Source organism: Listeria booriae, assembly GCF_000766865.1.
GTDB lineage: Bacteria > Bacillota > Bacilli > Lactobacillales > Listeriaceae > Listeria_A > Listeria_A booriae.
On the sequence record NZ_JNFA01000019.1, the window covers coordinates 288357 to 397304 of the forward strand.

A 108948-nucleotide genomic window follows, 5' to 3' on the forward strand; every position below is an offset into this window, starting at 1 on the left:
CTACTAATAATGCATCATTTTCTAATTTTAACATCGTCTCGTCACCATCCAAATGAAATCGCTCTATTTGATCCCATATGCCTTCTTTTTTTAATACGGTTCGTTGTATTTCTCCAAACAAATCATAGTGAGGATACCCATTGTGACGGCTATCAATCCACTCTGGCTTAAAACCATACGACGCGCCCCATGCCTTTAACTTCTCGATATCCGCGCTAGCCGCCTTTGTCACCGTTTTTGAATCCGGAAAACGATTATCTAGCCAGTAATGCGTCAAAAAAGCAATTTCGCCACTGTCCGCTCGTTTTTTCCATGCTTCTAATTCTGCTCGTTTGACACCAAAAGCCATTTTCTCACCTACTTCATTGCTTCTAAATACGCTTCATGCCATTTTGGGAATGTCCGGCGCATACTTACCGGTTTGAAATCGTCTTTACGCACCGCGATATGCTCTGTTTCGCCAGTTATATGTAATTGTTCGCCGTCCTGCTGCCTAATTTCATAACCATACACAACCCGAAAACCATCATACGACTTAATCCACGTTTTCACAACCGCAGTCTGCCCGTATTTCATCGCCTGCTTATAAGAAAGATGCACATCCAAGACTGGCGAAATATAGCCCTCTTGCTCCATATCAAAATACCGCAACCCAATACTCTCTAAAAACTCGGTACGGCCAATCTCCATCCAAACTAAATAATTCGCATGATACACAATGCCCATCTGATCTGTCTCTGCATACCGCACGACAATCGTCGACTCGTGATACTTCACAATCATCCCTCCTGCCATTCATTCTACCACGATAAAAAAACTTCCACAATGATAATAATCGTGGAAGTTCTATTCTTTCATTAATGATTTTTTAGTTTTTCTAATTCTACTAGGAATTTATCATTCAAGACACGAATGAATGTCCCTTTCATACCTAGCGAACGAGAATCAATAACGCCAGCACTTTCTAGTTTACGCAATGCATTAACGATTACAGAACGCGTAATACCTACACGGTCAGCAATTTTTGAAGCTACTAGCAAACCTTCTTTGCCATTTAGCTCATCGAAAATGTGCTCAATTGCTTCTAATTCACTATAAGATAACGAGCTGATTGCCATTTGAACAACCGCACGGCTACGAGCTTCTTCTTCGATTTCTTCTGCTTTTTCATGCAAGATTTCCATACCAACAACTGTTCCGCCGTATTCAGCAAGCAACAAATCGTCATCCGTGAAATCATTTTCTAAACGAGAAAGAATCAATGTACCAAGACGCTCGCCACCACCTACGATAGGAACGATTGTAGTTAAGCCTTTCACGAACAAATCGCTATTTTCGATTGGGAACGCTGTGTATTGGCTAGAAACTTCTAAGTTTGAAGATGTTTCATTGACATTAAATAGGCTATTTGTGTACTCCTCAGGGAATTGGCGCTCTACTAACATTTGTTTCATACGCGCGTTTTCGATTGGCAACACTTCGGAATAACCTAACAGCTTTCCTTTACGGCTTACTACATACGTATTTGCTTCGATAACATCGGCTAACGTATCTGCCATTTCTTTAAAGTTAACCGTTTTACCTGCTGCGTTTTGTAACATGGCATTAATTTTTCTTGTTTTTGCTAATAAATTCATTATTAGTCCTCCTAAAAATTTTTATAATATGAATTGCGTTAAATCTTTATCCTTCATAATTGTAGCTAATTTATCATTCACATAACTTTCTGTTACAGTGACTGATTCAAGTGTAATCTCAGGCGCTTCAAAAAGCAAATCTTCCAGTAGCTTCTCCAAGATAGTATGCAATCTTCTGGCACCGATATTGTCCGTCTCTTGGTTGACATGAAAAGCAATCTCAGCTAATCGCTCCACGGCTTCCTTCGTAAAAATAAGTTCAATATCTTCTGTCTTCAGTAATGCTTTATATTGTTTAATTAGCGCATTATCCGGCTCCGTCAATATCTTAACGAAATCTTCTTGGGATAACTTATCTAACTCAATCCGAATTGGAAAACGACCTTGTAATTCAGGAATAAGATCCGACGGCTTAGACATATGAAAAGCGCCCGCCGCAATGAATAAAATATATTCCGTATTTACAGTTCCGTATTTTGTTGCAATTTGTGAACCTTCTACAATCGGCAAAATGTCTCGTTGGACACCTTCACGCGAAACTTGGGCATTTCCCCCGCCTTGTCCACCACTTGCAATTTTGTCTATTTCATCAATAAAGATAATTCCCATTTGTTCTGCGCGCAAAATAGCTTCTGACGACACTTCATCTTGATCGATTAATTTCGATGCTTCATCTTCGAACAATACTTTCCGTGCTTCTTTCACTGTCACTTTACGCTTCTTCGTTTTAGCTGGGAACAAACCTGAAAACGCATCTTGCATTCCACCCATCTGATCCATCCCAGTACCTCGGAACATATCAGCCATTGGGCTTTGTTGTTCTTTGACTTCAACGGTGACATAATCATTATCTAAATCCCCGTTTTTTAATTGCCATTCGATTTGGCTACGTTTAGAACGCACTGTATCATCTTCTGGCTCTGTCTCTTCTTCTTGCTGTTGATTTCCACCGCCAAATAGCATTTCTAACGGGTTTTGCGATGTTTGTTTCTGCTTTTTCTTACTCGGCGCAAGCAACTTCACAAGACGCTTCTCCGCATTTTCTTCTGCTTTCACACGAACGAGTTGCATCTTTTCTTCTTTTACAAGCCGAACAGACACTTCCACTAAATCACGTACCATCGATTCTACATCACGTCCAACATAGCCGACTTCCGTAAATTTCGTTGCTTCTACTTTGGAAAATGGTGCGCGAACAATTTTGGCAATACGACGAGCGATTTCAGTTTTCCCGACACCCGTTGGTCCAATCATCAAAATATTCTTAGGAATTACTTCGTCGCGTATATCATCCGCCATCAATGAACGGCGATATCGATTTCTTAACGCAACAGCTACCGATTTCTTAGCACCAGTTTGCCCGATGATGTATTGATCTAGTTTTTCAACGATTTGGCGTGGTGTTAAATTCACATTTGACAAATCGATCCACTCCTTTACAATTGTTCTACGATAATGTTGTCATTCGTAAATACGCAGATTTCTGATGCAATGTCCAGCGCATTCTTAGCAATATCCTTTGCCTCTAGCTGATCACCGTTAAATCGTTTCATCGCCCGACCAGCTGCAAGCGCATAATTACCACCAGAACCTATTGCTAAAATGCCATCGTCCGGTTCAATAACCTCGCCAGTTCCTGATACTAGCAACAACTTCTCATCGTTCATCACGATAAGCATCGCTTCTAGCTTGCGCAACACATTGTCACTGCGCCATTGTTTCGCAAGTTCGACTGCTGCGCGCTCTAGATTTCCGTTATACTCATTTAATTTGCCTTCAAATTTCTCAAATAGCGTAAAAGCATCTGCTACCGAACCCGCAAATCCTGCCACTACTTTATCATGAAAAAGGCGTCTTACTTTTTTCGCAGTATGTTTCATCACGACAGAATTGCCTAGTGTCACTTGGCCATCACCTGCCATCGCAGAATTCCCATTATGACGAATCGCAAATATCGTTGTCATTTACACACGCCTCCATTCTTAAAAATTAAGCTCTTGGATGATGTTTCATATACGTATCCTTCAAATGTTCTTTCGTTACATGTGTATAAATTTGTGTGGAAGAAAGACTCGCATGTCCCAATAACTCTTGAACTGTCCGCATGTCAGCACCATTATTTAGCAAATCCGTCGCAAACGTATGACGTAACATGTGCGGATGAATTTTTCGCGTCAGCGCGGCCTTTTCAATGACCTTGCTTAAACAATAACGAATGCCTCTTGGAGTTAGCGGATCCCCGTAATGATTTACCAATAAATAGTTATGCTCTTTTTGATGATGCTCCATCAGCACATCACGACTACCGATTGTATAATCATTCACAGCGTCCAACGCAAAAGCCCCAAATGGAACGTATCTCTCCTTGTTCCCTTTTCCCCTAATTAAAATGGCTTGATAGGTCTGATCAATATCGGGCAACAAAATACCAGCGCACTCGCTCACACGAATCCCAGTCGCATACAGTATTTCCAGCAAAGCTCGATCACGTAAGGTTAGCGGGTCATTATTATCATATACAACACCAAACAAAGCTTCCATTTCTTGTGAATAAAAAAACTTTGGTAAGCGCAACTGCTTCTTCGTATGCGATACTGACGCAAAAGGATTCTCTGTCATAACTCCTTCTCGCAATAAAAAGGCATAAAAACTGCGCAAACTTGAAATTTTCCTAGCTACAGTTGTGCGAGCAAATTCCTTTTTGCGTAAATATGTCAAATACAATCTCACATCAGCATATGCCACGTCCGCAAATTGTGCAATAGCCTCTTCTACCATAAATTGATGAAAGTCTTGAATATCGTGAAGATAGTTAATATTAGTATGTTCTGAATAATTGCGCTCAGTGCTTAAATAATTGCTAAACTCTTGCTCCCAATTTCGCCCTGTCATCACATTTATACACCTCTCAAACAAGTCAATCGTAACACACATGGTGTGATGTTGCAATAATTTTATACATTTTTCGCAACCTTTCGAATTGAACCTGGAAAGTGTAAATTAAACGAGCAAACGTTAAGCCTAAGCGATTTCCACAAATAGTTAATTTTTCAGTTTGTTCAGATTCTATCACTACTTACCGTACCTCATAGTACAAAACACGTGATAATACGACTTCATGTCACACATAAAGCCGTATTTTCGATTTTTATAAAGTAGGGAGTACTTCTTTTACCGCTTCAATGGCGCGATTGGCATGTTGTTCATTTCTTTCTTGCTTACCGCGAATGCGTTGCGGTAAATCTGGGAACAAACCAAAATTCACGTTCATTGGTTGGAATGTTTTCGTGTTTGTATTCGTAATATAGTACGCCATACTACCGATTGCAGTTTCTGGTGGGAATACAACTAATGGTTCGCCTAAAACAAGACGTGCAGCATTAATTCCTGCAGCTAATCCACTTGCCGCTGATTCCACATAACCTTCGACCCCTGTCATTTGTCCAGCAAAGAATAAATCTTGACGTTCTTTTAATTGGTATGTTGGCAATAATACTTTCGGTGAATTAATAAAAGTATTCCGGTGCATCACGCCATAACGAACAATCTCTGCGTTTTCTAATCCAGGAATCATTTGGAATACACGTTTTTGATCGCCCCATTTTAAATGCGTTTGGAAGCCAACCATATTATACAATGTACCCGCAGCATCATCTTGACGTAATTGCAAAACAGCATATGGACGTTTACCAGTTTTGGGATCTTCTAAGCCAACAGGTTTCATCGGTCCGAAAAGCATAGTCTTAATACCACGTTTTGCCATAACTTCAATTGGCATACAACCTTCAAAAAAGATTTCTTTTTCAAATTCTTTTAATTCTGCTGTTTCCGCTGTTACTAACGCTTCATGAAAAGCATTAAACTCTTCTTCTGTCATTGGACAGTTCAGATAAGCCGCTTCTCCTTTATCATATCTTGATTTCAAATATACTTTATCCATATCAATACTATCTTGCTCAATAATTGGTGCAGCAGCATCGTAGAAATAAAGATATTCTTCACCTGTTAGTTCTTTGATTTTCCCAGCTAAGGCTTCACTTGTTAGCGGTCCTGTAGCTATAATCGTTGGCCCCTCAGGTATCTCTGTAATTTCCTCGTGATGTACCGTTACATTTGGATGCCCTTTAACTTTCTCTGTAACATACCCAGAAAATTCGTGACGGTCAACGGCTAAGGCACCTCCAGCTGGGACAGAAGCTTTATCTGCTGCTTCGATAATAATCGAATCTAGCAAACGCATTTCTTCTTTAATAACACCAACCGCGTTTGTCATCCCATTTGCACGCAACGAGTTACTGCATACTAGCTCTGCAAATTTATCGGTATGATGTGCGGGTGTTTGCTTTACTGGGCGCATTTCATATAAATCTACTTTAATTCCACGTTTAGCAAGTTGCCATGCTGCCTCACTTCCAGCAAGTCCAGCGCCGATTACATTAACTTTCTTTTCCATTATATCCCCCTGTTCAGAACAATAGCAACGCATAGGAAATCCCGCTATTGCCATTGTTCTTATTCCTATTGTTGTGGTTCTTCTTTATAATCACAATGTGTACATTGAATCTGCACACCTTTTTTCAGTTTCTTCTCAACAAGTGCTTTTTCATTACACTTCGGACATGGACGCGCAATTGGTTTGTCCCAAGAAACATAATCACAAGCTGGATAACGATCACATCCATAGAATATCCGTTTCTTCTTGCTCTTACGTTCAATTACCTGCCCTTCGTTACATTTCGGACATGTCACACCAATTTCTTTCACAATTGGCTTCGTATTACGGCAATCCGGGAATCGACTACAAGCTAAGAACTTGCCGTATTTCCCCATTTTAAATACCATAGGCGCACCACAAAGATCACAATCAATCCCTGCTGGCTCATCTTTAATCTCGATTTTTTCCATTTCTTTATCTGCGCGCTCTACATTCTTTTCAAAGCCTTGATAGAACTGATCGATGACTTTAACCCATTGCATATCGCCATGTTCTACTTCATCAAGTTCTGCTTCCATATTTGCTGTAAATTGCACATCTAAAATCTCAGGGAAATAATCGCGAATAAGTTCATGCACGATTTCACCTAGTTCAGTTGGTACAAAACGTTTATTGTCTAGTGACACATAGTTTCTTCTTTGAATCGTATCTAAGGTTGGTGAATACGTAGAAGGTCTCCCAATACCAATTTCCTCAAGCGTCTTAACTAATCGCGCCTCTGTAAAACGTGGTGGTGGCTGTGTGAAATGTTGGCGCTGTTCTAGGGATTGTGACTCTACTTTATCACCTTTTTTAAGGTCTGGTAGAATATTTTCTTTTTCCTCTTTATTGTCATCGTTACTTTCAACGTAGACTTTCATAAATCCAGCGAATTTAATTTTCGAACCATTCGCGCGGAACATGACACCATTGTTATCTAGGTCCACTCGCATCGTATCCAAAACAGCTGGAGCCATTTGACTTGCGATAAATCGTTCCCAGATAAGGCGATACAGTCGTAATTGATCACGACCAAGATATTCTTTCACTTCTTGTGGGGAACGCATTGCACTTGTTGGACGGATAGCTTCATGGGCATCTTGTGCACCTTTGGCCTTCTTATCATTACGTTTGTTAGCGCGTGCGAACTCTTTTCCATAATTCTCATTGATAAAAGTTGCCGCTTCTTGTGTTGCCGTATCCGAAATACGTGTAGAATCGGTACGCATATAGGTAATTAAACCAACAGTTCCTTGTCGACCTAGCGCAATACCTTCATATAATTGTTGTGCTAACATCATTGTTTTACGTGTGCGGAAATTTAACTTACGCGCGGCTTCTTGTTGTAGTGACGATGTCGTAAATGGTGCTGCTGGATTACGCAGACGTTCTTTCTTTACAACATCTATAACTTCAAACTGCTTACCTTTAATCGTTGACATTACTTCCTTCACGTCATCTACATTGGAAAGCTTTTTCTTCTTGCCGTTCGTACCGTAAAAGTTCGCTTGAAACTCTTTCTTGCCTTTCTTAAAGTTCCCATCAATCGTCCAATATTCTTCTGGAATGAAGGCTTTAATCTCATTTTCACGATCAATAACTAATTTCAAAGCTACGGATTGTACGCGTCCTGCACTAAGTCCTTTTTTCACTTTCTTCCATAGAATAGGGCTAATATTATAACCAACAAGACGGTCTAATATACGGCGTGCTTGTTGTGCGTCTACTAAATCCATATCAATTTTACGCGGATGCTTAAATGATTCTTTTACAGCATCTTTTGTAATTTCATTGAAAACAACGCGAAGGTCATCTGTTTGGTCTAAACCTAAGCTATTCGCAAGGTGCCAAGCAATTGCTTCACCCTCGCGATCTGGATCGGCTGCGAGATAGACTTTCTTCACTTTCTTAGCTGCTTGTTTCAATTCTTTTAAAATAGGGCCTTTCCCGCGAATTGTAATGTAACGCGGTTCAAAATTATTTTCTGTATCGACACCCATCTGGCTTTTTGGTAAATCACGAATATGTCCCATAGATGCTTTTACTTTGTATTTCTTTCCAAGATATTTCTCAATTGTCTTTGCTTTTGCTGGTGATTCTACTATTACTAAATAATCAGCCATTATTCATTCCTCCCTAATTTGGGATACGCATTTAAGACAGCGGAGCGCGCCGTATTTAATTCTACCGACAATCAGCTTCCGTTTTCTAAATAGTCTCCAACTCTGAATTACAAAATTAAATTTGTAATCAGTAGTAAATGTTATCCTTAGTTGTGCTATTTGTCAAACCATTTTTATTTCTGGCACTACATTTATGTGTCAGATAATGATGATTCTTTAGCCAACTTATATCAAATACGTAAGAAATGCAAGCTTAATCACTTAAAAAGTAGAAATTTATCCTATTTAACCTATTTCTTCTATTATATCGGAAGCATCCATAACTAACTTCGCGCCTTCTTGTATGAGCTTATTCGTTCCTTCTGAGCAAGCATGCAGAATATCTCCTGGAACTGCGAATACTTCCCGATTCTGATTTAAAGATGCATCTGCTGTAATTAGCGAACCGCTTCTTTTCTCAGCTTGTACGATAACTGTGCCTAGCGATAAACCACTTATTAGCCGATTTCGTTCTGGAAAATGCCATTTCCGCGCAGTCACATTTGGCGCATATTCGCTAATAACTAAACCATTGCGCACAATCTGCTCAAACAATCGCTTATTCTCGATAGGATAAAATTGCAACAAACCACTTCCAATTACCGCAATCGTGTTTCCATCAGCACTTAGCGTTTCCCGATGAGCCTCCGCATCCACTCCTAGCGCTAATCCACTAACAATCGTATAAGGCACTTTACACAAAGGCGGAATTAATCGTCTCAGCACTTGCTTGCCATAATTCGTCATTTTACGCGTCCCTACAATAGCCAACTTCTCTTCTGAAAGCAGGCTCCTTTTCCCTTTCAAAAATAACAATACTGGCGGATCATATAACTGAAATAATAGTCTTGGGTAATCCTCATCATTATACGTTATAAAATCAATATTATGCTGCGTCAACTCATCCAAAGCTGCCTCAAGATTAAAAGTCTGGAATTCCCGCTTAAAACGCTCATGCTGACTATCTTTCATACCTAAATAAATCGCTATTTCATCCGCTGACCAGTCCTTCACCTCCGATCCAACTTCCTTACACAACTGGCCTAACTGCTTGATAGACAACGATGGGCAATATTTCATATGCAATAACCAATCCCTCATATACTGTCAACTCCTCTATGTTTCCCTCATTTTAACCGCTACTTCTCCGTTTGTAAATTGTCTTAAAACGAACAAAAAAGCAATATCGAAAGTATAAAATGTATCTTCTTTAAACAAAAGATTATTTTACATCTCGATATTACTTTTTAGGTTATGATTTATAGGTTAAAAAAATATTTTTAACTGGCGCAAAAGTCAGTCGATGAATCGGACAAACGCCTTGATTTTCCAGTCCTTCTAGATGCGTTTTCGTTCCATATCCCATATTTTGTGAAAAGCCGTAGCCTGGGAAACGTTCATCGTATGCTACCATCATTCGGTCCCGCGTCACTTTCGCAATAATAGAAGCTGCAGCGATTGAAATACTTTTACTATCTCCTTTAATCAGAGACAACTCATGGTCACAGTATTTTAGTGGCATCGCGTCTATCAAACAAAAATCTGGCGGCACATCCAGGTTGTCAATAGCTTCTCGCATCGCTAATTTTGTTGCCTCATAAATATTCACTTTATCTATGACTTCATGTGACTGGATCCCAATTCCTACAGCTAAAGCGGCATCCATAATCGCATCGAATAACTCGTCACGCTTTGCCCCGTTCAACTGTTTCGAATCATTAACACCAACGACATCAAAATCTTCCGGTAAAATGACCGCCGCCGCAACAACCGGACCAGCAAGCGGACCACGCCCAACTTCATCAATCCCAGCAATCATCTGAAAACCTTGTGTTCGTGCCTCTTTTTCATACTGCTTCATTAGCTCGAGTTGATTCAGTAAAGCTTGCTGTTTTACCTGCTCCCGTCGGAATGACGCGATTAAACGCTGGACACCTTTTCGCTCGTCCAATAAACAGGCTTGAAAAAATGGATCGTCCTCTGTACGCACCGTCTGCAATTGCTCCTTAATTCTCACTATTGTTTCCGCCATCCGCATCGTCCTCCACTGCCAACAAATCACTCGGAAAATCAAAAGATACGCGTCCCATTTTCTCTTGTCGCATCTCGCGCACTAGCAACTCTGCAGCACGCGAATAATCTGGATCACGATATCGATCAAAAATCCCCCGACGTTCTGCTACTAGCGCCAAAATTTCCGTTATATCTTCCGGCAAATTCTCGATTTGTAACCAATTCTGCAATTTCTCCGGATAATGTTCCTCCAAAAAACGCAAACCAAAACCCGCAACTTCCTCCATATGAAGCAAATCATCTTTAATCGCACCGGTTAACGCTAGTTTATAACCAACTCGTTGATCTTCAAACTTAGGCCACAAAATGCCGGGCGTGTCTAGCAACTCCAATGTTTTACCAACTTTAATCCATTGTTGCGCCTTTGTTACACCGGGCTTATTCCCTGTTTTGGCAATATTTTTCTTGACTAAGCGGTTAATTAGCGTAGATTTCCCAACATTCGGAATCCCTAAAATCATTGCGCGAATCGCTCTTGGCTTCATGCCACGACTACGTTGACGCTCAAATTTCTCTGCCATCAAAGCTTCTGCAGCACGTTCAATTTTATGCATCCCTTTGCCTTCTTGCGCATTCACAGCTACTGCTGGCAAGCCGCGATCAGCAAAATGTTCAATCCACTCTTGTGTCACTTTTTCATCGGCTGTATCCGCTTTATTCAGTATAATGACACGTTTTTTCTGGTGAATAATTTCTTCTAACATTGGGTTCGACGAAGAATATGGAATTCTTGCATCCACCAACTCAAAAATTACATCTACCAACTTCAATTTCTCTGTTACTTCACGACGGGCCTTTGCCATGTGACCCGGAAACCATTGTATTGTCATAATAAACTCCTTCTAATTAATAAACTTTGCATGTTCTAGCGGCCAATAGCAAATCGGGGTTGTTCCAATAACTTTTGATTCTGGAATAGGGCCCATAATGCGGCTGTCCTTACTCGCACGCCGATTATCGCCTAACACAAACACCGTTCCTTTTGGCACAACACCGCCTGGAATCATTTCTTCGGTACTAAAATCATCGGTTAACAAGCCATCTTGCAACTGTGCTTTATAGCTGTCTAAATACGGCTCATCCTGCTTTTTCCCATTGACGAACAGCTCGTCGTTCTTATATGTAATTGTATCCCCCGGAAGCCCAATCACACGTTTCACATATTCTGTGCCCTCATCTTTAAAAATAACGACATCAAACCGATTCACATTGCCAAAACGATTAATAATAACCCGATCCCCATCGTGCAGCGTTGGCATCATCGACGAACCATCTATCATTATCGGCACAAACAAATAAAACCGAATAATTAAAGTTAAAAAAAGGCCTAACACAATTGCCCACGTCCAACTCCATAACCGCTTTAAACTCTTTTCTTTCAATTGACATCTCCCCTATATCTCCAGCTATTCTCAAGGTATATAACGTTAAGTATACACTAATTCCACACATAAAAAAAGCTTGTACGCAGTTGTACAAACCCATTTGTCAAAGAAAGTGGTAAACAAAACAGCCGTCTTGCTTACCACACCTTTTTATTTTTGTAATGATTTGCCGAACGAGATGACTTTTCCAAGTACTTTATCCTCGTCTATAAAGCCAATGTAGCGGCTATCCTTACTGATTGGACGGTTATCTCCTAAAACAAATAATTTGCCTTTAGGAACCTTTGTTGCCCCACCACACGCTGGAATTGTAGCGAGCGAGAAGTTCGGATTCCCTTGTGCGCCATCGTTTAGCGTTGTTAAATAACCATTTGTTAAGTCTTTTTTCTCTGAATCTAAGTATGGTTCGTCATATTTCTTGCCATTAATATACAATTGATCTTGTTTATATTCCACTGTATCACCTGGTAAACCAATAACGCGCTTGATATATTCCGTATCTTTCTCATCTGGTGCCGGGAATACGATAATATCGAATCGATCTGGCCCTGTTACTTTATTAATAAATAAGTGCTCACCATCATGCAACGTTGGGTACATCGAATCTCCAAAAACTGTAACAGGTGAAATTACAAAATAGCGGAGTGCCATGGAAAGAATAACTGCAATCAGGATTACTTGAACCCATCCCCATATTGCTTTTCCTTTGCCACGACCAGTTTTTTTAGTCTCATTAGTCTCACTATCCATATCCTCTAGTTCCTCTCTACAATTACTACTAAACACAGCTTTAAGTATAGCATGAAATCCTTCTAAAAAAACAGTATAACATGCTGAGCAGTAGTAATTCTAATCCATTTCTAATAAATAATGTCTATCCTAACCACTGTTTACCCCATTATACAAAAGAAAAACGCCGACATCCAATAAATGGACACAGCGTTTTCTAATACATCATGCGGAAGTTTTGATCGGGATTACCGAACCATCTTCTAATTGAAGTTGAGGTTCTGCGTCACCTGTAACCGCTTCTTTTGTAATGATACATTTCTTAATATCATCGCGTGAAGGAATTTCAAACATCACTTCTAACATGATATGTTCAATAATCGAACGCAAACCACGTGCTCCTGTTTTACGAGCAATCGCTTCTTTGGCAATTTCGGATAATGCTTCTGGCTGGAATTCTAACTCAACGTCATCCAACTCTAACATTTTCGTATACTGCTTCACTAATGCGTTCTTTGGTTCTGTTAAGATTGAAATCAACGTTTCTTCGTCCAATTGTTCCAACGTCGCAATGACAGGCAAACGACCGATGAACTCAGGGATTAGACCGAATTTCAGTAAGTCTTCTGGAACTACTTTCGAAAGATAGGTTTCATTTTCTCTTAATTGTTCATTCTCTGTACCAAAACCGATAACTTTCTCGCCTAGGCGATTCTTAACGATTTGTTCGATACCATCAAATGCACCACCAACGATAAACAAGATATTTCCTGTATCGATTTGGATGAATTCTTGATGTGGGTGCTTACGTCCGCCTTGTGGAGGAACGCTTGCTACAGTCCCTTCTAAAATTTTCAGTAAGGCTTGTTGCACACCTTCACCAGAAACATCACGCGTAATCGATGGGTTTTCTGATTTACGTGCTACTTTGTCGATTTCATCAATGTAGATAATGCCTTTTTCGGCACGCTCGACATCAAAATCAGCAGCTTGAATCAGTTTTAGCAGAATATTTTCTACGTCTTCCCCAACATAGCCGGCTTCTGTTAAACTTGTCGCATCTGCAATCGCAAATGGAACGTTTAGCAAGCGAGCCAATGTTTGTGCTAGCAATGTTTTACCACTACCAGTTGGTCCGATTAGACAAATATTACTTTTTGAAAGTTCTACTGCTTCTTCTGATTTCTCGTTCTTTTCATTGGAGTTAATACGTTTATAGTGATTATAAACCGCTACTGCTAAGGCTTTCTTTGCGCGATCTTGGCCAATAACGTAGTCGCTTAAAATGCGGCGAATCTCTTGAGGCTTCGGCACATCGCCAAAATCTACAAATTCCGACACATTCAGTTCTTCTTCGATAATTTCGTTACATAGTTCGATACACTCGTCACAAATATACACGCCAGGTCCTGCAACTAATTTGCGCACTTGGTCTTGTGTTTTGCCACAAAAAGAACATTTCAATTGCCCTTTTTCGTCGTTAAATTTGAACAAGGTTTTCACCCCTTCTATTTAAGTGTTTCATAAGCATCATGCCTTCGTAAAACAAGCTTATGTCTGTTTATCATATCATTAGTTTGTGAGAAATGCTATTAAGAGCTATTGGCGAATAATGTGATTGTATTGCTCTATATCGAATACAGCGCTCTAAATTAGCAAAAAACACCATCACCGTCTCAAAAAAAGGCGGGAAGCACAAGTCGAACTCATGCCTCCCGCCTCATACACTGTAATGAATTGTTACGCTTTCCTTATTCCGCGTCTTCTTCTTTTACTTCTTTAGGTGCAACTTCTTTTGCATTTTCAACTAAAAGATCGATTGCTTTACGGATTTTAAGGTCTGATTTCAATTCGCTCATATCGCCTAGTGCAGCGCGTACTGCGTCTACTTCCATGCTGTATTTATCAGCTAATGTTTTCACTTCTTCGTCAATGTCTGCTTCTGTTGGCTCAATGCCTTCAGCTTCAGCAATTGCTTCTAAAACTAGGTTTGTTTTTACGCGTGTTTCAGCGTCTTTTTCCATTTGTGCATGCATTGCTTCTTCTGTTTGACCTGTGAACTGGTAGTAAAGTTCTGGAGTCAAACCTTGTGCTTGCAAGTCTTGCGCGAAGTGATTCATCATGTGATCTGCTTCGTGGTGTACCATTGCATGTGGAATGTCCACTTCTGCATTTTCTACCGCTTTAGCAATCGCTTCGTTTTGTTTCGCTTGAGATACGCTTTCTTCTTTTGCTTCTTGTAAGCGTTTTGTTACTTTTTCTTTTAGTTCAGCAAGAGTTTCCACTTCTTCGTCGATGTCTTTTGCAAGCTCATCGTCTAGTTCTGGAACTTCTTTTGTTTTTACTTCATGCACTTTGATCTTGAACACTACATCTTGACCTGCAAGATCTTCTGCGTGGTATTCTTCTGGGAACGTTAATTCAATATCTTTCTCTTCGCCAGCTTTAAGACCAACAACTTGTTCTTCAAAACCAGGAATGAATGAACCTGAACCAAGTTCTAATGAATGATTGTCTGCTTGGCCGCCTTCAAAAGCAACGCCATCTTTGAATCCTTCAAAATCAAGAATTACTGTGTCGCCGTCTTCAGCTGGAGCATCTTCGCGTACAACAAGTTCCGCTTGACGTTCTTGCATGTTTTTAAGTTCTGTTTCCACTTCTTCGTCTGTTAATTTAGCATCACGAGCTTCTACTTCTACACCTTTGTAGTCGCCAAGTTTCACTTCTGGTCTAACAGTTACTTGCGCTGTTAATACCCAAGTTTCGCCTTTTTCCATTGATTCTACATTGATTTGTGGGTTATCCACTGGATCAATACCAGACTCTTCAATTGCTGCAGCATAAACTTCTGGTAGCAAAATGTCTAATGCATCTTGATACAAAGCTTCTTCGCCAAAACGTTGGTTGAAAATTTGACGCGGCACTTTCCCTTTACGGAAACCTGGTACGTTTAGATTTTTACGAACTTTTTGGAATGCTTTATCCAATCCTGTTTTTACTTGTTCTTGACTCATTTCGAAAGTTAATGTTCCTACATTACCTTCTGCTTTTTCCCATTTCACTGACATGGTATTCCCTCCATACATCTATTTACTGGTTATTAGTCTTGATTCCTCAATACTTATTTCAGTCACACTCATACATAATAACATAAAACTTAGCGACTTGAAAACTACAATCATTCACTTATAGCAGATAATTTTGCTGTACCTGCTCCATTCTTTCAATAAACTGCATTGCTTCTATTAGTTGTTCGGGGTTAACATCGTTATTATCCTGCCATTCGTTCCCGTATAATTGCGACAACCACTTGCTATATGCCTCACTCCAAAGCGTAATATCCTCGGACGGAAAAGCAAAAGGATACATAATGAATAAATGTTGCTGCACAATGACAAGCAACTGCTCCAGAAAACTAGGATTCGAATGTTCAAAACGTCGTGTCAACGCATCGCTTAATTGCGCAGTAAAATCATCTTGACTAAGCATTGGAATCTTGCTCGGATTAAACATGTCGTCCATGCCCGCCTTACGAACAACAAACATCGCGTCTACTCTTTTTTCTTGTAACAGCTCAAATATCATCGATTTTACAAAAGGCGACGTGGTAGCATCCGCCAAAAACGCTTTGAACGGCAAAATATACGGCTCTACATCATGAAATCGCGCTTGTTGCAAAAATTCCAGTTGTTCCGGCGTACTCCACTCCGAAAATTGCGCCGCATTCCGTCTTGGTACAATTTTTTTAGGAAATTGAACGACATTATTTGGCGTAGCGGCTTCCTGTTCTGGTTCCTCCAACAACGATTCCTTTTCCAATTGCTGTTTCACTAAACTAAAATACGTTTCCATATCATCCAATTGTAGAAAAGTCGCCGATAATTCGCCCAATACTTCTTTGTTATAGCCATCCATCATCAAAAAGGACTGCCCCACTTCTTTCGCACTTGCAAAATCGGCCACCGCGTTATAAAACTTCACTAAAGCATACACCACTTGTTCATTACAAGGTCGTTCTATGTATGACCGTTCCAAAAAACGCTGCACCTCTTCTGCTTCCGATTCACGAAGCGCTGCAATACCTTCTTTCAAAAACGTTTCCACAATCGTTGGAAAAATAAACTCTGAATCTTTCATCACATAAACTCCTCACAATAAGACTGACATTCGCATTCCTTAGAAAGCCATATATTATATCTATAATACACGATTCTTCTGTAGTTAACATCCCTTTTTTATTTCATTTTTATTACTTTCTTTCACCGTTTTGTGTTACCATAAGAAAAAGCGTAGCAAATCGCCACGCTTTGAGGGCATCGGAATCAAAAAAAATCTTCCTGCTTACAATGTAAAATTTCTGCTAAAATCGCCGCCTTTTCTGCAGATAAACGTACCATCCCTTTTTCCAAGTTGGAGTAGCCGCTGCTGTATTTATAACCCATCCGTCTTGAAATAAAAGCTTGCGAGATGCCTAGAGATTCCCTCATGCTTCTTACTTTTGCCCAATCAATCTTTTTCTCTGCTGTTGACACCATACATATCGCTCCATTCTACTCAATTTGTGTTTATAAATACTATAATATCAACTCTTTGCGATGGTGTCAACTGACCTATAACTCGGTTTGTGTAATATATTAGCTGTTTCGTGTACATTATGATATAATATTTTCTAAAAGGAGTGATAATATGTCAAGTTTGAGCAGTAGACTTACAATTTTACGAAATAAAAAAGGGTGGTCCAAAGTCGAGACCGCTAAAAGATTAGGATTAAACGCTACATCGACGTATGGTAACTGGGAGTATGGCATTCGTGAACCAGATATTACTATGTTACGCCACATCGCGACTACTTTTGATGTATCTGTCGATTATTTGATTGGCTATGCCGAAGAATCTTCTTACAAACCAAGTACGATTGTGAAGAAAAATGATGTGAACGAAAGACTAGAAAAAGTACAAGAGAAATTGCGTTATGACGATGACGTACTTTTAAGTGGTACGCCTTTAGTTCCAGAAGTAGGCGCTTTTATCGACGACTCGCTGAAATTTGTACTAGAACAAGCGCACAAGCTGAACGAACAAGCAAGTCAATAATACTTATATGCCTCCCTTTAGATAACATAATCTAATTTTCCTAATATTTTTTAGTCTAATACGTTTCAAATGATGCATTTAGTGGAAATGGGTATAAGACTATAAATATAAATAAGGGAGGCGATCCTATTGTCTCATTGGTATTTCCAAAAAAATAATAAGACAATTGGTCCACTGACAGATTACGAACTAAAAACGCTATACAAGAGAAAGGAACTAACGCCAGACACGAAAGTGAAACAATCAGAAGATGGCGAATGGCAATTGTTGAAAGACACGCCACTGATTCATGATCATGCAGATTCCACGCATGCAAAAGATCCACATGGCAAGCCAGTCAACCATCATCCACATGAAAAAAACGGCATGCAACATTTAGGCTTAGGTGACATATTTGCGGATGTCTTCAAAAAACATCCAAAAGCAGATAGCGAAAAAGTATTTATTGCAGGAACAACCTACACAACACCCGAGGAAAAAGATATCGCAGCTTCTTGGACGCGACCATTCTTATTCTCCCGTGTATTCTTTGCTTTAGCAATTACTTATTTACTACTTTACGCTTGTACTTATTTCTTCGCGAATTCAAATACCATTCCAGGTTTGATGGTTATTGGTTCTTTCGCCGTACCATTTTCTGTACTCGTTCTATTTTTTGAAGTAAATGCACCGCGCAATATTAGTTTTTTTGATGTTTTGAAAATGTTCTTTATCGGTGGTGTGGCGGCGCTTGTTGCGACATTGATTCTATACGATGTGATTCCTGTTGGAAAATTGAACTACTTTAACGCATTCCTTGTTGGTATCATCGAAGAAACTGGAAAAATGGTCATCGTGGCACTATTCATCGTAGCCCTTCGACCAAAATATATTTTGAACGGTTTACTTATCGGTGCGGCAGTTGGTGCTGGTTTCGCGGCATTTGAATCACTTGGTTACGCGTTTAACTACAGTATTGAAGCTGCTGCTGTATTTAAAAATCTACACTTTGCTGGAGACACGATGTTGAATATCATCTTCTCTCGTGGCTGGCAATCGGTTGGTGGACATGTCGTGTGGGCTGCCATTTCTGGTGCAGCACTCATGATTGCGAAAGGATCTGATGCGAAGCTTGGCATGCGTCATATCTTTACTGGCAGATTCTTAGGGCTTTTCATTATTCCAATCGGTCTTCACTTCCTTTGGGATTGCCCGTGGAACCCACTTCCACAAATCGCGTTTAAACAAATCTTGTTAATCATTGTTGCTTGGATTGTTATCTTCTCTCTTATCAACAAAGGTTTACGCCAAGTTTCTGGCAAGAAAGCTACGAATTAAACAAGATACAGCCCATTTTATCTTTTTTGGATAGAATGGGTTTTTTTGCGCTTCAAAATAGTGTACAATGGATGGATATCATTTGACTTGAAAAGGAGAATCGTTCTATGCGTGCATCTTTAAAGAATTGCAAACGGATTGTTATCAAAGTTGGTACGAGCACTTTAATGTATCCGAATGGCAATGTAAATTTACGAACTATTGAAAAATTAGCGATGGTCCTTAGCGATCTTTGCAACGAAGGCAAGGAAGTCGTGCTTGTTTCTTCTGGAGCCATCGGTGTCGGTTGTCACAAATTGCAACTGCCGACGCGCCCTACAGAAATGCCAGACCTTCAGGCGATTGCTGCGGTCGGTCAAAGCGAACTGATGAATATTTATAATAAATTTTTTGGCGAATATGGGTATACCGTTGGGCAAGTGCTGCTAACGCGCGATGTCATTGACTACCCTACTAGCCGAAAAAACGTGATTAACACCTTTAATAAATTGTTGGAAAATCGTATTATCCCAATTGTGAATGAAAATGATACGGTTGCGATTGAAGAAATTGAGCATTTGACTAAGTTTGGAGATAATGATCGTTTGTCTGCTATTGTTTTGGAAGTTATTCAAGCGGATTTATTGATTATGCTGTCGGATATTGACGGTTTTTATGATAGTAATCCGACTGAAAATCCCGATTCGAAAATGTTTACTGAAATTCACCAAATCACGCCAGAACTGCAAAGTCTTGCGGGTGGCAAAGGTTCTGCTTTTGGGACTGGTGGCATGTTTACAAAGCTCGCTGCCGCCGATAAAGTTTTGAAAAATGATAGTAAAATGGTGTTGACGAACGGGAATCAGCCGGCGATTATTTTTGATATTATGAATGGAAAAAATATCGGAACATTGTTTGCTAAGGAAGCGCTAGTAAAGGGGGAAACAGGACAATGAGTGGACTTGTGGAGATGGGAAAACGTGCGAAAGTTGCCGCTTTGGCATTAAGTCAAGCGAAAACGAAGCAGAAAAATGAGGCGTTACTTGCACTTGCTGAGCGTTTAGTAGCTAATACAGCTGTTATTTTAGCCGCGAACGAAAAAGATTTAGCAGCAGCCGCTGACAATGGTGTGAAAGACGCGATGTTGGACCGATTACGCTTAACGGCTGAACGCGTGGTTGACATGGCAGAAGGCGTGAAACAAGTTGCTGCACTCGCTGATCCGATTGGCGAAGTGACGCACATGTGGAAAAACGAAGCCGATTTAACGATAGGTAAACAACGCGTTCCGCTCGGTGTCATTGGTATTATTTATGAATCACGTCCAAATGTGACGGTCGATGCTGCAGTTCTTTGTTTTAAAACTGGTAATGCGACGATTTTGCGTGGTGGTAGCGAGGCTTTTCATTCTAACATAGCCTTGGTGAAAATTATTCGCGAATCGCTTGCCGCATCTAATTTTCCAGCAGATGCTGTGCAGATTTTAGAAGATACGTCACGAGAAACGGCGCAGGCTTTGATGAAATTAAATGCTTATTTAGATGTTTTAATTCCGCGTGGCAGTGCTCGCCTCATTCAGGCTGTGCTTGAGAATGCAACCGTTCCTGTCATCGAAACTGGGACAGGGAATTGTCATGTTTACATCGATAAAGAAGCGCAACAAGAAATGGCAACCAAAATTATCGTGAATGCAAAAGCAAGCCGGCCTTCTGTTTGTAACGCCGCAGAAACGCTGTTAATTCATGAGGCTGTAGCGCCCGCTTTCTTACCTTCCATCATCGCAAAATTACGAGAAGAAAACGTTGAAATTCGTGGCGATGAACAAGTAGCCGCCATTGTTCCCGATGTTATCGCTGCGACTGAATCTGATTGGGAGACCGAATTCGCCGATTATATTTTAGCAATCAAAGTCGTTCCAAGCGACGATGCTGCTATTGCGCACATTAATCAATATGGCACGAAACACTCCGAGGCTATCGTCACAGACAATTATTTCACTAGCCAGAAGTTCCTCCAACAAGTCGATGCCGCAGCGGTTTACGTCAACGCCTCCACTCGTTTCACAGACGGTTTTGAGTTCGGTTTCGGAGCCGAAATCGGCATTAGCACGCAAAAACTACACGCCCGCGGTCCGATGGGATTGAATGAATTGACGTCTACGAAATACATTATTTATGGTGAAGGACAAATTCGAGAGTAACTAAAAAACAGGAGTGGCAATTTACGCCACTCCTGTTTTTTTATACCAAGTTACAACATCTTCAAATACCGTATATTTATTAATTTCATTGGTTAGCTCATGCCGCGCCTCTTCATATATTTTTAACGTTACATTTTCTACGCCAGCTTGCTCGTATTTCACGGCTAGTTTTGGCACATCTTTCCCTAAATGCCCTACTGGATCTTTACTTCCGGAAATCAGTAGTAACGGCAGATTTTTTGGTGTATTAGCAATTGTTTCTGCGTTTTGCGATTGCTCTACGCCGCGAAGCAAGCTGTGATAAAATCCTAGTGAACCAACTACTTGTCCGCCGAATGGGTCTTCCATGTATGCTTGATGCACCGCCGCGTCCCTAGAAAGCCAGCTAAACGGATGCTTTTCCTTCGCAAATTCACGGTTAAATCCATAAAACGATAATTTATGCAAAATTTTACTGCGTTTGCTAGCATTGCTTTTCGCCCTTAAGTTCGCATAAAAAAGACCTGTTCGCAACAACGGATCTGGCTGCAACCCACTTCCTGCCAAAACCGCTGCATCAACATGGTACTTCGTTAAGAAAACACGTGTCACAAAGCTTCCCATACTGTGGCCAAAAATAACATGTGGTATATCTGGGTAACGCGCTTTTATAAAATCAGCCACGACTTCCTCATCCGCCACCATCGCATCAAAACCGTCTGGATATGGCAAGTGCCCCAAATTCCCCGTATCTGCAGCGCTCTTACCAAAACCACGATGATCATCCGCAATGACAATAAAACCTTCCTTGTTTAAATACGATGCAAATTCGGCATACCTCGCTCCATGTTCCGCCATTCCGTGAACAATTTGTACAATGCCAACAGGTTTTTCAACATCCTCCCAAATATGCGCATGTAGTGGTAATTCATCATGCGACGTTATTTTTAATTCTGTGTGCATAAGACCCCTCCTCTTCCTTACAAAGAAACGCTAATTCCTACTCTTTACCCAACTAGTCTACCCTATTATGGAACTTTTTACACTTGTTCACATTATCACAAATATGTTAAAATGAAATCATGAATCAAAGGAGATGTTGACATGACAAAAGATATCGCGCACTTACAAATGTTTGACTACGTATTGAAAAAATATGGTAACAAGGAACTTTTTGCGAACACACGCATGGTTGTCGAGATTGATGGTAAGCTTTGGACAGGCGATTTTCTAATTTTAGATGACTGCCATATCATCGAAGTGGATTGGGCGGATAATGGTTATACGCAGGTCGAACTGACTCGTGAAGCAATTAACGCTGCTTTTGATGAAGCCATTCAAGTATCTAATGTGAATGTGAGTCAGAACCGTATCGATGCTAAGATTGCTTCGTTAAAACATCCAGAAATGCTGTATCAAGAAATAAGTCGTTTCGTCGATGCCGTAGATAGCCAAGAAAGCGGCTTGAAACCATTGTTATACAACGCGTACTGCTTGGATACACGCGTGAAATTACCTTTCTTAGACATTGCAAATAAGGAAATGTGTTTAGTGTCTTTAACAGTATAATTTAGAGCGGTAGCCTTTTACTAGGTTGCCGTTTTTTTATATGTTACAATATGGTCTTAAATCAATACTTTCTTATTTCGACAACTCAATAAGATTGTGCTACACGAAAGGAGTTGATTGCTTATGATGAAATGGTCTCGCATACTTATCGTCCTTTATTTCATCTACATCTTTTTCATTTTTCAAAGCTATAAATTCCTTGTTTTGAATGTATCGTTAGCCTATATTCCACTCGAGTTAGCTAACTTGGCTTGTAAAAAGAAATGGCACCCGATGATTTTTTGGCCCCTAGCGGCTCTATGGCTATTATTCTTCCCGAATTCGCCGTATTTATTGACTGACTTCTTCCATTTGGAGAATTTACGTGTCAATGCGATGCAGATTGGTGTTTTTTCGAATGATCCGCGTATTTGGAAGCATTTCACTGTGATGGCTGTGGGAATTCTATTTGGCCTTTACACCGGTTTTGTCTCGTTGAAATGGATGTTGGACGCGCTGATGGATCGTTTTCGAACTGCTGCCAATTCGGTTGCCTACTGGGGCACATTTGGCGTTATTATCGTACTTTCTGGTTACGCGATTTATCTCGGCCGATTCGCGCGATTGCATACAGTGTACTTGTTTACAGACCCTATGTATGTGATTCACCAAATGTTGGACGCGTTTTCGTATGAAATGTTCTATTTTATAGCTTGTTTCGTCGTTATCCAGATCGTTATTTACTTCATCTTTATAAAATTTCCAAATAAAAAGGCTAGCGCTTCATAAGCGCTAGCCTTTTTTTGATCATCGGGTGTGGATTTGCACCACACAAACTCATATTTAAATCTTAACTTGTTTAAATGTACTTTATACTGTTGCTTTGCTTCGAAGTTCTTTGCAACTAAATGCGTCTACCTATTCCGCCACCGATAATGATTATTTGACAACGGTATATATGATATCATGAATTCCGAATAAATGCAAGTTTATTTTAAAATAACAGCCGAAGTAACGCCATAATCACGACACCTAAAATGACTGTCCATAGTAAACTCCGCGTGATTAATGAGATGATAAAGGTTGCAATAACAGCGATTAGCTCTAGCCAGTGAATTTGAAAACCTTGTGCGCCGTTTGACATGAAACTTTCGATAACTAACGCGCTAAAAATACAAATTGGAATATAACTAAGCCATTTTAAAACCGGTGCTGAAATCTTCATGTTGCGCATAACAAGAAATGGTAGCATCCGCGGAATCGCCGTAACAAGGCAGCAACCGAGTAGCATCAACAAGAAACTTGGTGTAACACTCATCGATCTGTCACCACCCCAATGGTCGCAACGATAAGCGTGGATAGCACAACTGCTACGTTACTCGAAACGACAAATGATAAGCCAATCATGAAAATAAGCATATACAAGATCAGAAATGCAATGTGACGCAGTTTTGATTTAGGAACGCTCTGTAGTTGGAATACGAAAAGTGCTACAAACATCGCTGTGAGCGCGAAATCAAGCCCGAATAGCGCTGGGTTAGGAATTAGCTTGCCAACCATTCCTCCGAGTGCACATGAGGCAATCCACACGACATACGCCGTAATATTTAGCCCGTTCATCCAAGCTGCGTACATCGGTTCCTTTTTCGCAAGTTTCATCGCTGCAACACCGAAGGATTCATCTGTGACCAGGAGGCTGATGCCAATATTTTTGAGCATGGAATCTTTTTGAAAATGTGGTGCTAATGTGGCTCCTAATAGAAAATGGCGAAAATTCACGATAAATGTCGTTACGATGATAGCAAGTGTTGTACTGTTTGTAAGTAGCATCGCGCAAATAATGAATTGTGCGGCACCAGCGTATACAAACACGGCAAGCAGGGTAACTTCTAGAACGTTTAAATTCGCCGCAATCCCCGCTACACCAGCAGCAATACCAATACTTATGTAGCCAAGTAATGTTGGGATACAATCTTTTATCCCCTGTAAAAATGAGCCCTCCGAAACTTGTTCTGGCATTCAATCCCTCCTCTTTTACTTCTTTATTATCCTATCAAAATTGTGACATAATGGCTAGAGGTTATTGACTTTTTTTGATTCTGGATTTATACTAAAATAAAAAATGACTCTAAAGTCAAATTATGACCGCAGTTATTTTTATGAAAGGTGGCCTCTAAATGAATTGGAAGGAACAACAAAAGTACGACCGAGAACAATTAATACTTGCCGAAGCAGAAACCATGTTATTTCAAACCACAGATAGCACGATAAATATGGATGCACTTGCGCTCGCTGTTGGGATTTCTAAAGGAACATTATACAATCACTTCACCAATAAAGAGGCGATTATTACACGTATTTTAGAACGAAACGCGCAGAACTTACTACAAATGATGCGCGAAACAATGATAAACGTCGATGATAGCAAAATGAAATTACAAACATTGTTACGTATTATTATTCGCAATCCCTACTTCACTTTAGTTTTGCAAAATCAACCGGATATGAGCCAAGTCAATGAACTCACACATATTTTTGAACGAATTATAGAAGAACTCACCCTACTTTTTCGTCATCTTCAAGAAAAAAACATCATTGATTCGGTATACCCAACGACATTTTTAGTAGCGCATTTTATGCATCTATTTGATCCTGCTATCTTTCAACATTTACTAAAAGAAGGCGTTCTCGAAGACCATATCGTCGACTTGACTGAGCGCTTCTTTTTCCAAGGAACACAAAAGGAGATGTAAACATGCAATTTATTACCAATGCAAATTACCACTTTATCATGTATCAAGCCTTCAATGCGTATCATGGCGCTATTAATACGAACGACGAAAGCGTCAAAAATGCCTTGCGCTTCTCATGTATCGATAAAGCCAGAGCGATTTTTGACACCTTAACAACCGAGCAAGAAGCCTTAATCGGCGAAATTTTTCATATTCGTTCTGAAGAAGAACTAGAGGCCTTCGATGCCAAACTGCAAAACTATTTAGTTCCCTTCCCAAGCATTAACGAGAAAACAGTCAAAAAACTATTTCCAAAGGTGAAAAAACTAAAAGCCCCTGATTTACCAGCTGAGCAAATGGATCGTCTTGTTTTTCTTGGCTGGAATGACACGGGCGCGCAAAAGAAATTCATCATCGCCCAGCACGACCATCAACTTGTAGCCGTTCATGGTAGTTTCACACCTATTTCCAAGAAAGGCATCTGTGCTTTTTGCCACCAAAACGAGCGCGTCGGTTTATTCAAAGCAGACATAAAAGCCAAGGGAAACAATGATAATTTTCGCGCTATCGGTCAGTACATTTGCGCAGACAGCCTCACTTGTAGCAACAATATCAAAAGCGAATCTCGCCTCTTAGAATTTATTAATGTATTAAAAGCCTAACTTTGGGTATACTAGTATAGTAAAATCAAAAGGAGGGCAAAAAAATGGCAAGAAAACCAAAAATGCTTTTTGTGAACTTAGCAGTAAAAGACTTAGACAAATCGGTAGAATTCTTCACAGCGTTAGGATTCGAGTTCAACCCCCAATTCACCGATGAAAATGCAACATGCATGATTTTAAATGATAACACGTTCGTCATGTTACTCGTAGAAGGGTTCTTCCAAAACTTCACCAAGAAAACAATCGCTGAACCTGCAACAACTACCGAAGCAATCATGGCTATTTCTGCAGATACACGCGAAGAAGTAGATGAAATCGTAGAAAAAGCACTTGCTGCTGGCGGAAAAGTTTCTAATGACAAAATGGACGAAGGCTTCATGTATAGCTGGAGCTTCCAAGATGTTGATAATCACTTATGGGAAGTTATTTATATGGACCAAAGTGCAGTAAATGGCTAAACCACAAAACGAGGCAGGAATTAAACTCCGACGCCTCGTTTTTTTATTATGCATTTTTATAGCCTTGTAAAATAAACGGCATAATTTGATCGTGAAATGCCTTTAGTTCTTCTAAATAGTAGGCTATTTCTTGGTTACTCGCCTTCAAGTCCCCTTCTGCCTTCCGTTTTATCAAAAAAGCTTCCATAGCTGTCTCAAATGATTCGCGATTCTCTAGTGCCTCGGCTTCTGAAAAGCCATTTTGGGCCTCCGCTTTACCTAGGTTGTAGTAATCCAATTGCGAATAACTGCCACCACTTACCGCATGCAATCCGTTCGTTACTGTCATAACAATTCTCGATCGATAATTATTCACATATTCTGGGTGAGCTTTCAAAATACTAGCGTTACTTCCTTGTGTATAATAATGGTCGAACCAGAAGTCTGCAAAGCGAAATATCTCCTTCGCAAAAAGCCTAATTATTTCGTTGGATATTAATTCATCGCGCATAGTCCCCACCCTCATAAGTTATATGACTTACATTTTATTTTAAGGGTCTTTCAAGCACAATGCAATATAACTTTCGGAGCAAATCCTCACCATTTATTTTTATTCAAAAAAATTTATAATTTAGGGTTGGCAAATGAATAAATCCATGATACAATAAATCTTGTGTTTCGGAGGAATACCCAAGTCTGGCTGAAGGGATCGGTCTTGAAAACCGACAGGCGGGTAAGACCGCGCGGGGGTTCGAATCCCTCTTCCTCCTTCTTATGAAAACAGCTCATTTTAATTAATGAGCTGTTTTTTTATGCACTTTTACTAATAAAGGAATACGCCACTAGATAGACATAGTATTCTCTACACAAACTGGTGTTTTAGAAAATAACAGCCGTCAGAGTCTGAGCAATCAGACTCTGGTATTGTAGATATCTTCTAAATTTGCACTCGTAACTTGTACTAAATCCATTGGTGCAATTGCTAATTGAAGTCCTCTTTTCCCCGCCGAAATAAGTAATTGTTCTTGATTTTTTGCATCATCGGCAATAAAGGTTGGGAAGTGTTTCTTTATTCCAATTGGTGAACAACCGCCGCGAATGTAGCCTGTCACTTTTTCTAGGTCTTTCATTGGTAACATCTCTACTTTTTTATTCCCGCTGACTTTAGCAAGCAATTTTAAATCAAGTTCTTTATTCGCGGGGATACATGCGACGACAATGCCTGTTTTATCGCCTTCTGTGACGAGTGTTTTATACAATTTCTCTGGTGGAACGTGCAACATGTCGGCGATTTCAGATGCATCCATATGTTCTTCATGAATTGGGATTTGGCGGAGTTCATAATTGATTTTTTGCTGGTCTAAAATTCGACTAGCGTTGGTTTTGGCGATTTTTTTATGGTGACTCATTTTTTTCACTCCTGTTTTATGAAAAATAGCGGTACTCTGTGAAGAATAGCCGCTACAATCGTGATTATTTAGCTGATAATATCGTCATCGGAGACGGCTTCTTTGCGATCCCATTTGACGATAATGCGTACTGTTTTTTTGCGTTTATCTACTTCTTCGTAACTTTCCGTGTAGAGCTTTCGTTGGTATTGAATTTGTTCTGCGACAAAGCCTGCTTCTAGTTTAAAGGTCGCTTCGCTGTCGTTTGTTAATCGCGATGTTACAATCTCTCCGCTTAAAAGTAATTGCAACTCGTCTTTCTTCTCGCCAACAACTGTTAAATCGCCGAATGATGCGCGTTTAAAGAAGTCTACGATGTCCTCCATTGTTTCCAAACGATATTTTCGAGCCAGTTCTTTTCCCGCCCAGTATAGGATGTGTGGCGTTTCTTCACCAAGTATGTTTGGTACTAACGTGTCGCGAATTAATTCGTAACCAAAAACCGGTATCATTTTTTCATTTACAATTTCTTCATTTTCTGCCATTTATAAATACCCCGCTTTCTACTCCACCTATTATACCCAGAAATTCGCAAAAATAGAACTAACAACGTCAAAATTTCTAAAAAAAGCAGTAAATCCATCAAAAAGCTTGCGAAAACCGTTAAAAAATAAGAAAATGAAGAGTATAATTAAAATATCTATAGTATACTTATTCTAAAATGAAGAAATTGAGGCGAAACGTGTGAAAAGAGCAATTGGTTTTATTGATTCGGGCGTTGGTGGGCTGACAGTGGTTAAAGAAGTCCTAAAACAGCTCCCTCATGAACAAATATATTATCTTGGTGATACCGCACGTTGCCCATATGGACCGCGCGATCGTGACGAAGTGAATCAGTTTACTTGGGAAATGACGAATTTTCTAGTTGAACGAAACATTAAGATGTTAGTTATTGCGTGTAATACGGCTACAGCGGCGGCGCTTGCAGATATTCGTGCGACATTAGATATACCAGTTATCGGTGTTATTCAACCAGGTTCCAGAGCGGCTTTAAAAGCAACGCGCAACAATCGGGTTGGTGTCTTGGGCACAATTGGAACCGTTCAAAGCATGGCGTATCCTAAAGCATTAAAAGGACTAAATCGTCGTGTCGAAGTCGATTCACTGGCATGTCCGAAGTTCGTATCGGTTGTAGAAAGTGGCGAATATAAAAGCGCGATAGCCAAAAAAATTGTCGCCGAGTCTTTACTACCGCTAAAAAGTACGAAGATTGACACGATTATTTTAGGCTGCACGCATTATCCCCTACTTAAAACATTGATCGAGAATTTTATGGGTTCAGATGTTGCGGTGATTAATTCTGGCGAGGAGACGGCTAGTGAAGTTAGCGCGTTGCTGGATTATCACGATTTATTAGACCGAGACGATAATGGCGTACAACATCGTTTTTTTACAACGGGTTCTGTGTCCATTTTCCAAGATATTGCGCAAGACTGGCTTGATATACCTGACATGCACGTTGAACATATCAAATTAGGAAATGAAAAGGGAGTGTACCAATGAGATTCGACGGCAGAGAAAAAGACGTTTTGCGACAAGTAGAGATGATTCCAGGTTACATTAAACATCCGGAAGGCTCGATTTTGATTACAGTTGGCGATACGAAAGTGATTTGTTCTGCATCTGTAGAAGATCGTGTCCCACCATTTATGCGCGGTGAAGGACGTGGCTGGGTTTCCGCAGAATATGCGATGCTACCTCGTGCGACAGAACGCCGAAATATTCGCGAATCTTCCAAAGGAAAAGTGACAGGTCGGACGATGGAAATCCAACGCCTTATCGGTCGTGCATTGCGAGCAGTTGTGGATCTAGATGCACTTGGTGAACGCACGATTTGGCTGGATTGCGATGTGATTCAAGCAGACGGCGGAACACGAACAGCATCCATTACAGGAGCTTTTGTGGCGATGGTACTTGCGATTGAGAAACTTCACGCGGCTACACCTTTTGCAAAATTCCCTGTCAATGACTTTCTGGCAGCTACAAGTGTCGGCGTTTTAGAAGATGGTACGGCAGTTCTTGATTTAAATTATGTAGAAGATTGTGCCGCGGCTGTTGATATGAATCTTGTCATGACTGGCGCGGGCCGTTTCGTCGAACTTCAAGGTACAGGCGAAGAAGCGACATTCTCCGAAAGCGAACTAAGCGAACTCCTGACGCTCGGCAAAAAGGGAATCGCTGAACTGATTACCTTCCAAAAAGAAATACTAGGCGCAGAAACGAGCCAATTAATTGGAGGCCAAGCATGAAGAAACTAGTAATTGCAACGAACAACCCAGGCAAAGCAAAAGAATTCGAAAAGCTATTCGGCGCACACGGCATTGAAATTTTGACATTAGCTGATTTTCCGGAGATTGGCGAAATTGAAGAAACTGGCACGACTTTTGCGGAAAACGCGGCATTAAAAGCAGAAACCGTAGCACAAAAAATAAACCAAGTCGTGATTGGCGATGACTCCGGCTTGATTGTTGATGCGTTAAATGGCGCACCAGGCGTATACTCTGCGCGTTATGCCGGAAATCAACATAATGATGCAGACAACAACGAAAAGCTTCTAAAAGAGCTTACAGACGTTCCTGCGAGCGCACGACAAGCCCGCTTCCACTGCACACTAGCCGTTGCCTTCCCTGGCAAAGAAACACAATTTTTCACAGGCGAATGCGAAGGTTCGATTTTAACAGCACCACAAGGCGAGAACGGTTTTGGCTACGATCCCCTCTTTTACTTGGCATCGTTTGACAAATCCATGGCAGAAATCCCGCCAGAAGAGAAGAATAAAATCAGCCACCGCGCAAAAGCTTTAGAAAAAGTTGCAAAAAATATAGACCAATTGATAGAAAAGATTGTATAATGGAACAGTAATGAAAGATGGGGGAGAATAATTTGAAATTACTAGTAGTTAGCGACAGTCACCATGAACGCGACTGTCTCATCCATTTGAAAGAGAAATACGAAGGCGAAGTTGATGCGATGATTCATTGCGGCGATTCCGAACTAGAGAAAGATGATCCTGCTATTCAAGGTTTTCATACGGTTCGTGGGAACTGCGACTTTGGCTCTGACTTCCCGAATGATTGGGTTGGCGAAGTCGATGGCTACCGCGTTTTTACCACACACGGACATTTGTATAATATCAAAATGACATTGATGAATTTGCGTTACCGCGCGCGCGAATTAAATGCCGACTTTGTTTTCTTTGGTCATTCGCATGAATTAGGCGTTGATATGCTGGATAATACGATTATTTTGAATCCAGGCAGCATATCCCTTCCAAGAGGACGCATCCACGAGAAAACATATGCATTAATTGATGCAACCGATGACGGCGTTAAAGTACGCTTCATGACGATTGATGACAAAGAACTAACCGACCTAACACAAACATTCCCGCTAGTGAAGAACAATTAGTTTTTCCGGCGGGTTTCGGTGATTAGTGGCGCCAAAATTGGATAAACTTACAACAACATGAATATTTTTCGAAAATATCGCCTAAAAGCATTGACAAATCGGCAAATAAAACATAAAATGATACTTGGCTGTGAAAATTGTATAGCGTGTCCTGATAGCTCAGCTGGATAGAGCAACGGCCTTCTAAGCCGTCGGTCGGGGGTTCGAATCCCTCTCAGGACGTTAGTAAACTCGTTGGAAACAGCGAGTTTTTTTATTTTACTTTTTTGAAATCAATTAGGAACTGAAATTTGGGGCAGATTTGGGGCAGGATTTAACTTTATTAAAATCGACCCATAATAAAAAGCGACTAGCTAGCACTGTAGTATTCGCTTTTTATTTTCCTCATGTTTTGGTGAATACAGAAGTGTATGCCCCTCAATATAGTATTTCTACTTATCCCATAACTGGCAGGGATACTCAGGAGGATCTCCATCCCTCACCCTTTTCCTATTTGAAAGGATAGTATCCTGCATTATGCTTAGAAATTGATGGAATGCATCAAAAATATCTTTAAACTTGTATTTCCCCATTACCCCAGCTCTATCAGCAGTCATATAAACTTCAAATGTTTCTCCAATTTTTTCGATTCTAATTTGATATTCTTGTCTGTTGTTTTCTGGCCCTTCAAAAATGGAATATCTTAAGTCTTCATAGTCCAATATTTGAATGTCATCCTCTAAAATCTTTTTATACTCTTCCATTAAATCACGGTTCATTTTGCTACCTCCTTTAAAAGCCCTAATTTTTCATTACAGAACACAAAAAAGCTAGGCAAAGTGAACTCCGCCTAACTCCTCTTCTCAATCCTCCAACTCAAATGTATCGTGCAACACTTGGGCTGCGCGGATCATTTTCTTTTCATCTACTACGGTTGATACTTTAATTTCTGATGTGCTTATCATTTTAATTGCGATGTCATTGTCTGTCAACGCTTCAAACATATGGGCTGCGACGCCTGGATTCGAAACCATGCCAGAACCAACGATAGATACTTTGGCTAGATTCTGCTCAGATTCGAGTTTTGCGTATTGGAGTGTTTCTTGGTGTTCTTCTAGTACTGCCAATGTTTCTAGTAGCGCTTTTGTTTTAATGGTGAAGGACAGATTGCCGTGGCCTAGTCCTGTGATGCCTTGGATAATGATGTCGACGTCGATGTTGTGTTCAGCTAATGTTGTGAATACTTTGGAGACGCGCATGTTTTCTTTTTTGTCCCAGTGAATGGTTACGCGGGTGATTTTATCTTCGAATGCGATTCCTCGCACGACTTTCGTGTTTTCCATGGTCATTTCCTCCTCAATCATGGTTCCTGCTTCGTCTTCGTGGCTGGCGCGAACTTCGAGTGGGATGCGGTAGTTCTTCGCATACTCGACGGCTCTTGGATGCAGGACACCGGCGCCAAGATTGGCTAGTTCGAGCATTTCGTCGTAGGTAACTTGGTTTAGTTTGCGAGCATTCTTGATGTAGCGCGGATCGGTTGTGAAAACGCCTACGACATCGGTGCAGATGCTACATTTGTCTGCTTCTAGTGCTGCGGCAAGTGCGACGGCTGTTGTGTCGGATCCGCCTCGACCTAGTGTTGTGATTTCACGGTCGGCGCTGATGCCTTGGAATCCTGCGACGATGACAATTTTGCCTTGGGTAAGTGCGTCTTGGATGGTTTCGGTATCAATGTCGAGGATTCGGGCGTTACTTGCGATTGGCTCGGTGGTGATGCCTGCTTGCCAGCCCGTGTAGGAAACAGCTTCGTAGTTCTGTTCGTGAAGCGCCATGCTAAGTAAGGAAATGGTCACTTGTTCTCCGGTAGATAGGAGCATGTCCATTTCGCGCTTGCTCGGGTTGTCGCTGATTTCTAATGCCATGTCAACGAGGCGGTCGGTTGATTTGCCCATCGCGGACACGACGACAACGACTTGGTTCCCTTTTTTAAATTCGCGGATTGCTTGATCTGCGGTTTTTTTGATTTTTTCGATGGTGCCTACTGAGGTTCCGCCGAATTTTAATACTACTCTTCCCAAAAATACCCCTCCTATTTCGGTTTCTCTTCGTTTAGTTTTGCGAACTTCTCGTGTACTGCTTCAGCGACGGCGATTGGTACGCCTGCTTCTTGGATTTCAGCGACGGTTGCCGTTTTTATTTTTTTCATGGACCCAAAGTGTTTTAAAATGGCTTTCTTGCGGCCTGGGCCAACGCCTGGAATGCCGTCAAGTAACGATTGGAATCCGGTTTTGCTACGAAGTTGACGGTGGAATGTGATGGCAAAACGGTGGACTTCGTCTTGGATTCGCTGTAATAGGTAGAATTCTTGGCTGTTGCGGTGTAGCGGCACGACTGCGAGTGGGTCACCGAATAGTAATTGGCTTGTTTTATGTTTGTTGTCTTTGGCGAGCCCTGCGACTGGAATGTCTAAGCCGAGTTCGTTTACTAAAACATCTTTCGCGCTATCGATTTGTCCTTTTCCCCCATCAATCAAAATTAAATCTGGAAGTGGCAAGCCTTCTTTTAGGACACGCCAGTATCTGCGACGCACAACTTCGCGCATTGTCGCGTAATCATCAGGTCCAACGACGGTTTTGATTTTGTATTTTCGGTAGTCGTTTTTGCTTGGGCGGCCGTCGAGGAAAGTAATCATTGCCGATACTGGATCGGTTCCATGAATGTTCGAGTTATCGAAGGCCTCGATGCGGTTTGGCGTCGGAATTCCCATTGCTTCGCCCAGTTTCTCGGTTGCTCCGACTGTTCGCTCTTCATTGCGTTCGAGCAGCAGGAATTTCTCGTTTAATGCGATTTTGGCGTTTTTGTAAGCCAGTTTCACGAGATCTTTCTTATTGCCACGCTTTGGCACAATAATTTTCGTGTCTGGAAGCAATGCTTGAATCGCCTCTTCGTCTACATCATCCGGTAGAAAAATTTCTTTTGGCGGAATATGATTCGTTTTTTGATAAAATTGGCCGATAAATGTTAGGAAGTCTTCGTCGGCATCGCTGTAAAATGGAAATTGTGAGACATCGCGTTCGATGAGCTTGCCCTGGCGAATGAAAAAGACTTGGACGCACATCCAGCCTTTGTCAATGGCATAGCCAAAAACGTCGCGGTCTACAAAATCGTTCATCGTCATTTTTTGTTTTTCCATCGTTGTTTCGATTGCTGTGATTTGATCGCGGAATTCCGCAGCTTTTTCGAATTGCATGTCTTCAGCAGCAACTTGCATTTTTGCTTGCAAATCTTGTTTGACTTCTTTATAGCCACCGTTTAGGAATTGGACAATTTCGTCCGTCATTTTTTTGTATGTGTCGGCTTCGACTTTAAAGACGCACGGGGCTAGGCACTGGCCAAGATGGTAGTATAGACAGACTTTGTTTGGCAGTGTGGTGCATTTGCGCAGTGGATAAAGCCGGTCGAGGATTTTCTTTGTTTCATTGGCGGCGTACACGTTTGGGTATGGGCCGAAGTACTTTCCTTTGTCACGCTTAACTTGGCGGGTAATGATAAGACGAGGATGGCGTTCATTGGTAATTTTGATGAACGGATAGGTTTTGTCGTCTTTAAGCATGATGTTGTAGCGTGGATCGTGTTTTTTGATTAGATTTATTTCGAGTAACAGCGCCTCAACGTTAGAGGATGTTACGATGTATTCAAAATCGCGAATTTCTTGTACGAGTCGTTGGGTTTTGCCATCGTGCGAACCTGTAAAATAAGAGCGCACGCGGTTTTTCAATATTTTGGCTTTTCCGACATAAATAATTGTGCCCTGCTGGTCTTTCATTAAGTAACACCCGGGTTGGTCGGGTAATAGGGCTAATTTATTGCGAATGTGTTCGGTCGTCATTATTTATCACTCCAAATACAGGCTTTACTTCCTTTATAAGTGTAGCATAAATCAACAAAAAAGCTAGAAAAAGAAGTGTGAAAACGTAGATTTAATCCCGCTTCCAAATCTTTTTCTAGCCGTCAACTAACTTATAAATATTTCGCTAAAACTTCATCCAATTCTTCTTTTGGACGATAGCCAATCACCGTATCAACAACTTCGCCATCTTTCTTGATAAGCAATGTCGGGATACTCATCACACCAAATTTACCTGGTGTTTCTTGATTTGCATCAACATCCATTTTAACGATTTTTAATTTATCACCTTGTTCTGCGGCAATTTCTTCTAAAACTGGAGCAACCATGCGGCAAGGACCACACCAAGTCGCCCAGAAATCTGTAAGCACAAGACCTTCGTTTGTTTCTTGCTCAAACGTAGCATCTGTAATTTCTTCAATAGCCATTTTTCTTACCTCCTCACACATATTGTAACGCTAGTATAGCACTGCGCCCTCATGTGGAGCCAATAATCTGCTCAAAAATCACTTCAATTCCGCGATAGTAACACCGTTCCCGCCTTCTGCTGCGGCACCAAAACGAATCGATTTAACCATGCGGTGGTTTTTCAAGAATTCCGTAACACCTTGACGTAGCGCACCGGTTCCTTTTCCGTGTATAATGCTGACTTGGTGATACCCAGCAAGTAATGCCTCATCGATGTATTTATCAACTTGTTGCAGGGCATCTTCATAGCGAACACCGCGTAAGTCAAGCTCTGTTTTGGTGATAGAATTATCGCTTTTCACTGTTGTCACATGACGCAGTTTCTTCGGTTGTTCTGGTTTGAGATATTCGAGGTCGGCTTCTTTGACTTTCGTTTTGATAATACCGATTTGCGCATTCCATTCTTTGCTGTTTACGCGATCAAGTAACACACCTTTTTGACCTAATGACAAAATGCGTACTTGGTCTCCTTTAGCAAACTTATGCACCACTTTGGGAACATCGTGAATCACTTTTTTCTGGATAGTTTTTGGTTTTACTTGGTTTAGGCGGCTCTTCATTTCGATGAGTTCATGTTCTTTGAGACCGGCTGCGCCTTGTAATTGCATTTGACGCAGTTCTTGGATGATGACTTCTGCTTCAGTTTCTGCTTTTTCAATGACTTCTGCCGCTTTTTCATTAGCTTTTTCCATGAGTTTGTCTTTTTGATTATGGTACGCGATAATTTCTTTTTGGAGTTCTTTTAGCAGTTTATCGCCGTCACGACTTAGCTGATACGCTTCTTCGTACTCTAATTCTGCCGCTTTTCGTTTTTCTTCCAAGCTAGAAATCATATCGTTTAAATCTGCGCTTTCTGTATCGACAAGCCCTCTGGCAGCGTCAATTACGGTTTCATTTAGACCTAAACGACGCGAAATCGCAAAGGCATTGCTTCGACCAGGAACGCCGATTAATAATTTATACGTTGGACTTAATGACTCTACATCGAATTCAACAGAGGCATTCGTCGCAAAAGGACGATTATAGCCATACGCTTTTAGTTCAGGATAATGGGTTGTCGCAACGACGCTCGCATTTTTAGCCGCAACTGCATCCAGAATCGCAATGGCAAGCGCCGCACCTTCTTGCGGATCAGTACCAGCCCCCAGCTCATCAAATAGAATCAAAGAATCTGCGTCCATCTTATCTAAAATAGAGACAATATTTGTCATATGCGAAGAAAATGTACTCAAACTCTGCTCAATCGACTGCTCATCCCCAATATCAGCAAAAACTTGCGAGAACACAGCGATTTCAGACTCCTCTTCGGCAGGAACTTGCAAACCAGCCTGTGCCATCAAAGTGAGCAAACCAAGCGTTTTCAAGGTAATTGTTTTCCCCCCGGTATTTGGACCCGTGATAAGCATCGTCCGGTAATCTCCGCCAAGTAGAATATCATTACTAACAACAGTCGCTGGATCAAGCAACGGATGACGCGCGCGGAACAAGCGAACAATACCATCTTGATTAATACGCGGTGTCACACCTTTCATTGACTTCCCAAATCTCGCTTTCGCAAAAATGAAATCAAATCTGCCGAGCACATACGTATTTTGTCTAATCTCTTCTATAAATTCGGCCAATGCCGCTGAAACTTCCGCCAAAATCCGCTCAATTTCTTGTTTTTCTTTCGCTTGCAATGTGCGACGTTCATTATTCATGTCCACAACACTTTGCGGTTCAATAAACAATGTTTGGCCCGAGGCGGATTGATCATGCACAATCCCACCATAATGCCCTTTGTACTCATGACGCACTGGCAAAACATAGCGATCATTACGAATCGTGATAACCGTATCACTTAGCATTTTGGAAGCATTTTTGTCGCGTAAATATTGTTCTAAACGTTCCCGAACGCGACCTTCTGTGCGGCGTAGCGTCTGACGAATATTGCGTAAAGCCTCGCTCGCTGTGTCTAAAATTTCGCCAGCCTCATCCACTGTAAGCGCAATCGTTTCCTCTGTATCTCGCATTGGTACAAGCTTGCTTGCCAAATCATCAAGTAATGGCAATTCCACGCCTTGTTCGATTAAATCATCAATAAAATGCTTCATCAAGCGACTTACGCGCAAATTACTTCCCGTTTGGTAAAGCTCTAAACCGCTCAAATCCCCACCGATTTCTAGTCGTTTCATATGAGCCGATACATCATAAATCCCTGATATTGGCGCCGACCCACGTAATCGAATAACCTTAGCACCTTCCTCGGTTTCTTGCTGTGCTAACTTCACCTTATCGATTGCAGGTGTTGGTTGTAGCGCTCGAATCGCCTCCTCGCCCAGTGCAGAAGAAGCAAATTCGAGCAGTTGTTGCTTTATTTTATCGAATTCTAAAATTGTTTCTACTTTTTTACTCATAATTTATAACCCCATGTAACGTTCTTATTTTGCGGAACGTTTATTTTTAATAAATGCTAGGAAATCCGCCTTGCTTCTTGTATTCAGCACATTTTCCTTTGCAAGCCAACCTTTTGTCGCAGCGCGAACACCGATTTCCATAAAATCTAAATGTTTGGTATCGTGCGCATCCGTATTGATAGCAATTGGCACATCACGTTCTTTAGCGAGCTCCAAATATTTCGCAGTTAAATCCAGTCGTTGCGGATTCGCGTTGAGCTCTAAAGCCGTCCCTGTCTCAGCCGCCAATTCAATCAATGCCTCGACATTTACATTATACCCATCACGCCGACCAATGACACGCCCAGTTGGGTGCGCGATTAAATGCACATACGGATTTTCACAAGCAGTCCGCAATCGCTTCATAATTTCTTCTTCCGATTGTGAAAAACTCGAATGAATCGATGCGATCACAAAATCCAAATCTTGCAACAAACTATCATCAAAATCAAGCGATCCGTCCGGCAAAATATCCATTTCAATACCAGACAAAATCTCAATTTCGGCGTATTGCGCGTTTAAGGCACGAATCTCCTCCTGCTGTTTCCTGATACGCTCCTCCGTCAAACCATTGGCTACCTTCAAAAATTGCCCATGATCCGTGATAACCATGTACTCGTAACCCTTGGCAATACAAGCCTCTACCATTTCTGAAAGCGAATATGCACCATCTGACCAAGTCGTATGCATGTGCAAATCGCCCTTAATATCTGCCAACTGAACAAATGCAGTATCCTTTGAAATCCGATCAATCTCTGTCCCATCACGTCTTACTTCTGGAGGTAAGAACGGAATATTAAAATGCGCAAAGAAGTCTTCTTCTGAATCGAACTGTTTCACATTTCCAGCCTCATCTTCGACACCGTACTCATTAATCTTCTCCGATTGTTGCTTAGCAATCTGACGCATCCGAATATTATGGTTTTTAGAGCCTGTAAAATGATGTAATGTACTCACAAATTCACCCGGCGCAACCATTCGAAAATCCACAGAAATCTTAATACCATCATCCAGCTCAACAGAAACTTTCGTGTCTCCTGCCGCAATGACTTGATCAATCGTCTCAATCGCGAGCAATTGTTTAGCAACCGCTTCAGGATTACTTGTCGCAATCACAAAGTCCAAATCCTTCACCGTTTCACGTAAACGTCTAAAACTACCCGCATGCGAAAAACGTTCAATTTCTTTTATCCCAGCTAAATAACCCTCTAATTCTTTGGCAACTGGCAGTACATCATTTAGCGGATACCTGTCTGGGCGGTCTCCCATTTCTTGAACCGCTTCCACCATTTTATCCACTGACTTCTGCCCGAAACCTTTGAGTGCCGAAATGCTTCCATCTTCGGCTTTAGCAAGTAGTGAATCTTTGTCTACAACGCCCAGCTCTTGATACAAACGTGACAATTTCTTCCCACCTAATCCAGGCGCTTTCAAAAGCGGCACCAGTCCTTCCGGTACTTCCTTTTTAAGCAAATCGAGTTCTTCTGATTCACCTGTTTCAATGAAATTCTGAATAATAACAGCGGTTGATTTTCCAATCCCACTTATTTTTGTAAAATCTTCTATTTCTGAAAAGCTACGTTCATCCTGCTCTAACGCAAGTGCTGCCTTCCGAAAAGCCGATATTTTGAACGGATTTTCACCCTTTAGCTCCATATATAAAGCAATTGTCTCTAATAAGTTAATAATTTTCTTTTTATTCATCATTCCGCACTCCCCCTTTAAAACAAGCAGAAAAGCTGGAACTGAGCAGCCCCAGCTTTTCGCTGACATCTAAAAATTCTATGGTAACATGCTAGTCATCCATTTATAAAACGATTCCGATAGCCACGGCGTATTCTTCAATATCCATTCCGCTACAGACGAACCAGTAATCGCGTTCTGTGCCCACTCTGCTGGGAAAATTGCCCCAACATATAAAACTAAGAAAATCAGTAAATACGTCGTTAACACACCTAAAAGGGCTCCAATCAAGCCATTCACTTGACGTAAAACCGGCACTTTCGTCACACCTTTAAACAGCGAAGCAATCATGTGTACAATAATAGTTGCCACGATGAAAATCATCAGAAAAGCAATACTATTATAGTAAGCATTCTCAGTATGAAGCGATTCTAATAACACATAAAAATCATTCGCCTTATCCAATTCTGGATATGGAATAAACGTAAGATGCGGCGCCAACATTTCATAATATTTATACGCTACAAAATAAGACAACAAATAACCAATTGTAATGATTAATTGCCGTAAAACACCGTTTCGATAACCATTAAAGAATCCACCAACTAAAAAAATTATTATTATAACATTTAAGATCATCTATTCTCTTCCTTTAAGCCGAGCCAGCTCTTTCTCCAGCTCTTGATATTTTTCCTCAAGTTTCAGATAATCATGTGTGGCGTTAACAGCAGTCAAAACAGCTAATCTTCCACTGTCCAAAGACCGATTTTGCGAACCGATTTCATGCATTTTTTCATCCACGAGACGCGCAACATGGCGAAGGTGGTCTATTGTTTCGACACCAACAATTATATATTCTCTACCATAGATTGTTGTTGTCAGCTTATTTCTAGTATTATCTGCCATCTGTCTTCCTCCTCATTTAAACACAATATCCTACATGTACCTCATCTTATCATGAATTCCAAACGAAGAAAAGCGCAAATGTTCTAATCGGCAATGATTTCAGCCTTAAGTATGAAACAATGCACCCAATTGTGGTAAAATAACAATGAAACTTTAGAGAAAGAAGATGATCCCAATCGCAAATACCGTAATTCAAGCTACACCAAGCCAAATCGATGCCATGCAGAAAGCCTACTTATCTTGCATGTCCGATAAAATACCACCCGGTGCCATCTTTGCCGCAAAAAAAACAGGTCTTTCCATCACGGCTTATAAATCTGGAAAAGTGATGTTCCAAGGCGCAAAAGGCGAAATGGAAGCCGCAAAATGGGGCAGCCCCACAGTACCAAAAGTAAAATCGAGCAGTTCCAAATCAACATCCGTGCTTCCAGTTGGTTTCGCAAATAAAAACGTTGTTGGTTCCGATGAAGTAGGCACTGGCGATTATTTCGGACCTATGATAGTTGCAGCGTGCTATGTCGATCAAGCAATGATGCCTCTACTCAAACAACTCGGCGTCAAAGATTCGAAGGCGATGACTGACCCAGAAATTTGTGACATCGCGAAAAAAATTATTCCCGTTGTGTCACATAGCCTCTTACTTCTGCCAAATCCCAAGTATAACGTCCTTCAAGCCAAAGGGATGAATCAAGGGCAAATGAAAGCAATCCTCCATAATCGTGCGTTAGAAAACGTCCTTGCTAAAATACAGCCGATTAAACCAGATGCCATCCTGATTGACCAATTTGCAGAGAAAAATACATATTATCGCTATTTAGCAAAAGAACCTTCCATTGTTCGCGAAGACGTCTTTTTCGCTACAAAAGCAGAAGGACTTCATCTTTCTGTTGCAGCTGCATCTATCATTGCTCGCTCACGATTTGTCGAAGCTTTCCACGAAATGGAGCGTGAACTTGGCATATCTATTCCAAAAGGCGCAAGCTCTAAAGTGGACCAAATCGCAGCCAACATTATCGATACAAAAGGGCTTGTGACGCTTCAACAATATGTAAAATGGCATTTTGCAAACACAGATAAAGCTAAGCGATTATCGCATACATCTAATTAACCCGTTCTTAATATGAGAGTCGAATCATGCCCACTAGTGATTCGACTTTTTTGCGCTCTCACACGTTGGAGATTTGCCAAGAAACCGGAGAAACCCCATTATCTTCTAAATATTTATTGCTTGTCGAAAAATGACGGCACCCCATGAATCCGCGATTTGCTGACAATGGACTTGGATGTACCGAAGTCAGAACTAAGTGATTTGGGTTTTGTAGTAGTTTCTGTTTCGATTTCGCATTATTTCCCCATAACAAGAAAACTACGGGTTCTGGCTTTTGCCCAATAAGCGAAATAATGGTATCGGTTAACTGCTCCCACCCCCTATTTGCATGGGAATTGGGTTGCCCTTCCCGAACTGTCAAGACCGTGTTTAATAACAGTACACCTTGTTGAGCCCACGGTAATAAATAGCCATTGTTCGGTATTTGCAAACCTAGATCATCTGCTAATTCTTTATATATATTCACTAATGAAGGCGGCGTCCGAATGCCTTTCTTCACTGAAAAAGACATCCCATGTGCCTGATTTGCGCCATGATACGGATCTTGTCCTAAAATAACTACTTTTACATCTTTATACGCCGTGTATTTCAAACCGTTAAAAATATCATACATATCTGGGTACACTTTCTGATTGCCATATTCCACTTTCAGAAATTCTCGTAATTGCAAATAATAGTCTTTGGTAAACTCATCTTGTAAAAGTGTATCCCAATCATTTCCTAATTGAATCATGTTGTCGCCCCCACTTATTCTCGATACTACAATTATACATGTATCTGGCGAATAAATGAACCGATTTCAAACTGTTTTTCCAAAAATTGAATACTTTCTTGTGCTTCTTTATTTATTGTAGAGATGGGTACAACTCCCCGTTCTGTAAGTACCAACGGGTCAACAACACGTGTTTTGCCTGTCATATAAAAATCATATGTTTGATTGTTTATTTCAACCGCTATATCTGGATGTAGCGTCGCGAGTTCTCTTTGTAAATGTGTATCGTGTATTCCTTGCAGATGCGCAATAATGTTATTATCTGTACTTTGTTTTAGCAAATCTAGTTCTATATAGTGTTTTTGCATCGCATAGCGTAGTATTTCGGACATTTTCCAAGCGCTGTACACATTCTTTGGCTTTAGTAAAACGAACGAAACATAGCGTTCATAGTTCCGAATATACCATAACGCCATTTCTTCTGATGTTATAACAAAACGTCCATCGACTACGCAAAGCGCTTCTAAAAAAGCATCTACTTCACAGCGACTTATGTGTCCATAAACCAACATATCTCTCAAAAAATAATCAATCCGATCCGCACACAACAGAGGGCTAGGCTGCTCCAGCAACGTGTATCGAGTCAAATCATCTAAACCTAGCGACTCCACATCAACCATTGCGGTTATCCCATTCTTTTCTAATGTCTCTAGAAAAATACTATCATGATATCCTTCTTCTTTATCTTGCATCAAATAATCAACAACATGCGAAAAACTTGTGTGTGATATATCATGTAACAATGCCGCAATTTGTTCGTCTAGCTTTGCACCAAACTTCTTAACTAGTAACATGACGCCAACTGAATGTTCTAGCCGATTAACCGTCCAATTCTTCTGAACCAAATAGGCTGCTCCCGCTTGATGAACTCCTGCTAAACGTTGCATTGCATCTGATTTGAATAATCTTTCAAGCACACCATCTATCTCAAGCTCTCCATATAGAACATCAGTATATTTCATTTCCATTCACCTCTTGACAGAACTTATGTTCGTATTTTATAATAAATTATCTTCCCTGTCAAACAATTGCAACTAAAAAAATTGGACAGTCGTTAAACCGCCCAATCGTCTTTATTTTTGTGGATGTTTTGGTTTTACATTTTCTTGATGATCATTTTTGCGAGTGATGAATGGCCACCAATTGGCTTGACCGAATAGCCGAACCATGACTGGAACGAATAGCGGCAAGACGACAAACGCGTAAAGCAGTAATCCGATGAGTACAACCGTGGCGATTTCTAGTAGTGACAGTACCCCAGCCGGCATCATCGCTGCAAAAGTTCCTCCTAAAATAAGAACTGCTGAGAAAATAACGCCACCCATATTTTTCATCGTTAATATCATCCGTTCGCGAATTGGCATTCCGTGGTACTCATTGAATCGTGTCATCAAGAAGATGGAGTAGTCGATTCCTAGCGCCACCAGAACAACAAATCCAAAGAACGGTGTCGCCCAAGTTAATCCATCATAGCCAAGGAATCTAGCAAAAATAATCTCTGCAATCCCAATAGATGCGAAATAAGTGAGTACTAGAGAAGCTATCAAGTATAGCGGCATCACTAGGGAGCGCAATACGATTACTAAGACAATGAACACACCTGTAAGTACAAACATGAGTACAAGGTGATAATCAGCGCTTGACATATCACGAGTATCATAGTTAATACTTGTCATACCGCCAATTCCGATATTCGCATTCTCCAATTTTGTTCCTTGTAAACTTGATTTTAGCTGATCGTTTATACCATCAATCGCATCCATGGCTTCATCGGAATATGGATTCTTCGTTAATACAAGATTTAGTGTAGCCAATTTACCATCCGATGACATATACTGATCTAACACTTTTTGATAATCTGCATTATTTACTAATTGGTCTGGAACATAAATACCTGATTCGTCATATGGGACAGTGGACCAATTCTTAACAAAATCATTAGCCCCTGTAATACCTGACTGAATTTGACCTAAACCATCAGCACTTTGTTTTAAGCCGTTTGTTAGTTCGCCAATTTGACCTGTCATCGCTGAAAATCCGCTTTGTAATTGGCCTTGTCCTGCGGCTAATTGCGCTAATGCAGAGGATATTTCAGGCATCTTAGTTACTACTTGGTCTTGTCCTGTAGCTGCTTGATTTAGGCCTGTTTCAAGTTGTGTTAGCCCTGTATCAATTTGACCTAGTCCGCTGTTAAATGCAGTCAAACCTTGTGTTATTTGTGCATTTTTTTCGTTGAGTTGTGACATTGTAGAAGCTAGTGTTTGAATACCTTGATTTAAAGCTGTCATTTGTTGTTTAGCTTTGGCCATTTCTTGCTCGATTTGTGCCTCTATTTGTGGTTGAAGCGCTCCTGTTGCTTGTTTTAGTTTCTCAAAATTACGGATGATTGCGGTAAATTGTGGGTCTACAGGATGATTGGATTTATACGTATTAATCGCATTTTCCATATCGCTAATCATCGTATTTAATGCTGAAGTATCTATGGCTGGTTTGGCTGGGTTTTTGAACTGGGCGGTTTGATCAGCTACTTTTTGAAGTGCTGTGCCGACTTGTTCGTAACCAGATTGGATTTGTTTCTGTCCGTTTTGCAAGGTTGTCAGTTGTTCACGTGCTGTTTTAACACCCTGTTCTAAATCTCCTGCGCCAGATGCACCCGCCTTGATTCCGGTTGAGATTTGCGTTAATGCGGCTTGTAGTTGGTCTACACCTTCTTTTGTTGCAGTCGTTCCCGATTGAAGTTCGCCGACGCTTTTCACTGCTTCATTTAATTGTGGTTCGGATTTCGCCATTTCGGTGCTGGCTTCGGACAGTCCTTTTTGGATAGTACCAATGCCATTCCCGGCTTCATCTAGCCCGTCACCTACTTTTTTGCTCTGATCCTTGACATAGATATCGTCAAGTCGCTTACCTGTAGGCCTTGTAGCGCTTAACACCATATCGACGCCTTTTACATGTGAAAGATCTGTCGACACTTCTTCTAGCAACGCCAAATATTCGCTTGTTTTCATCGGGTCATCGTTTTCTAAATAAACAGTTGTTGGTGCAACTTGACCAGCTCCAAAACTGTCTGAAACTACGTCAAAACCCTTCTTAGATGGGTATTTATCGCTTATTTCGTCTAGTGAGTTAAACGATAAATTTCCTGTATATAGGATAATCGGTGGAACTGTAATAGCCGCAACAATTAACAATGCTAAAAACGGTCTTGCGAAAGTGAATTTACCGGCGGCACCCCATAGTTTATTTTCTTTATGGGAAACATTTTTGTTGAGTGGCCAGAATAGCTTGGTTCCTAGAGTTGCCATGAAAAACGGAACAATAGTGAAAAGAGCCACTAGAAGTACAACAATTCCGACGGCAACGGCTACTGCAGAGCGATAAAGTTCGAATTGCACAAAGCTTAAAGAGGCGAAGGCAACCAACACTGCAATACCACTGTAAATGACTGTTTTTCCTGCTGTGCGATAGGTTGCAAATACGGCTTCTTTTCCAGATAAGCCACTGCCTACTTCTTCTTTAAAACGACTCATCAGCAAAATACAGTAGTCCGTGCCTATTCCGAATAGGATACATACCATAAATATCTGTGTGTATGTCGAGACTGGGAAATCCCACTTGTCGACGAGAAACGATACTACTGCTTGGCTGGTTAAGTAACTTATACCAACTGTTAACAGTGGAATAAATGGTGCTACAGCAGAACGGAATACAAGCACTAATACGACTAAAATAAAGACGATTGTGATACCTTCTGTTTTATGTACACCATCTTCAGAGCTTTGTACGACATCTTCTTGAATTAAAGCATTTCCGGTTAAATATGTGTCCACACCTTTAATATCCATTTTTTTATCGATGTCATTACGAATTTCTTTTACTGGAGTTTCACCTGCCACAACATTTAGTGTTGCCACCATTGTTTTGCCGTCTTTGGATAGGAATTTGTCTTTTAATTCTGGTTGGTTAAAACTATCAACGACACTGGTAATGTGTAGGGATTTCTTATTTTTTTCAATGGAAGATAGTGAGTCTTCGATATTGCTTAAGTCTGTATTCGTTAATTTTTTATCGGATGTGTAAACGGCGATATAAGCTTGCCCCTGTTTGTCTGGGTTGTGTTTTTTCTCCATTTCGGTAGCCAGTGAAGATGGATAGCCATCAGGAAGCTTAATTTCTCCTTTTTCACGGACTAAATCAGCCATATTTGGTGCTGTAAAGAGAAGGACAGCCATGACTACTAGCCATGCTGCGACAATTGTCCATCTAAATTTTACAATCCATTTCATTTTTTACTCCCCCTTTGTTTTTTGGATGACTGACTCAGATATCTTTTTATACAGTGTTAAAAATTGTTCGCTATCTTCTTCGCCTAGAATTTCTAGCCAATTGGATACGAGATTTTCTAGTTTTTGCTCACACGCCTGATATACCTTTTCCCCATTTTCTGTAACTGTTAACACAAAAACGCGCTGATCTTTATGGTTTTTTTCACGGTGAATAAGATTTTTTTCTAGTAACCGATTTATTTTGGAGGAAATGGCGCTTTTATGGACACTTAGTACTGTTGCTAAATGATTTGGACTGCAGGCTCCATGTTCCGCTAAATAACGCAACACTAGAAATTGTTCAAAAGAGATACCTTGCTTGCCTAGAATTTGTTCGGCAATCGCGTCATGAAGCTGTCGTGTTGCAAATATGTAGGTTTCTTCGTAGCTTTTTATGAGTTGCTTAACTTTCTTGCTTTCCAAAACAAGTTCACCCCCTAAACTATTTATTTAATATACCTTATTTTTCATGGTAGCGCAAAAAAACTGCTCTTTTCTAACGCGAAAAGAACAGTTTTGGAACACGTATTAACGAATCACTGCATCAAATTTAGATTCTAATGCCGATACGATAGCTTGGTTTGCTTTTGTCACTTCTTCATCTGTGAGTGTACGCTCTGGATCAAGGAATGTTAATGTGTAGGCCATTGATTTCTTGTCTGCACCCAATTTCTCGCCTTCGAAAATATCGAATAATTGAATGTTATGAAGGAGCTTGCCTGCTTGGGACTTAATTTCATTTTCTAATGCAGCTTGGCTAACTTCTTTGTTCACTAATAATGCGATATCACGTGTCATAGCTGGGTATCTTGGGATTGTATGGTATGTGACAGCCGTTTTCGGTGCTGCTAATAGCTCTGCTGCGCTTAGTTCAAAGACGTATGTTTCTTTTAAATCTAGTTCTGCAGCAAGTGATGGATGAACTTGGGCTACGTAACCAATTTCTTTATCCGCGAGCCAGATGGAAGCAGTTCTTCCTGGGTGTAAGTCTTGTTTTTCAGCTTGCTTCCATTCTAGTTGGTCTGTCAAGCCAAGTTTAGTTACTACGCCTTCAATGATACCTTTTAACACGAAAAAGTCGACTTTTTTCACTTGTTTTTGCCAGTCATTTTCTTGCCAATTACCAGTGATAAGACCTGCTAAATGCTCTGTTTCACGTGGTAAATTATCGCCTTCTGTTGCGTAAAATACAGTGCCTAGTTCGTAAAGCGCTACGCTATTGTTATTTCTTGCTACATTATAGCTCGCTGCTTTTAGAAGTTGTGGGACAATGCTTGTGCGCAGGTGGCTATGTTCTTCACTCATCGGCATGGACAATGCTACCGCTGTTTCTGTCGATAGAGCTAGTTGTGTTGCGGCTTCTTTACTTGTTAATGAGTACGTCAATGCTTGGTTTAGCCCCGCACCTTCTAGGTATCTGCGGATTGTTCTACGCGCTGCTTGTTCTGTTGTTAAATGACCTGCCGAAATACTGATTGGCAATGTAGACGGGATTTTATCATAGCCATAAATACGCGCGACTTCTTCAAAAATATCTGCTTCAATCGTGATATCCCAACGACGGGACGGTACAGTTATTGCTAATTCATCGCCACTTACTTCTAAATCAAATTGCAATTTAGCAAAAATAGATACGATTTCAGCATCGCTTATTTCCGTTCCTAAAACACGATTGATGCGTGTTAATGTGGTTTCAATTTTGTTGGCTACTTTTTCGCGGTTATCAACACTTGCTACGCCACCGACTAAGGTTCCGCCAGTTAGTTCGGCGATAAGTGCTGCGCCGTGTTGCAACGCTTGTTCTACTTTCCATGCATCGCTTCCTTTATCGTAGCGAATGCTTGCTTCGGTTCTCAAATTAAGCTCACGTGATGCTTTCCCAACGTAACTGCTTGCAAAAATGGCACCTTCAAGCGCAACCGTCGTTGTTGTTTCGATAACTTCGGAAGATTCGCCGCCCATCACACCTGCAATAGCAATTGGTGCTGATCCGTTTGTGATTATCGTATGACCGGCGCTTAGTTTGCGTGTTTCGCCATCTAATGTCACAATTTCTTCGCCATCCGTAGCTAAACGAACAACGATTTCTTTGCTACCAATGCGTGCATAGTCGAATGCATGGAGCGGTTGTCCATATTTCAAACAAATATAATTCGTAATGTCTACCACGTTGTTATGCGGACGAATACCAGCTTTCATCAACTTGGTTTGTAGCCATAATGGTGATGTTCCAATCGTAACATCCTTGATTACTTGCATACCGTAAAATGGTGTTGTGTCTGTATCTTGTACACGAACTGCCACATAATCAGTCACATCGCCTTGTGTTTCAGGAGCTGGGATAGCTTTTAATTCAGGTTTTTGATCAACAATCGCGCCAACTTCATAGGCTACACCAATCATGCTTAGCGCATCTGCGCGGTTTGGGGTAATCGCCATATCTAGAATCGCGTCGTCTAAGCCTAGCAATTCACTAGCATCAGAACCAACGACAACTTCTTCTGGTAATACGAAGATTCCGTCGGCAACTGCTTTAGGAATTGTTTTTCCTTCAAAGCCTAGTTCTTGCAAAGAGCAAATCATACCTTCTGATACTTCACCGCGTAATTTTGCACGTTTAATTTTAATACCGCCTGGAAGTTTGGCACCAACTCGTGCTACGACTACTTTTTGGCCAGCTGCAACGTTAGGCGCGCCACAGATTATTTGTACTGGTTCTGCTTCACCGACACCCACTGTGCATTTATTTAATGTATCTGCATTCGGATGTTTTTCGCATGTTAACACTTCGCCGACAACGATGCCTGATAGTTCTGCGTCTAAATGTTCAACACCTTCTATTTCAATCCCACCGCGTGTAATGCGTTCTCCTAGCTCTTCTGCTGAAACCGCTAAGTTTGGGAAATATTCTTTGACCCACTGATATGATACTAACATCGATCTGTCGCCTCCTTATTCTTTCACCGAAAATTGTTTTGTAAAACGTAAATCATTCGTGTATAGATGGCGAATATCGTCCACCGCATATTTCAACATGGCAACCCGCTCAGGTCCCATACCAAACGCAAAGCCGCTATATTTTTTCGAATCAATGCCTGACATTTCTAATACGTTTGGGTGAACCATACCAGAACCAAGAATTTCAATCCAACCTGTTCCTTTACAAACGCGACAACCTTCTCCGCCGCATTTAAAACAAGAAATATCCATCTCAACAGAAGGTTCGGTGAATGGGAAGAAACTTGGACGCAATCTTACTTCGCGCTCTTCGCCAAACATTTTCTTCGCAAGAACGGTTAATGTTCCTTTTAAATCGGCAAGCGTGATGTTTTCGTCAACAACAAGCCCCTCGATTTGCGTGAACTGATGGGAATGTGTCGCGTCATCGTTATCCCGACGGTACACTTTACCTGGACAAATAATTTTAATCGGGCCATTGGCAAAATCATGTTGTTCCATAACGCGTGCTTGTACTGGCGATGTTTGCGTGCGTAGTAATGTGTTTTCTGTAATATAGAAACTGTCCTGCATATCGCGTGCTGGGTGATCTTTTGGCAAATTGAGTGCTTCGAAATTATAATAATCTTTTTCTACTTCTGGACCTTCTGCAATCGTGTAGCCCATACCGATGAACAAATCTTCAATTTCTTCCACAACTTGCGTCAACAAATGCGCTGTGCCCTCGCGCACCAAAGTTCCTGGTAGTGTGACATCAATCGTTTCGCCAGCTAATTGTTTTTTGATTTCTTCGGCTTGAAGCCCGTCTTGTTTTTCTTGAATAGCATTCGTTAGTTGTTCGCGTACTTCATTTGCCACTGCGCCAACTTTTGGACGTTCTTCTGCGGATAGTTTGCCCATTTGTTTCATGATTTCTGTCATTGGACCTTTTTTACCTAAATATTTTACGCGTAGGTCATTTAATGTTCCTAAGTCTGTAGCTGCTGTAATTTGTGCCACAGCTTCTTGTTTCAGTTGTTCTAATTGATCTAACACACTACTTCACTCCTTCTTTTTAGCCAAAATAAAAAACCCCATCCACAAAGGGACGAGGTTATAATCACGCGGTACCACCCTAATAGACAGCTAAATAAGCTATCCACTTCATTCCAATAACGGCTTCACACCGATCTGTCTTTCATTATACAAAATCCCGACAGCGACTCCAGAGCTGAAATGTTCGCATTACGTATCACTAAGGTTACTTGCAGTCTAAGGTAACCTCTCCCTAACAATGACTTGGTAACGTTACTTGTCTCCTTCAACGTCTTTATCCATATTTGGTTGCTTGCATTTCATTATAGTATGTTTCTAGTGACATTTCAAGTTAATTTACTGTTTCCGGTTCTAACTCGATCCAAGTTTCGGCCCAGTCTTGTACTTGTAGCATCACTTTCTCAAGGCCTTTCCCTTTCTCAGTTAAAACATATTCAATCCGCACGGGTGTTTCGGGATATACCTCGCGTACGACAATTCCGGATTCTTCTAGCTCTTTCAAACGTTCAGCTAGGACACGATCACTCATTTGGGTAATCTCACCTGCGATTTCTTTAAAGCGTTTCGGCCCATCCAGTAATACGTTAATAATTAGACCTGTCCAACGCTTTCCTAAAAGCGAGAAAGCATTCTCAAACTTCGGACACATAGTATGCGTTTCTTCTTTCATAGTTCTCACCTCTGCTTACATTGTACCACATTCCGAGCTAGAAAGTAACTAATTTAACTTCCGTGACTTACAATTAATAAGCGAGGAATAATATTGAAAATTACTCCCATCTGGCGTAAAATAAAAGTAACAAAAACAGCCATCCAAAAAAGTGTATTGGAGGGATATTCATGGCACAATCAAGATATGTCGTACAAGGTAATGTTGCCGAAACGATGGACTTAATCAAATTCTCCCAGTCTTCCAACGAACTTGTCTTCGAAGAGCTACGCCAATTCGGAGATTTTTCACAAGGTATGTTAACGTATGAGCGAGCTAATTTTCACGCAAGTAATCCTGCTGCTTTATTTATCGTTGTGCACGATTTCAACCATGTCACAGAAGTCACGATGATTTCTATTGACGGTTCTAGTAACACATTGCTAAATAAGCTCGACTGGGGTGCAAAAAGCTTCATCGGCGGCGTGAAATCAGCATTAAAACCTGTATTAATTGAAGAAGTGAAATTACCCGATTAACTGACAAAACAGCACAAGCTAGGAATCAAGATTCTAGTTTGTGCTGTATTTTATTTTCTCAAGCCGTACATTAAAATTCCAGCTGCTACCGCAACGTTTAGTGACTCGCTTGAACCGTAAATTGGAATATAAACTTTGTGCGCGATTCGTGTTTGTAGCTCTTCGCGTATGCCGTTGCCTTCGTTGCCCACCATGAGGGCCAATGATTCTCGCGGCTCCACATCTTGTAGCTTCGTTGCTTCTTTATCTAACACAGCACCATAAATTGGCACGCCCTCTTCTTCTAGGCGTTCAATCCAGTGCAATAAATTCGCCTGTAAAACTGGGATATGAAAATGGCTTCCTTGTGTGGAGCGAATCACTTTTGGATTATACAAGTCTGCACTTCCGTGACCAAGAATAACCGCGTCGTATCCAGCAGCATCTGCAGTCCGAATTAAGGTTCCGACATTTCCTGGATCTTGTACGCCATCTAGAAGGAGAAATTTCTTGCCGAACAACATCATAATCTCGGGGTCTTCCATTTGGACTACCGCGAAAATACCTTGGTCCGTTTTTGTTTCGCTAATGCTTGTTGCGACTTCTTTGTTAACTTCAAACATCGGGATGTTCGCTGTATTCCAGTTTTCAGGAATTTTGACGTTTGGTGCTACGATGAGCTCTGTTACGAGGCCATCTTGACGTAGCGCTTCTTCTACTAAGTGAAATCCTTCTACTAAATATGAAAACGCTTGTTGACGCCCTTTTTTTGTTTGTAGTTTGCGCCAATTTTTTACGCGTTCGTTTTTTGTTGATTTGATCATTTCCACGATTACCACACTCCCATTCCTTCTCATTATAGCATAGTCATCGTATTTAAATAGCATCTTTTTTGGAATTGTGGTTGTGGTGGTGTAGGAAAAACTGGTATAATACTTTAAAGATGAAACGTGTTAAAGGGGAGAAAGAAATAATATGCAGACAAATCGGGAACAATGGACTTCAAAACTTGGCTTTATTTTATCGGCGGCGGGGTCGGCAATCGGACTTGGTGCTTTGTGGAAAATGCCTTATGTGACGGCGAATGCTGGTGGCGGTGCTTTCTTTTTAATTTTTGCAATCTTTACGATTTTTATTGGACTACCAGTGTTGCTTGGGGAATTTGTGATTGGGCGGCGGACGCAGAGCGGGACGATTCTGGCGTATCAAAAATTGGCGCCGAATACGAAATGGAGTTGGACTGGGCGTATTGGCGTCGTGACGTGTTTCTTTATTCTCGCATTTTATTGTGTGGTTGGTGGCTGGGCGTTGCTTTATATTTGGAAAGCCGTGACGGGTGCGCTTAGTGGTCTTTCTGTGGACGGGTTGGCAGCTTTGTTTGGGGAGACGTCGAACGATCCTTTGCAAGTGATTGTGGCGACGGTAATTTTTATTGCGATTAACTGGTTTGTGTTGTCGAATGGGATTACTGCTGGGATTGAACGGGCGAATCGGTGGATGATGCCGGTCTTGTTTTTGTTCTTATTGATTTTGATTGTGTATTCGTTGACGTTGCCGAATGCGATGGATGGGGTTGTTTATTTTTTAGAGCCTAAATTTGCGGATTTATCTGCGGATGCGATTTTGCAAGCGTTGGGACAGAGTTTCTTTTCGCTAGCGGTCGGAGTTGGTGGCATGATTACATACGCATCCTATTTGAAACGGGATGTTTTCTTGCCAAGTAGCGCGCTCACCATTGCGTTGATGAATTTATTGATTTCGTTATTTGCAGGATTGGCGATTTTTCCAGCGGCCTTTTCTTTCGGGATTGAACCACAAGCTGGTCCTGGTTTACTGTTTGTTGTTTTGCCGGCGATTTTTAATCAGGTACCGTTTGGAATTGTGTTTTTACTCTTATTTTTAGTGTTATTCTTGTTTGCCGCGCTGACTTCGAGTTTTTCGTTGTTTGAAGTTCCTGTGACGGCGTTTGTTGAGAATCGACCGGAATTGCGAAAACGAGTGCTATTCATCGTTGTTATCATTGTAACGGCAATGGCTGTGCCAACTTCGCTTAGCACTGGAGTTTTAGCAGATGTGACGCTTTTTGGTAAAGATTTGTTTGGCATTGCTGATTATGTCGCGTCAAATATTTTACTGCCAATTGGTGCCTTTTTAATCGCGATTTTCGTTGGCTTCCGAATGCCGCGCCAAGTGTTATGGGATGAGATAACATCAGATGGAGCCTTTGGTTTCCGACTATTCGCCGCGTGGTTGCTCGTGCTGAAATATGTTTGCCCAATCGCGATTTTCTTCGTATTTTTACAGCAACTCGGAATTTTATAGAAAAAAAGATGATGTCCGCGAAATGGGGCATCATCTTTTTGCTTATTATAGGCTTTGAAAAACTTCTTGTATTGCTAGTTCGACATTATCTGCGTGGTAATCTAGCGCATCCAAGGCTTCAATCGGATGGACATAGAGAGCCCTTGTTAGTAGTTCGGTGTAGGCAATTGGCTCAAGCCCGGCCTCTTTGCCTTGCAGTTCATTTAAATACGCTTCTTTGCGGGCCAATGTTTGCATTTCTTTTTTAGATAGTGTTTTGATTTCAATATCTGTTGCCAAAACGCGCCTTGCTTGGATTAGGAAGGCTTCGTTGGACATGTTGCGCCAGCCTAATGTGAAGCTTTTTGATGGGATGGCATCATTTGCGGCTCCGACCAAGGCTTCGGCTACTTGTTTTGCGGTCATGTAACATGAGCCACCAGTCGCTTTGTTATGATGATCGACATATAGCGGAAATTCCGAACGATGTAAGCGCTCTGCGTAGTTTTTCCAAGCGGATACTTTGTTTGGAACCACACCGACCACATAAGGCAAGCGCAGAGCAACGGTTGTTAAGCCATTCCCGTTCTCTGCAAGCAAGCGCATTTCTTGTTCGACACTCGCATAAATATACGGGTGCATCTCTGTCAATTGCAGTTCTGGCCAAGACGCATGAAAATAATTATAAAACGATGTGCATAATAGAAAACGTGACATTCCTGCCTGTCTCGCAAGTTGCGCTAAGTGTTGCACGGGCTCCACATTTGCCTGAAAGAAGAACTCTTTCGCCGGCTTATTAGGAATAAAGTGCGAATTAACGCCACCTGCAAAAACAAAGATATCCTGCCCTTTTAACAATTTTACGATTTCTGCATCTGACATGTCGTTCATATTGCCAAAATGATGTTTTGCGCGCGGGTCTAGCACGCCCTCTTCTGGTACGGGAGGAAGCGATAATGTCGTTACCCGATACTCCTCTGTGTCTAAAAATGCTTTTGTCGCGGCATAACCGATTAGACCGGTTCCACCAAGAATAAATACGGATTTCAATGCTGGCGACCCTCCTTGTTAGTTAAAACAATTATGTGATTAGCCGAGACGGATTTCGCTTACTTTATCGGCATCTAAACGTTTGACAACTTCGGTAATTAATTTTACAGCATTGGTAAAATCATCGCGGTGAAGCATCGATGTATGGGAATGAATGTAGCGTGTTGCGATAGTGATGGATAGCGACGGAATACCGTTTCCTGTTAAGTGGATGGCCCCTGAATCTGTCCCACCTGCAGCAATCGCTTCGAATTGATACGGGATTTCTAATTCATCTGCAACGTCCGTTACAAAATTACGCAACGGGGCATGGCTAATCATAGACGCGTCATAAATAATGATTTGCGGGCCTTCTCCCATTTTGCTGACTGCTTCTTTTGCTGTTACGCCTGGTGTGTCTCCTGCGATTCCTACGTCGACGCCGAATGCGATGTCAGGCATGATTTGATGAGCCGATGTTTTCGCACCGCGCAAGCCTACTTCTTCTTGCACTGTTCCAACGCCGTACACGATATTTGGGTGGTTTTCGACTTTTAAATTGCGTAAAACTTCGATCGCAATCGCCAAACCAATGCGGTTATCCCAAGCTTTTGCTAATAGGTATTTCTCGTTTTTCATAACAGTGAATTCAAATGCTGGCACGATCATGTCGCCTGGTTTAATGCCCCAGCTTACGACTTCTTCTTTGTTTGCTGCACCGACATCGATGAACATATCTTTAATATCAAATGCTTTTTGACGTTCTGCTGCTGTCATTAAATGTGGTGGTTTAGAACCGATAACACCTGTGATTTCCTCGCCAGAACGTGTAACGATTGTCACGCGCTGTGCTAACATAACGGAGCTAACCCAGCCGCCGATGGTTTGGAATTTAATAAAACCGTTCTCATCGATTTGCGTTACCATAAAACCAACTTCGTCTAAATGGCCTGCGATCATTACTTTAGGACCGTTGGCGTCTCCTGTTTTCGTTGCGATAGCACTGCCTAAGCCATCTGTTTCAAATGTATCTGCTAGTGGCTCTATGTATTGTTTGAAAACCTCACGGACCGCGCGTTCGTTTCCTGAAATCCCTTTAGCGTCAGTTAGTTCTTTGAGCATTTGTAACTGTTTATCCATTCGTTATTCCTCCCTAATTCTTCAATTTCCATCTACAAGTATACGACAAAATCACGGACAACGCAAAAACAGACAACGATTGAGAAATAGTTCCTCGTTCGTTGTCTGTTAATATCTTATTTCGCTAAAGCGTCTTTAGCTTGTGTTGCGATTTGAGAGAATGCTGCTTCGTCATGTACTGCTAAGTCAGCAAGCATTTTGCGGTTCATGTCGATACCAGCAAGTTTCAAACCGTGCATGAATTTGCTGTAAGAAAGATCGTTCATACGAGCTGCCGCATTGATACGTGCAATCCATAATTTACGGAAATCACGTTTCTTTTGACGACGATCACGGTAAGCATATTGGTAAGATTTCATTACCGCTTGGTTTGCTACTTTATATAGTGTGTGCTTCGAGCCATAATAGCCCTTCGCTAATTTAATTATCTTTTTACGACGTTTGCGTGTTACTGTTCCGCCTTTTACGCGTGGCATATAAATTACCTCCTAATGGGTTTTCACAAAAATAGATTCTGTGTGAGTTTTTCGAATTAAAACTGGCTTATTTCATTTTAGCGACCATTTGACGAATACGTCTGAAGTCACCTTTTGAAACTAACGCACTTTTACGTAGTTTACGTTTTTGTTTTTGAGATTTATTTGCGAACATATGACTTGTGTAACCGTGCGAACGTTTTAATTTACCAGAACCTGTTCTTTTGAAACGCTTAGCAGAGCCACGGTGAGTTTTCATTTTTGGCATGAATATTTCCTCCTCTAGAACTTTACTTTTCTTGAATTGGCGCTAGGACTAAGAACATTGAGCGTCCGTCCATTTTTGGTCTTTGCTCAATTGTACAAAGGTCTTCGCACTCTTTCGCAAAACGGTCAAGCACCTTCTGACCGATTTCTTTATGGGTAATCGCACGTCCTTTAAAGCGGATAGAGCATTTTACTTTATCGCCTTTCTCAAGGAACTTGCGCGCATTACGTAGTTTCGTATCGAAATCGTGTTCGTCAATCGTTGGACTTAAACGAACTTCTTTCATTACGATGATTTTTTGATTTTTGCGAGCTTCTTTGTCTTTCTTCTGTTGCTCGAAGCGGAATTTACCATAGTCCATAATACGGGCTACTGGCGGTTTCGCAGTCGGGGCAACTAGAACAACGTCTAAATTGGCTTTCTCCGCAATTTCAAGCGCTTCTGCTTTGGTTTTAACACCAAGCTGTTCGCCGTCTTGATCAATCAATCTAAGTTCACGTGCACGAATCCCATCATTTACTAACATGTCTTTGCTAATGGTGAGCCACCTCCATAATTTATTACTCATAACAAGTGCGAGCGCATGAAAAAAGCGCCGGTTTCGTTACAAACCCGCACATCAGAAAATTCACATAAGTGAACCATAATTCCAATTCTTTGCCTGCAAAAATAGATTTCACGAGGCGAGAAGCGGGATGCTCCTTCTTTCTTGTCATTTCATTAACCAGAAGTTATTGTACCATGGCTAGACTGTAGATGTCAAATCACCTACTCATTTGACCACGAGATTTATCATACCAGAGTTTTCAAACCTTTTCAAGACTTTTCATGAAAAAATGTTTCGTCGAAAAGAATTTTGAATGGGCTGTGGATGGTTTGTTGCATGATGGCCGTCATGATTTGTTCTTTCTCTAGTTGAGAGATTGGCGTGATTTCCGTGTTTTTGTGCCATGATTGGATGGCGTCTGGGTTCGCGATGAAGCCGCCTTTGGTGAGGTTGCCGGTTAAGTGAAAATACTGGCCGTGTGCATTCTCAACAACAATCGAGTCCTCACGACCAGTAAGAATTAGTTTCGCGTCATCTGTCATTTCTCCCAATTAAGTTCCCAACTAAAGTCAAACTTATCTATTACTTTGGCATGTACGGCGCCCCAAAACGCTTCTTGTAGCTCCATTTCAATCGAACCTTCTTCTGCCAACGCTTTGTAGACTTTCGTAATTTCTGCTTCAGAATCGAACTCTAAGCCTAGAATCACGCTATTTCCTTCTGCTACCGGTGTTTGGAAAATATCATTGAGGTACAGCGTAATCTGTTCGTTCACAACGATTTCGGCATGCAAAACCTTGTTCGGATATTCCTCAAAACCTGGAATACCATCCGACATCTGGAAATTCTTGATTTCCCCTCCAAAAATAGCGTGATAATAGTCCACCGCTTCCTTACAATGATCGGTTGTTAAATACGGAATTAATTGCTTCATCATAAAACTTCCTTTCATTTACTTGATATTGCTAGAATACGCGATTCTCTGCTAATTTGCAAGAAAAGCCTAGAACAACATGAATAGCTTGTTCTAGGCTTTATTTAAATACCATGTATTTGTAAATAGTCATCGAAATTATGAAAATTGTAATCTTTGTTGTTCGGGTTTAAAACATAGTCCTTGTAGTCATCAATCATGTTTACTAACTCTGGAATATTGCTATGTTTCAGAATCCCTGTTTCTTTCAAATCTTCCTCGTCTTTTTGCCTTGTGCTGAATAGTTTCGAAAGCGCAAAGTATTCGATTGTTGGTATGTGTACGTTTAAGTTCGAAAAACGCAAGGTTTCAGCGAACTTTATCTCCTCGGGCGGCGGAATTTCAATTACGGTCACCTCGTCAATATAGAATTTCGCCAATACTTTTCGAAACGAGCTGTCATTCACAACTTCCTTAACCATAAAATCGATATCGATTGTTTCTCTAAATTCATCTTTTAAAAGATATTTTCCTAATAAGCCGCCAATCAAAATAACATCTGCATAAACATTGTTTTCAGCCATTTCTGCATTTAGTTCTTCTAAAATGATAGTTAAAAAGTCAACATCTTGGTCTAAAATCAAGTAGCTAGTTTCTCTTTCGCTAATTTATATAAGCGGTCGCTTTGAACGGTCATGTTTAAATGGTTGATGTATTTGTTTAGCCAGTCTTTCTCGCGGTCTTGTTTCTTCATTGTCAATAATTTGGATGGATGCAGTAGTAAATTACGCAAAACTTGTACTTGCTCGCGATAACGAACCGTATTCTTGGTCGCGCCGTTTTTTAAATATTGCACTTGTTTATACTGAATAACAAGCTTTCTGTATGGGTATACGAACACGTTCATTACTGATCATCCTTTCCTCATTTGATTACACATATTATAACATGGAAGCTTGGAGTGAGCAATATAATGCCAAATGAAAAAGGTGGCTAGCACGAGGCCAACCACCTTCATAAGGATTGCGTTATCCTTAACGAATTTCTTTAATACGAGCTGCTTTACCACGTAGTTCACGTAGGTAGTAAAGTTTAGCGCGACGTACTTTACCACGACGTAATACTTCTAATTTAGCGATACGTGGAGTGTGTACAGGGAATGTACGCTCAACACCAACGCTGTAAGAAATTTTACGAACTGTGAAAGTTTCGCTGATTCCTGATCCGCGGCGTTTAATAACAACACCTTCAAAAAGCTGAATACGTTCGCGAGTTCCCTCGACAACCTTCACGTGAAGGCGAACTGTATCTCCCGGACGGAAGCTAGGTACATCTGATTTTAACTGATCTTTAGTAATTTCATTGATTAACAAATTCATTACTCTTCATCTCCTTCCAACAGACATTCTTTCATTATGTAAATGAAGCGGAACATCGTTATAAAACTGGTTTTGTCCAGTTACTAATCTAATTTATCACATTTCGGATGGTGTGTAAAGGGTTTTTTCTTGATGGCTAAAATATGATATGATAGGCTTGACGAACAGGCAGAAGAAGAAAGGATGAAACAAATGACGCAAAACTTTCTTACGCAATTGACCACATTGCCCGCTTTATTTCCAGTCAACTATTATTTAGTGCAGGAAAAAGACGGCTTAACACTTATTGATACAGGCTTGTCGATGAGTCGCACCAATATATTACAAAACATCGCTGCCACAGGTTTACCCCTTCATTCGATTGTACTAACACATGCACACGGTGATCACATCGGTTCGCTAAAAGCTGTAAAAGACGCACATCCAGATGCTCAAGTTTGCATATCTGCGCGTGAATTAGAATTATTAAAAAATCCAGAACCTTACGCATTTGAAGCGCAAAAACCAATCAAAGGCTCATACCCCGAAAAACTACCTGTCAACGTTGATAAAGTCCTACAAGAAGGGGACATGGTCGGCTCCTTATCCGTTCTAGAAACACCAGGTCATACGCCAGGATCTATCTCACTTTTTGATAATCGTTCGAAAATGATGATTGTTGGAGACACATTACAGACTCGAGGCGGCTTAGCGGTTGCTGGCGATACGCGACCTCTTTTCCCATTCCCAACGATGGGGACATGGGATTTAGAAACTGGCATCGCATCAGCCCAGAAAATTCTGCAATACAAACCGAGCGCCTTGGCTCCAGGACATGGAAGAATCCTCCCCGATCCATTACCTTCCCTCGAAAAAGTCATCGAGCGTGCTAAAAGGAAAATACGATAAAAAATGGAGAACCGCGAAATTGGACGGTTCTCCATTTTTTTAAAAACGAGTAATCTTAGTCATGACTACCGTGCCATAGCCTACTTGACTGAAAAGCAATTTGCCGTCTTCTTCTTTTATAAAATGTTCATCGAAGTGGCAGTTTAACACAGCATCTCCGCCAAGTTCATGTGCCTGTTCTTGCAATCCTCGAACTAAACCGGAGAAATCAGACGTTGCTTGCCAGCCTGCTTTTGGTTCCACTTGAATATAATTTCGGACGAAAACGACTTGCACAATATCATGATTGACCGCTGTTGGTCCGGTCGAGACTGTGATGGATGCTACGTCACGATTTAGTACATCGTCGCGGTTTTCTTCTTCATTTTTAAAGATACTCATGTTTACTCCACTCCTCTTTTTATCTCATCTAACCATTTTTGTTGCTGGTCGGATAATGTGTAATTGTCGAGTAAGTCTGGTCGGCGTTCCCATGTTCGGCGTAGTGACTCGCGTTCGCGCCATTCTTCAATAAGCTTATGATTGCCGTTTAATAGCACTTCTGGCACGTCCATATCGCGAAATTGTGCGGGTCGTGTATAATGTGGATGCTCTAACAGCCCTGTCGAAAAGGAATCTGTGACGGCTGAATCGGCATTTCCTAGCGCTCCTGGAAGCAAACGAATCACACTGTCCATCATCGCCATGGCCCCAATTTCACCGCCAGTTAAAATATAATCCCCAATCGAAACCTCATCTGTCACTAAAAATTCGCGAATGCGCTCATCGTAACCTTCATAATGTCCACAAATAAAAATTAAATGTTCCTCTTGCGCAAATTCTTCCGCCATTTTCTGATCGAATCGTTTGCCAGCTGGGTCCATTAAAATCACGCGTGGCTTCGTATTTGGCGTGCGTTCCTGCAATGCTTCGACCGCCGAAAAAATCGGTTGGGCTTTTAGCAACATTCCTGCGCCACCTCCATAAGGGTAATCATCGACTGTTTGGTGCTTTCCTTCTGCATATTCCCGAAAGTCCGTAACAGAAACATCGACGAGTCCTTTTTCAATTGTTTTTTTGATGATGGAGTTGCCTGTCATGCCATCAAACATCGTCGGAAAAATCGACAGTACATCTATTTTCATCTAGTCAAACAATCCTTCCATGACTGAAATCGTGATTTTCTTGTCGCCAATGTTAACGGATGTGACAACGTCTGCGATATAGGGCACTAGCTTGTCTTTCTCGCCCTTTTGTTGCACTACCCAGACATCGTTTGCACCTGGTGTCAAAATCTCGCTAATCGTTCCTAACAGCTCGCCTTCTTCAGTGTAGACTTCGCAACCAATAATTTCGTGGAAGTAAAATTCATTTTCTTCTAAATCGCCAAGTTGAGATTCCGGCACTTTCAGCATGCCCTCTTTCATCCGCTCGACATTGTTAATCCCCACAATACCTTCAAACGTCAACAAATCGAAATTCTTATGTTTGCGATGTGTTTTGATGACTAGTTTCTCCGGTTTCTTACTATTCTTTGCAAATAAAAACAATTCATTTCCAGGGACAAAGCGCTCATCTGCGAAATCGGTTTGCGAGATTACGCGTACTTCTCCCATTAATCCGTGTGTATTCACGATTTTTCCTACATTAAACATCTGCTCCATACTTTCACCTCTAGCGTATTTCTATTACTACATCATCTTTCACAACAATCGTCTTCGCAAAAATACTATCGTTCCAAGTATCGCCTACCGCTACATCTAGAAGCGCTTCTAATTCTTGCTCCCTGATTTCACTTCCAAGCGGCAAAATTTCTAATTGTTCGACTTGAAATTCAATCAGCTTCAGCTTTTCTTGGCGTACTTCGATTTCCCGGCTAAAGTAATCATTGACCGAATCTTGATTATACTTATGTTTACGCTCCATCTTTTTTTGTTCAAAATGAAGTTGGTCGCTTTCTTTTTGCAATTGCTGACGTTGTTCTAAGTAAAAATGTAATAGTTTTTGTTTACTTTTTTCTGTTAATACTTGTTTGACAGTCACTTTTTGGATAATTTTCATGAAAAACGCTCCTTAATCGTGGCTTGTTTCTTCTATTGTAACAGGGTTTTTCGGGGAATACTATATATGTAGAGCGTGAAGAGAAAAACAAAACCACCCCACGATTGTGAGATGGCTATTCAATGATTTCGAGACGAACTTTCTTTTCGTTCCGATTGCCAGTTGCATAGACAAGTGTCCGAATCGATTTCGCAATCCGTCCTTGCTTGCCTATGACGCGGCCCATATCCTCTTTGTTTACAGATAACTTATAAAGAAGGCTTGTAGCGCTCTCTTCTACCGAGACAACAACGTCATCTTGGTGATCAACGAGAGGCTTTACGATGGTTAGAATTAAATCCTCCATAGCCATAACCTCTATTATTTACCTAGTTTTGAATTGTGGAATTTTTCCATAATGCCTTCTTTTGACAACAAGTTACGAACTGTGTCAGAAGGTTTCGCACCATTATGCAACCATTTTAAAACTGCTTCTTCGTCGATTTTCACTTCTGCTGGGTTCAATAGTGGATTGTATGTACCCACTGTTTCGATTGAACGGCCATCACGAGGAGAACGAGAATCTGCAACTTGAATACGGTAAAAAGGTTTCTTATTAGAACCCATACGTTTTAAACGAATTTTAACTGCCATTATATATACACCTCCATAAAGTCTTACACAAGTATATATATTACCAGTAAAGGATTTGTTTGTAAAGTGTTTTTTCTTTACAGTTGCATTTTTTCTTTTGTTTTGTTCGTTACGCCCTCTGTTATTCTGCTTAAATAACGGCAATACCCAGAAATATTGTGCTCCACATCGTCAATTCGGACGCGGAAAGAATGATGCCGAATGAAGAAACTATGCAAAATTCGCTTCGGATTTTTGTAGTACATCGCGAGTTCGGGATAAAATAAACCGTTGAGTTGGAAATCTGCGCGTTTTTCGATAGTCGTTTCTAATTTTTCGAGGTTGTAGTTTTTGAGTAAGTAGCCTTTGTTTGCAGCCTCGATGCGTTCGCACATATCGTGTGTGGCGACGGTTAGTTCGAGGAATGTTGGGAACGCTGTTTCGCGATGGTAAATAAAATCGAGACGTCCGAATGCGTTTTTCAAGCCAAATTCGAAGTAACGGTCTTCTGGTGCGTATTTTGTTATTTCATTTGTGCAATAGCTAAGCCAATGATCATGATTTTTCCAATAGGATTTCTCGATGAAGTAATCGAACGCTTTTTTTGCTGTATTTAGCCATGTTTCGTCTGGGTCAATGGCATATAAACGCATAATCGCGAGTACGGCCTCCCCATCGTAATAAATAATTCGGAACGAATCTTTAACTGCGAGCGTTGGATATTCTAACACGTGAATAAATTGCCCATTTTCTTGTTGTTGATCGCAAATCGCACGCGCTAAATTTTGACAAAGCGGTAAATATGCCATGTCTTGTGTTACTTGCATATATTTTGAAAAAGCTAAAATTGCCGCAGCGTTCGCGCCCAGCTTGATTTCATTCGTATCGCGTTCAATCACATACGCCCGGTCGCCTTGTTCGCGAATTAAGTCAATCGCTAGGAATCGTAATGCTCTTTTAGCTGCAGTGAGTATCGCTTCATCTCCAGAAACCTCATAAGACTCCATCATCGAATACGTGGAACTCGCGTGGCGCAAACTATTGTAATGCTTAATTTTCTTATCAAAACAAGCAAAATAGCCATAGACAAATTCGCCATCGACGCCTACCTGATCCGCCAAATAAGCGCCCGCCCGATGAATAACCCCCTCGATTTCCGTTGGTGTTAGCTCCATTATTCTCCTGCCGTTATTCAAATTATCGCTACGTAACTCCAACACATCATTCCTATCAAAATAATACCCAAACGTATCAAAAGTGATGATTTCAGAATCCGCCTCAATTTGCAATTTGCCATGCACTTTATTCGCCTGAACTAAATAACGATTCAAGTTCTCCAAATTCAGCGCAATACCTTCATCTTTCTGTTGTATCATCGCATTACCATTCACTTCCTGCTCTAACAAAGCCGTGTAGAAGCCTTTATCAAACGAGATTCCTTTGCGATAATAATTCTTCCTTGTATGTAACGTTACTTCGTTCCACTCTGAAAAAAGCACCGTTTCAAATCCATACGCAACATCAATTTTAAACGTTCTATTTTCTGCTTCCTGTTGCAGTTTTTTATGAATTTGTTTAAAAATATAATCGAGCGATGCATTGCTAAAATTATGCACAGTCGCACGCTTCGTTTCAAAATCGAGCGAAAGAAAGACCTTCCATTCACCTTTCCAATTGAGCGTCTTTTCTTGTTTCCCCTTTACTTCTATTTGATTTTTTATCATCGAAACCGCTTCTAAGCTTAGCATTTGCCCCACTCCTTCTTTTAAAATAACGGCCTCCTTACCTCCAAAAGTAAAGAGGCCGATTTTCGATATTTCTATTATTCTTGTGGTTTTCTGCGGAACAGTCTCAGTAAGAAGCCACCAGCAAGAAGTAGTAAACCGCCACCAAACCATTGAGCGGCTGTGGAATCCTCATCACCAGTCGAAGGTAATGCCGAATCCGAGGTCGAACCAGTCATTGTTGTAGCTGACGTAGAACCAGTTCCACCCGTACTAAGCGGCACAACTACCGAACCTGTGGAAGTAGTACCACCACCAGTTCCCGTTGTTCCAGTACCCGAGCCAGTTCCTCCAGTACTTGTATTAATCGGCGTTACAGGATCATTGTCACTATCAGAATCAGCGTCAGCATCCGCGTCGGCATCAGCATCGGCGTCGGCATCCGAGTCTGAATCCGCATCTGAATCCGCATCTGAATCTGCATCTGCATCGGCGTCAGCGTCGGCGTCAGTTTCATCGACAGCTGGGAGCACAGTAGTAGAAGCAACAGCCCCGACCTTCGTTTGATCACCACGTTGCGCAACTAGGTATGCAGTAATGATATCTCCAGCAACCAATGTGTGTCCAGTAATATTAGTAGAGTAAGTGCCATCAGGATTTATAACAATATTTCCAAGAATAGTACCATCAGGCAATTGCAAAATCAGTTTTAACGTAGTTCCCGCTGGCAAAGTCTTCGCAATCGCTTGTACACGTTGGACCAAAGCACTAACCGAACTAGCACTAGAATATCCAGTCTCACCCCGAATGAAAGTATCACCCGCATGTACCGGATTAATCAAAGGTCTGTCAACCGTAAAAGTAGGCCATCCTCCATCACCATCGGAATCTGAGTCAGCGTCAGCATCCGCATCAGCGTCGGCATCCGCATCAGCATCGGCGTCAGCATCAGCGTCGGCATCAGCGTCAGCATCCGCATCAGCGTCGGCATCCGCATCAGCATCCGCGTCAGCATCCGCATCGGCGTCGGCGTCGGCATCTGCATCAGCATCAGCATCAGCGTCGGCATCAGCGTCAGCATCCGCATCAGCGTCGGCATCCGCATCAGCGTCAGCATCCGCATCGGCGTCGGCGTCGGCATCTGCATCAGCATCAGCATCAGCATCAGCATCTGCATCTGCATCCGCATCGGCGTCAGCATCAGCATCGGCGTCAGCGTCAGCATCGGCATCCGCATCAGCGTCGGCATCTGCGTCGGCATCCGCGTCAGCATCAGCGTCGGCGTCAGCATCCGCATCCGCATCAGCGTCGGCATCTGCATCTGCGTCAGCATCGGCATCCGCATCAGCATCGGCATCTGCATCGGCGTCAGCGTCGGCATCCGCATCAGCATCGGCATCGGCATCTGCGTCGGCATCAGCGTCCGCATCGGCATCAGCATCAGCATCGGCATCCGCATCGGCATCCGCATCGGCATCGGCGTCGGCATCAGCATCCGCATCAGCATCCGCATCCGCATCTGCGTCCGCATCGGCATCTGCGTCGGCATCCGCATCAGCATCAGCATCGGCGTCGGCATCAGCGTCGGCATCCGCATCAGCATCCGCATCAGCATCCGCATCAGCATCGGCGTCCGCATCCGCATCAGCATCGGCGTCGGCATCAGCGTCAGCATCCGCATCTGCGTCAGCATCCGCATCGGCGTCAGCGTCAGCATCAGCATCAGCATCCGCGTCAGCATCAGCATCAGCGTCGGCATCTGCGTCGGCATCTGCGTCGGCGTCAGCATCAGCATCAGCGTCGGCGTCAGCATCCGCATCAGCATCAGCATCAGCGTCGGCATCTGCATCGGCGTCAGCATCGGCATCCGCATCAGCATCGGCATCTGCGTCGGCATCAGCGTCCGCATCGGCATCCGCATCAGCATCCGCATCTGCATCCGCATCAGCATCGGCATCCGCATCGGCATCAGCATCCGCATCAGCATCAGCGTCGGCATCCGCATCGGCATCTGCATCCGCATCAGCATCTGCATCAGCATCTGCATCCGCATCGGCATCAGCGTCGGCATCTGCGTCAGCGTCTGCATCAGCGTCTGCATCGGCATCAGCATCAGCGTCTGCATCAGCGTCTGCATCAGCATCTGCGTCGGCATCTGCGTCAGCATCCGCATCAGCATCGGCATCCGCATCGGCGTCAGCATCCGCATCGGCATCTGCATCCGCATCGGCATCCGCATCAGCGTCTGCATCTGCATCGGCGTCAGCGTCTGCATCAGCATCTGCGTCGGCATCTGCGTCGGCATCTGCGTCCGCATCCGCATCAGCATCGGCATCCGCATCGGCGTCAGCATCCGCATCGGCATCTGCATCCGCATCGGCGTCGGCATCCGCATCAGCGTCCGCATCGGCATCTGCGTCAGCGTCAGCATCGGCGTCAGCATCCGCATCGGCGTCAGCATCCGCATCGGCGTCGGCATCGGCGTCAGCATCCGCATCTGCGTCGGCATCGGCATCTGCGTCAGCATCAGCGTCCGCATCCGCATCGGCGTCCGCATCCGCATCGGCGTCCGCATCCGCATCGGCGTCAGCATCCGCATCAGCGTCCGCATCCGCATCGGCGTCGGCATCCGCGTCGGCATCAGCATCGGCGTCGGCATCAGCATCAGCGTCCGCATCCGCATCAGCATCGGCATCCGCATCGGCGTCAGCATCCGCATCGGCGTCGGCATCTGCGTCAGCGTCAGCATCTGCGTCAGCATCCGCATCGGCGTCCGCATCCGCATCGGCGTCAGCATCCGCATCGGCGTCGGCATCGGCATCAGCGTCGGCATCTGCGTCAGCGTCAGCATCAGCGTCCGCATCGGCATCGGCGTCGGCATCCGCATCGGCGTCGGCATCCGCATCTGCATCTGCATCTGCATCGGCGTCAGCATCCGCATCGGCGTCAGCATCCGCATCAGCGTCCGCATCCGCATCGGCGTCGGCATCCGCGTCGGCATCCGCATCGGCGTCGGCATCTGCATCGGCGTCAGCATCAGCATCAGCGTCGGCATCCGCGTCAGCGTCAGCATCAGCGTCAGCATCGGCATCCGCTTCCGGAGCCTCAATAAACGTCCTAGCCCCACTATTATTCAACAAATCAACATCAATAAAGTTATCTCCAGCCATAGCATAGAAGTCCAACCGACCATCCCCAACACCAGAAGGCAAGGCAGCTACACCTAGAGCAGCTAAATCAATCGTCAAAGTAAACGTTGTTGAGCCAGCGACCGAAACACCTAACCCATGTGTCACATTCGCACCAATTGTTCCAGCCATTGGGTCAACAATTAAATTATTCCCCGTTACAGTCCCATTATCACTCAAGCTAGCACCAAGCACACCCAAATACGGAATACTATAATCAATTTTAGTATTTGCTTTCACATTTGGATTCGACAGTAACGATTTAAGTTCATCTGGTAATTTAAAATAAGGATAGTAATGCTGTAATAATCCGATATTTGCTATTTGCGTACCTACTAATTTAATAACAAGTTTCCCGTTCACATAACTAGCATCCAACGTAGAATTACCCAATAAACTAATCGTCGCCGCATCAACTTGTGAATTTCCTACAATAAGACCTCTTCCTAAATCATCATAGTGTAACGTAATCGGTGATGACACAATTGTCGCAGCAGTAAAAAGTGTGGCTATCATTTTTGCCTTTTGGTTACTTTTACGATTCATTCTGCCCTTATAATCTACTTGCCTTTTCCCCATTATTTTTCCCCCTCATTGCTTCGGTTCCCCGAGCCGCAATTACTAATAACAAACGAACTACGATACATCCCTCCAACATTTTTATTCTCCATAAATTCTGTTTTTTGCATCACCTACTTTCATAAACAAAGAAAATACTGCTTAATATACATTAGGTATCATTTTTACATATGTTAAATAAACATTTTTTTATAAATAAGTTATATGTACACATAATATACACGTCAATAGGCGCATAAAAACACTATACCCATTACCTTTATAAATTATACAAAAAAAGTAAAAGTAACTATATTAGAATATTAATCCAAGAAATATCACTAAATTAGCTAAAAATGACCTAAAAAAGATACATTAATAATAAAATAAAATATAACGCACTGAAATACTTGGTTTTAAGCATAATAAAAACAGCTTGTATCAACTACTTTCTTGTTTATTAATTTACAAACCTATTTTACGTAAAAAGGTAATATATAACTAATTGGGAAAAACTGCACAATAAAAACCGATAAAAAAGCATGGCATATACCACGCAATTTTATCGGTTTTTATTTGTATATTTTATTAAAATGGTAGTTTGAAGTTACCGAATCCGCCACCACGTTTTTTCTTCCCTTTTCCAGTTCCACCCATTCCAGACATTTGTTTCATCATTTTCTTCATTTCGTTAAACTGTTTTAATAAACGGTTCACTTCTTGAATTGGGCGTCCAGAACCACGAGCAATACGCTTGCGGCGGTTGGCGTTGATAATATCAGGATGGTCTTTCTCCGCTTTGGTCATCGATTTGATAATCGCTTCGATATGCGTTAACTGCTTCTCATCGACTTGCATGCTGTCTAAGCCCTTCATTTTGTTAGCGCCAGGCATCATTTTAAGCAGTTCATCAAGTGGCCCCATTTGGCGAACTTGTTGTAGTTGTTCTAGGAAATCATCCAGCGTCATCGACATATCTTTTACTTTTTGTTCTAGCTCGCGTGCTTTGTCTTCATCCACGGTCACTTGTGCTTTCTCGATAAGTGATAACACATCGCCCATCCCAAGAATACGGGAAGCCATACGATCTGGGTGGAAGCTTTCTAGCGCCTCCATTTTCTCGCCCATACCGACGAACTTAATTGGTTTTTCCGTAACGGAACGGATAGAAAGTGCGGCACCACCACGTGTGTCGCCGTCTAATTTCGTTAGGACAACACCTGTAATATCGAGTTGGTTATTGAAGCTTTCTGCTACATTGACAGCATCTTGCCCTGTCATCGAGTCGACAACGAGCAGGATTTCAGATGGATTAGCGATTTCTTTCACAGCAACCAATTCGTCCATTAACTCTGTATCAATATGCAAACGACCCGCTGTATCAATTAAAACATAATCCAGATGGTCTTCTTTTGCTTTAGCAATCGCTTGTTTGGCAATTTCCACTGGGCTTACTTGATCTCCCAATGAGAAAACGGGCATGTCCAGTTGCTTACCTAATGTTTCTAACTGCTTAATCGCGGCAGGACGATAAATATCCGCAGCAACAAGGAGTGGTTTACGATTATATTTCTTGCGCAGTAAGTTGGCTAGTTTTCCGGTTGTGGTTGTTTTACCAGCACCTTGGAGACCTACCATCATGACAACAGTCGGTGGTTTGTCCGCTACAGCTATCTTGCTTTCTTCGCCACCCATTAATGTTGTTAGTTCTTCTTGTACGATTTTAATGACTTGCTGACCTGGTGTAAGGCTCTTCATAACCTCACTACCAACCGCACGCTCGCTCACCGTTTTAATAAATTGTTTGACTACTTTAAAGTTAACATCGGCTTCTAGCAATGCAAGCCGTACTTCGCGCATCATTTCTTTAACGTCCGCTTCATTGACTTTCCCTTTACCACGGATTTTATTCATCGTTTCTTGTAAGCGGCCGGCTAATCCTTCAAATGCCATATGCGTCGCCTCCTAATCCATATTTTTAAGTTGTTGAAGTAGTGCTGCTACTCCATCATCTAATTGTTTATGTTGCGTTAAATGCTGTTCGATTTGTTCAATCAATTGTTCGCGTTCTTGGTATTTCTGCAAAACACCCAGCTTCGTCTCGTAATTCTCTAAGACCGCTTCTGTGCGCTTAATGTTGTCATACACCGCTTGTCTGCTCACTTCGAACTCCTCAGCAATCTCGCCAAGCGACAAATCCTCCAAATAATAAAGCGAAACATAGGACTTCTGTTTCTCTGTTAAGAGCGATTCATAAATATCAATCAAAAAATTCATTCGCGTCGTCTTCTCAAACACCCGCACATCACCCTTTCCTACAAGTTCGCTGTTACCTTCAAGGATACGCATATTAACAAGGCTTGTCAAGCGCTTTAAGACTGAAAAATCATGTGTAAAAGGAAGGCCAAACACTCCGGCTCAGCCTTCCCATTCGCTATTTATGCTTTCGCCTCATCAATCACATCAGCGAACAGCCCATAAACATATTCATTCGCGTCAAACGCCTGCAAATCATCCATTTTCTCACCTAGACCGACAAATTTAACCGGAATATGCAACTCATTGCGAATCGCAATAACAATACCGCCTTTTGCCGTTCCATCTAGTTTTGTTAAGACAATGCCACTCACATCTGTCGCTTCTTTGAATTGTTTCGCTTGCACAAAAGCATTTTGCCCTGTTGTCGCGTCTAAAACTAGCAATACTTCATGTGGCGCATTTGGAACTTCGCGGGTAATGACACGTTTTACTTTTTCTAACTCGTTCATCAGGTTGACTTTATTTTGCAAACGTCCAGCTGTATCGCACAGCAATACGTCGACACCGCGGGCTTTCGCAGCTTGAACCGCGTCAAACATCACTGCAGCAGGATCACTGCCTTCTGCTTGTTTAATCACATCCACGCCAACACGCTCGCCCCACACGTCTAATTGGTCGATGGCGCCTGCTCGGAACGTATCACCTGCAGCAAGCAAGACATTCTTACCTTCTGATTTGAGATGATGTGCGAGTTTACCAATGGTTGTTGTTTTACCAACGCCGTTAACACCAACGAATAGAATAACCGTCAGGCCTTCTGATTGTATGTTTAGCTCTGGCAGTTCCTCGTCTTCACCTTGATAAATTGCTACCAATTTCTCGACAATCACTTCTTGTACTTCTTTCGGGTCTTGGATATTGCGCAATTTCACTTCCTCACGAAGCTGCTCGACAAGTTCCATCACCGTTTCAAAACCAACGTCGGCCTGAATCAGAATCTCTTCTAGCTCTTCAAAAAACTCTTCGTCGACTTTGCGATAACGCGCCACAAGCTCATTCATTTTCCCTGAAAAATTGTCACGCGTTTTGGATAAGCCGTCTTTGAATTTTTCTGTCACAGCATCCGTTTGTTGGGTTAACTTATCTTTAATCTTTTTAAAAAATGTCATCGGATTTGCACTCCTTATTTGATTAGTTCTGCGGTTTCTTCTAAGCGCACGGAAACGAGCTTGGAGACACCTGATTCCTGCATGGTTACACCGTATAAGACGTCTGCTTCTTCCATCGTGCCTTTACGGTGGGTAATAACGATAAATTGAATATTCGTTTCAAACTTTTTCAAATAACGACTAAAGCGCGTCACGTTGGCTTCATCAAGCGCGGCCTCGACTTCATCCAAAATACAAAACGGCATCGGGCGAACACGAATAATCGCAAATAGTAAAGCAATGGCTGTCAGCGCCCGTTCTCCGCCGGAAAGCAAGCTTAAGTTTTGCAGTTTCTTGCCTGGTGGTTGTGCTTCAATATCCACACCGGTCGTTAAAACTTCTTCGGGATTATGAAGGATCAGTCGCGCTTGCCCGCCGCCGAATAGTTCTGGGAACACAATCGCGAACTCCGTTTGAATCGCCGTGAAAGATTCCTCAAACCGTTTCTTCATTTCCTCGTCCATTTCATCCATGACTTGGAATAAAGTTGACTTCGCTTCTAATAAGTCCTCTTGTTGGCCGTTTAGGAATTCAAAACGTTCTTTAATCCGCTCGAATTCGTCGATAGCACCAATGTTAACAACACCGAGTTCGTCGATGGAGCGTTTTAGTAGGCGGACTTTAGAGCGTGCCTGGTCAATATCCATTTCAGCGATGGCACGTTCTTTAGCCGCTTCAAAAGTTAAGACGTAAGCTTCTGATAGGCGGTCCAAACGATTTCCCACATCTGCGTCTAGACGGCTCATGCTGACTTCTGCCGCTGTTTTTTGCTCCATATAAAAGCTTGCTTGGTTATGTTTTTGTTGCAAAACTTCTTCTTGAACAGTTAAGCTTTCTTGTAATTCCACACGTTTTTCGCGAAGCTGGTCGCGGTTTGTCGTCGTTGTTTCTTTTTCCTCGCGAGTGTTGTTGATCGTTGTCGCTAGTTCTTCCGTGCTAGAATGTACCGTTTCGATGTTGGTTTTTAGCATGGAGAGCTTCGATGTGATGGCTTCTTTTTCGACATAGTATTCGCTAATATCGGCTTCAACGCTTGCCAGTGCTTGTTCTGCGGTTTGCAGTTGTTCGCGACTGACGGCCACGCGTGATTTCAGCGTCGAGTAGCTTTCTTGATCGCTTGCTCGGTTATGTTCTTGTTCTTTGCTTTGCTCGGTCATTTGCTGAATAAGCGCGTCTTTATCAGTAATTTCAATGGCTAGTGTCGCCAATTCTTGTTGCAATTTCGCTTTTCGTTCTGTTAAAAGTTCGACTTCGGAGTTGCCTTCTTCTTTTTCCATATCATAAATTTGCAACTGCTTGTTCGCCGCTGTTAGACGTTCTTCTGCGCGTTCTTTTTTACCGAGTAATTCGGTTTCTTGCAGGCGTAGTGTTTCACCGACAGAACGTGCTTCTTCTAGCTGTTCGCGTTTTAGTTGCACTTCTTCTTTTAGTTTCGTAAATTGTTTCTCTGTTTGCTCCACGGTTTGCGTCATTTGGGCAATCGTTTTGCTTAAGTTTTCTAGTTCATGCTTTCGTGTCATAATGGACGACTTGCCTTGCGCTGTTGCCCCACCGGTCATCGAACCACCGGCATTCACGACATCGCCTTCCAGCGTCACAACACGGTAACGGAAATTGACTAGTTTGGCAAGTGTGTTCGCGCCTTTTAAATCTTTCGCCAAAATCGTCGTACCTAACGCGTTTAAAATAACGTTCTCCACTTGGGCATCATACGACAACACATCGCTCGCGAGTGCCACGAAGGCTGGCTGTTGCTCCAATGCGTTTTTAGTCGCCACTGGAATTTGGCGTGGTTGAATCGTCGACAATGGCAAAAATGTCGCCCGTCCCGCTCGTGTTTGCTTCAAATAACTAATCGCATCGCGCGCCGCTTGGTCATCGCGTACAATAATGTGCTGCGCATTCGCACCGAGCGCTATCTCAAGCGCCTTCTGATAATGTTCCGGAATGTCCACCAGCTCCACAAACGCGCCTAGAATCCCGTTTAGCTTCTTCTTCGCCTTCAGGACCTCACGCACACCTTGGAAAAATCCAGCGTAATCATCCGCCAGTTCCGCGAGTGTTTCCTTCCGCGACTTCGCTTGCTGAATCGCTTCATACTGCCGGTACATTTCCCGTTCCTGCTTCGTGAAAATCGCCTCATGTTTCGCCAATTCCTGCTGAATCGCCTGGTAATGCGCCACTTGCTCCGCCAACTTCTCCTGCATCTGCGTCGCGTGCTCCGTCAGACTCTCCACCGTCGCAATAATCTCATTACGCTCCGAAATATGTTGCTGATTCTCATGATCCAACTTGTCCGAGCGTCCTTGCATCTGCGCCAACTGCCGTTCCAAATACCCAATATCATTGCGCATCGTCGTCTGCATGTGGCGTAGCTCAATATAATCGCTCTTCATGCTCTCGATTTTTTCTTCCGAAAGATTATCATACTCGGCTAGTTTCGCCTCGAGCGCTTTCTTCTCCTTCATGAAAACTTCGAGTGCCGTCTCTTTTTCTAGTTTCTCTTGGAGCAATGTCTGTTTTTGCGTCTCGAGTGTTGTAATTCGCGACTCGATTTGCTGCAAGTTTTCATGTAATGCCTGCTCGTTCTCATTGCTGTGTTTCTTGCGTTCTAGCGCCACATTCCTTTGCCCTTCCAGTTGCTCCAGGCGTTCCGTGACTTCAAGCAAAGCCGCTTGCGTCACTTCCATTTCGTGGTCAATCGTTGCCAGCGCTTGTTTTTGCGTATAGATTTGCGTTTCTTCTTGCTTAATTTCTGCTTGCAATCCCGCCAAAATTTCTTCATTCTTTGCGAAATCGGCTTTTTGCAATGCCATTTTTTCTTTTGCGGCTTCAATTTCCGCGACGAGTAGCGATACTTCGAATTTCTCTAGCTCCTCTTGTTGGAACAAATAATCCTTCGCCACACTCGCCTGCATTTCTAACGGCTCTAACTGGCCTTCTAGCTCATACAAAATATCCTGCACGCGGTTCAAGTTCTCCTCGGTTTCGAAAAGCTTGTTTTCCGCCTGCTTCTTGCGATGTTTATATTTCAACACGCCCGCCGCTTCTTCAAAAATCGACCGCCGTTCTTCAGGTTTACTATTTAGAATCTCATCAATTTTTCCTTGGCTAATAATCGAAAATGATTCGCGCCCAAGTCCTGAATCCATAAACAAATCCACAATGTCCTTCAGTCGACACGATTGCTTATTAATTAAAAACTCGCTATCCCCATTTCGAAAAATTCGCCGCGTCACCGACACTTCACTATAATCTAGCGGCAAAAACCGATCTTCGTTCTCAAAAATCAAGGAAACTTCCGCAAAATTAATCGGCTTTCGCGTATCACTTCCCGCAAAAATAACATCACCCATCCGACCACCGCGCAGGCTCTTAGCTGATTGCTCGCCAAGTACCCAACGAATCGCCTCGGTGATATTACTTTTTCCACTTCCATTTGGCCCTACAATCGCAGTAGTGCCCGGCACAAAATCAATTACCATCTTATCTGCAAATGATTTAAAGCCATTCATTTCTAGCTTCTTTAATAACATGTCCGGACTCCTTTACCGCTTAGTTTTCGCGCAGTGCTTGGATGGCACTTTTTGCTGCATTTTGTTCTGCTTGTTTCTTCGTTTTGCCACTTCCCGCACCGCGTTTCTCGTTATTAATCGCAACGACAGCTTCGAACGCTTTGCTATGCGCTGGTCCTTTTTCATCGAGAATTGTGTACGTAATAACGACATCGCGGTCTTTTTGAACGATTTCTTGCAATTGTGTTTTGTAATCCACGGTTTGCTCGAAATGCCCGGCATCGATTTTCGGGAAAACAACGCGCTCTAAGAACCGCACCACTTTGTCCATCCCTTGATCGAGGAACAATGCGCCGATGAAAGATTCGAATACGTCGGCAAGTAAGGCTGGACGGGTTCTTCCGCCTGCTCGTTCTTCGCCACGGCCAAGTCGGACATAACGCGAGAAATTAACCACCTCAGCAAATGCCACAAGCGAAGGTTCACACACGATCGCCGCCCGCATTTTTGTCATTTGTCCTTCTGCCATGTTTGGAAATTTCTTGAACAAATAGTGGGAAACCGTTACTTCTAACACCGCGTCCCCTAGAAACTCCAAACGTTCATTGTCTTCAATTTTTTCTTTGCGATGCTCATTGACATACGACGAGTGCGTAAAAGCCGTTTTTAGTAGCGTAATATCCGAAAAAGTAAAGCCGACACTCTCTTGCAATTCTTCCCAAAGATTCATACGTAAAGCCTCCATTTCATTTTAGAAACACATCATAGCTTTATTTTCTAAACACCTAAAAAAGACTGCTTAGAAAATAAACTTTAATGTGGAAAAAGAGGATGCCTGTCGTGCGCAGAATTTTTAACCGGATAACCCGTCTAAAACAGTCTGTGCTACCTAGACACCCTCGTTCATTTGATTAAAACAAGTCGGATTTATGCGTTACTTTCTATGTACTTCACTGCATCCCCAACTGTTCCGATGTGTTCTGCATCTTCATCAGAAATTTCTACACCAAACTCATCTTCAAGTTCCATAACCAATTCAACAACATCTAGTGAATCTGCACCTAGATCGTCTTTGAAGGAAGCTTCCAAAGTAACTTTAGATTCCTCAACGCCTAAACGGTCAACGATAATCTTAGTCACTTTCTCTAATACTTCTGCCATTGTTTACTTCACCTCCCTCCAAGTATTATATAGGATTTCTTCGCATTCGTAAACTATTAATTAAAAAAACCTAAGAAACCCAGCCCCACCAACAAAAAATCCAAGCACAAAAAATCATGTTTTAACGCCATTCAAACTCCGTGTCACCACACCAGCGCGAGCGAGAACAGCTTAGATCCTAGGCAAAGCCGAGCACCGGAGCGGAATGTACGATTTGTACATGAGCACCGGAGCACAGGCTTTAACGACGGAGATGAGCTGTTCTCGCTCGCGCTGCCTACATTGTCATGCCGCCGTCAATTGCAACAGTCTGCCCTGTCATATACGACGAAACATCACTAGCCAAGAATAACACAGCGTTTGCCACGTCTTCCACGCTACCGTATTTGCCTAGTGGGATTTGTGCCAGCATCGCTTCTTTTGTTGTCTCATCTAGCTCGTCAGTCATTTCCGTTGCGATAAAACCTGGAGCAACCGCATTAACATTAATGCCACGCGTTGCTAATTCACGTGCCGTTGTTTTTGTTAATCCAATCACGCCAGCTTTACTTGCAACATAGTTAGCTTGCCCTGCATTCCCAGTAATCCCAACTACCGATGTAATATTGATAATTTTGCCGTAGCGTTGTTTCATCATTGTCCGTGAAACAGCTTTTGAGCATAGGAAAACACCTTTTAAGTTCGTGTCGATTACAGCGTCCCATTCGTCGACTTTCATGCGCATTAAAAGGTTGTCGCGCGTGATACCAGCATTGTTTACCAAAATATCAATACGACCGTATTTGTCTACTGCTTCTTTAAATAACGCTTGCACGTCTTCTTCAACAGCGACATTTGCCTTCATTGCGGAAGCTTCCCCGCCTGCTGCTACAATCTCACTTACAATTGCTTCAGCGGCTTCTTGAGAACCATTGTAGTTAAAAAATACTTTGGCGCCTTGTTTGGCGAGTGTCATAACGATTTCGCGTCCAATACCGCGTGATCCGCCTGTGACAACGGCTACTTTATCTGTTAACGTCATTATTTTGCCTCCTTTAATTGTTCTGCTACTTCTTGAACGGAAGCAACGTCACCTGCTGCTAGGATGGTTACATCACGATTAATTTTTTTAATAAGTCCGGAAAGCACTTTGCCTGATCCGATTTCTACGAATGTGTCTACGCCTTGTTCGATAAGGTTGGCAACAATGTCCTCCCATAAAACTGGCGAATAGATTTGTTGTACGAGTTTTTCTGGAATCGCTGTTTTATCTGTTGTTGCTTGGGCGTCGACGTTTTGTACGACTGGAATCGCGCCGTCTTGGAATGTGACTTGCGCTAGTTCTGCACGGAAATCTTCGGCAGCTGGAGCCATTAGTTTGGAATGGAACGGACCGCTGACTGCAAGTGGCATGACGCGTTTTGCGCCTGCTTCTTTTGCTTGTTCGCCTGCTTTTTCAACGCCTGCTACTGTTCCTGAAATAACGATTTGGCCTGGGCAATTTAGGTTGGCAAGTTGCACGTCATCACCTGCTGCTGTAACGCTTTGCGTGATTTTGCCTAATGCTTCACGGTCAAGTCCTAAAACGGCTGCCATGGCGCCTTGGCCATTTGGTACGGCTGCTTCCATTAGTTTGCCGCGGCGATGCACTAAATGAATAGCGTCTTCGGCCATCAAGTAGCCGCCTGCAACTAGCGCGCTGTATTCGCCTAAGCTATGTCCTGCGACAAAATCTGCTTTGACGCCATGAGTTTCTAAGGCGCGCAAAATAGCGACACTCGTAGATACAAGGGCAGGTTGCGCGTTTTCGGATTTCGTTAATAACTCAATAGGACCATCCTTAATGATATCTGTGATGGCATAACCTAATTTAGCGTCTGCTGCTGTGTAAACGGCTTGCGCTTCTTTGTATTCTGCTGCTACATCTTGTCCCATGCCTACTTTTTGTGAACCTTGACCTGGGAAAACGAATGCGATTTTACTCATTGTTTGTTCCTCCTTGATTTGCTTCTTCTGCTTCTGCGCGTAAATGACCGCTTGCCACTTCGCTCTTAATTGTTTCTACGACTTGTTTCTCAACCATGTCACGAGCTTGGCGGATAGTTGTAAAAATACCGTTGGCGTTTGATGAGCCATGGGCTTTAATGACTGGGGCTTGGACGCCGAATAGGCAAGCTCCGCCGTATTCGCTGTAGTCCATTTTTGCTTTTAGTTCCATCAAATCTTTTTTCAGGAAAGAGGCAGCGATTTTATTTTTGAAGCCGTTTAAAAGGCTCATTTTCATAAGGCTAAAGAAGGCTCCGGCTGTTCCTTCGATGGATTTGAGTACCATGTTGCCAGTGAAACCGTCTGTAACAATGACATCTGCTACGTCCATCATTAAATCGCGAGCTTCGACATTACCGACAAAATGGTATGCTTTCTGATTTTTCATTAGTTCGAAAGCGCGTTTCGTCAGGTCATTTCCTTTTGCTTCTTCGGTTCCGATGTTTAGTAAGGCAACGCGAGGTTTCTCGATTTTACGAACGTTTTCTGCGTAAACCGAACCCATTAAGCCAAATTGTAGTAAATGTTCGGGTTTCGCATCGGAATTGGCACCTAAATCCAGCATAACAAAGCCTTTTCCTGTTACGGTTGGCAAGGTTGGAGCGAGCGCTGGACGGTCAATGCCTTTGATACGGCCAACAACGAACAGTCCCGTGGCCATTAATGCACCAGTGTTTCCAGCTGAAATACACGCGTCTGCTTCGCCATCTTTCACTGCTTGTGCGGCTAAAACCATGGATGCTCTTTTTTTACGTTTTACGGCACGGACTGGCTCATCGTCGCTTTCGATTTTTTCGTCTGTATGTACGATTGTGATGCGGGTTTTGTCAGCCAGGTATTCATTGATTTTTACTTCATCACCAAAAAGCAGGAATTCTACATCTTTATATTGTGCAGCGGCTTTCATGACACCTAATACGATTTCTTTTGGTGCGTTGTCGCCGCCCATTGCATCTATTGCAATTTTCATTTCACTTCAGTCCTTTTACTTTTTTCCGTCGTGTGGTACATTTCGAATTTACCTTTTAGTACCACTTCATCGCCGACGTAGCTGTTTACATCTACTATTGTAATCGATCTACTATCTCGTTGGTCGCGCACTTTGGCTTTGGCTATGACGCGCTCGCCTTCTTTAACAGAATGAATAAACCGTACCGTGGCTTGTGTCGTCAGTGCCAAATCGTTTGGAATAATAGCAGTGGCCAGTGAGTTCGCTTGGGCAAACAAATGATGTCCACGGGCAATTTTATTCCGTTGAAAAACATGCTCTGGTCCAACTTCAAAAATCGAAATGGCGCCTTTGTTTAATTCAATATCAATGATTTCTCCGATAACTTCTTCGATTGGAAGAGAGCGAACTGCATCGGCATAGTTTTCGGAGGCAACGTGTTTGATTCGCTCGCGTAGTTCGGGAATTGCTAATGCAACGCGGTCTAGGCGCACCGTTTGAACGCTGACTTGGAATTTCTGGGCCAGTTGTTCGTCGGTGATAAACGGGTTCTCTTCAATCGCTTGAACTAATCGCGTCTGCCTTTCTTTTTTAGGGTACTTTTTCATCCGAATTCCTCTCGCTTCCACTCATTGTTTTAATACCAGATACTAAGAGTAATATATAAAAAATGCTAACAATATGCAAGTTATACGGCTGTGGTTAGTCTAATTTCTGTTCGCCAAAAACGCCATTTGCTTCTAAAAAAGCGCGTAATGGAGCGTATTCTTCTGTTTCTAGGAAGCCTTCGTGGTAAATGATGTCGACAGCGTCTTGCCTTGCGATTTCTAACACGCGGTAATCGTGCACCATGTCGGCCACTTTGAATTCTGGGATACCGCTTTGTTTTTTGCCGAAAAAGTCACCTGGGCCACGCAATTCTAAATCGCGCTCGCTAACAACGAAGCCGTCATTGGTCTCGGTCATAATGGTCATGCGTTCTTTACCGACTTCTGTTTTCGGATCAGCGATGAGGACGCAGTAAGATTGTTCGGCGCCACGCCCGACACGGCCGCGAAGTTGGTGCAGTTGTGCTAAACCGAAACGATCCGCGTCATAAATAACCATCATGGTCGCATTTGGCACATTTACGCCAACTTCTACAACGGTTGTGGAGACGAGACAATCGATTTTGTGGTCGTTGAAGTCACGCATAATTTGGTCTTTATCTGCGGGTAACAATTTGCCGTGCATGAGGCCCGCGGAGTGTTTGCCGTTCCATTTGCCGTTTAGAATATTGTAGACATCGATGGCGTTTTGGACATCTAGTTTTTCTGATTCTTCGATGAGCGGGCAAATAACGTAGGCTTGTCGTCCTTTTAGGATTTCTTGTTCGATGAAACCGATGACGCGGTCTAACATTTGGTGTTTCACCCAGTACGTCTCGATTTGTTTACGCCCAGCCGGCAATTCATCAATGATAGACACGTCCATTTCGCCAAAAGCAGTGATGGCAAGTGTCCGCGGAATCGGTGTGGCTGTCATGAAAAGGACGTCTGGATAGGTGCCTTTTTCTCGTAACACGCGACGTTGTTCGACGCCGAAGCGGTGTTGTTCGTCGGTGATGACGAGGCCGAGCTTTTGAAACACGACTTCTTCTTGAATGAGGGCGTGTGTGCCGACGAGGACATCGATTTGCCCGTCTGCAAGAAGGGCTAGCATTTCGCGACGGCGTTTTCCTTTGACGCTACTGGTAAGCAATCCGACGGTGACATCGAATGGTTGGAGTAAGTCGACAAGCGAGTTGGCGTGCTGCTCGGCTAGGATTTCGGTCGGGACCATCAAGGCGCCTTGGAAGCCGCTTTTGGCTGCTGCGTATAGTGCGATGGAGGCCACGACGGTTTTTCCTGATCCAACGTCGCCTTGTAATAGCCGATTCATATGGAAATGCGATTTCATGTCGCCGCATATTTCGTTGACTACGCGTTTTTGTGCGTCGGTTAGCGGGAATGGCAGGCTTTCGATGTAGTGACGCAGATCATTCACGTCGTAGTCGATTGAGACGCCACCTGAGCGCTCGCGTTCAATTTTTCGGAATAGCTGCATCTTGAGTTGGAATAGCAGGAATTCTTCGTACACCATGCGACGCCGTGCTTGTTTCAGATCTTCTGGGTTTTTTGGAAAGTGTAAGAACTGGACGGCTTCTTTGCGCGAAATCAGTTGGTATTTTTGCAACCATTTTTCTGGCAAAATTTCAACGATGTCATCGCCGTATGTATCGAATGCCGCGACGGTGAATTTAAGAAGTGTTTTATTGCGGATGGTGCCTTTGAGACGGTATACGCCTTCTAGTGCTTCTTCTGCGGTTTGGTGGCCTTTTTTGTATTTGCTAGCTGTAATTTGGGCGCGGCCTTTATCCCATTTCCCAGAAATAGTTACTTCGTCGCCAACTGCCAATTTTCCTTTTATGTATGGTTGGTTAAAAAAATCGACTTTGACGACTTGATGACCGGAGGCAACGCGAAAAGACAGCTTGGATTTCTTTCTTCCGTAATAGGCTAAAGTAGGCTCGGTCAGGACTTCTCCTTGCACCGTCACCCGTTCTTCATGCGCTACTTCGGACAAATCCCGCAAGCGATAATCTTCATATCGATACGGGAAATTAAAAAGTAAATCGGCAACTGTCTCTATATCTAATTCTTTTAATGTTTTCGCGGTTTCAGCACCGACGCCTTTAACATCAGTGACTGGAATTTCATTCAGATTCTTCACGTTCTTCTTGCGGCGACAAACCAAAGATCTTTCTTTGTACTGCCCTACCAGTAGGTGTTGCCGCTAGACCCCCTTCGCCAGTTTCACGCAATGAACTAGGCATTTGTAACCCAACGCGGTACATCGCCTCTATTACTTCATCACATGGAATTCTACTTTTTATGCCTGCTAATGCCATATCTGCTGAAATCATCGCCTGTGAAGCTCCTAGCGCGTTACGTTTGACGCAAGGGACTTCCACGAGACCAGCAACTGGATCGCATACAAGACCTAACATATTTTTCATCGTCATTGCCATCGCTTCGGCCGATTGTTCTGGTGTGCCTCCTGCTGCTTCTACAATGGCCGCTGATGCCATCGCGCTAGCAGAACCAATTTCCGCTTGGCAACCACCTGCTGCCCCAGAAATAAACGCTTTATTGGCAACAACAAAACCGAATGCGCCTGCTGTGAATAAGAAGCGCAACATCGCTTCACGAGACATGTCTAAACGGTCTTTCACCGCATATAAAACACCAGGAACAACACCCGCACTACCAGCAGTTGGCGTCGCGCAAATGACACCCATCGCGGCATTTACTTCGTTTGTAGCAATGGCTTTCGCTACAGCATCTAGAATCACTTCACCAGAAAGCATGTTTCCTTTTGCGATATAGTCACGCATTAAAACCGCATCTCCGCCAGTAAGGCCAGTCGTTGATTCCACGCCATCTTCCCCGCGCTTAATCGCCTCTTCCATCACTGTTAAATTACGATCCATTACTTCCAAAATAGTTTCCCGCGAACTTCCAGTAACATGCATTTCGCGCTCAATCATGATTTCCGAAATCGGCTTACTTTCGCGATTCGCGATGTCAATTAATTCTGCAACTGTGTGGAACATTTTATTACCTCCTACTTCTCATGTTACATACAAGAAAAATGGAGCATAACCGCACCACTTTTCTATAAAACAAAACTCGCCACTTGATAAATGTCTGGCAACTGCTTAATTTCATCCAAAACCGACTGTTCAACACGCTGATCGACTTCCAGAACCATTAAGGCTTCGTCACCTTTTACTTTGCGAGACACTTTCATTTGACCAATATTAATTTCATGTTTCGCAAAAATGCCTGATACAGCAGCAATCGCGCCAAACCGGTCTTTATGCAAAACTAAAACGGCCGGTGACATTCCTGTAAACTCTAACTCAAATTCGTTAAGACGCACAATTTCAATTTTGCCACCACCGATGGATGCGCCGACTAATGTCGTTTGTTGCATACCGTTTTTCAGTACAAGTTTTACCGTGTTGGGGTGGGAAGCTTCTTCTACTTCCTCAATGAAATTAATATGCATTCCCCATTCTTCGGCAAGCTTCATCGCATCAGGCATCCGCTCGTCATCTGTTTCAAAACCAAGCAAGCCGCCAATTAAAGCGACATCTGTTCCGTGACCTTTATACGTCTTGGCAAAAGAACCGTACAAATGAATGTCCACTTGCATCGGCATTTCATTAAACACACTACGCGCAACGGCTCCAATCCGACAAGCTCCGGCTGTGTGAGAACTTGAAGGTCCAATCATTACCGGTCCAATAATATCAAATACACTATTAAATTTCATCATGCCTCGCCCCTTCATGATTTCATAAAACGCTCTTTATTGCTATGTCTATAATAACTAAAAAATGAAATGTACGGCGCGATAATTGTTAGTTTGCCACGCCGCAACACTTTATTCTACTGAAAAAATATACGGGTAAACAGGTTGTCCGCCAGAATGAATTTCGAATTCGATATCTGGGAATTGATTCGATACTTCTTCGGCAATTTTTTCTGCGTCTGCTTCTGTGACATCCGCTCCATAAAGCAATGTCACGATTTCGCTGTAGTCATCCACCATTTTTGTTAGTGTAGCTACCGTTGTTGCTTCTAAGCTTGGATTGCTGATTTTAATATCGCCCTCTACGATACCGATGTAGTCGTCTTTTTTGATTGTTACGCCTTCTACGGTTGTATCGCGTACGGCTGTTGTTACTTGACCGCTTGATACGTCTTGGATAGCTGCAATCATTTCGTTCGCGTTATTTTCAAATGATTCTTCTGCTTGGAAAACAAGTAATGCCGCCAAACCTTGAGGAATCGTTTTTGTTGGAATGATTTTCACTTTATCGTCGCCCAGAATTAGTGCTGCTTGATCCGCTGCCATTTGGATGTTTTTGTTATTTGGTAAAACAAAAACTTGTTCGGCGTTTGCGGATTCGATCGCCTTCACGATATCTTCTGTGCTCGGATTCATCGTTTGTCCACCGGAAAGTACGACTGTTGCGCCAACGCTTTCGAATAAACGTTTGATGCCATCGCCGACGGAAACAGTCACAATGCCGTATGGCGCTTTTTCAGAGACTTCTTCTGGTTTATCTTTAACGACTTCGCGATGCTGTTCGCGCATGTTTTCGATTTTTAGTTTGATTAGGCTTCCGTATTGTTGGCCGTAGTTCAAGACTTTTCCTGGGTACTCGGTATGCACATGTACTTTGGCTACTTCGTCATCGGCAACGACTAGTAAGGAGTCGCCCATTTCGGCAAGGTCGTCGCGGAACTGTTCTTCGTTAAATTTCTTTTGACCTGTCTTGTTTTCGTTAATTTGCACCATGATTTCTGTACAATAGCCGTAAACAATGTCTTCTGTTGACATGAAATCTTGGACGTGACGATGATGTTCTGCGTTGATAAGTTCGCCCATGGACGCTGTGTAGTTCGTCATGCCTTCTTCTTTTCCAGTTAACGCTGCGTAGAATCCTTCGTAAATAATGATTAAACCTTGCCCACCGCTATCAACAACGCCAACTTCTTTTAGAACTGGTAGCATTTCTTGCGTTTTTGCAAGGACGATTTTACCTTTTTCTAAAATTTGTTGCATCACAAACTCGATGTCTTCGGATTCGTTTGCCGCGATAGCCCCTGCTTTGGCTGCTTCACGCGCAACAGTCAGAATGGTGCCTTCGACTGGTTTCATAACCGCTTTATAAGCCGTCTCAACGCCTGCTGTGAATGCTGCAGCGAATTCTTTTGTATTTAGTTCTGTTTTACCTTCAATGGCTTTTGAAAAACCGCGAAACAGTTGGGATAAAATAACGCCCGAGTTACCACGTGCCCCCATAAGTAAACCTTTAGCTAGACTTGCCCCGACAGTACCTACCGTTGTTAAACTATTACGTCCAACTTCTTGGGCACCGCTTGTCATTGATAAATTCATATTTGTTCCCGTATCGCCATCTGGCACCGGAAATACATTTAATGAATCGACAAAGTCAGCATTTTTTGCTAAGTTTTCTGCTCCTGCTGCGATCATTGCCGCTAATTTCTCTCCATTTAACTGATACATCACCACGATTACGTATCCTCCTTATGCTTCGTTCGTCACACGGACACCCTGGACATAGATATTCACAGAATCCACTGTGATGCCCAACGTTTTTTCTAATGTATACTTCACGCGCTCTTGTACGTTATGCGCAACTTCTGAGATTTTAGTGCCAAAACCGACGATAATATACATATCAATATTCAAACCGTCGTCTTCTTGACGAACAATAACACCTTTCGTATAGTTCTCGCGGCGTAAAATATCGGTCAAGCCGTCGCGAATTTGGTGCTGACTCGCCATGCCTACAATACCAAAATTCTCTTCCGCTGCCCCGCCTGCGAGTGTGGCGATTACATCTGTCGTAATGTCAATTTTGCCAAGTTTTGTTTCCATTTCAATTGTCATCTTTATAGTTCCTCCTTAATTAAGTAAGGTTGGTAAAAGTGCTTCGCGAAAAACGAGCGCTTTAGTTTGCTATTAAAATTATACTTACATTGCTGTACTTCTCTATTCTACTATATTAATGGGGGGTTGGGAAGGAGTTTGTTGCAGCACTTACGAAGTGCTCGGACTGAGTTAGAGCTGCAATATGCATGTGAGCGGAGCGAGGATGTAATCCTTTGGGTTGAGATGACGGGGAATTTGGATAAATGGAGGATTGGACGGAGAGCTTTTTTAGTGGGGACGCATGCTTGCTTGTTTGCTGAATTAGAGTCTCAATATGCATAGGAGCGAGAGCGAGTATGTAATCCTTTGGTTGGTAGGTGACGGGAAACTTGAACTAGCAGGAAATGGAATGGGGATTTTTTTTCTAACGTTTACGTTCGCTATGCCTGACTGAGTTAGAGCTGCAATATGCATGTGAACGGAGTGAGGATGTAATCCTTTGGGGTTGAGGTGACGGGGATTTGGATAAATGGAGGATTGGACGGGGGGCTTTTTTTAGCGGAGGTGTCTGCTTTCCTTGTTTGCTGGGTTTGGACTTTCTGGAGACATGGCTACCGTCATGTTTTTACTTATGACTAGTTTTCCATCTTGGGTAGCCCGTCTAATTTGGTGTCTAGCCTCACGGGCTAGCTCCTCGAAAACTTCACAGCCTCCATAAAAAGCAAGAGCAGCTTTTTACTGCGCCTGCTCCAGTTTTTGTCGGAGCTGGGCGAGCCCGTTCGGCTTTTCGGGGTTGTCCAGCCTCACACGCCAACTCCTCGAAAACTTCACAGCCTCCATAAAAAGCAAGAGCGGCTTTTTACTGCGGCCGCTCCAGTTTTTGTCGGAGTTAACGGGCGTGTTCGGCTTTTCGGGCTGTCAAGTAAAAATTCTTTGCAGGTTTTTCGCTTAAGAGGTTGCAATTGGGGTTTGTTTATGATAAATTATTGTAGTGTATGAAAAACAAAAAGCTATTTTTTATGCGATAGATGATAAGCAGCTTTTTTGAAGTAGCTCTGTAAGGAGGGAAATAACGATGGCAAAAGAATGTGTAATTACAGGCCGTAAATCTCGTTCTGGTAACAAACGTTCCCATGCGATGAATGCGAGTAAACGTACTTGGAAAGCAAACTTGCAAAAGGTTCGTATTTTAGTAAATGGCAAACCTAAAAAAGTTTGGGTTTCTGCTCGTGCGCTTAAATCTGGTAAAGTTGAACGCGTTTAATAAGAAAATGGATGCAGTGTCTTCGGGCAACTGCATTTTTTCTTGTCTTCATAAATCAAAACAAGCAGGCAATCGTGTCTCCTCCGCAAAGGGCTCACGATTGCCTGCTTATTTTATGTGAATTAACTCCTAAATCTAAATACGCATAAATGTTGCGCCACGGTTGAAAATGCGGATATTATCGCCTGTTCCCTTGCCGATTTTGTTGTAAATATCTTTTTCGGTTAGGTCTGTACCTTTTGTTTTCCATGGATTCAGCGCGGTTAGTTGCCAGCTGTTATCGATTTTTTCGAGGGTTAGTTCTAACTTTTCTGGAGTCTCTTTGTCGATGAATGTGAAAAGGTAGTGAATCTTGTCTTTTTGGTAGTAGGCGCCGTACAGATAGTCTTTGCCGTCGATAATGTCTTGGTAGCTGCTCTGGTATTTCGGCAGACTAGACCCTTTTAGCGGCAGTTCTTTTTTTGCAAAAACATCTTGGATGAGGCTGGTTGCAAGTTCGTCAGCTTGTTTGTCTGGGCTTGCACTTTTGTTATCATTGAGGCCATTTGGTGCCGTTGAACATGCGCCTAACAGAAAAATAAGACACAGTGAAAAAGTGATGAGTAGTTTTTTCGTCATTTAGCGTTCGCCCTTTTCAAGCTTGTCCACGTTAGATGTGATGACACCGCCGACTAAAATCGCGATTCCAGGGAACGGATTGACAAAAATCGCGCAGGCAATTCCAGTTATTGTCAGGGTTAACCCTGCTTTGTAGTAACTTTTACGAATCAGAAAAATAAGACCGATGATTGCGATTAGCATGAAGAAAATCCCGATATACGTCATACTCATCATGGCGCCGTGGATTGGGTTGTCTGCATTCTTGCCGAGGTTGATGAATGTCTGGATTTGGACAAGTACGCCTAAAGCAAGACCGATAATGGTTACGATTAAGGCTATTTTGGATCGTTTTGCAATTAATACACTGTTATCTTTCATTGAAATCTCCTTCTAGTCGTTACTTTGAATAAATAAAATTAAACCTGTTTGGAATGAAAAATTGCCTGTTTCTGCGATGAATTCATTGCTTGACAAGGCTGCGCCAAACGGGTATTTTGCGTTGGTTAAAGGATATTTGAAACCGGTTAAAGTTAAGCCTTCGACATTCGCCATGGTTGTGAACGCAACGTATTTCTTGTCAGGCAGACGCGAAACGGTATATTCGCCAGGGGTGTACATTTTGATGTAGTTATAGCGATCGATGAGTTCAATTTTCGCGATATCTGGTAAAAAACGTGGCTGCATGAGCATCATTAAATTGGCGAGTAAATGGTCGAGCCGCCCTCCTGTTGCGCCAAAAATACGAATCGTGTCTGGGTTCTGTTTGAGCGCCCATTGAAGGCCTATTTCCGTGTCGGTTTCGTCTTTTTCGGCTGGAAATTCGGTGACGGTTGTGATGGTTTTTAAGTGTTCGAGTTCCGTCTTGGATAGCGAATCGAAGTCTCCCATCGCGCTGATTGGAGTGATACCTCGTTCGATTAGGCGGATGGCACCACGGTCTACGCCAATCCAAGGAATGGTTTTGTCGTAGGTTGTGATGTCGGGAAGTTCGGATTCAGGTCCGCCGACCATGATATGTATCGTTTTCATTGGGTGGCTCCTTTCTTTGTGTATCGTGAATAAGCATTGTCGTGGCGTAACTTCAAATTTACAACGGCCAACCCTTTGGAGCACAAAGGGCTAAACTGGCCGTTATTACTTTTATATTAGTCCCCAACAACTTCTCTTAGCTTGTCCATTGCCTTCTCACGGTTTTTGTTCCCATAAATATAAGAACCCGCGACGAAGACATTGGCGCCTGCTGCGACGCATAATGGGGCTGTTTTATCATCTACTCCGCCATCTACTTCGATTTCGATGTTGAGATTTTTCTCATCGATTATAGCTTTTGTTGCTTCGATTTTTGGTAGGACTTCTTTGATGAAGCTTTGGCCGCCGAATCCTGGGTTGACGGTCATAAATAGGATTAGGTCGACTTCTTCTAGTACGTGTTTAATCATTTCAATCGGCGTCGCTGGGTTTAAAACAACGCCCGCTTTGACGTCAAATGAACGAATAAGTTGTAGTGTTCGATGCAAATGCGGGCATGCTTCAACGTGTACGGAAATATAGTCGGCGCCCGCTTTTGCGAAGTCTGGAATGTAACGGTCTGGGTTTTCAATCATTAGATGGACGTCTAGTGGTAATTTCGTGACTGGGCGGATTGCTTTGACAACGCTTGGTCCGAATGTGATGTTTGGTACGAAATGACCGTCCATAACGTCTACGTGAATGTAGTCCGCGCCGTAGCTTTCTACTTCTTTAATATCTGCTGCAAGGTTTGCAAAATCTGCGCTAAGTATTGATGGAGCGATTTTTCCCATGATTAATACCTCTCTTTTTTGTTTTTTACTTCTGTTAAAATTTGCAAGTAATGCTTATAGCGGAATGCGGCGATGTCTCCTGCTTCCACAGCGTCTTTTACGGCGCATTTCGGTTCGTTTTCATGACTGCAGCCGCGGAATTTGCATTCGCCACGGCGACGGTCGATTTCTGGAAAGCAAAATTGAAGGTTTTCCGTTGTTAATTCGTCCATTTCGATGGAGCTAAAGCCTGGTGTGTCAGCGATAAAGCCATCACCTATCGTCATTAGTTCCACGTGACGCGTCGTATGTTTTCCGCGTCCCAACACCATCGAAATCACGCCTGTTTCAATGTCTAACTGCGGATTTAATGCGTTTAGCAAGGTCGATTTCCCAACACCTGACTGGCCTGCGATCACTGCAATTTTCCCAGCGATAACGTCAAAAATAGCGTTTTTATCGAGTTCGGTATTCGTTAATAACACACGGTAGCCTGCTTCTTCGTAGATTGCCTTATATTCTTCTATCTCTGCTTTTCGGGCGTCATCTGCCAAATCCATTTTGCTAATACAAATGACTGGTTCAACGTCTTCTAATTCGATTGCCACCAAAAATCGGTCTGCTAAGTTCGTTGAAAAATCGGGTTCGACAGCAGAAAACACGAGCAATGCTAAGTCCACATTGGCAATTGGCGGGCGCACTAAAGCATTTTTGCGGGGCAGAAGTTCTAACACATAGCCTTCTTTTAAATTGTCCGCCTGAAATTCGACGTGATCGCCAACAAGCGGGGTCAATCCGCGTTTTCTAAAGTTTCCTCGCGCCCGACATTGATAGGTTTTGCCATCTGAATATACGTAATAAAAACCGCTTAAAGCCTTCATAATTTGTCCTTCCAGAAAAGTCACCTTCATTTCTTAAGAATTTGGATAATCAATCGTTTCTTCTAAAATTACTGTGTTATCGCGAACGACTTTGTAACCGCCTTGTGTGCCTTCTTCAATGTCAAAACTTAGCGTTTCTGTCGTGTCTTTCGTAATATCCATTTCTTTATACGCCGTTGTCATGCTGTTGTTCTTGTCTTGAATATAGATTTGAATATGCTGTGGTACGAGTGGATCTGCGTTCGGATCTTCCGGTTCGTACGGAATGTTAATCGTCCGTTTCACCGTCTTCACTTCTTTTTCTTTCGGTCCTTTACTCATGACAACTTCTACTTTATCGCCTTTGTTCAGCGAAGCGCCAGCTTTTGGATTTTGCGAGATAACTTGACCTGCGCCAACGGTATCCGAGTATTCTTCTTTGCTTACTGTAATATCAATACCATTTGAGCTAGCGTAATCATCCAAGCCAACTTGATTGAAGCCTGACAAGTCTTTTAGCGTCATCGGTTGCGGACCTTTACTTACTGTAAAACTTATTTCGGTATCTGCTGCGACTACTTCGCTTCCTGCTGTTGGATCTTGCGAAATAATTGTTCCTGAATCAACGCTATCACTATATTCTTCTGTGTAGCTGACTTTTTTGTAGCCTTGCTGATCTAATACTTGCTTCACGCTGTCGTAGGATTTACCAGTATAGTCTTCAACGGTGATTTTCTTGGCGCCAATGCTGATGTATAAGTTAACCGTGGCACCTTTTTCTTCTGCTGCGCCAATTTCTGGATCGGTTTCGATGATGTTTCCTTCGTCAATCTTGTCACTGTTTTTCTCGAACGTTTCTCCGACGACAAAGCCTGCATCTTGCAATTTCTGAACGGCGGTTTCTTTCGTGTCATTAGCAACATTAGGAATCTTCACGGTTGCCGGTGGTCTACCCATCAGCCATAATGCGACGATAATAATCGCAAAAAGGAAAACGACCGCTGAGATAATCCAAATTTTCTTCTTGTTGCTCTTTTTCTTTTTGACCGGCTTTTCTTCAACGGCTGGTTTTTCTTCGGCCGCTGCAGCTACGACGGTTTCATCTAAATTTTGCATCGCGTTTTTCGTTGCGATGATTGGAATGGTTTTTGTATCGCCATCTTCCATTGGAAAAACGTATTTTGCTTCGTTTTGCCGTTCTGGATTTAGCGCCGTTTTTAAATCAGCTTCCATTTCTTCTGCGGTTTGGTAGCGCAAAAATGGATCTTTGGCTGTCGCGCGAATCACGATGTTTTCCAAGCTTTGTGGAATCTGTGGGTTCTGATCGCGAATTGACGGAATGCTAGCTTGTAAATGCTTGATAGCGATGGAAACGGCTGATTCGCCGTCATGTGGGACTTTTCCGGTGAGCAATTCATAGAGGACGATGCCGAGGGAATAGATGTCTGATTTTTGTGTGGCCATTCCGCCGCGTGCTTGTTCTGGTGACAAATAATGCACAGAACCTAATAATGAGTTTGTTTGTGTAATCGATGTTTCGGAAAGTGCCATCGCGATACCGAAATCCGTAATTTTGACTACGCCATCATGATCAATTAAGATGTTTTGCGGTTTTAAATCGCGATGAACGATATGTGCACTGTGTGCTACAGATACTGCCGATACAATTTGTAGCATAATAGCCACAGCTTTTTCGAATGGGATTGGGTGATTTTCATTGATGTATTGCTTTAAATCCATTCCTTCTACGTATTCCATTACGATGTAGTGCAAGTCATTTTCCTCGCCTACATCGTAAATGCTAACAATGTTCGGATGCACTAAGCTCGTTGCCGACTGTGCTTCGCGCTGGAAACGACGTATCAAGTTGCTTTCGTCCGCTAAATCAATGCGTAAGACTTTTACCGCTACGTCGCGATCAAGAATCATGTCATGTGCAAGAAAAACATTGGCCATTCCGCCGCCACCGATTGCGCTGACTACTTTATAACGGTCATTTATTCGCTTGCCAATCATCATGATGCATCCCTACCCTTCTCCCCTAAATTCCGCTCTAAAAGCAAGACCGTAATATTGTCTTCTCCGCCGTTCGCATTGGCTTTGGAGATGAAAATATCGGCCTTTTCTGCCAACGTTCGCTTGCTCGTCAAAATAGCTTCGATTTCTTGTTCGGTCAACATGTTGGAAAGCCCGTCAGAACAAAGCAATAATTGGTCTTTTGGTTGAAATGGCAAAATAAAGACATCGGTTTCGACGTTGCCTTCAATGCCTAGTGCGCGAAGTAAAATGTTTTTACGCGGATGATTTTGCGCAGCTTCTTTTGAAATTTCGCCTTTGCGGACGAGTTCATTCACAAGCGAGTGATCTTCGGTTAACTGTTCTAATACACCATTTTTCATTAAATAACCACGACTATCGCCAACGTTCGCAACGATGATTTGACTATTTGAAAAAATGGCAGCAACAAGCGTCGTACCCATTCCTTGTAATGTAGCTTCTTGTTTTGCGTGGGCTACGATTTCGGCATTGACTGCTTGAATCGCCTCGCGAAACCAAACTTCGATTTGAGCCGCTGTTTGCATCTCGGAAACCTCTTGCCACATTTCGCTAAGCAATCGCACAGCCATTTCGCTTGCAACGTCCCCAGCGCGGTGTCCTCCCATGCCATCAGCGACAATAACGAGCGGATTTCCTAATTTGTTCTCGAAAATACCACCGTTGTCTTCGTTATGATTTCTTATTTTTCCTCTGTCTGTTCTAAATTCTGCATGCATCTGCATTACACCTCACAAAATGCCAGAATAGGCGTGGAAATAGCCATTCTATAGCTTATTTAATTCGTTTTTTTACGAAACGATGCGATGAAAAAGCCATCACTTCCAATGTCAGTTGGCACTAATTCCAAGTAATCTGCTTTTACGTAAGCTTGCATTTTCTCTGGAAGTTGTACGCGTTCTAACTGGAATTCGGGATGTGTTTGTAAGAAAGCTTCGACAACACCACGATTTTCCTGTTGATCGATCGTACACGTGCTATATACTAATATACCATTTTCTTTAAGCAAAGTGCTAACCTCGGCTAAAATTGCTTCTTGAATTCGTGCCAAATTCACGACATCTGCTTCGGTTTTGCTATATTTAATGTCCGGTTTACGGCGCAAAACACCAAAGCCAGAACACGGCGCATCTACTAAAACACGGTCAAAACTCGCCGCTTCGAATTGTTCGGTCGCTTTTCTTGCGTCTAGCACTTCGGTTGTGATGTTTGTTAAGTCGAGACGTTTCGCGGCTTTGTTCACGAGTTTTGTTTTGTGTGGATGAATGTCTAATGCGATAATTTCGCCGGTGTTATGCATTTTTTCGCCGATATGCGTTGTTTTACCGCCAGGTGCGGAACATGCGTCTAGAACACGTAAGCCGTCTTCGAGTTGCAGCGCGTGAGCAACGAGCATGGAGCTTTCGTCTTGAATTGTGCAACGGCCGTTATGATAGGCTTGCGTTTCAGCGATGGAGCCTTTTTCCATCATGAGCGCTTCTGGAATGTATGGATTTTGCTCGGTTTCGATGCCTTGTGCGGAAAGTTCAGCTTGGAGTTCGGCGACGGTCACTTTGTTTTCGTTGACACGCACGCTTTGTGATGGTGCTTCCATGAAAGAAAGCCCGATTTCGCGTGTTTTTTCAGCACCAAATTGTGCAATCCAGCGTTTTGCAAGCCATGTTGGTAAACTCGTTTCGACCGCGATGCGTGTTGTTTCGTCGGTAATATCCTCGATTTTTGGTACACCTTTACGGATGACATTACGCAAAACACCGTTGACGAACTTAGTTACGCCTTCGTGTCCGCGGTCTCGCGCGATTTCGCCTGCTTCATGCAAAATGGCATGCTCTGGTACTTTGTCTAAAAAAGTTAATTGATACACGGAAAGGCGCAGTAAATTAAGCACCCAGTTTTCCGGTGTTTTTTTCAAGAATGGTGCTAAGTAGAAATCAAGCGTGATGCGGCGTTGGGTCGTGCCGTAAACAAGCTCGGTTAATAACGCGCGGTCCATTGGGTTTAAGTCGCTTTTTTTCAGTGCGTCATTGATTAGTAGATGACTAAATGATTGATTGTTCTCGATTTTTTCAATTAAGTCTAGTGCAATTTCGCGCACTGTTTCTGGTTTTTTCATAAGTCACCGAACCTTGTTTCTGTATTTAACTGCTGCCCGGCTCCCGCCATATAGTCAGCCACAGCCATTTTTTGTTTTCCTGCTGGTTGGACGATTTCTGGAACAATCACGGTTTTATCGCCTGTTGCAATGGCAAAATCGTGTTTTGTTGTCCGCGCCACTTGTCCTGCTGGTAAAACGGTATCCGTTTCTTCCAAATGTGCCTGCCAAATTTTAAAATTATTTCCGTCAAGCGTGGTATAAGCCACTGGCCACGGCGAAAGTCCGCGAATATGATTGAAAATCGCGCGTCCATCTCGTGTCCAATCAATTTTTTCTTGCTCGCGTTTAATATTCGGCGCAAACGTTACGTTTTCTGGATTTTGCGGTTCCGGTGTAATTTTCCCAGCTAGAAGATCTGGCAATGTGTCCATCAAAAGCGACGCACCAACCTCACTCAGCTTCTCAAACATCGTTCCCACATTATCCTCATCCGTAATCGGAATGCTGCGTCGCGCTAACATATCGCCTGCGTCCAGCTTCTCCACCATGTACATAATCGTAACGCCCGTCTCCGTTTTCCCATCCAAAATCGCATAATGCACCGGCGCACCACCACGATATTCCGGCAGAAGCGAGGCGTGCACGTTAATACAGCCATGTTTCGGCGCTTCCAACAACACATTCGGCAAAATCTGCCCATAAGCCGCCGTCACGATCAAATCCGCACCAAGACCAATCAATGTCGCAAGCTCCTCCGAGTCCCGCAACTTCTCCGGTTGATACACAGGAATCCCTCGCGCCACAGCTGCCTCCTTCACTGGTGGCGGCGTCAACACACGCTTACGCCCCACCGCACGATCCGGCTGCGTCACAACCGCAATCACCTCATATTGATCCGCCACTTCATTTAAAACAGGCACCGAAAAAGCCGGCGTTCCCATAAAAATTATTTTCGTCATGCTCCTATCTCCTTTACATCATCACAAACGGCTGTACATCCATCGTGATCGTCAGTCCTTTGACTTGCTCTTTTTGATAGTGTTGCAAAATATTTTTAAGTTCCGCGTTTAGTTGCGGCTCCACTTTATATTTAATAATGCATTGATAGCGATATTTATTCTTAATCCGCGCAATCGAACTTGGCACAGGCCCTAAAATAATCGCATCAGGCCCCAACTTTCCTTGCAAAAATTGCGTGATTTCCTGAATCGTCCGCACGGCTTTCATCTCATTTTCATCGCTCACATTAATCAGCGTCAAATAATAAAATGGCGGATACGATCCCATTTTGCGAACACGCATTTCATGATGGTAAAACCCTAAATAATCATGCATTTTCGCGTATTGAATACTGTAATGTTCCGGATTGTAACTCTGCACAATCACTTCCCCAGTCAACAGATGCCGTCCAGCTCGCCCACTTACCTGCGTCAACAACTGAAACGTTTTTTCCGAAGCTCGAAAATCCGGCAGATGCAACATCGTGTCTGCATTTAACACACCGACCAACGTAATATCCGGGAAATCAAGCCCTTTGGCAATCATTTGCGTCCCGAGTAACACATCGGCTTCTTTATCACGAAACTGATTTAACAGTTTTTCATGCGAACCTTTTTTCGACGTCGTATCGACATCCATCCGAATCACGCGTGCCTCCGGAATTAATTTGGCGAGACTTTCTTGTACTTTTTGCGTTCCTGTTCCGAAATAACGAATTTGCTCGCTCTCACAACTCGGACAATGGTGTGGCACCGCTTCTTGATAGCCGCAATAGTGGCATTTCATCTGATTATGCGCCTGATGATACGTCAGCGAAATACTGCAATTCGGGCATTCCACCACATAACCACAATCGCGACACATCACAAACGACGAGTACCCGCGCCGATTCAGCAACAATACAACTTGTTCTTTCTTCGCCAAACGCTCCTTGATTTTCTCCAACAATACCGCAGAAAACTCCGTCCGATTCTCGTTTCGCAATTCCTCACTCATATCGACAACCGTAACTTCTGGAAGCGCCGAATCATTCACACGCGTCGGCAATTCCAGCAATGTATACCGCTTTTTCCCAGCTCGCGCAAATGACTCCAAAGACGGCGTCGCACTACCAAGCACAACTGGACAACCATGTCGCTTCGCCCGCTCAATCGCCACGTCCCGCGCATGATACCGCGGATTATCTTCTTGTTTATAGCTCGTTTCATGCTCTTCATCAATAATAATAATACCTAAATTCATAAACGGGGCAAAAACCGCAGAACGCGCCCCAACAACGACTTTGGCTTTTCCTTGCTCAATTTTGCGCCATTCATCGTATTTCTCGCCCGCCGAAAGCGCACTGTGAAGCACCGCAACTTGTTTACCAAAACGACTCTTAAATCGCTCCACCATCTGCGGCGTCAGTGCAATCTCAGGCACGAGTACAATCGCTTCTTTCCCTTCCGCCAAAACAGCTTCAATCGACTGCAAATAAATCTCTGTTTTTCCGCTTCCGGTCACGCCGTACAAAAGAAATGTCTCCTGATTCCCCGTTTGCGCAGAATTCACAATCGCATCCCGAGCTGCCTGCTGATCCGGCAACAACGGCAACGGCTTACTCGCCTCAAAATCATGATTCTCATAGGGATCACGCGACACATGCTGATCGAAAATTTCAATCAAACCAAGCGAAGCCACCTTCTGAATCGTGGCATCCGTTGTCTGCACACGTTCCCGCAATTCTTTCACCGTAATGTAATCCCCATCAAACACTTGGAAAAACTGCAAAATCTTAATCTGCGCTTTGGCCGATTTCGAAAGTCCCGCGATGGCATCCTCTAATTGTTGCACCGAACAAAGCGAGCGCACAGCGCGCATCGTCTTTTTCGTCACTTTCGTTTTCACTTGATACACAAGATCCACCGTGCCGTTTTTGAGCCATTTTTGCAAAGTTGGTAAAGCGCCGAGCTGTTCTGCTTTTTTCCAATCCATCGTTTCATAGCCTTCAAAAAGCCGTTCTGCCTCATCGTTCGCCGTATCTAGCAACACAAAATACTTCTCATATTTCGCCCGCAACGCAGCAGGTAACATCGCCTGATACGCCGTAATGCGGTAAGCTAGCGTTTCTTCGGCAATCCAATCTCCAAGCGACAACAATTCCTCATTAATCACCGGCGCCAAATCCATCATTTCCCGAATCTCTTTTAATTTCGAGAACTCGCTCGAATCAGACGTCCCCACGACAAATCCTTGCAACGCCCGATTTCCAAAAGGAACCGATACCCGCATACCAGGACAAACAATATCGCGCCAAGCTTCGGGAATCAAGTAATCAAATGGGCGGTCAACTTGCATCGCTGGCACATCCACAATAACTTGGGCTATTTTTTGCATATTACTTTTCCTCCAAAAAACGCGCGGCTTGTTCTATAATTTCGCGCGCTACCTCTTGTTTTGACAATAACGGGAAAACTGTCTCGGCATCATCATGGCCGTAAAAAGTCACCTGATTCGTATCCACACCAAAACCAGCACCTATTTGCGCCACATTATTTGCTACAATCATGTCTGCGTTTTTGCTATGCAGTTTTTTCAGCGCATTCTCTTTTACATTTTGCGTTTCTGCGGCAAAGCCAATCACGACTTGCGTGTCACGCTTATTCTGCCCGATTTCCGCCAAAATATCTTTCGTGCGTACCATCTCAATCGCGAAATCGCCCGGTTGCTTCTTGATTTTATGTTCATGAATCACTTTTGGCGTATAATCTGCCACTGCGGCACTCATCACAAAAATGTCCGCCGAATCTTGATGTTTCATCACCTCATCGTACATTTCCTGCGCCGTCTCGATATAATGCACCGCGACACCGTGTGGCACTGGCAACTTCGTCGATGACGTCACCAACACGACCTCCGCGCCATAACGCGCCGCTGTTTCCGCAACCGCAAAGCCCATTTTGCCCGTCGAATGATTCGTAAAATAACGCACCGGATCAAGCTTTTCAATCGTTGCTCCCGCTGTAATCACGACTTTCCGTCCAGCAAGCGTCGTATTCTTCTCCGTAAAATAAGCCGTCAAGTGCCCAACAATCCGTTCAGGCTCTTCCAAACGCCCGCGTCCAACGTAACCGCAAGCCAAATAACCCTCGCTCGGCTCAATAAAACGAACCCCGTCCGCGTACAGCTGGTTAATATTCCGAACTACCGCTGGATGCGCAATCATATGCACATTCATCGCTGGCGCCACCCAAATCGGCGCTTCTGTCGCAAGCAACGTCGTCGTCACCATATCATCCGCAATCCCGTTCGCCATTTTGCCAATCACATTCGCCGTCGCTGGCGCCACAATCACTAAATCCGCCCAGTCCGCCAAATTGATATGCGCCACAACGCCAGAATCCTTCTCATCAAAAGTATCTGTGTACACATCATTGCGCGACAATACTTGAAACGATAACGGCGGCACAAACTCCTGCGCACTCTTCGTCATCATCACTTTCACATTCGCGCCTGCCTGCGTCAATTTACTCGTAAGCGCGACAGCTTTATAAACAGCGATTCCACCCGAAACCGCGAGTAAGATATTTTTTCCATTCAACATCTCGGTCACCTCTTTCACCTTCCCGTTAATTATACCGTTTTAATGCTTGAAAAAACAGTGTTGTGAGTTAGAAAGATAAAGAAAAAGCTAGGGATCAGGTTTTTGCTTCACCGATTCCTAGCTTTGCTTATCATTTTTCTTTAGAATATATCCTATTTTTACATCGTAACCGCAGTCCGCATCATTTCAATATCGCCCATTTTCCATGACTTATCGAAATACTGCTCTGTTGGCCCGTACAAACGCAAATACGTGAACCAATGGGCATCTTTATTTGTCTGTACCCAATTCGATTCGTGGCCAATCGGTGCTTCTGGTCCGAAATAAATATCAACAGAACCATCCGCATTAACTTCAATCGCTTTACGTGATGAAATATCTGCATTTTTTTGCTCATTTTGTATTAAACAGCGCGTCGCAGAATCATATACCGTAATCGACCAGAAGTTGACTGCTGGAGGATTCGCCGGAATGCGTAACGTATAGTTTTTGCTACCATCAAGCCAGTTCTCATCACTATCCGTATACGTTCCCAAATACGCTTGCCCAACATTTGGTGTTTTCGAAATCATCGCTTTGGAGTAAGTTACCGCCTCATAAAAATAAGAAGTTCGCTCAAAGAAATAATCAAAGTTCTCACCTCGTTGCGACGATGCCGGGATAATCATGACATAATCCCAATGCTTGTCTTCCCAATGACGCGCCCCAGCAATGCGTTTCGCAAAAGAATTCGACTGTGCCATCAACTCGCCTTTTTCTACAGCTGCTGTCAAAATTGCTACTTGGCGTGGCGTCGGATCAAAAACGTTTTTACGAACCCCTAAATTATCTAACCACTGCGCAAAAATACGATCGCGATCTTCTACCGTTTCTCTTGCAATCATACTTTGTAGCCGTTCCCAATACAGGATTCCTTTTGGCGGACCAGCAAAATATTTCTTACCCGCTGGAGACAAAATACGTGTCGGCGGAATCGCATCTTTTTTCGCGTATGGATATATTTTCACTTCTTCTACCAAGGCTTTGCAAACGTTCGGATCAGGATCAAGCGTTCTTAAACCAAAGAAAGCATTCATCATCTTACTATGAATTTGATGATACCCTTGTGCCGCATACACCTCACTATCGTCCATCCCCGGAGGAAGCAAAATATACTTACCGCCTTGCCCTTTATCCGGTCCCATCTCTCCAACCGCGGCCACTTCACGCTGCCAAAAATCTGAAAAACCACCAGCAATATGTCCTTTCGGTATTTCAATCACCATTGGCCCTGTTTTCGCTAAATCAATAAAGCCCATTGTGTATGGGGTCGTTGCGTTCGCCGTAATAATTCCCGCTAAATCTTCGTACCCAACATACGTAACTAAGTCCCCACTCGTTGCCCCAAATTCTTCTTCATGGATTCGTTGCCATTCCGCAAATGTGACAAGTGGCAGTCCCCATAAATAAAGCTGTGTTGCTTGATAAAAATCCATTTCTGTAAACAATGTCGCGATAGAATTCCTCGTTGGAAGTTCCCCAATTGTTTGAATACCTTGCAATGTATCAAATTTTGACTGTTCCATCCTGCTTCCTCCTGTTGATTCATTTTTTGTTATTCACTTTTAAAAATGCTCATCAAACCGCCGATAATTAATAAAATACCCGATACGACCCAAGCTGTGCCAATAAAGAAAAACATCAAAACACCAATCACTAAAATAAGAAGTCCCCAAGCCATTGGACGTTTCGGAAGAGATAGCCCAGCTACTAACGCTAATGCTGAAAAAACAATGGTAATCCAACCTAGCGTCTCTAATTGATCGCCTACAACTCCACTAAAATACGTAAATGTTTGGATATAATCATTCCAGTTATCGCCTGAAACCACGAGCCAAATCCCCACAATCAAACCAATAATTGCTCCTATACTACTAGTGATAACTGCTCCTTTTCTTGCCATACTACTCTCCCCTGACCTATTTAAAATGAATTACACTTTCTTGATTGCTGGGAAGTGATATTCCCGAGCGATCACACTTTTATCCGGTTGGTACATTCGCATAACAGGGCGGAAATCACCTGCTGGCGTTGGCAACCAATTCGCCCGCTTTTTCGAATCTGTAGGCTCTTTTACAGACATATAAACCGTTAGCGAACCATCTTCTTCGTATTGAATGCCCGGCGTTCTATCGCCAATAGAATAGCGCTGAATTGGGTTATCAACTAAATAAAAATCAGGCGCATCATACATTGTGATCGACCAAAAGGCATCAACAGGCGGAACCGGATTTAGTGTTAATGTATAATCATTAGCACCGTTCAATGTTTTTTCCTCCGCATCCGTCCACGTAGCAACGTACGCCGCTTCATATCCGTGATTTCCCCATAAACCGCCCATTGCCGCAATCGCACGCTCCACAATGGCTACTTTACGGTCAGCTATAATCCACTCAGGACTATTGATTGTCCCAACTTCGAAAAAATCCGCGTTGTAATCAAAAGAATGGAACGTAATTCGCCAACCGTTTTCACTTTCTGCAACACCTGATAACAATGTTTTCTTAATCGTCGCAAGCCCCATCACTTGGCCATTTTTCAGTGCGTCGTATACCGCTTTTTCTACATGTAACAACGGCGACTTATCACCGTCTGCAAGCCCTAACGGTAAAAACGTATTTTGCAAGGTGATATCTTGCTGTGAAGGGACTAAATCATGCATGGCAACACGTAATTTTTCATAAAACTGAATTTCTGCTGGGACGGTTTCGGTGACTTCGGGGAAACCTAGTGGCGCTTTATCCGTGTCAATCACAGTCAATGTCGTCAACTCTTGAAGTGCAGACACATTTGGAATATCCGCTTCACCATCGCATACCCAACGCCCAACAATCGACGCAAGCCGTGTAGGCACTTTGATTTGCTGCATGTTCTCAGGCACCGTTCCACTCCATCCGGGTGGCGTAAGATAAAAATCACCCGCTTTTGTTCCAGTTCCTCTTTTCCCAACATACGCAAAATTGTTCGTCCACGCATCTACAAATTGCAAAACATAGTAGCGGTCACCAACATCAGGGACATGAAGCACAATCGGTCCCACACTTAAATCAAGTTGCGCCATCGAATAAATCGTATCATTATTAATCGTAACAAATGTATCTTCTGGAGTCGCTAGCGTCTTAGCATGACTAAAATGGTTAAAGGGAGTTGCCAAATTCGCGCCAATACCTTCTTCAACATAACGTTTCATCTGTTCCAAATTAAATAGTAACGGAAAACCATAAATATAGGCATCAATTGCAAGTTTTTCAGTCGTGTTTAATTGTTTTTGTATCATGAGTAAAGCCTCCAGTATTTTTATAATGTATTTTGATAACTTTGAAGCGCATCCTGTATCGTTTTCTTCGTTTTACCATCCTCGATTAGAAAATCTAACTTATGCTTTTTAAAATTGGTTTTCAAATTGCCAGTCACATTAGCAAAGTAATATGTTACCGCTTGGTCATCCAGCCAATCGAGCAGTTCTTTTAACGTGGCAGATGCAGTCATATCAATTGTTACAATCGCACTAGCATCCACGATAACCACTTTTGTATCGCTCTTCATTAATTTTTTAAGTCCGCTTGTAAATACATCAATATTACCAAAGAAAAGTGAGCCGCTATATCTGTAAATGACGGTTTCAGGAATCCGATGGACAGCAGCACCCCGATTCAAATCAAAGTAGCCATCACGTCCATCCATAACTCCAAGTTCCGCAGCCGGTGCCGCCATCGAACGTAAAATCACATTTACAAACGATAAGACAAGCCCGAGCAACACACCCCAGATAACACCGAGGAAAAGCGTCCCAACAGCGGAAATAATCCAAACATAAGCTTCCCGACGCGCACCACCAAACAAATGACGCAAAATAGAAATATCTACAATACCAATCAGCGCAGCAAACACAATCCCCGAGAGCACCGGTTGCGGCATATAATAAAGCAATCCACTAAAAAATGCCACGACAAGCGCAATAATCGTTGCAGCTACAATAGATACGAGCTGCGTCTTCCCATGAAATTGTTCATTTGCCGCTGTTCGAGAAACACTGGCACTCGTAGGCGGACATCCAGATAAGGAAGCCACAAAATTCGACACGCCATACGCAAACAATTCGCGATTCCCATTAATCTTATACTTATTTCGCATCGCAAAACTTTCGCTTGGAAGTAGCGAACCTGCAAAACAAGCAATCGCTGAAACAAGTCCGCCAACTATGCTAATCCCCCACGTCGTAGCAGAAAAGTCTGGCAAACGAAGCGATGGAAAGCCTGACGGAACACTACCAACTATGTCCACGCCATACTGATGCAGCGCCATAAAATACGATAACATGGTCCCTAAAATAAGCACGATAAGCGCTGTTGGCCATTTCGGTAATAATTTTTTCCCAAAGATGATGAGGATGATTGCTACCGTTCCAAGCACCAGCGAGACGACATTTACGTTCGGTAGATGCGTCACAATGTTTGTCACATCCGAAACGACACCATCGCCGCTTGACTTTATGCCAATTATTTTTGGGATTTGGCTTATCATGATGGAGACACTTAACCCCGAAATAAAGCCACTTAGCACAGGCTCCGAAATATATTTTGCGAACCTTCCAAGTTTGAGTACGGAGAACAATACTAAAAACAAAGCGCAGAAGAAAGCCAAAATCGGCGCCAAAGTTATCGCTTCTTTTGAACCAGCTGTAAGTCCAACTGTACCAATAATAATCGAACCAGTAATCGCACTTGCCGTAGCATCGATACCATAAATCAATTGCGGGGAACTGGCAAAAATAACATAAGCAAGGACCGGTAAAAATGATGCATACAGTCCGTAAATCGCTGGAAGACCGGCAACTTGCGCATAACCCATCGCAACAGGAATGCTAAGCGCCGCCACGCCAATCCCCGAAATAATATCATTCCGTAAATAGGATGCTTTATAACCTCCCAACGATAATAAAATATATTTGAACATATCCATTCCCCTTTTTTCAGTAACATTCTTTCGTTATGATTTTCTAGTCAGTGCGACTTTTTCACCGGTCACATGTTTCAAAATAAGTGCCACCGGAATACAAGCGATCATCATTACAATCGCATACGTCATCATCGCTGGTATAATATCGTAAGACGCAAACGCTGCTGTTGCAACAGAAAGCGCTACACCGAAATTTTTCGACATGGATAACAAGGACACTGTTTTTTTATCTTGAATCGTTCCCACCGTACAAAAATAGGTAATAAAGAAATTAGCTAATACGATAATCCCAAAAACAGACAAAGCATATAATCCTGTATCAAAAACGCTTTGCAAGTTCGGCAACATGAAGCATACCAATACTAAAATCATACTGATTGATGATATTTCGTTCACGCTTTTCAAAGCTTTTTTAGCAATATTCGGTTTCACAGAATTAAGCGTCAAACCGATACCAAGCGGAATAACTACTAAAATAATCAATGTCCAGACAATCTTGGCAACAGGAATCGTCACATCCCCAGGCAAGAACAACGGCGCTGTAAATGGTGTAAAAATAACAACCGCAATAGAAAGCAATGTCAACATAGCTACCGCGCTCGCCCCATCACCGCCACCTAACTGCACATTTTTCATGCCAGCAGGCGCACCAGCGAACAAGTTGATAAGGACAGCAGCAATGATAATCGTCGTTGCTTCCGCCTTGCTACCAAATGATGCCGCCAACCCATTCGTTATTAGAGACGCAATCAAGGGCGCCACAATAATATTAAAAAGAAGACACAAAATCAGCGGTAACGGTCGCTTAAAAGATACAACTAATTGTTTTATCGTAATCGTAAAGCCAATCGCAATCATTGTTGCATACACAAAAATCAACAGAACATAAGGTTGAACTGCTACTAAGATTTGATTTACTTGTTCCATTATCGCCCTCTTTTCTACATGTCAGTCATGTTCGTAAAATATTCCATAGACGGCCTATCCATTTCCTTCAATTGTTGAGCTTTTTAAATCGATAAATGTCAGCAAAAGTAACGAAAAGTAATATTAATTACTATTATAAAGTTCTAATGATTCCGAAAATATATTATATAGTAATATATATCACATAAATAGCTATATACCAACATTTATAATAAATAAAACCCCGTGCACCAATTACTTTAAACTATATTATAAGCTTATTTTTTTGTCAAATGTAATTTTTATAACGTTAATTTTTATAACTATACGGTTTTACTTGAATGGACCGATTTTATTCTGTGACTATTAAAAATACGCCGTGCATCCTGATTGCTTTACATCGGCGTGTTTGAAGGAATATAGAGGATATATTTATTTTTTGTGATGTATTTTACTTTTTTATTTTTTAAGATGTGTTGGTGAATCAGATTAAAATAGGCTGGCTTGAGTCTGGTAAAATACCATCTTCAGGCCAGCCGAGAAATTTAATTAACTTGAGTTCAACTTTTGCGTGTTGGTGAAACACTAATGTTAAAAAGGTAAATGATTCTTTGGTATCGTATACGCAAATAGACGCGTAGCTTCATCGGAGCTCACCGAATCCCCACTGATCACATAATCACCGTATACCTTATCAGGATTTTTATAATATGCAAAATTATATTTAAGCTCACAATTCGTTTTTGTATCTAATTTACTTTCGTTTTTACTTGTTAGTTTGTCTCCGTTAAAAAAATGTTGTTGCTCTTTCACTGTTTTTTTCCAGTTTTCATAGTCTTTTTCTGTCGTTATTTCTTTTGTCCACCACTCGTCGCTTAGCACTTTTTGATTGTATTTTGTTTTCTCAATGACGATTATTCCATTTTCAGGGATACCTGCTTCTTCTATAATACGGTTTATCTGATTATCCGCTTGCTTCGTATTAATATGAACGTAAAGCATATATCCGCCAACAGCTAAAATAATGACCAGTAATAGACTTCCTAAAATAATCTGCCATTTTTTCATATGTCACACTCCTCTGGTGTTGTTATTATTCAAATATGTATACTTTCCTTTTGTCTCATAACATGGAATGACTTCAAAATGAAACTACAATACTTTTATATTATCATCCCAACTTTATTTTGTAAATCAATATGTGAATTATGTTCATTGAATGAAAATAAAATAGCCTGATTCCCATCAACCGCGAGAATCAGACTATATCTTGACCTATCTTTACTTCCAAAAAACCGTATCTTCCGTACTCAAACGATATGAACCATACCCAGTATCTTTTGCTTTACCAATCGACACAATCATCACTGGTACGTAGCGTTCTGTGTCCATATCAAAAGCCTCTGCTACTTCTTTGCGTTCAAATCCACCAATCGGATTCGTATCATAACCGTAAGCACGCGCTACGAGCATCAATTGCATGGCAACAAGGCTTCCGTCAATAATGCTTACACGTTCTAATTCCTCGCGTGGTGAATTCGCATAATACGGTGTCAAAGCCGCCATTTGCTTATCTTTCACGTCTTGTGGCATCAAACCTTGTTCCACTGCACTACTAAAAATTTTCTCACCATTTTCAAAGCTATTCGTATCCCCGAAAATCACAACCATCGCGGCAGACGTGTCATTTTGTTGAGTATTGAAACGAATAAGCGGACGCAATTTTTCTTTGCCTTCAGGGCTTTCAACAACGACGAATCGCCATGGTTGCATGTTCACGGAAGACGGAGCACGCATCGCGTCAGTTAGAATGGCTTCCATTTCTTCTTTGCTAATTTTTACGTCCGCATCATATGTACGGATTGAGCGGCGGTTTTTGATGATATCTTCAAAATCATTATTTTTAAACATGGTATTACTTCCCTTCTATTGTGCTTAATACTTGAATGCGTGGCGCGCTTGAGAGCATTGTTCCCACGCTTGCTTGAAAGTCTTGGAAATGCTTGCTTTTATTATGTGCATCAATGGCTGCTAAGTCTTCCCATTCTTCTAACATGTAATATTCTGTCGTGTTTTCTACAGAACAGGTCAGATTGTAACTTACATTGCCTGTTTCTGCGCGTGATGCTTCTATTAACGGCTGGACCGCTTCAAGAAACGCCTCGATTTGACCTTCTTGCACTTCTAATTTCGCCTGAATGACTAACATCTCGTTTGCCCTTCTTCCTTTTTTAGCTTGTTCGATTTTTTTCGAACTACAATACTTTAACATAATCCATTTTGATAGGCAAATAATAATCCTTATGCTATGATATTTTTATGAAAAAAGTGAATCTAAAAACCGACCAATTATTGTTATTATTTCAAGCACTTGGCGACCCAATTCGTCTCGATATTTTTCTTTGCTTATTGCAAAAAGGCGAGCGACGCGTTGTCTGTGATAGTTATGATATTTCTAAATCGACCATGTCCCACCATATTAAATTGTTGCGCGAAGCTGATTTAATTACCGTCCGGAAAGAAGGTACATCGCACATTTATTCGGTGAATCATGTGCTGTTGGAGAAGTATCCTGCGTTTTTTTCTGTTTTTCAGTAAAATAACGCATAAAGAAACCGCGATTTTTAATCGATTATTTCGATTGGATGTCGCGGTTTTTTTATCGGTTAGATGCCTAGCGTTTTAGTTATCACTTGCGCTAGGAATTGGCTTGCCGTATTTTGGAATAAATCCGATACAAAGGCTAATTTGTTTCGTTTCACTACTGCTTCGAAATGATGTGTATCTTGTTTCCTAGCGGCATCTAATGCTTCGATAGAGGCTTCTTTTAAAGGTGTTTCAATCTTTATAGAGGCAATGAGCGATGCTAACTCTGCTTTTATCGCGTCCCAATCATAGCCATGTTCATCGCTACGAACGTTCGCCGTACTATCATTCCATCTGTATTAAGATGGTCTACTTGGCAGCATCGGTACTTCTTGTTCTTTTTGTAATATATCCGTGGCGCGGTCGTAGATTTTAGCTGTAATTTGACTAGTAGCGCTTGGCACCCGTCCAGCCATGTTGATGGTGAAGGTACCGCTACCTTCTAGCACCGTGTAATTATTTTTGCGCACACCATCGACACA

General features: G+C 42.5%; 111 protein-coding genes, 2 tRNA genes, 2 pseudogenes and 2 other annotated features (1 of these 117 cut by a window edge). Of the genes and pseudogenes, 21 read left to right on the forward strand and 94 right to left on the reverse strand.

All coding sequences use genetic code 11. The annotated features are described in order from the left end of the window. The 18 genes and pseudogenes from EP57_RS07300 to EP57_RS07380 all read right to left on the reverse strand — a co-directional run. Positions 1–34, reverse strand: partial view of an aldose 1-epimerase family protein gene (locus tag EP57_RS07300; RefSeq protein ID WP_036085687.1) — the 5' portion only. It extends 833 nt beyond the left edge of the window; the window shows 34 of its 867 coding nt (coding positions 1–34); it begins with the start codon at positions 32–34; the stop codon falls past the left edge of the window. 12 nt (positions 35–46) lie between these two features. Beyond that, positions 47–349: pseudogene (locus tag EP57_RS17085) on the reverse strand (hypothetical protein); the annotation flags it as partial. Between the two features lie 8 nt (positions 350–357). Then, the gene (locus EP57_RS07305) at positions 358–777 is read right to left on the reverse strand and encodes an acyl-CoA thioesterase (RefSeq protein WP_036085689.1); all 420 of its coding nucleotides are present in this window, start codon (positions 775–777) and stop codon (positions 358–360) included. Between the two features lie 80 nt (positions 778–857). Beyond that, positions 858–1637 (reverse strand): GTP-sensing pleiotropic transcriptional regulator CodY, encoded by a 780-nt coding sequence (gene codY / locus EP57_RS07310; RefSeq protein ID WP_036077117.1) that lies wholly within the window; start codon positions 1635–1637, stop codon positions 858–860. Positions 1638–1658: 21 nt separating this feature from the next. Then, positions 1659–3059, reverse strand: coding sequence for an ATP-dependent protease ATPase subunit HslU (hslU, locus tag EP57_RS07315; protein WP_036085521.1), 1401 nt, complete (start codon positions 3057–3059; stop codon positions 1659–1661). 14 nt (positions 3060–3073) lie between these two features. Further along, positions 3074–3601 (reverse strand): HslVU peptidase proteolytic subunit, encoded by a 528-nt coding sequence (gene hslV, locus EP57_RS07320; protein WP_036085522.1) that lies wholly within the window; start codon positions 3599–3601, stop codon positions 3074–3076. A gap of 25 nt (positions 3602–3626) precedes the next feature. Continuing rightward, positions 3627–4529, reverse strand: a complete 903-nt coding sequence (gene xerC / locus EP57_RS07325; protein WP_036085523.1) for a tyrosine recombinase XerC — start codon at positions 4527–4529, stop codon at positions 3627–3629. A gap of 256 nt (positions 4530–4785) precedes the next feature. Then, positions 4786–6090, reverse strand: coding sequence for an FADH(2)-oxidizing methylenetetrahydrofolate--tRNA-(uracil(54)-C(5))-methyltransferase TrmFO (gene trmFO / locus EP57_RS07330; protein WP_036085524.1), 1305 nt, complete (start codon positions 6088–6090; stop codon positions 4786–4788). Positions 6091–6155: 65 nt separating this feature from the next. Beyond that, complete coding sequence (gene topA, locus EP57_RS07335; protein ID WP_036085525.1) at positions 6156–8234, reverse strand: type I DNA topoisomerase; 2079 nt, start codon at positions 8232–8234, stop codon at positions 6156–6158. A 285-nt stretch (positions 8235–8519) separates the two neighbouring features. Next, positions 8520–9374, reverse strand: a complete 855-nt coding sequence (dprA, locus tag EP57_RS07340) for a DNA-processing protein DprA (protein WP_036085526.1) — start codon at positions 9372–9374, stop codon at positions 8520–8522. A gap of 151 nt (positions 9375–9525) precedes the next feature. After that, positions 9526–10305: a ribonuclease HII gene (locus EP57_RS07345; RefSeq protein WP_036085527.1), complete on the reverse strand. Its 780-nt coding sequence runs from the start codon at positions 10303–10305 to the stop codon at positions 9526–9528. Continuing rightward, positions 10280–11176 carry a ribosome biogenesis GTPase YlqF gene (gene ylqF / locus EP57_RS07350; RefSeq protein WP_036085528.1) on the reverse strand — a complete coding sequence of 299 codons (897 nt, stop codon included), beginning with the start codon at positions 11174–11176 and terminating at the stop codon, positions 10280–10282. Before ylqF ends, EP57_RS07345 begins: the two co-directional genes overlap by 26 nt. Before the next feature lie 12 nt (positions 11177–11188). Further along, positions 11189–11728 (reverse strand): type I signal peptidase SipZ, encoded by a 540-nt coding sequence (gene sipZ, locus EP57_RS07355; RefSeq protein ID WP_036085530.1) that lies wholly within the window; start codon positions 11726–11728, stop codon positions 11189–11191. A 153-nt stretch (positions 11729–11881) separates the two neighbouring features. Continuing rightward, a complete protein-coding gene (lepB, locus tag EP57_RS07360) occupies positions 11882–12481 on the reverse strand; it encodes a signal peptidase I (protein WP_052167601.1) in 600 nt (199 codons plus the stop codon). 204 nt (positions 12482–12685) lie between these two features. Further along, positions 12686–13954: an ATP-dependent protease ATP-binding subunit ClpX gene (clpX, locus tag EP57_RS07365; RefSeq protein ID WP_036085531.1), complete on the reverse strand. Its 1269-nt coding sequence runs from the start codon at positions 13952–13954 to the stop codon at positions 12686–12688. Positions 13955–14211: 257 nt separating this feature from the next. Beyond that, entirely contained in the window at positions 14212–15528 is a 1317-nt protein-coding gene (tig, locus tag EP57_RS07370) for a trigger factor (RefSeq protein WP_036085532.1), read from the reverse strand. A gap of 118 nt (positions 15529–15646) precedes the next feature. Beyond that, complete coding sequence (locus EP57_RS07375; protein WP_036085535.1) at positions 15647–16597, reverse strand: hypothetical protein; 951 nt, start codon at positions 16595–16597, stop codon at positions 15647–15649. 185 nt (positions 16598–16782) lie between these two features. Continuing rightward, positions 16783–16995, reverse strand: a complete 213-nt coding sequence (locus EP57_RS07380) for a helix-turn-helix domain-containing protein (RefSeq protein ID WP_036085536.1) — start codon at positions 16993–16995, stop codon at positions 16783–16785. A 151-nt stretch (positions 16996–17146) separates the two neighbouring features. Here EP57_RS07380 and EP57_RS07385 point away from each other — a divergent pair, with 151 nt between their 5' ends. From EP57_RS07385 to EP57_RS07400, 4 genes are all read left to right on the forward strand, one after another. Then, positions 17147–17554, forward strand: coding sequence for a helix-turn-helix domain-containing protein (locus tag EP57_RS07385; protein WP_036085538.1), 408 nt, complete (start codon positions 17147–17149; stop codon positions 17552–17554). Between the two features lie 129 nt (positions 17555–17683). After that, a complete protein-coding gene (locus EP57_RS07390; RefSeq protein WP_036085539.1) occupies positions 17684–18871 on the forward strand; it encodes a PrsW family glutamic-type intramembrane protease in 1188 nt (395 codons plus the stop codon). Between the two features lie 107 nt (positions 18872–18978). Continuing rightward, complete coding sequence (proB, locus tag EP57_RS07395) at positions 18979–19806, forward strand: glutamate 5-kinase (protein WP_036085542.1); 828 nt, start codon at positions 18979–18981, stop codon at positions 19804–19806. Continuing rightward, the gene (locus EP57_RS07400) at positions 19803–21050 is read left to right on the forward strand and encodes a glutamate-5-semialdehyde dehydrogenase (RefSeq protein ID WP_036085545.1); all 1248 of its coding nucleotides are present in this window, start codon (positions 19803–19805) and stop codon (positions 21048–21050) included. The genes proB and EP57_RS07400 overlap by 4 nt, the downstream gene beginning before the upstream one ends. 21 nt (positions 21051–21071) lie before the next feature. Here the strand turns inward: EP57_RS07400 and EP57_RS07405 are convergent, their stop codons facing one another. Continuing rightward, the gene (locus tag EP57_RS07405) at positions 21072–21992 is read right to left on the reverse strand and encodes an alpha/beta fold hydrolase (protein WP_036085546.1); all 921 of its coding nucleotides are present in this window, start codon (positions 21990–21992) and stop codon (positions 21072–21074) included. A gap of 141 nt (positions 21993–22133) precedes the next feature. Between EP57_RS07405 and EP57_RS07410 the strand changes: the two genes are divergently transcribed. Together EP57_RS07410 and EP57_RS07415 are read left to right on the forward strand one after the other, a co-directional pair. Next, on the forward strand, positions 22134–22598 hold the full coding sequence (locus EP57_RS07410; protein WP_036085549.1) for a hypothetical protein: 465 nt from the start codon (positions 22134–22136) through the stop codon (positions 22596–22598). A 123-nt stretch (positions 22599–22721) separates the two neighbouring features. After that, entirely contained in the window at positions 22722–23366 is a 645-nt protein-coding gene (locus EP57_RS07415) for a DUF1361 domain-containing protein (protein WP_036085551.1), read from the forward strand. Positions 23367–23571: 205 nt separating this feature from the next. Here the strand turns inward: EP57_RS07415 and EP57_RS07420 are convergent, their stop codons facing one another. After that, a complete protein-coding gene (locus tag EP57_RS07420) occupies positions 23572–23895 on the reverse strand; it encodes an AzlD domain-containing protein (RefSeq protein WP_036085553.1) in 324 nt (107 codons plus the stop codon). Further along, complete coding sequence (locus EP57_RS07425; RefSeq protein ID WP_036085555.1) at positions 23892–24596, reverse strand: AzlC family ABC transporter permease; 705 nt, start codon at positions 24594–24596, stop codon at positions 23892–23894. Before EP57_RS07425 ends, EP57_RS07420 begins: the two co-directional genes overlap by 4 nt. A 158-nt stretch (positions 24597–24754) precedes the next feature. Here EP57_RS07425 and EP57_RS07430 point away from each other — a divergent pair, with 158 nt between their 5' ends. Genes EP57_RS07430 through EP57_RS07440 form a run of 3 tightly spaced genes read left to right on the forward strand, consistent with a single transcriptional unit; the run spans position 24755 to position 26429 of the window. Beyond that, complete coding sequence (locus EP57_RS07430) at positions 24755–25330, forward strand: TetR/AcrR family transcriptional regulator (RefSeq protein WP_036085557.1); 576 nt, start codon at positions 24755–24757, stop codon at positions 25328–25330. Positions 25331–25332: 2 nt separating this feature from the next. Then, positions 25333–25971: a FusB/FusC family EF-G-binding protein gene (locus EP57_RS07435; protein ID WP_036085560.1), complete on the forward strand. Its 639-nt coding sequence runs from the start codon at positions 25333–25335 to the stop codon at positions 25969–25971. 44 nt (positions 25972–26015) lie between these two features. Then, the gene (locus EP57_RS07440) at positions 26016–26429 is read left to right on the forward strand and encodes a VOC family protein (protein WP_036085564.1); all 414 of its coding nucleotides are present in this window, start codon (positions 26016–26018) and stop codon (positions 26427–26429) included. A 46-nt stretch (positions 26430–26475) separates the two neighbouring features. Here the strand turns inward: EP57_RS07440 and EP57_RS07445 are convergent, their stop codons facing one another. Further along, positions 26476–26919, reverse strand: coding sequence for a hypothetical protein (locus tag EP57_RS07445; protein ID WP_036085566.1), 444 nt, complete (start codon positions 26917–26919; stop codon positions 26476–26478). A 169-nt stretch (positions 26920–27088) separates the two neighbouring features. On the opposite strand from EP57_RS07445, the gene EP57_RS07450 reads away from it, so the two are divergent. Beyond that, positions 27089–27178 (forward strand) — tRNA-Ser (locus EP57_RS07450). Positions 27179–27319: 141 nt separating this feature from the next. Here the strand turns inward: EP57_RS07450 and ybaK are convergent. After that, positions 27320–27817 carry a Cys-tRNA(Pro) deacylase gene (ybaK, locus tag EP57_RS07455; RefSeq protein ID WP_036085567.1) on the reverse strand — a complete coding sequence of 166 codons (498 nt, stop codon included), beginning with the start codon at positions 27815–27817 and terminating at the stop codon, positions 27320–27322. A 68-nt stretch (positions 27818–27885) separates the two neighbouring features. Next, the gene (locus EP57_RS07460) at positions 27886–28341 is read right to left on the reverse strand and encodes a YslB family protein (RefSeq protein WP_036085568.1); all 456 of its coding nucleotides are present in this window, start codon (positions 28339–28341) and stop codon (positions 27886–27888) included. 199 nt (positions 28342–28540) lie between these two features. On the opposite strand from EP57_RS07460, the gene racE reads away from it, so the two are divergent. The 5 genes from racE to EP57_RS07485 all read left to right on the forward strand — a co-directional run bounded on the left by racE (position 28541) and on the right by EP57_RS07485 (position 31486). After that, positions 28541–29359: a glutamate racemase gene (racE, locus tag EP57_RS07465; RefSeq protein ID WP_036085569.1), complete on the forward strand. Its 819-nt coding sequence runs from the start codon at positions 28541–28543 to the stop codon at positions 29357–29359. Continuing rightward, complete coding sequence (rph, locus tag EP57_RS07470) at positions 29356–30105, forward strand: ribonuclease PH (RefSeq protein WP_036085570.1); 750 nt, start codon at positions 29356–29358, stop codon at positions 30103–30105. Before racE ends, rph begins: the two co-directional genes overlap by 4 nt. Next, entirely contained in the window at positions 30102–30707 is a 606-nt protein-coding gene (locus EP57_RS07475; RefSeq protein WP_036085571.1) for an XTP/dITP diphosphatase, read from the forward strand. Before rph ends, EP57_RS07475 begins: the two co-directional genes overlap by 4 nt. 32 nt (positions 30708–30739) lie before the next feature. Next, entirely contained in the window at positions 30740–31264 is a 525-nt protein-coding gene (locus tag EP57_RS07480; protein WP_036085572.1) for a metallophosphoesterase, read from the forward strand. A gap of 148 nt (positions 31265–31412) precedes the next feature. Further along, positions 31413–31486: transfer RNA gene (locus tag EP57_RS07485), tRNA-Arg, on the forward strand. A gap of 209 nt (positions 31487–31695) precedes the next feature. Here the strand turns inward: EP57_RS07485 and EP57_RS07490 are convergent. From EP57_RS07490 to zapA, 8 genes are all read right to left on the reverse strand, one after another. Next, positions 31696–32022, reverse strand: coding sequence for an Imm59 family immunity protein (locus EP57_RS07490; protein WP_036085575.1), 327 nt, complete (start codon positions 32020–32022; stop codon positions 31696–31698). An 84-nt stretch (positions 32023–32106) separates the two neighbouring features. Continuing rightward, entirely contained in the window at positions 32107–33321 is a 1215-nt protein-coding gene (locus EP57_RS07495; protein ID WP_036085577.1) for an aspartate kinase, read from the reverse strand. An 11-nt stretch (positions 33322–33332) separates the two neighbouring features. Further along, a complete protein-coding gene (uvrC, locus tag EP57_RS07500) occupies positions 33333–35132 on the reverse strand; it encodes an excinuclease ABC subunit UvrC (protein ID WP_036085578.1) in 1800 nt (599 codons plus the stop codon). Positions 35133–35263: 131 nt separating this feature from the next. Then, a complete protein-coding gene (gene trxA / locus EP57_RS07505; protein WP_036085579.1) occupies positions 35264–35578 on the reverse strand; it encodes a thioredoxin in 315 nt (104 codons plus the stop codon). Between the two features lie 78 nt (positions 35579–35656). Continuing rightward, positions 35657–38014 carry an endonuclease MutS2 gene (locus EP57_RS07510; protein WP_036085580.1) on the reverse strand — a complete coding sequence of 786 codons (2358 nt, stop codon included), beginning with the start codon at positions 38012–38014 and terminating at the stop codon, positions 35657–35659. A gap of 24 nt (positions 38015–38038) precedes the next feature. Next, positions 38039–39760: a DNA polymerase/3'-5' exonuclease PolX gene (polX, locus tag EP57_RS07515; protein WP_036085581.1), complete on the reverse strand. Its 1722-nt coding sequence runs from the start codon at positions 39758–39760 to the stop codon at positions 38039–38041. Positions 39761–39835: 75 nt separating this feature from the next. Then, positions 39836–40375, reverse strand: coding sequence for a CvpA family protein (locus tag EP57_RS07520; protein ID WP_036085582.1), 540 nt, complete (start codon positions 40373–40375; stop codon positions 39836–39838). After that, positions 40376–40642, reverse strand: a complete 267-nt coding sequence (gene zapA / locus EP57_RS07525) for a cell division protein ZapA (RefSeq protein WP_036085583.1) — start codon at positions 40640–40642, stop codon at positions 40376–40378. Positions 40643–40817: 175 nt separating this feature from the next. Between zapA and rnhC the strand changes: the two genes are divergently transcribed. Continuing rightward, positions 40818–41750, forward strand: coding sequence for a ribonuclease HIII (gene rnhC, locus EP57_RS07530; protein WP_143812839.1), 933 nt, complete (start codon positions 40818–40820; stop codon positions 41748–41750). Between the two features lie 58 nt (positions 41751–41808). Here rnhC and EP57_RS07535 read toward each other — a convergent pair whose 3' ends face one another. The 7 genes from EP57_RS07535 to EP57_RS07565 form a co-directional block, all read right to left on the reverse strand. Beyond that, a complete protein-coding gene (locus tag EP57_RS07535) occupies positions 41809–42483 on the reverse strand; it encodes a uracil-DNA glycosylase (RefSeq protein WP_036085584.1) in 675 nt (224 codons plus the stop codon). Between the two features lie 32 nt (positions 42484–42515). Then, positions 42516–43484 carry an HD domain-containing protein gene (locus EP57_RS07540; protein ID WP_036085585.1) on the reverse strand — a complete coding sequence of 323 codons (969 nt, stop codon included), beginning with the start codon at positions 43482–43484 and terminating at the stop codon, positions 42516–42518. A 111-nt stretch (positions 43485–43595) separates the two neighbouring features. After that, a complete protein-coding gene (locus tag EP57_RS07545; protein WP_036085586.1) occupies positions 43596–46808 on the reverse strand; it encodes an MMPL family transporter in 3213 nt (1070 codons plus the stop codon). A 3-nt stretch (positions 46809–46811) separates the two neighbouring features. After that, entirely contained in the window at positions 46812–47270 is a 459-nt protein-coding gene (locus EP57_RS07550) for a MarR family winged helix-turn-helix transcriptional regulator (RefSeq protein ID WP_036085587.1), read from the reverse strand. Between the two features lie 105 nt (positions 47271–47375). Next, complete coding sequence (gene pheT, locus EP57_RS07555) at positions 47376–49784, reverse strand: phenylalanine--tRNA ligase subunit beta (protein ID WP_036085588.1); 2409 nt, start codon at positions 49782–49784, stop codon at positions 47376–47378. A 15-nt stretch (positions 49785–49799) separates the two neighbouring features. Next, positions 49800–50840: a phenylalanine--tRNA ligase subunit alpha gene (pheS, locus tag EP57_RS07560; RefSeq protein WP_036085589.1), complete on the reverse strand. Its 1041-nt coding sequence runs from the start codon at positions 50838–50840 to the stop codon at positions 49800–49802. 45 nt (positions 50841–50885) lie between these two features. After that, positions 50886–51118, reverse strand: a binding site (T-box leader). A 53-nt stretch (positions 51119–51171) separates the two neighbouring features. Then, positions 51172–51510, reverse strand: coding sequence for a winged helix-turn-helix transcriptional regulator (locus EP57_RS07565; RefSeq protein WP_036085590.1), 339 nt, complete (start codon positions 51508–51510; stop codon positions 51172–51174). Between the two features lie 170 nt (positions 51511–51680). On the opposite strand from EP57_RS07565, the gene EP57_RS07570 reads away from it, so the two are divergent. Continuing rightward, entirely contained in the window at positions 51681–52028 is a 348-nt protein-coding gene (locus EP57_RS07570; RefSeq protein WP_036085591.1) for a DUF6054 family protein, read from the forward strand. A 50-nt stretch (positions 52029–52078) separates the two neighbouring features. Here EP57_RS07570 and EP57_RS07575 read toward each other — a convergent pair whose 3' ends face one another. Next, complete coding sequence (locus EP57_RS07575; RefSeq protein WP_036085693.1) at positions 52079–52837, reverse strand: TrmH family RNA methyltransferase; 759 nt, start codon at positions 52835–52837, stop codon at positions 52079–52081. 145 nt (positions 52838–52982) lie between these two features. Here EP57_RS07575 and EP57_RS07580 point away from each other — a divergent pair, with 145 nt between their 5' ends. Further along, complete coding sequence (locus EP57_RS07580) at positions 52983–54329, forward strand: sodium-dependent transporter (protein ID WP_036085593.1); 1347 nt, start codon at positions 52983–52985, stop codon at positions 54327–54329. A 45-nt stretch (positions 54330–54374) separates the two neighbouring features. Here EP57_RS07580 and EP57_RS07585 read toward each other — a convergent pair whose 3' ends face one another. The 10 genes from EP57_RS07585 to rplS form a co-directional block, all read right to left on the reverse strand. Continuing rightward, entirely contained in the window at positions 54375–55358 is a 984-nt protein-coding gene (locus tag EP57_RS07585; protein WP_036085595.1) for an NAD-dependent epimerase/dehydratase family protein, read from the reverse strand. Positions 55359–55397: 39 nt separating this feature from the next. Next, the gene (locus EP57_RS07590) at positions 55398–56477 is read right to left on the reverse strand and encodes a M42 family metallopeptidase (RefSeq protein WP_036085596.1); all 1080 of its coding nucleotides are present in this window, start codon (positions 56475–56477) and stop codon (positions 55398–55400) included. 116 nt (positions 56478–56593) lie between these two features. Further along, on the reverse strand, positions 56594–56953 hold the full coding sequence (gene rplT, locus EP57_RS07595) for a 50S ribosomal protein L20 (RefSeq protein WP_036085597.1): 360 nt from the start codon (positions 56951–56953) through the stop codon (positions 56594–56596). 67 nt (positions 56954–57020) lie between these two features. Further along, positions 57021–57221, reverse strand: coding sequence for a 50S ribosomal protein L35 (gene rpmI / locus EP57_RS07600; RefSeq protein ID WP_036072786.1), 201 nt, complete (start codon positions 57219–57221; stop codon positions 57021–57023). A gap of 22 nt (positions 57222–57243) precedes the next feature. Continuing rightward, positions 57244–57759, reverse strand: coding sequence for a translation initiation factor IF-3 (gene infC, locus EP57_RS07605; protein WP_103035007.1), 516 nt, complete (start codon positions 57757–57759; stop codon positions 57244–57246). Positions 57760–57801: 42 nt separating this feature from the next. Next, positions 57802–57934, reverse strand: a sequence feature (ribosomal protein L20 leader region). A 103-nt stretch (positions 57935–58037) separates the two neighbouring features. Then, the gene (locus EP57_RS07610) at positions 58038–58319 is read right to left on the reverse strand and encodes a hypothetical protein (protein ID WP_143812832.1); all 282 of its coding nucleotides are present in this window, start codon (positions 58317–58319) and stop codon (positions 58038–58040) included. Further along, positions 58307–58705, reverse strand: a complete 399-nt coding sequence (locus tag EP57_RS07615; protein WP_036085600.1) for a VOC family protein — start codon at positions 58703–58705, stop codon at positions 58307–58309. Before EP57_RS07615 ends, EP57_RS07610 begins: the two co-directional genes overlap by 13 nt. 101 nt (positions 58706–58806) lie before the next feature. Further along, the gene (locus tag EP57_RS07620) at positions 58807–59325 is read right to left on the reverse strand and encodes a DUF6036 family nucleotidyltransferase (RefSeq protein WP_036085601.1); all 519 of its coding nucleotides are present in this window, start codon (positions 59323–59325) and stop codon (positions 58807–58809) included. After that, positions 59322–59588 (reverse strand): hypothetical protein, encoded by a 267-nt coding sequence (locus EP57_RS07625; protein ID WP_036085604.1) that lies wholly within the window; start codon positions 59586–59588, stop codon positions 59322–59324. Before EP57_RS07625 ends, EP57_RS07620 begins: the two co-directional genes overlap by 4 nt. Positions 59589–59715: 127 nt before the next feature. Then, complete coding sequence (gene rplS / locus EP57_RS07630) at positions 59716–60060, reverse strand: 50S ribosomal protein L19 (RefSeq protein WP_036085606.1); 345 nt, start codon at positions 60058–60060, stop codon at positions 59716–59718. A 183-nt stretch (positions 60061–60243) separates the two neighbouring features. Here rplS and EP57_RS07635 point away from each other — a divergent pair, with 183 nt between their 5' ends. Then, positions 60244–60948 (forward strand): MBL fold metallo-hydrolase, encoded by a 705-nt coding sequence (locus EP57_RS07635; RefSeq protein WP_036085607.1) that lies wholly within the window; start codon positions 60244–60246, stop codon positions 60946–60948. Between the two features lie 39 nt (positions 60949–60987). On the opposite strand, the gene EP57_RS07640 is transcribed toward EP57_RS07635, so the two are convergent. From EP57_RS07640 to EP57_RS07750, 24 genes and pseudogenes are all read right to left on the reverse strand, one after another. Next, positions 60988–61329, reverse strand: coding sequence for a hypothetical protein (locus tag EP57_RS07640; protein WP_052167603.1), 342 nt, complete (start codon positions 61327–61329; stop codon positions 60988–60990). Positions 61330–61331: 2 nt separating this feature from the next. After that, positions 61332–62072 (reverse strand): tRNA (guanosine(37)-N1)-methyltransferase TrmD, encoded by a 741-nt coding sequence (gene trmD, locus EP57_RS07645; RefSeq protein WP_036085608.1) that lies wholly within the window; start codon positions 62070–62072, stop codon positions 61332–61334. Beyond that, a complete protein-coding gene (gene rimM, locus EP57_RS07650) occupies positions 62073–62591 on the reverse strand; it encodes a ribosome maturation factor RimM (RefSeq protein WP_036085609.1) in 519 nt (172 codons plus the stop codon). Between the two features lie 10 nt (positions 62592–62601). Further along, a complete protein-coding gene (locus EP57_RS07655; RefSeq protein ID WP_036085611.1) occupies positions 62602–62988 on the reverse strand; it encodes a YlqD family protein in 387 nt (128 codons plus the stop codon). 115 nt (positions 62989–63103) lie between these two features. Continuing rightward, on the reverse strand, positions 63104–63334 hold the full coding sequence (locus EP57_RS07660; protein WP_036085612.1) for a KH domain-containing protein: 231 nt from the start codon (positions 63332–63334) through the stop codon (positions 63104–63106). Positions 63335–63348: 14 nt separating this feature from the next. After that, positions 63349–63621 carry a 30S ribosomal protein S16 gene (gene rpsP, locus EP57_RS07665; protein ID WP_036062095.1) on the reverse strand — a complete coding sequence of 91 codons (273 nt, stop codon included), beginning with the start codon at positions 63619–63621 and terminating at the stop codon, positions 63349–63351. A 77-nt stretch (positions 63622–63698) separates the two neighbouring features. Continuing rightward, positions 63699–65348 carry a poly(glycerol-phosphate) alpha-glucosyltransferase gene (locus tag EP57_RS07670; RefSeq protein ID WP_036085613.1) on the reverse strand — a complete coding sequence of 550 codons (1650 nt, stop codon included), beginning with the start codon at positions 65346–65348 and terminating at the stop codon, positions 63699–63701. Positions 65349–65422: 74 nt separating this feature from the next. After that, on the reverse strand, positions 65423–65563 hold the full coding sequence (locus EP57_RS17160; protein WP_241480714.1) for an LPXTG cell wall anchor domain-containing protein: 141 nt from the start codon (positions 65561–65563) through the stop codon (positions 65423–65425). A gap of 2394 nt (positions 65564–67957) precedes the next feature. Continuing rightward, positions 67958–69094 (reverse strand): annotated as a pseudogene (locus EP57_RS17350) (Lmo1799 family Asp-Ala repeat surface protein); the annotation flags it as partial. 564 nt (positions 69095–69658) lie between these two features. Then, positions 69659–71023 (reverse strand): signal recognition particle protein, encoded by a 1365-nt coding sequence (gene ffh / locus EP57_RS07680; protein ID WP_036085614.1) that lies wholly within the window; start codon positions 71021–71023, stop codon positions 69659–69661. A gap of 12 nt (positions 71024–71035) precedes the next feature. Next, positions 71036–71368 (reverse strand): putative DNA-binding protein, encoded by a 333-nt coding sequence (locus tag EP57_RS07685; RefSeq protein WP_036085696.1) that lies wholly within the window; start codon positions 71366–71368, stop codon positions 71036–71038. 140 nt (positions 71369–71508) lie between these two features. Continuing rightward, entirely contained in the window at positions 71509–72498 is a 990-nt protein-coding gene (ftsY, locus tag EP57_RS07690; protein WP_036085615.1) for a signal recognition particle-docking protein FtsY, read from the reverse strand. Positions 72499–72512: 14 nt separating this feature from the next. Then, entirely contained in the window at positions 72513–76073 is a 3561-nt protein-coding gene (gene smc / locus EP57_RS07695; RefSeq protein WP_036085617.1) for a chromosome segregation protein SMC, read from the reverse strand. A gap of 19 nt (positions 76074–76092) precedes the next feature. Then, positions 76093–76782 (reverse strand): ribonuclease III, encoded by a 690-nt coding sequence (rnc, locus tag EP57_RS07700; protein ID WP_036085619.1) that lies wholly within the window; start codon positions 76780–76782, stop codon positions 76093–76095. 197 nt (positions 76783–76979) lie between these two features. After that, the gene (locus EP57_RS07705; protein WP_036085620.1) at positions 76980–77213 is read right to left on the reverse strand and encodes an acyl carrier protein; all 234 of its coding nucleotides are present in this window, start codon (positions 77211–77213) and stop codon (positions 76980–76982) included. A gap of 277 nt (positions 77214–77490) precedes the next feature. Next, positions 77491–78234 carry a 3-oxoacyl-[acyl-carrier-protein] reductase gene (fabG, locus tag EP57_RS07710; protein ID WP_036085622.1) on the reverse strand — a complete coding sequence of 248 codons (744 nt, stop codon included), beginning with the start codon at positions 78232–78234 and terminating at the stop codon, positions 77491–77493. Beyond that, positions 78234–79178: an ACP S-malonyltransferase gene (gene fabD / locus EP57_RS07715; RefSeq protein ID WP_036085623.1), complete on the reverse strand. Its 945-nt coding sequence runs from the start codon at positions 79176–79178 to the stop codon at positions 78234–78236. Before fabD ends, fabG begins: the two co-directional genes overlap by 1 nt. Next, the gene (gene plsX / locus EP57_RS07720; RefSeq protein WP_036085624.1) at positions 79171–80208 is read right to left on the reverse strand and encodes a phosphate acyltransferase PlsX; all 1038 of its coding nucleotides are present in this window, start codon (positions 80206–80208) and stop codon (positions 79171–79173) included. Before plsX ends, fabD begins: the two co-directional genes overlap by 8 nt. After that, positions 80205–80795, reverse strand: coding sequence for a transcription factor FapR (gene fapR, locus EP57_RS07725; RefSeq protein WP_036085625.1), 591 nt, complete (start codon positions 80793–80795; stop codon positions 80205–80207). Before fapR ends, plsX begins: the two co-directional genes overlap by 4 nt. A 94-nt stretch (positions 80796–80889) precedes the next feature. Next, positions 80890–82938 carry an ATP-dependent DNA helicase RecG gene (gene recG, locus EP57_RS07730; RefSeq protein ID WP_036085626.1) on the reverse strand — a complete coding sequence of 683 codons (2049 nt, stop codon included), beginning with the start codon at positions 82936–82938 and terminating at the stop codon, positions 80890–80892. Next, entirely contained in the window at positions 82922–83821 is a 900-nt protein-coding gene (gene sdaAA / locus EP57_RS07735) for an L-serine ammonia-lyase, iron-sulfur-dependent, subunit alpha (protein ID WP_036085627.1), read from the reverse strand. The genes recG and sdaAA overlap by 17 nt, the downstream gene beginning before the upstream one ends. A gap of 62 nt (positions 83822–83883) precedes the next feature. Then, positions 83884–84546, reverse strand: coding sequence for an L-serine ammonia-lyase, iron-sulfur-dependent subunit beta (gene sdaAB, locus EP57_RS07740; RefSeq protein ID WP_036085698.1), 663 nt, complete (start codon positions 84544–84546; stop codon positions 83884–83886). A gap of 111 nt (positions 84547–84657) precedes the next feature. After that, on the reverse strand, positions 84658–86316 hold the full coding sequence (locus tag EP57_RS07745; protein ID WP_036085629.1) for a DAK2 domain-containing protein: 1659 nt from the start codon (positions 86314–86316) through the stop codon (positions 84658–84660). 15 nt (positions 86317–86331) lie between these two features. Continuing rightward, positions 86332–86697, reverse strand: a complete 366-nt coding sequence (locus EP57_RS07750) for an Asp23/Gls24 family envelope stress response protein (RefSeq protein ID WP_036069692.1) — start codon at positions 86695–86697, stop codon at positions 86332–86334. Positions 86698–87754: 1057 nt separating this feature from the next. Between EP57_RS07750 and rpmB the strand changes: the two genes are divergently transcribed. Then, positions 87755–87943: a 50S ribosomal protein L28 gene (gene rpmB / locus EP57_RS07760; RefSeq protein WP_036085631.1), complete on the forward strand. Its 189-nt coding sequence runs from the start codon at positions 87755–87757 to the stop codon at positions 87941–87943. A 135-nt stretch (positions 87944–88078) separates the two neighbouring features. Here rpmB and EP57_RS07765 read toward each other — a convergent pair whose 3' ends face one another. The 19 genes from EP57_RS07765 to EP57_RS07855 form a co-directional block, all read right to left on the reverse strand. Then, on the reverse strand, positions 88079–88561 hold the full coding sequence (locus EP57_RS07765) for a hypothetical protein (RefSeq protein ID WP_036085633.1): 483 nt from the start codon (positions 88559–88561) through the stop codon (positions 88079–88081). Further along, on the reverse strand, positions 88562–88921 hold the full coding sequence (locus EP57_RS07770; RefSeq protein WP_036085636.1) for a hypothetical protein: 360 nt from the start codon (positions 88919–88921) through the stop codon (positions 88562–88564). 12 nt (positions 88922–88933) lie between these two features. Further along, positions 88934–89572 (reverse strand): thiamine diphosphokinase, encoded by a 639-nt coding sequence (locus EP57_RS07775; RefSeq protein WP_036085638.1) that lies wholly within the window; start codon positions 89570–89572, stop codon positions 88934–88936. A gap of 116 nt (positions 89573–89688) precedes the next feature. Continuing rightward, positions 89689–90345 (reverse strand): ribulose-phosphate 3-epimerase, encoded by a 657-nt coding sequence (gene rpe, locus EP57_RS07780; protein ID WP_036085639.1) that lies wholly within the window; start codon positions 90343–90345, stop codon positions 89689–89691. Between the two features lie 2 nt (positions 90346–90347). Beyond that, a complete protein-coding gene (rsgA, locus tag EP57_RS07785; protein ID WP_036085641.1) occupies positions 90348–91235 on the reverse strand; it encodes a ribosome small subunit-dependent GTPase A in 888 nt (295 codons plus the stop codon). 3 nt (positions 91236–91238) lie between these two features. Beyond that, complete coding sequence (pknB, locus tag EP57_RS07790; RefSeq protein WP_036085642.1) at positions 91239–93203, reverse strand: Stk1 family PASTA domain-containing Ser/Thr kinase; 1965 nt, start codon at positions 93201–93203, stop codon at positions 91239–91241. Beyond that, the gene (locus EP57_RS07795) at positions 93200–93958 is read right to left on the reverse strand and encodes a Stp1/IreP family PP2C-type Ser/Thr phosphatase (protein WP_036085643.1); all 759 of its coding nucleotides are present in this window, start codon (positions 93956–93958) and stop codon (positions 93200–93202) included. The genes pknB and EP57_RS07795 overlap by 4 nt, the downstream gene beginning before the upstream one ends. Positions 93959–94017: 59 nt before the next feature. After that, positions 94018–95352, reverse strand: a complete 1335-nt coding sequence (gene rsmB, locus EP57_RS07800) for a 16S rRNA (cytosine(967)-C(5))-methyltransferase RsmB (protein ID WP_036085645.1) — start codon at positions 95350–95352, stop codon at positions 94018–94020. Further along, on the reverse strand, positions 95349–96293 hold the full coding sequence (gene fmt / locus EP57_RS07805; protein ID WP_036085646.1) for a methionyl-tRNA formyltransferase: 945 nt from the start codon (positions 96291–96293) through the stop codon (positions 95349–95351). Before fmt ends, rsmB begins: the two co-directional genes overlap by 4 nt. A gap of 13 nt (positions 96294–96306) precedes the next feature. Beyond that, entirely contained in the window at positions 96307–98709 is a 2403-nt protein-coding gene (gene priA / locus EP57_RS07810; RefSeq protein WP_036085647.1) for a primosomal protein N', read from the reverse strand. A gap of 1 nt (position 98710) precedes the next feature. Continuing rightward, positions 98711–99913 carry a bifunctional phosphopantothenoylcysteine decarboxylase/phosphopantothenate--cysteine ligase CoaBC gene (gene coaBC, locus EP57_RS07815; protein ID WP_077916818.1) on the reverse strand — a complete coding sequence of 401 codons (1203 nt, stop codon included), beginning with the start codon at positions 99911–99913 and terminating at the stop codon, positions 98711–98713. Positions 99914–100074: 161 nt separating this feature from the next. After that, on the reverse strand, positions 100075–101481 hold the full coding sequence (locus EP57_RS07820; protein WP_036085649.1) for a DUF1254 domain-containing protein: 1407 nt from the start codon (positions 101479–101481) through the stop codon (positions 100075–100077). Between the two features lie 29 nt (positions 101482–101510). Continuing rightward, positions 101511–101858: a DUF4064 domain-containing protein gene (locus EP57_RS07825; protein ID WP_036085650.1), complete on the reverse strand. Its 348-nt coding sequence runs from the start codon at positions 101856–101858 to the stop codon at positions 101511–101513. Between the two features lie 30 nt (positions 101859–101888). Then, entirely contained in the window at positions 101889–103232 is a 1344-nt protein-coding gene (locus EP57_RS07830) for a DUF1254 domain-containing protein (protein ID WP_036085651.1), read from the reverse strand. Positions 103233–103252: 20 nt separating this feature from the next. Then, positions 103253–104911: a SulP family inorganic anion transporter gene (locus EP57_RS07835; protein WP_036085652.1), complete on the reverse strand. Its 1659-nt coding sequence runs from the start codon at positions 104909–104911 to the stop codon at positions 103253–103255. Between the two features lie 33 nt (positions 104912–104944). Next, the gene (locus EP57_RS07840) at positions 104945–105841 is read right to left on the reverse strand and encodes a bile acid:sodium symporter family protein (RefSeq protein ID WP_036085653.1); all 897 of its coding nucleotides are present in this window, start codon (positions 105839–105841) and stop codon (positions 104945–104947) included. Positions 105842–106411: 570 nt separating this feature from the next. Continuing rightward, positions 106412–106888, reverse strand: a complete 477-nt coding sequence (locus EP57_RS07845) for a hypothetical protein (RefSeq protein WP_036085655.1) — start codon at positions 106886–106888, stop codon at positions 106412–106414. A gap of 213 nt (positions 106889–107101) precedes the next feature. Beyond that, positions 107102–107731, reverse strand: a complete 630-nt coding sequence (locus tag EP57_RS07850) for a nitroreductase family protein (protein ID WP_036085656.1) — start codon at positions 107729–107731, stop codon at positions 107102–107104. A 4-nt stretch (positions 107732–107735) separates the two neighbouring features. Next, a complete protein-coding gene (locus EP57_RS07855; protein WP_036085657.1) occupies positions 107736–108029 on the reverse strand; it encodes a putative quinol monooxygenase in 294 nt (97 codons plus the stop codon). A gap of 110 nt (positions 108030–108139) precedes the next feature. On the opposite strand from EP57_RS07855, the gene EP57_RS07860 reads away from it, so the two are divergent. Further along, entirely contained in the window at positions 108140–108418 is a 279-nt protein-coding gene (locus EP57_RS07860) for an ArsR/SmtB family transcription factor (RefSeq protein WP_036085658.1), read from the forward strand. Between the two features lie 347 nt (positions 108419–108765). Here EP57_RS07860 and EP57_RS16965 read toward each other — a convergent pair. Then, positions 108766–108948: hypothetical protein (locus EP57_RS16965; RefSeq protein WP_036085660.1), on the reverse strand; the 183-nt coding region annotated here is incomplete at its 5' end.

Coding starts and splice junctions, on each gene's coding strand:
- rph (WP_036085570.1), top strand. CDS start 29,356: ATGAGATTCGACGGCAGAGAAAAAGACGTTTTGCGACAAGTAGAGATG.
- pknB (WP_036085642.1), bottom strand. CDS start 93,203: ATGATGATTGGCAAGCGAATAAATGACCGTTATAAAGTAGTCAGCGCA.
- trmFO (WP_036085524.1), bottom strand. CDS start 6,090: ATGGAAAAGAAAGTTAATGTAATCGGCGCTGGACTTGCTGGAAGTGAG.
- ftsY (WP_036085615.1), bottom strand. CDS start 72,498: ATGACATTTTTTAAAAAGATTAAAGATAAGTTAACCCAACAAACGGAT.
- fabD (WP_036085623.1), bottom strand. CDS start 79,178: ATGAGTAAAATCGCATTCGTTTTCCCAGGTCAAGGTTCACAAAAAGTA.
- EP57_RS07840 (WP_036085653.1), bottom strand. CDS start 105,841: ATGGAACAAGTAAATCAAATCTTAGTAGCAGTTCAACCTTATGTTCTG.
- EP57_RS07825 (WP_036085650.1), bottom strand. CDS start 101,858: ATGGCAAGAAAAGGAGCAGTTATCACTAGTAGTATAGGAGCAATTATT.
- EP57_RS07590 (WP_036085596.1), bottom strand. CDS start 56,477: ATGGATAAACAGTTACAAATGCTCAAAGAACTAACTGACGCTAAAGGG.
- EP57_RS07565 (WP_036085590.1), bottom strand. CDS start 51,510: ATGAAAGAAGAAACGCATACTATGTGTCCGAAGTTTGAGAATGCTTTC.
- EP57_RS07445 (WP_036085566.1), bottom strand. CDS start 26,919: ATGCGCGATGAATTAATATCCAACGAAATAATTAGGCTTTTTGCGAAG.
- EP57_RS07635 (WP_036085607.1), top strand. CDS start 60,244: ATGAAACAAATGACGCAAAACTTTCTTACGCAATTGACCACATTGCCC.
- priA (WP_036085647.1), bottom strand. CDS start 98,709: ATGCAAAAAATAGCCCAAGTTATTGTGGATGTGCCAGCGATGCAAGTT.
- EP57_RS07775 (WP_036085638.1), bottom strand. CDS start 89,572: ATGAAAACGATACATATCATGGTCGGCGGACCTGAATCCGAACTTCCC.
- trmD (WP_036085608.1), bottom strand. CDS start 62,072: ATGAAAATAGATGTACTGTCGATTTTTCCGACGATGTTTGATGGCATG.
- EP57_RS07570 (WP_036085591.1), top strand. CDS start 51,681: ATGGCACAATCAAGATATGTCGTACAAGGTAATGTTGCCGAAACGATG.
- rpe (WP_036085639.1), bottom strand. CDS start 90,345: ATGGGAAAAATCGCTCCATCAATACTTAGCGCAGATTTTGCAAACCTT.
- EP57_RS07850 (WP_036085656.1), bottom strand. CDS start 107,731: ATGTTTAAAAATAATGATTTTGAAGATATCATCAAAAACCGCCGCTCA.
- EP57_RS07420 (WP_036085553.1), bottom strand. CDS start 23,895: ATGAGTGTTACACCAAGTTTCTTGTTGATGCTACTCGGTTGCTGCCTT.
- EP57_RS07400 (WP_036085545.1), top strand. CDS start 19,803: ATGAGTGGACTTGTGGAGATGGGAAAACGTGCGAAAGTTGCCGCTTTG.
- uvrC (WP_036085578.1), bottom strand. CDS start 35,132: ATGACGACCGAACACATTCGCAATAAATTAGCCCTATTACCCGACCAA.
- EP57_RS17160 (WP_241480714.1), bottom strand. CDS start 65,563: ATGACTGGTTCGACCTCGGATTCGGCATTACCTTCGACTGGTGATGAG.
- ylqF (WP_036085528.1), bottom strand. CDS start 11,176: ATGACAATACAATGGTTTCCGGGTCACATGGCAAAGGCCCGTCGTGAA.
- EP57_RS07855 (WP_036085657.1), bottom strand. CDS start 108,029: ATGTTAGTCATTCAGGCGAAATTAGAAGTGCAAGAAGGTCAAATCGAG.
- EP57_RS07535 (WP_036085584.1), bottom strand. CDS start 42,483: ATGATTCAATTAGGAAATGATTGGGATACACTTTTACAAGATGAGTTT.
- EP57_RS07345 (WP_036085527.1), bottom strand. CDS start 10,305: ATGGCGGAAACAATAGTGAGAATTAAGGAGCAATTGCAGACGGTGCGT.
- EP57_RS07655 (WP_036085611.1), bottom strand. CDS start 62,988: ATGAAAATTATCCAAAAAGTGACTGTCAAACAAGTATTAACAGAAAAA.
- EP57_RS07545 (WP_036085586.1), bottom strand. CDS start 46,808: ATGAAATGGATTGTAAAATTTAGATGGACAATTGTCGCAGCATGGCTA.
- EP57_RS07375 (WP_036085535.1), bottom strand. CDS start 16,597: ATGAAAGATTCAGAGTTTATTTTTCCAACGATTGTGGAAACGTTTTTG.
- trxA (WP_036085579.1), bottom strand. CDS start 35,578: ATGGCTATTGAAGAAATTACAGATGCTACGTTTGAGCAAGAAACAAAC.
- sdaAA (WP_036085627.1), bottom strand. CDS start 83,821: ATGTTCCACACAGTTGCAGAATTAATTGACATCGCGAATCGCGAAAGT.
- xerC (WP_036085523.1), bottom strand. CDS start 4,529: ATGACAGGGCGAAATTGGGAGCAAGAGTTTAGCAATTATTTAAGCACT.
- EP57_RS07540 (WP_036085585.1), bottom strand. CDS start 43,484: ATGAAATATACTGATGTTCTATATGGAGAGCTTGAGATAGATGGTGTG.
- EP57_RS07415 (WP_036085551.1), top strand. CDS start 22,722: ATGATGAAATGGTCTCGCATACTTATCGTCCTTTATTTCATCTACATC.
- EP57_RS07425 (WP_036085555.1), bottom strand. CDS start 24,596: ATGCCAGAACAAGTTTCGGAGGGCTCATTTTTACAGGGGATAAAAGAT.
- EP57_RS07405 (WP_036085546.1), bottom strand. CDS start 21,992: ATGCACACAGAATTAAAAATAACGTCGCATGATGAATTACCACTACAT.
- EP57_RS07670 (WP_036085613.1), bottom strand. CDS start 65,348: ATGCTAAGCTTAGAAGCGGTTTCGATGATAAAAAATCAAATAGAAGTA.
- EP57_RS07615 (WP_036085600.1), bottom strand. CDS start 58,705: ATGATGAAGCAATTAATTCCGTATTTAACAACCGATCATTGTAAGGAA.
- rsmB (WP_036085645.1), bottom strand. CDS start 95,352: ATGAAAAAACCAGAAACAGTGCGCGAAATTGCACTAGACTTAATTGAA.
- rnc (WP_036085619.1), bottom strand. CDS start 76,782: ATGAATCTTTGGGAAGAATTGCAAGAGAGTGTCGGCTTTACTTTTTCG.
- rplS (WP_036085606.1), bottom strand. CDS start 60,060: ATGAATTTGTTAATCAATGAAATTACTAAAGATCAGTTAAAATCAGAT.
- EP57_RS07410 (WP_036085549.1), top strand. CDS start 22,134: ATGACAAAAGATATCGCGCACTTACAAATGTTTGACTACGTATTGAAA.
- fmt (WP_036085646.1), bottom strand. CDS start 96,293: ATGACGAAAATAATTTTTATGGGAACGCCGGCTTTTTCGGTGCCTGTT.
- rpsP (WP_036062095.1), bottom strand. CDS start 63,621: ATGGCAGTTAAAATTCGTTTAAAACGTATGGGTTCTAATAAGAAACCT.
- EP57_RS07430 (WP_036085557.1), top strand. CDS start 24,755: ATGAATTGGAAGGAACAACAAAAGTACGACCGAGAACAATTAATACTT.
- EP57_RS07765 (WP_036085633.1), bottom strand. CDS start 88,561: ATGACGAAAAAACTACTCATCACTTTTTCACTGTGTCTTATTTTTCTG.
- EP57_RS07835 (WP_036085652.1), bottom strand. CDS start 104,911: ATGTTCAAATATATTTTATTATCGTTGGGAGGTTATAAAGCATCCTAT.
- EP57_RS07475 (WP_036085571.1), top strand. CDS start 30,102: ATGAAGAAACTAGTAATTGCAACGAACAACCCAGGCAAAGCAAAAGAA.
- EP57_RS07520 (WP_036085582.1), bottom strand. CDS start 40,375: ATGATCTTAAATGTTATAATAATAATTTTTTTAGTTGGTGGATTCTTT.
- EP57_RS07660 (WP_036085612.1), bottom strand. CDS start 63,334: ATGGAGGATTTAATTCTAACCATCGTAAAGCCTCTCGTTGATCACCAA.
- EP57_RS07845 (WP_036085655.1), bottom strand. CDS start 106,888: ATGAAAAAATGGCAGATTATTTTAGGAAGTCTATTACTGGTCATTATT.
- rimM (WP_036085609.1), bottom strand. CDS start 62,591: ATGGAGCAGATGTTTAATGTAGGAAAAATCGTGAATACACACGGATTA.
- EP57_RS07820 (WP_036085649.1), bottom strand. CDS start 101,481: ATGGAACAGTCAAAATTTGATACATTGCAAGGTATTCAAACAATTGGG.
- topA (WP_036085525.1), bottom strand. CDS start 8,234: ATGGCTGATTATTTAGTAATAGTAGAATCACCAGCAAAAGCAAAGACA.
- dprA (WP_036085526.1), bottom strand. CDS start 9,374: ATGAGGGATTGGTTATTGCATATGAAATATTGCCCATCGTTGTCTATC.
- rpmB (WP_036085631.1), top strand. CDS start 87,755: ATGGCAAAAGAATGTGTAATTACAGGCCGTAAATCTCGTTCTGGTAAC.
- ybaK (WP_036085567.1), bottom strand. CDS start 27,817: ATGAGTCACCATAAAAAAATCGCCAAAACCAACGCTAGTCGAATTTTA.
- sdaAB (WP_036085698.1), bottom strand. CDS start 84,546: ATGAAATTTAATAGTGTATTTGATATTATTGGACCGGTAATGATTGGA.
- EP57_RS07640 (WP_052167603.1), bottom strand. CDS start 61,329: ATGAGTATCTTTAAAAATGAAGAAGAAAACCGCGACGATGTACTAAAT.
- EP57_RS07490 (WP_036085575.1), bottom strand. CDS start 32,022: ATGAACCGTGATTTAATGGAAGAGTATAAAAAGATTTTAGAGGATGAC.
- fabG (WP_036085622.1), bottom strand. CDS start 78,234: ATGACGTTAACAGATAAAGTAGCCGTTGTCACAGGCGGATCACGCGGT.
- EP57_RS07625 (WP_036085604.1), bottom strand. CDS start 59,588: ATGAACGTGTTCGTATACCCATACAGAAAGCTTGTTATTCAGTATAAA.
- EP57_RS07460 (WP_036085568.1), bottom strand. CDS start 28,341: ATGGCAGAAAATGAAGAAATTGTAAATGAAAAAATGATACCGGTTTTT.
- EP57_RS07385 (WP_036085538.1), top strand. CDS start 17,147: ATGTCAAGTTTGAGCAGTAGACTTACAATTTTACGAAATAAAAAAGGG.
- rsgA (WP_036085641.1), bottom strand. CDS start 91,235: ATGAAGGTGACTTTTCTGGAAGGACAAATTATGAAGGCTTTAAGCGGT.
- EP57_RS07510 (WP_036085580.1), bottom strand. CDS start 38,014: ATGAGTAAAAAAGTAGAAACAATTTTAGAATTCGATAAAATAAAGCAA.
- smc (WP_036085617.1), bottom strand. CDS start 76,073: ATGTTATTAAAGAAGCTAGAAATGAATGGCTTTAAATCATTTGCAGAT.
- rpmI (WP_036072786.1), bottom strand. CDS start 57,221: ATGCCAAAAATGAAAACTCACCGTGGCTCTGCTAAGCGTTTCAAAAGA.
- EP57_RS07435 (WP_036085560.1), top strand. CDS start 25,333: ATGCAATTTATTACCAATGCAAATTACCACTTTATCATGTATCAAGCC.
- rplT (WP_036085597.1), bottom strand. CDS start 56,953: ATGCCACGCGTAAAAGGCGGAACAGTAACACGCAAACGTCGTAAAAAG.
- hslV (WP_036085522.1), bottom strand. CDS start 3,601: ATGACAACGATATTTGCGATTCGTCATAATGGGAATTCTGCGATGGCA.
- EP57_RS07440 (WP_036085564.1), top strand. CDS start 26,016: ATGGCAAGAAAACCAAAAATGCTTTTTGTGAACTTAGCAGTAAAAGAC.
- pheT (WP_036085588.1), bottom strand. CDS start 49,784: ATGTTAGTATCATATCAGTGGGTCAAAGAATATTTCCCAAACTTAGCG.
- EP57_RS07380 (WP_036085536.1), bottom strand. CDS start 16,995: ATGGTGTCAACAGCAGAGAAAAAGATTGATTGGGCAAAAGTAAGAAGC.
- EP57_RS07795 (WP_036085643.1), bottom strand. CDS start 93,958: ATGCATGCAGAATTTAGAACAGACAGAGGAAAAATAAGAAATCATAAC.
- codY (WP_036077117.1), bottom strand. CDS start 1,637: ATGAATTTATTAGCAAAAACAAGAAAAATTAATGCCATGTTACAAAAC.
- lepB (WP_052167601.1), bottom strand. CDS start 12,481: ATGGATAGTGAGACTAATGAGACTAAAAAAACTGGTCGTGGCAAAGGA.
- polX (WP_036085581.1), bottom strand. CDS start 39,760: ATGATGAATAAAAAGAAAATTATTAACTTATTAGAGACAATTGCTTTA.
- EP57_RS07580 (WP_036085593.1), top strand. CDS start 52,983: ATGCAGACAAATCGGGAACAATGGACTTCAAAACTTGGCTTTATTTTA.
- tig (WP_036085532.1), bottom strand. CDS start 15,528: ATGTCAGTGAAATGGGAAAAAGCAGAAGGTAATGTAGGAACATTAACT.
- fapR (WP_036085625.1), bottom strand. CDS start 80,795: ATGAAAAAGTACCCTAAAAAAGAAAGGCAGACGCGATTAGTTCAAGCG.
- EP57_RS07705 (WP_036085620.1), bottom strand. CDS start 77,213: ATGGCAGAAGTATTAGAGAAAGTGACTAAGATTATCGTTGACCGTTTA.
- EP57_RS07860 (WP_036085658.1), top strand. CDS start 108,140: ATGAAAAAAGTGAATCTAAAAACCGACCAATTATTGTTATTATTTCAA.
- ffh (WP_036085614.1), bottom strand. CDS start 71,023: ATGGCATTTGAAGGATTAGCCGGCCGCTTACAAGAAACGATGAATAAA.
- EP57_RS07830 (WP_036085651.1), bottom strand. CDS start 103,232: ATGATACAAAAACAATTAAACACGACTGAAAAACTTGCAATTGATGCC.
- plsX (WP_036085624.1), bottom strand. CDS start 80,208: ATGAAAATTGCAATAGATGCAATGGGCGGCGACAACGCACCAAAAGAA.
- zapA (WP_036085583.1), bottom strand. CDS start 40,642: ATGGCAGATAATACTAGAAATAAGCTGACAACAACAATCTATGGTAGA.
- EP57_RS07750 (WP_036069692.1), bottom strand. CDS start 86,697: ATGACAATTGAAATGGAAACAAAACTTGGCAAAATTGACATTACGACA.
- proB (WP_036085542.1), top strand. CDS start 18,979: ATGCGTGCATCTTTAAAGAATTGCAAACGGATTGTTATCAAAGTTGGT.
- EP57_RS07770 (WP_036085636.1), bottom strand. CDS start 88,921: ATGAAAGATAACAGTGTATTAATTGCAAAACGATCCAAAATAGCCTTA.